General features: G+C 69.5%; 102 protein-coding genes, 2 pseudogenes and 2 riboswitches (1 of these 106 running past the window's edge). Of the genes and pseudogenes, 54 read left to right on the forward strand and 50 right to left on the reverse strand.

Annotation, left to right across the window (positions count from 1 at the left end; all coding sequences use genetic code 11):
- Positions 1-17: 17 nt before the first annotated feature.
- From HPF_RS05485 to HPF_RS05500, 4 genes are all read left to right on the forward strand, one after another.
- Positions 18-497 (forward strand): hypothetical protein, encoded by a 480-nt coding sequence (locus HPF_RS05485; protein WP_133155981.1) that lies wholly within the window; start codon positions 18-20, stop codon positions 495-497.
- Positions 498-555: 58 nt separating this feature from the next.
- Positions 556-1,563, forward strand: a complete 1,008-nt coding sequence (locus HPF_RS05490) for a PAS domain-containing protein (protein ID WP_165961654.1) — start codon at positions 556-558, stop codon at positions 1,561-1,563.
- Entirely contained in the window at positions 1,556-2,530 is a 975-nt protein-coding gene (locus HPF_RS05495; RefSeq protein ID WP_066156192.1) for a PAS domain-containing protein, read from the forward strand. The genes HPF_RS05490 and HPF_RS05495 overlap by 8 nt, the downstream gene beginning before the upstream one ends.
- A 134-nt stretch (positions 2,531-2,664) precedes the next feature.
- On the forward strand, positions 2,665-3,024 hold the full coding sequence (locus HPF_RS05500; protein WP_066256720.1) for an RNA recognition motif domain-containing protein: 360 nt from the start codon (positions 2,665-2,667) through the stop codon (positions 3,022-3,024).
- Between the two features lie 98 nt (positions 3,025-3,122).
- On the opposite strand, the gene HPF_RS05505 is transcribed toward HPF_RS05500, so the two are convergent.
- The 6 genes from HPF_RS05505 to HPF_RS05530 form a co-directional block, all read right to left on the reverse strand.
- Positions 3,123-3,509 carry a DUF488 domain-containing protein gene (locus tag HPF_RS05505; RefSeq protein ID WP_066156198.1) on the reverse strand — a complete coding sequence of 129 codons (387 nt, stop codon included), beginning with the start codon at positions 3,507-3,509 and terminating at the stop codon, positions 3,123-3,125.
- Positions 3,510-3,531: 22 nt separating this feature from the next.
- A complete protein-coding gene (locus HPF_RS05510; protein ID WP_066156624.1) occupies positions 3,532-4,293 on the reverse strand; it encodes an ABC transporter permease in 762 nt (253 codons plus the stop codon).
- A gap of 100 nt (positions 4,294-4,393) precedes the next feature.
- Positions 4,394-5,356 (reverse strand): ABC transporter ATP-binding protein, encoded by a 963-nt coding sequence (locus tag HPF_RS05515; protein WP_133155983.1) that lies wholly within the window; start codon positions 5,354-5,356, stop codon positions 4,394-4,396.
- 33 nt (positions 5,357-5,389) lie between these two features.
- Entirely contained in the window at positions 5,390-6,268 is an 879-nt protein-coding gene (locus HPF_RS05520; RefSeq protein ID WP_066156206.1) for an alpha/beta fold hydrolase, read from the reverse strand.
- Positions 6,269-6,270: 2 nt separating this feature from the next.
- Positions 6,271-7,146 carry an esterase/lipase family protein gene (locus tag HPF_RS05525; protein WP_243721686.1) on the reverse strand — a complete coding sequence of 292 codons (876 nt, stop codon included), beginning with the start codon at positions 7,144-7,146 and terminating at the stop codon, positions 6,271-6,273.
- 9 nt (positions 7,147-7,155) lie between these two features.
- Positions 7,156-8,679: a wax ester/triacylglycerol synthase family O-acyltransferase gene (locus tag HPF_RS05530; protein WP_165961655.1), complete on the reverse strand. Its 1,524-nt coding sequence runs from the start codon at positions 8,677-8,679 to the stop codon at positions 7,156-7,158.
- Positions 8,680-8,813: 134 nt separating this feature from the next.
- On the opposite strand from HPF_RS05530, the gene HPF_RS05535 reads away from it, so the two are divergent.
- The gene (locus HPF_RS05535) at positions 8,814-9,908 is read left to right on the forward strand and encodes a PA0069 family radical SAM protein (RefSeq protein WP_133155985.1); all 1,095 of its coding nucleotides are present in this window, start codon (positions 8,814-8,816) and stop codon (positions 9,906-9,908) included.
- A 34-nt stretch (positions 9,909-9,942) separates the two neighbouring features.
- On the opposite strand, the gene HPF_RS05540 is transcribed toward HPF_RS05535, so the two are convergent.
- The 4 genes and pseudogenes from HPF_RS05540 to HPF_RS05550 all read right to left on the reverse strand — a co-directional run bounded on the left by HPF_RS05540 (position 9,943) and on the right by HPF_RS05550 (position 13,088).
- Complete coding sequence (locus HPF_RS05540) at positions 9,943-10,203, reverse strand: oxidoreductase-like domain-containing protein (protein WP_424955195.1); 261 nt, start codon at positions 10,201-10,203, stop codon at positions 9,943-9,945.
- A gap of 21 nt (positions 10,204-10,224) precedes the next feature.
- A pseudogene (locus HPF_RS23855) lies at positions 10,225-10,455 on the reverse strand (DUF1653 domain-containing protein); the annotation flags it as partial.
- A gap of 24 nt (positions 10,456-10,479) precedes the next feature.
- Complete coding sequence (locus tag HPF_RS05545) at positions 10,480-11,136, reverse strand: response regulator transcription factor (RefSeq protein ID WP_241559648.1); 657 nt, start codon at positions 11,134-11,136, stop codon at positions 10,480-10,482.
- The gene (locus HPF_RS05550; RefSeq protein WP_133155986.1) at positions 11,115-13,088 is read right to left on the reverse strand and encodes a two-component system sensor histidine kinase NtrB; all 1,974 of its coding nucleotides are present in this window, start codon (positions 13,086-13,088) and stop codon (positions 11,115-11,117) included. The genes HPF_RS05545 and HPF_RS05550 overlap by 22 nt, the downstream gene beginning before the upstream one ends.
- Positions 13,089-13,109: 21 nt before the next feature.
- Here HPF_RS05550 and HPF_RS05555 point away from each other — a divergent pair, with 21 nt between their 5' ends.
- The 3 genes from HPF_RS05555 (at position 13,110) to HPF_RS05565 (ending at position 17,533) form a co-directional block, all read left to right on the forward strand.
- Positions 13,110-14,144, forward strand: a complete 1,035-nt coding sequence (locus HPF_RS05555) for a DctP family TRAP transporter solute-binding subunit (protein WP_133155987.1) — start codon at positions 13,110-13,112, stop codon at positions 14,142-14,144.
- A gap of 105 nt (positions 14,145-14,249) precedes the next feature.
- Positions 14,250-15,599: a dicarboxylate/amino acid:cation symporter gene (locus HPF_RS05560; RefSeq protein WP_133155988.1), complete on the forward strand. Its 1,350-nt coding sequence runs from the start codon at positions 14,250-14,252 to the stop codon at positions 15,597-15,599.
- Positions 15,600-15,751: 152 nt separating this feature from the next.
- Positions 15,752-17,533, forward strand: coding sequence for a monovalent cation:proton antiporter-2 (CPA2) family protein (locus tag HPF_RS05565; protein WP_133155989.1), 1,782 nt, complete (start codon positions 15,752-15,754; stop codon positions 17,531-17,533).
- A 15-nt stretch (positions 17,534-17,548) separates the two neighbouring features.
- Here the strand turns inward: HPF_RS05565 and HPF_RS05570 are convergent, their stop codons facing one another.
- The 11 genes from HPF_RS05570 to HPF_RS05620 form a co-directional block, all read right to left on the reverse strand.
- The gene (locus HPF_RS05570; protein WP_066156230.1) at positions 17,549-18,631 is read right to left on the reverse strand and encodes a TRAP transporter substrate-binding protein; all 1,083 of its coding nucleotides are present in this window, start codon (positions 18,629-18,631) and stop codon (positions 17,549-17,551) included.
- 97 nt (positions 18,632-18,728) lie between these two features.
- Positions 18,729-20,327 (reverse strand): bifunctional hydroxymethylpyrimidine kinase/phosphomethylpyrimidine kinase, encoded by a 1,599-nt coding sequence (locus HPF_RS05575; RefSeq protein ID WP_133155990.1) that lies wholly within the window; start codon positions 20,325-20,327, stop codon positions 18,729-18,731.
- Complete coding sequence (locus tag HPF_RS05580) at positions 20,324-21,103, reverse strand: thiazole synthase (protein WP_133155991.1); 780 nt, start codon at positions 21,101-21,103, stop codon at positions 20,324-20,326. Before HPF_RS05580 ends, HPF_RS05575 begins: the two co-directional genes overlap by 4 nt.
- A gap of 3 nt (positions 21,104-21,106) precedes the next feature.
- Positions 21,107-22,345, reverse strand: coding sequence for an 8-amino-7-oxononanoate synthase (gene bioF / locus HPF_RS05585; RefSeq protein WP_133155992.1), 1,239 nt, complete (start codon positions 22,343-22,345; stop codon positions 21,107-21,109).
- Positions 22,342-23,001 (reverse strand): dethiobiotin synthase, encoded by a 660-nt coding sequence (bioD, locus tag HPF_RS05590; RefSeq protein WP_133155993.1) that lies wholly within the window; start codon positions 22,999-23,001, stop codon positions 22,342-22,344. Before bioD ends, bioF begins: the two co-directional genes overlap by 4 nt.
- Positions 22,998-24,296 carry an adenosylmethionine--8-amino-7-oxononanoate transaminase gene (locus tag HPF_RS05595; protein WP_133155994.1) on the reverse strand — a complete coding sequence of 433 codons (1,299 nt, stop codon included), beginning with the start codon at positions 24,294-24,296 and terminating at the stop codon, positions 22,998-23,000. Before HPF_RS05595 ends, bioD begins: the two co-directional genes overlap by 4 nt.
- Complete coding sequence (gene panD, locus HPF_RS05600) at positions 24,293-24,685, reverse strand: aspartate 1-decarboxylase (RefSeq protein WP_127803249.1); 393 nt, start codon at positions 24,683-24,685, stop codon at positions 24,293-24,295. Before panD ends, HPF_RS05595 begins: the two co-directional genes overlap by 4 nt.
- A gap of 30 nt (positions 24,686-24,715) precedes the next feature.
- Complete coding sequence (gene thiS / locus HPF_RS05605) at positions 24,716-24,913, reverse strand: sulfur carrier protein ThiS (RefSeq protein ID WP_066156248.1); 198 nt, start codon at positions 24,911-24,913, stop codon at positions 24,716-24,718.
- Positions 24,907-26,049, reverse strand: coding sequence for an FAD-dependent oxidoreductase (locus HPF_RS05610; protein WP_133155995.1), 1,143 nt, complete (start codon positions 26,047-26,049; stop codon positions 24,907-24,909). The genes thiS and HPF_RS05610 overlap by 7 nt, the downstream gene beginning before the upstream one ends.
- A 3-nt stretch (positions 26,050-26,052) precedes the next feature.
- Positions 26,053-27,945 (reverse strand): phosphomethylpyrimidine synthase ThiC, encoded by a 1,893-nt coding sequence (gene thiC / locus HPF_RS05615; RefSeq protein ID WP_133155996.1) that lies wholly within the window; start codon positions 27,943-27,945, stop codon positions 26,053-26,055.
- A 101-nt stretch (positions 27,946-28,046) separates the two neighbouring features.
- Positions 28,047-28,162, reverse strand: a riboswitch (TPP riboswitch).
- Positions 28,163-28,209: 47 nt separating this feature from the next.
- On the reverse strand, positions 28,210-30,837 hold the full coding sequence (locus HPF_RS05620; protein ID WP_133155997.1) for a cation-translocating P-type ATPase: 2,628 nt from the start codon (positions 30,835-30,837) through the stop codon (positions 28,210-28,212).
- A 127-nt stretch (positions 30,838-30,964) separates the two neighbouring features.
- On the opposite strand from HPF_RS05620, the gene HPF_RS05625 reads away from it, so the two are divergent.
- On the forward strand, positions 30,965-31,615 hold the full coding sequence (locus HPF_RS05625) for a LysE family translocator (protein ID WP_133158031.1): 651 nt from the start codon (positions 30,965-30,967) through the stop codon (positions 31,613-31,615).
- A gap of 14 nt (positions 31,616-31,629) precedes the next feature.
- On the opposite strand, the gene HPF_RS05630 is transcribed toward HPF_RS05625, so the two are convergent.
- The 4 genes from HPF_RS05630 to HPF_RS05645 all read right to left on the reverse strand — a co-directional run bounded on the left by HPF_RS05630 (position 31,630) and on the right by HPF_RS05645 (position 34,624).
- Positions 31,630-32,256, reverse strand: coding sequence for a DNA-3-methyladenine glycosylase I (locus tag HPF_RS05630; protein ID WP_079364641.1), 627 nt, complete (start codon positions 32,254-32,256; stop codon positions 31,630-31,632).
- Positions 32,253-33,182 carry an alpha/beta hydrolase family protein gene (locus tag HPF_RS05635; RefSeq protein WP_133155998.1) on the reverse strand — a complete coding sequence of 310 codons (930 nt, stop codon included), beginning with the start codon at positions 33,180-33,182 and terminating at the stop codon, positions 32,253-32,255. Before HPF_RS05635 ends, HPF_RS05630 begins: the two co-directional genes overlap by 4 nt.
- Positions 33,179-33,637: a MarR family winged helix-turn-helix transcriptional regulator gene (locus tag HPF_RS05640; RefSeq protein WP_133155999.1), complete on the reverse strand. Its 459-nt coding sequence runs from the start codon at positions 33,635-33,637 to the stop codon at positions 33,179-33,181. The genes HPF_RS05635 and HPF_RS05640 overlap by 4 nt, the downstream gene beginning before the upstream one ends.
- Positions 33,638-33,718: 81 nt before the next feature.
- Positions 33,719-34,624: a LysR family transcriptional regulator gene (locus HPF_RS05645; RefSeq protein WP_066156271.1), complete on the reverse strand. Its 906-nt coding sequence runs from the start codon at positions 34,622-34,624 to the stop codon at positions 33,719-33,721.
- A 120-nt stretch (positions 34,625-34,744) separates the two neighbouring features.
- Here HPF_RS05645 and HPF_RS05650 point away from each other — a divergent pair, with 120 nt between their 5' ends.
- On the forward strand, positions 34,745-35,506 hold the full coding sequence (locus HPF_RS05650) for an SDR family NAD(P)-dependent oxidoreductase (protein ID WP_133156000.1): 762 nt from the start codon (positions 34,745-34,747) through the stop codon (positions 35,504-35,506).
- Between the two features lie 18 nt (positions 35,507-35,524).
- Here HPF_RS05650 and HPF_RS05655 read toward each other — a convergent pair whose 3' ends face one another.
- On the reverse strand, positions 35,525-36,694 hold the full coding sequence (locus tag HPF_RS05655) for an AAA family ATPase (protein ID WP_165961656.1): 1,170 nt from the start codon (positions 36,692-36,694) through the stop codon (positions 35,525-35,527).
- A gap of 58 nt (positions 36,695-36,752) precedes the next feature.
- Positions 36,753-37,355, reverse strand: coding sequence for a TetR/AcrR family transcriptional regulator (locus HPF_RS05660; RefSeq protein WP_066156280.1), 603 nt, complete (start codon positions 37,353-37,355; stop codon positions 36,753-36,755).
- Positions 37,356-37,458: 103 nt separating this feature from the next.
- Here HPF_RS05660 and HPF_RS05665 point away from each other — a divergent pair, with 103 nt between their 5' ends.
- Positions 37,459-38,046 carry an NAD(P)H-dependent oxidoreductase gene (locus tag HPF_RS05665; protein WP_133156001.1) on the forward strand — a complete coding sequence of 196 codons (588 nt, stop codon included), beginning with the start codon at positions 37,459-37,461 and terminating at the stop codon, positions 38,044-38,046.
- A gap of 12 nt (positions 38,047-38,058) precedes the next feature.
- Here HPF_RS05665 and HPF_RS05670 read toward each other — a convergent pair whose 3' ends face one another.
- Together HPF_RS05670 and HPF_RS05675 are read right to left on the reverse strand one after the other, a co-directional pair.
- Positions 38,059-38,721: a GntR family transcriptional regulator gene (locus HPF_RS05670; RefSeq protein WP_133156002.1), complete on the reverse strand. Its 663-nt coding sequence runs from the start codon at positions 38,719-38,721 to the stop codon at positions 38,059-38,061.
- Between the two features lie 35 nt (positions 38,722-38,756).
- Positions 38,757-40,493, reverse strand: a complete 1,737-nt coding sequence (locus HPF_RS05675) for a thiamine pyrophosphate-binding protein (protein WP_133156003.1) — start codon at positions 40,491-40,493, stop codon at positions 38,757-38,759.
- A gap of 108 nt (positions 40,494-40,601) precedes the next feature.
- Here HPF_RS05675 and HPF_RS05680 point away from each other — a divergent pair, with 108 nt between their 5' ends.
- A complete protein-coding gene (locus tag HPF_RS05680; RefSeq protein WP_133156004.1) occupies positions 40,602-42,155 on the forward strand; it encodes a class I adenylate-forming enzyme family protein in 1,554 nt (517 codons plus the stop codon).
- Here the strand turns inward: HPF_RS05680 and HPF_RS05685 are convergent.
- The gene (locus HPF_RS05685) at positions 42,134-43,066 is read right to left on the reverse strand and encodes a LysR family transcriptional regulator (RefSeq protein WP_133156005.1); all 933 of its coding nucleotides are present in this window, start codon (positions 43,064-43,066) and stop codon (positions 42,134-42,136) included. The genes HPF_RS05680 and HPF_RS05685 overlap by 22 nt on opposite strands.
- Positions 43,067-43,161: 95 nt before the next feature.
- Here HPF_RS05685 and HPF_RS05690 point away from each other — a divergent pair, with 95 nt between their 5' ends.
- Both HPF_RS05690 and ompA read left to right on the forward strand, forming a co-directional pair.
- Positions 43,162-44,172, forward strand: coding sequence for a sodium-dependent bicarbonate transport family permease (locus HPF_RS05690; protein ID WP_133158033.1), 1,011 nt, complete (start codon positions 43,162-43,164; stop codon positions 44,170-44,172).
- 191 nt (positions 44,173-44,363) lie between these two features.
- Positions 44,364-45,017 (forward strand): outer membrane protein OmpA, encoded by a 654-nt coding sequence (ompA, locus tag HPF_RS05695; protein ID WP_066156300.1) that lies wholly within the window; start codon positions 44,364-44,366, stop codon positions 45,015-45,017.
- Between the two features lie 28 nt (positions 45,018-45,045).
- On the opposite strand, the gene HPF_RS05700 is transcribed toward ompA, so the two are convergent.
- The 3 genes from HPF_RS05700 to HPF_RS05710 all read right to left on the reverse strand — a co-directional run bounded on the left by HPF_RS05700 (position 45,046) and on the right by HPF_RS05710 (position 49,002).
- Positions 45,046-47,649 carry a sensor histidine kinase gene (locus HPF_RS05700; protein WP_133156006.1) on the reverse strand — a complete coding sequence of 868 codons (2,604 nt, stop codon included), beginning with the start codon at positions 47,647-47,649 and terminating at the stop codon, positions 45,046-45,048.
- A gap of 136 nt (positions 47,650-47,785) precedes the next feature.
- On the reverse strand, positions 47,786-48,706 hold the full coding sequence (locus tag HPF_RS05705) for a ketopantoate reductase family protein (protein WP_133156007.1): 921 nt from the start codon (positions 48,704-48,706) through the stop codon (positions 47,786-47,788).
- Between the two features lie 2 nt (positions 48,707-48,708).
- A complete protein-coding gene (locus HPF_RS05710; protein WP_066156304.1) occupies positions 48,709-49,002 on the reverse strand; it encodes a hypothetical protein in 294 nt (97 codons plus the stop codon).
- A 158-nt stretch (positions 49,003-49,160) separates the two neighbouring features.
- Between HPF_RS05710 and HPF_RS05715 the strand changes: the two genes are divergently transcribed.
- The 5 genes and pseudogenes from HPF_RS05715 to HPF_RS05735 all read left to right on the forward strand — a co-directional run bounded on the left by HPF_RS05715 (position 49,161) and on the right by HPF_RS05735 (position 54,150).
- Positions 49,161-50,453: a GTP cyclohydrolase II gene (locus HPF_RS05715; protein ID WP_133156008.1), complete on the forward strand. Its 1,293-nt coding sequence runs from the start codon at positions 49,161-49,163 to the stop codon at positions 50,451-50,453.
- Positions 50,450-51,661: a URC4/urg3 family protein gene (locus HPF_RS05720; protein ID WP_133156009.1), complete on the forward strand. Its 1,212-nt coding sequence runs from the start codon at positions 50,450-50,452 to the stop codon at positions 51,659-51,661. The genes HPF_RS05715 and HPF_RS05720 overlap by 4 nt, the downstream gene beginning before the upstream one ends.
- Positions 51,662-51,693: 32 nt before the next feature.
- On the forward strand, positions 51,694-52,323 hold the full coding sequence (gene upp, locus HPF_RS05725) for a uracil phosphoribosyltransferase (RefSeq protein WP_133156010.1): 630 nt from the start codon (positions 51,694-51,696) through the stop codon (positions 52,321-52,323).
- A 56-nt stretch (positions 52,324-52,379) separates the two neighbouring features.
- On the forward strand, positions 52,380-52,826 hold the full coding sequence (locus HPF_RS05730) for an HIT family protein (protein WP_133156011.1): 447 nt from the start codon (positions 52,380-52,382) through the stop codon (positions 52,824-52,826).
- Positions 52,827-52,860: 34 nt separating this feature from the next.
- Positions 52,861-54,150 (forward strand): annotated as a pseudogene (locus HPF_RS05735) (amidohydrolase family protein).
- Here the strand turns inward: HPF_RS05735 and HPF_RS05740 are convergent.
- The 3 genes from HPF_RS05740 to HPF_RS05750 form a co-directional block, all read right to left on the reverse strand.
- A complete protein-coding gene (locus HPF_RS05740; protein ID WP_066156320.1) occupies positions 54,122-54,388 on the reverse strand; it encodes a DUF167 domain-containing protein in 267 nt (88 codons plus the stop codon). The pseudogene HPF_RS05735 and the gene HPF_RS05740 sit on opposite strands and share 29 nt — an antisense overlap.
- A 10-nt stretch (positions 54,389-54,398) precedes the next feature.
- Positions 54,399-54,737, reverse strand: coding sequence for a zinc ribbon domain-containing protein YjdM (locus HPF_RS05745; RefSeq protein WP_066156324.1), 339 nt, complete (start codon positions 54,735-54,737; stop codon positions 54,399-54,401).
- A gap of 94 nt (positions 54,738-54,831) precedes the next feature.
- Positions 54,832-55,821, reverse strand: coding sequence for a helix-turn-helix transcriptional regulator (locus tag HPF_RS05750; protein WP_084397343.1), 990 nt, complete (start codon positions 55,819-55,821; stop codon positions 54,832-54,834).
- 111 nt (positions 55,822-55,932) lie between these two features.
- Here HPF_RS05750 and HPF_RS05755 point away from each other — a divergent pair, with 111 nt between their 5' ends.
- The 9 genes from HPF_RS05755 (at position 55,933) to HPF_RS05795 (ending at position 65,378) form a co-directional block, all read left to right on the forward strand.
- Entirely contained in the window at positions 55,933-56,766 is an 834-nt protein-coding gene (locus tag HPF_RS05755; protein WP_165961657.1) for an SDR family oxidoreductase, read from the forward strand.
- Between the two features lie 184 nt (positions 56,767-56,950).
- Positions 56,951-57,847 (forward strand): transporter substrate-binding domain-containing protein, encoded by an 897-nt coding sequence (locus HPF_RS05760; RefSeq protein ID WP_079364663.1) that lies wholly within the window; start codon positions 56,951-56,953, stop codon positions 57,845-57,847.
- A gap of 38 nt (positions 57,848-57,885) precedes the next feature.
- Positions 57,886-58,782 carry an amino acid ABC transporter substrate-binding protein gene (locus HPF_RS05765; RefSeq protein ID WP_133156013.1) on the forward strand — a complete coding sequence of 299 codons (897 nt, stop codon included), beginning with the start codon at positions 57,886-57,888 and terminating at the stop codon, positions 58,780-58,782.
- Between the two features lie 47 nt (positions 58,783-58,829).
- Positions 58,830-59,729 carry an amino acid ABC transporter substrate-binding protein gene (locus HPF_RS05770; protein WP_066156339.1) on the forward strand — a complete coding sequence of 300 codons (900 nt, stop codon included), beginning with the start codon at positions 58,830-58,832 and terminating at the stop codon, positions 59,727-59,729.
- A 134-nt stretch (positions 59,730-59,863) separates the two neighbouring features.
- A complete protein-coding gene (locus HPF_RS05775) occupies positions 59,864-60,604 on the forward strand; it encodes an amino acid ABC transporter permease (protein ID WP_079364666.1) in 741 nt (246 codons plus the stop codon).
- Between the two features lies 1 nt (position 60,605).
- On the forward strand, positions 60,606-61,271 hold the full coding sequence (locus tag HPF_RS05780; protein WP_066156342.1) for an amino acid ABC transporter permease: 666 nt from the start codon (positions 60,606-60,608) through the stop codon (positions 61,269-61,271).
- A gap of 17 nt (positions 61,272-61,288) precedes the next feature.
- A complete protein-coding gene (locus HPF_RS05785) occupies positions 61,289-62,023 on the forward strand; it encodes an amino acid ABC transporter ATP-binding protein (protein WP_133156014.1) in 735 nt (244 codons plus the stop codon).
- Between the two features lie 59 nt (positions 62,024-62,082).
- Positions 62,083-64,017 carry an ATP-binding protein gene (locus HPF_RS05790; RefSeq protein WP_207959311.1) on the forward strand — a complete coding sequence of 645 codons (1,935 nt, stop codon included), beginning with the start codon at positions 62,083-62,085 and terminating at the stop codon, positions 64,015-64,017.
- On the forward strand, positions 64,014-65,378 hold the full coding sequence (locus HPF_RS05795; protein WP_133156016.1) for a sigma-54-dependent transcriptional regulator: 1,365 nt from the start codon (positions 64,014-64,016) through the stop codon (positions 65,376-65,378). Before HPF_RS05790 ends, HPF_RS05795 begins: the two co-directional genes overlap by 4 nt.
- Positions 65,379-65,403: 25 nt before the next feature.
- On the opposite strand, the gene HPF_RS05800 is transcribed toward HPF_RS05795, so the two are convergent.
- Genes HPF_RS05800 through HPF_RS05825 form a run of 6 tightly spaced genes read right to left on the reverse strand, consistent with a single transcriptional unit; the run spans position 65,404 to position 72,347 of the window.
- A complete protein-coding gene (locus HPF_RS05800) occupies positions 65,404-66,555 on the reverse strand; it encodes a Gfo/Idh/MocA family protein (RefSeq protein WP_243721687.1) in 1,152 nt (383 codons plus the stop codon).
- Positions 66,552-67,610 carry a sugar phosphate isomerase/epimerase family protein gene (locus tag HPF_RS05805; protein WP_133156017.1) on the reverse strand — a complete coding sequence of 353 codons (1,059 nt, stop codon included), beginning with the start codon at positions 67,608-67,610 and terminating at the stop codon, positions 66,552-66,554. Before HPF_RS05805 ends, HPF_RS05800 begins: the two co-directional genes overlap by 4 nt.
- 26 nt (positions 67,611-67,636) lie before the next feature.
- Positions 67,637-68,599 (reverse strand): substrate-binding domain-containing protein, encoded by a 963-nt coding sequence (locus tag HPF_RS05810; protein ID WP_133156018.1) that lies wholly within the window; start codon positions 68,597-68,599, stop codon positions 67,637-67,639.
- 52 nt (positions 68,600-68,651) lie between these two features.
- Positions 68,652-69,662 (reverse strand): ABC transporter permease, encoded by a 1,011-nt coding sequence (locus tag HPF_RS05815; RefSeq protein WP_133156019.1) that lies wholly within the window; start codon positions 69,660-69,662, stop codon positions 68,652-68,654.
- Positions 69,643-71,151 carry a sugar ABC transporter ATP-binding protein gene (locus tag HPF_RS05820; RefSeq protein ID WP_133156020.1) on the reverse strand — a complete coding sequence of 503 codons (1,509 nt, stop codon included), beginning with the start codon at positions 71,149-71,151 and terminating at the stop codon, positions 69,643-69,645. The genes HPF_RS05815 and HPF_RS05820 overlap by 20 nt, the downstream gene beginning before the upstream one ends.
- A complete protein-coding gene (locus HPF_RS05825) occupies positions 71,151-72,347 on the reverse strand; it encodes an ROK family protein (RefSeq protein ID WP_174545247.1) in 1,197 nt (398 codons plus the stop codon). Before HPF_RS05825 ends, HPF_RS05820 begins: the two co-directional genes overlap by 1 nt.
- A 290-nt stretch (positions 72,348-72,637) precedes the next feature.
- Here HPF_RS05825 and HPF_RS05830 point away from each other — a divergent pair, with 290 nt between their 5' ends.
- Entirely contained in the window at positions 72,638-73,825 is a 1,188-nt protein-coding gene (locus HPF_RS05830; protein WP_133156021.1) for a serine hydrolase domain-containing protein, read from the forward strand.
- A 34-nt stretch (positions 73,826-73,859) separates the two neighbouring features.
- On the forward strand, positions 73,860-74,879 hold the full coding sequence (locus HPF_RS05835; protein ID WP_133156022.1) for an AraC family transcriptional regulator: 1,020 nt from the start codon (positions 73,860-73,862) through the stop codon (positions 74,877-74,879).
- Between the two features lie 37 nt (positions 74,880-74,916).
- On the opposite strand, the gene xdhB is transcribed toward HPF_RS05835, so the two are convergent.
- A complete protein-coding gene (gene xdhB / locus HPF_RS05840) occupies positions 74,917-77,226 on the reverse strand; it encodes a xanthine dehydrogenase molybdopterin binding subunit (RefSeq protein WP_066156364.1) in 2,310 nt (769 codons plus the stop codon).
- A complete protein-coding gene (gene xdhA, locus HPF_RS05845; RefSeq protein ID WP_133156023.1) occupies positions 77,223-78,725 on the reverse strand; it encodes a xanthine dehydrogenase small subunit in 1,503 nt (500 codons plus the stop codon). Before xdhA ends, xdhB begins: the two co-directional genes overlap by 4 nt.
- 95 nt (positions 78,726-78,820) lie before the next feature.
- Between xdhA and HPF_RS05850 the strand changes: the two genes are divergently transcribed.
- The 14 genes from HPF_RS05850 to HPF_RS05915 all read left to right on the forward strand — a co-directional run bounded on the left by HPF_RS05850 (position 78,821) and on the right by HPF_RS05915 (position 95,246).
- Entirely contained in the window at positions 78,821-79,774 is a 954-nt protein-coding gene (locus HPF_RS05850) for a LysR family transcriptional regulator (RefSeq protein ID WP_066156369.1), read from the forward strand.
- Between the two features lie 29 nt (positions 79,775-79,803).
- Positions 79,804-81,351: an ABC transporter ATP-binding protein gene (locus HPF_RS05855; protein ID WP_207959313.1), complete on the forward strand. Its 1,548-nt coding sequence runs from the start codon at positions 79,804-79,806 to the stop codon at positions 81,349-81,351.
- Positions 81,338-82,393, forward strand: a complete 1,056-nt coding sequence (locus HPF_RS05860) for an ABC transporter permease (protein ID WP_066156378.1) — start codon at positions 81,338-81,340, stop codon at positions 82,391-82,393. Before HPF_RS05855 ends, HPF_RS05860 begins: the two co-directional genes overlap by 14 nt.
- Positions 82,394-82,405: 12 nt before the next feature.
- Positions 82,406-83,326, forward strand: coding sequence for an ABC transporter permease (locus HPF_RS05865; RefSeq protein ID WP_066156381.1), 921 nt, complete (start codon positions 82,406-82,408; stop codon positions 83,324-83,326).
- A gap of 66 nt (positions 83,327-83,392) precedes the next feature.
- Positions 83,393-84,547 (forward strand): BMP family ABC transporter substrate-binding protein, encoded by a 1,155-nt coding sequence (locus HPF_RS05870; RefSeq protein ID WP_133156024.1) that lies wholly within the window; start codon positions 83,393-83,395, stop codon positions 84,545-84,547.
- Positions 84,548-84,616: 69 nt separating this feature from the next.
- Complete coding sequence (locus HPF_RS05875; protein WP_133156025.1) at positions 84,617-85,684, forward strand: aromatic ring-hydroxylating oxygenase subunit alpha; 1,068 nt, start codon at positions 84,617-84,619, stop codon at positions 85,682-85,684.
- A gap of 14 nt (positions 85,685-85,698) precedes the next feature.
- The gene (locus tag HPF_RS05880; RefSeq protein ID WP_133156026.1) at positions 85,699-86,706 is read left to right on the forward strand and encodes an adenosine deaminase; all 1,008 of its coding nucleotides are present in this window, start codon (positions 85,699-85,701) and stop codon (positions 86,704-86,706) included.
- A gap of 71 nt (positions 86,707-86,777) precedes the next feature.
- Entirely contained in the window at positions 86,778-88,322 is a 1,545-nt protein-coding gene (locus HPF_RS05885; RefSeq protein WP_133156027.1) for a glycosyltransferase family 39 protein, read from the forward strand.
- 73 nt (positions 88,323-88,395) lie between these two features.
- Positions 88,396-89,469: a BMP family ABC transporter substrate-binding protein gene (locus HPF_RS05890; RefSeq protein WP_133156028.1), complete on the forward strand. Its 1,074-nt coding sequence runs from the start codon at positions 88,396-88,398 to the stop codon at positions 89,467-89,469.
- 74 nt (positions 89,470-89,543) lie between these two features.
- A complete protein-coding gene (gene guaD / locus HPF_RS05895; protein WP_133156029.1) occupies positions 89,544-90,818 on the forward strand; it encodes a guanine deaminase in 1,275 nt (424 codons plus the stop codon).
- A gap of 37 nt (positions 90,819-90,855) precedes the next feature.
- A complete protein-coding gene (gene dcd / locus HPF_RS05900; protein ID WP_066156404.1) occupies positions 90,856-91,425 on the forward strand; it encodes a dCTP deaminase in 570 nt (189 codons plus the stop codon).
- A 170-nt stretch (positions 91,426-91,595) separates the two neighbouring features.
- On the forward strand, positions 91,596-92,699 hold the full coding sequence (locus HPF_RS05905; RefSeq protein WP_127803152.1) for a fatty acid desaturase: 1,104 nt from the start codon (positions 91,596-91,598) through the stop codon (positions 92,697-92,699).
- 112 nt (positions 92,700-92,811) lie between these two features.
- Positions 92,812-93,711: a KPN_02809 family neutral zinc metallopeptidase gene (ypfJ, locus tag HPF_RS05910; RefSeq protein WP_079364682.1), complete on the forward strand. Its 900-nt coding sequence runs from the start codon at positions 92,812-92,814 to the stop codon at positions 93,709-93,711.
- Between the two features lie 68 nt (positions 93,712-93,779).
- Complete coding sequence (locus tag HPF_RS05915; RefSeq protein ID WP_079364683.1) at positions 93,780-95,246, forward strand: DEAD/DEAH box helicase; 1,467 nt, start codon at positions 93,780-93,782, stop codon at positions 95,244-95,246.
- A gap of 11 nt (positions 95,247-95,257) precedes the next feature.
- Here the strand turns inward: HPF_RS05915 and HPF_RS05920 are convergent, their stop codons facing one another.
- The gene (locus HPF_RS05920) at positions 95,258-96,088 is read right to left on the reverse strand and encodes a symmetrical bis(5'-nucleosyl)-tetraphosphatase (RefSeq protein WP_079364684.1); all 831 of its coding nucleotides are present in this window, start codon (positions 96,086-96,088) and stop codon (positions 95,258-95,260) included.
- A gap of 9 nt (positions 96,089-96,097) precedes the next feature.
- On the opposite strand from HPF_RS05920, the gene HPF_RS05925 reads away from it, so the two are divergent.
- On the forward strand, positions 96,098-97,396 hold the full coding sequence (locus tag HPF_RS05925) for a hemolysin family protein (RefSeq protein ID WP_133156030.1): 1,299 nt from the start codon (positions 96,098-96,100) through the stop codon (positions 97,394-97,396).
- On the opposite strand, the gene HPF_RS05930 is transcribed toward HPF_RS05925, so the two are convergent.
- On the reverse strand, positions 97,383-98,276 hold the full coding sequence (locus HPF_RS05930) for a LysR family transcriptional regulator (RefSeq protein WP_066156422.1): 894 nt from the start codon (positions 98,274-98,276) through the stop codon (positions 97,383-97,385). The two genes, HPF_RS05925 and HPF_RS05930, sit on opposite strands and share 14 nt — an antisense overlap.
- 116 nt (positions 98,277-98,392) lie before the next feature.
- Here HPF_RS05930 and HPF_RS05935 point away from each other — a divergent pair, with 116 nt between their 5' ends.
- From HPF_RS05935 to HPF_RS05950, 4 genes are all read left to right on the forward strand, one after another.
- Positions 98,393-99,814 carry a form I ribulose bisphosphate carboxylase large subunit gene (locus HPF_RS05935; protein ID WP_133156031.1) on the forward strand — a complete coding sequence of 474 codons (1,422 nt, stop codon included), beginning with the start codon at positions 98,393-98,395 and terminating at the stop codon, positions 99,812-99,814.
- A 134-nt stretch (positions 99,815-99,948) separates the two neighbouring features.
- Positions 99,949-100,302, forward strand: a complete 354-nt coding sequence (locus HPF_RS05940; protein WP_133156032.1) for a ribulose bisphosphate carboxylase small subunit — start codon at positions 99,949-99,951, stop codon at positions 100,300-100,302.
- A gap of 149 nt (positions 100,303-100,451) precedes the next feature.
- A complete protein-coding gene (locus HPF_RS05945; protein ID WP_133156033.1) occupies positions 100,452-101,255 on the forward strand; it encodes a CbbQ/NirQ/NorQ/GpvN family protein in 804 nt (267 codons plus the stop codon).
- A gap of 16 nt (positions 101,256-101,271) precedes the next feature.
- Complete coding sequence (locus tag HPF_RS05950) at positions 101,272-103,629, forward strand: nitric oxide reductase activation protein NorD (RefSeq protein ID WP_133156034.1); 2,358 nt, start codon at positions 101,272-101,274, stop codon at positions 103,627-103,629.
- Positions 103,630-103,639: 10 nt separating this feature from the next.
- Here the strand turns inward: HPF_RS05950 and HPF_RS05955 are convergent, their stop codons facing one another.
- Positions 103,640-104,719: an ornithine cyclodeaminase gene (locus HPF_RS05955; RefSeq protein ID WP_127803142.1), complete on the reverse strand. Its 1,080-nt coding sequence runs from the start codon at positions 104,717-104,719 to the stop codon at positions 103,640-103,642.
- Positions 104,720-104,847: 128 nt separating this feature from the next.
- On the opposite strand from HPF_RS05955, the gene HPF_RS05960 reads away from it, so the two are divergent.
- Positions 104,848-105,267 carry an Lrp/AsnC family transcriptional regulator gene (locus tag HPF_RS05960; protein WP_066156652.1) on the forward strand — a complete coding sequence of 140 codons (420 nt, stop codon included), beginning with the start codon at positions 104,848-104,850 and terminating at the stop codon, positions 105,265-105,267.
- 28 nt (positions 105,268-105,295) lie between these two features.
- Here HPF_RS05960 and HPF_RS05965 read toward each other — a convergent pair whose 3' ends face one another.
- Complete coding sequence (locus HPF_RS05965; RefSeq protein WP_133156035.1) at positions 105,296-107,596, reverse strand: ATP-dependent DNA helicase; 2,301 nt, start codon at positions 107,594-107,596, stop codon at positions 105,296-105,298.
- A 67-nt stretch (positions 107,597-107,663) separates the two neighbouring features.
- On the opposite strand from HPF_RS05965, the gene HPF_RS05970 reads away from it, so the two are divergent.
- The 4 genes from HPF_RS05970 to HPF_RS05985 all read left to right on the forward strand — a co-directional run bounded on the left by HPF_RS05970 (position 107,664) and on the right by HPF_RS05985 (position 110,925).
- Entirely contained in the window at positions 107,664-108,485 is an 822-nt protein-coding gene (locus HPF_RS05970; protein ID WP_207959315.1) for a hypothetical protein, read from the forward strand.
- 25 nt (positions 108,486-108,510) lie between these two features.
- Positions 108,511-108,678: riboswitch (yybP-ykoY riboswitch) on the forward strand.
- Positions 108,679-108,696: 18 nt separating this feature from the next.
- On the forward strand, positions 108,697-109,275 hold the full coding sequence (locus HPF_RS05975; RefSeq protein ID WP_079364692.1) for a TMEM165/GDT1 family protein: 579 nt from the start codon (positions 108,697-108,699) through the stop codon (positions 109,273-109,275).
- 93 nt (positions 109,276-109,368) lie between these two features.
- Entirely contained in the window at positions 109,369-110,172 is an 804-nt protein-coding gene (locus HPF_RS05980; RefSeq protein WP_133156036.1) for an ABC transporter permease, read from the forward strand.
- A 3-nt stretch (positions 110,173-110,175) separates the two neighbouring features.
- Entirely contained in the window at positions 110,176-110,925 is a 750-nt protein-coding gene (locus tag HPF_RS05985; protein WP_127803132.1) for an ABC transporter ATP-binding protein, read from the forward strand.
- Positions 110,926-111,014: 89 nt separating this feature from the next.
- On the opposite strand, the gene HPF_RS05990 is transcribed toward HPF_RS05985, so the two are convergent.
- Positions 111,015-111,227, reverse strand: coding sequence for a SlyX family protein (locus HPF_RS05990; RefSeq protein WP_133156037.1), 213 nt, complete (start codon positions 111,225-111,227; stop codon positions 111,015-111,017).
- A protein-coding gene (gene cysK / locus HPF_RS05995) for a cysteine synthase A (protein WP_133156038.1) crosses the window boundary here: on the reverse strand, positions 111,224-111,970 show its 3' portion. Its footprint extends 174 nt past the window's final position; the window shows 747 of its 921 coding nt (coding positions 175-921); its start codon lies beyond the right edge, outside the window; its stop codon occupies positions 111,224-111,226. The genes HPF_RS05990 and cysK overlap by 4 nt, the downstream gene beginning before the upstream one ends.

Genomic DNA, 111,970 nt, shown 5'->3' on the forward strand with positions numbered 1-111,970 from the left:
CATTACCATCGCCCCCCATGACCGAAGACACCCAGGACCCCATCCACGAAGACCGCGTGTGGAGCGACGAGCGCTGGACGGCGCGTGTGATCAAGAACGAAGACGACGATGGATGGGCCGTGGCCATGTTCCTCGAAGGGCAGGCCGAGCCCGCGCTGGTCGGCCCCTGGACCATGGGGCGCGACAAGAAGAACCCCAAGCCGCTGGACGTGAACGCGTTCAACACGCTGGTGAAGACGGCCAGCGAGTTCATACGACGATCCGAGCAGCAGCGCCACGCGGAGCTGAACAAGAGCGTGAATGTGACGGTGGACGGGCGACGCCTGCGCGTGGCGCTGGCCATCGTGCCCGACGAAGAGGGGGCGACCGCCACGCTGCGCGCGACCGACGAATATGGTGAGGAACTGGCCTGCGTCCCGGTGCCGCCGACCTTCCGGCTGAACATGGCCAGCGCCGAGGCCTGGGTGGTGTCGGGCTTCGAGAAGCCTCGCCGATGAACGTGGCCAGGATCCGCTCTGCGTCAGAATGCGCGCCTTGTTCCAATTTCTGAATCTCTTGAGCCGTCCCGACCCCACCGCCGTCTGGCCCGAACCGCCGTCCATCGTGGCTGCGCGCGCGGAGATTGCCATGCGCCTGTCATGGATGACGTCGGTGCTGGGCATGGTGCTGTTTGCGGTGGACCGGTTCATCGGGATGCCGGTCACGGCCGACAGCATGATGACGCTGGTGCTGGCGGTCATGGGGGCTCTGGCCTGGGTGCTGCTGAAGGTCCGCCGCTACAACAGCGTGGCCTGGCTGCTGGTGGTCTTCCTGTTCGGGATGGCGGCGGCGTCGACCTGGTTCTTCGGTTCGGTGCGCACGATCAACATCGTGCTGATCCTGATGGGGCTGGTCGCAGCGGGCATCTTCCTGAGCCGGCGTGGGCTGCTCTGGACCACGGCTGCGGCGGTGGCGCTGCTCGGTCTGCTGACCTGGGCCGACGCCGCCGGTCTGCTGGCCGGGCAGCCGCGCTTCGCCGTGAGCTGGCGCAACTGGCTGTCGCAGAGCGCGAGCCTGGTGGGCGTGGCCGCGATGATGTTCCTCAACCGCACGCAGGTGCGTCTGGCGCAGGAGCTGCATCTTCAGGAGGCCACGCAGCGCCTGCGGGCCCAGCTGGACCGCGACCTGGGGCAGGGCCGCTTCTCGCGCCTGTTCCGGACGAGCCCCACGCCGATCTTCGTGCAGTCCATGCGCAACGGCGCCATCCTGGATGTGAACCTCGCGTTCGAGCGCGCGCTGGGCTACACGCGCCAGGAGGTGCTGAGCCGGCGCGACGGGTTCCTCTGGCTGCACGACGAAGCCTATGCAGCCTTCTCGCAGGACCGCCGGGCCCACCGGCGCACGGGTTGGCACAGCATCACCGGCGTCGGGCGCAACGGGCAGCAGGTTCCTCTGCAGATCTGCAGCGAGCGGGACGACGATGCGGACGACGGCCTTCGCATCACGGTGTTGCGTGTGCCCGGTCACACGACCAGCGCGATGCCGACGGTCTATGCACCGCTGGAAGGAGGCCAGGGTGCTTGACTCCCTGCCGCTCGAAGATCCTTCCGAGATCGAACGCAGCCAGCATCGGCACCACAACCGCAGCCTGCGCTGGGTGCAGTTGTGCGTGGCGCTGCTGCTGGCGGGCATGGCTTTGGCGGACCACCTGCTGGCGCCACCCGATGAGTCCCTGGCGCACATATCCTGGTCGATGGCAGGGGTGGCACTGCTGTCCTACCTGCTGCTGAGATCGCATCGGCGCCGCTGGGAGAGTCCGCTGGTGGTGACGGGCATTCTGATGGTGGCGGCCTGGTCGGTGTACAGCTTCGGCTCGGTGCGGGCGGCGTCGGGGTTCGCATTCCAGGGTGCGGTGGTCATGGCTGGCACCTACCTGAGCCTGCGTGCGCTGCTGGCCACCACGGTGGCCAGCATGGCCATTCTGGGGGGGCTGACCTGGGCCGAGACGAGCGGGCACCTGCCGCCGGCGAGCATGGGGGCCGACCTGCGCTACTGGCTCACGGGCAGCGCCATCCTGCTGCTGATCGGGTTGCAGCTGTCTCAGACACGCCAGGCGACCGACGAGGTCTACCGGCGACGGCGGAGCCAGATGGAGGACCGCTTGCGGCTGGAGCACGAGCGCGACCGTTCCCTGCGCCGCTTCCGACGCATCTTCCAGCTCAACCCCACGGCCCTGGTGGTGCAGGCGGCCAATACACAGGCGGTGGTGGAGGTCAACCCCGCGTTCGAGCGCTGTTTCGGATACCCGGGCGCCCAGGTGGAGGGGCTGCGCGCGGAGACCTTCTGGGCGGACGCGCAGCAGTGGCAAGAGCACCGCCGGGTGCTGTTCGAGAAAGGCCACACCGGGTGGCAGCAGGCCTGGTGGCGCCATGCCGACGGTCATTCTGTCGATGTGATGGTGTGCAGCGAGCTGAACGAAGACCCCGGCGGCCTGCTGATTCTCACCACGGTTGTCGACGAAAAAAGCGCCCAGGACATTCCGGGCGCATAATCCCGCCTGCGCGGGCATTCGGCCCGTGCAATCCAAGTGATCGGTCAGTTTCGCGTGCCACGGTGCACTTTCGGGTTTGTTGTGCTTTCGGGACCCCATCGCTTTTTGTGTATCTGCTTTCTTAGGAGTCCTCCATGGGCAACAAACTTTACGTCGGCAACCTGCCGTATTCCGTGCGCGACGAAGACCTGCAACAGGCCTTCAGCGAATTCGGCTCTGTCAGCAGCGCCAAGGTCATGATGGAGCGCGACACCGGCCGCTCCAAGGGCTTCGGCTTTGTCGAAATGGGCAGCGATGCCGAGGCGCAAGCCGCCATCAACGGCATGAACGGCCAGTCCCTGGGTGGCCGCAGCGTCACCGTGAACGAAGCCCGTCCGATGGAAGCCCGCCCGCCCCGCACCGGCGGCTTCGGCGGTGGTGACCGCTCGGGTGGCGGCGGCTACGGCGGTGGCAACCGCTCGGGTGGCGGCGGCTACGGCCGCGGCGGCTACTGAGCCCTGCAGATTGGTTGATCCGGCCCCGCGCCGGGTCCTGCAAAAAAAAAGCCCCGAGGCCGAAGCCCCGGGGCTTTTTTCTTTGGGGTGCCCAAGGTTCAGGCCAGATCGGCTCCCCGCGCTGCCAGCAGCTCGCGCAGCACCGAGCGGTGGCAGTGCGACTCGTGCTCGCAGTAGCAGCCGACCGACAGGTTCGAGGTATGCGAGAGGCTGGCCAGCAGGTTCAGGCTGTGTTCGGCCTCGGCGGCTGCCATTTCCTTGCGGTACTGGCGCACGAAGACGGCCCACTGCGCCGGGGTTTCGGCGGCCTGGCCCAGCTTCATGGTCTCGGCGCTGGGGGCGAGCACCGGGAACCACACGTCATACCAGTTGCCGCTGGCGAAGTCCGCCTTGGGCACGCCGCGCGGCGGGCGGCGCACCGTGCCGATGCGGGTGCCTTCGTCGGGGTGCCGCTCGGTGCCGAGCCGGACGATGCGCAGGGTCATGGGCGTGCTCCTGTGGCGTGGCTCAGCGCCGGATGCGCCGGCCGGTCTTGAACACCCACCAGACCACGGTCAGGCAGGCGGCCATGAAGACCAGTGTCATGCCGGTGCTGACGGCGATGTGCACGTCGGCCTGGCCGTAGAAGGCCCAGCGCAGGCCGCTGATGAGGTAGACCACCGGGTTGAACAGCGAGACGGTCTGCCAGGGTTCGGGCAGCATGTTGATGCTGTAGAACGCGCCACCCAGGAACGTGAGCGGCGTGATCACCAGCAGCGGGATCACCTGCAGCTTCTGGAAGCTGTCGGCCCACAGGCCGATGATGAAGCCGAACAGGCAGAACGACACCACCGTCAGCAGCAGGAAGCCGACCATCCACACCGGGTGGGCGATGTGGTAGGGCACGAAGAAGCGCGCGGTGAGCAGGATCAGCGTGCCCAGCAGCAGGCTCTTGCTGGCGGCCGCGCCCACGTACCCCAGCAGCACCTCGACCCAGTTCACCGGCGCGCTCAGCAGTTCGTAGATGGTGCCCGACCACTTGGGCATGTAGATGCCGAAGGACGCATTGGAAATGCTCTCGGACAGCAGCGAGAGCATGAGCAGGCCGGGGATGATGTAGGCGCCGTAGTCCACGCCGCCGATGTCGCCCATGCGCGAGCCGATGGCCGTGCCGAAGACGATGAAGTACAGCGAGGTGGTGAGCACCGGCGCGATGATGCTCTGCGCCCAGGTGCGGAAGGCGCGGTTCATCTCGAACATGTAGATGGCGCGCACGGCATGGATGTTCAAGGTCATGGAGCCCCCACGCTGGTCACTTCGTGTACGGCGCTGCCCCCCGAGGGGGCGCGAGCTTGCTTGGGGCGGCCCTGCGCTGCGCTCTGGTTCATGTTCAGGCCTCCGCTTTCTGTTCGTGGACGAGGCTGACGAAGATGTCTTCGAGCGAGCTTTCGCTGGTGCGCAGGTCCTTGTAGGCGATGCCCTGCGTGGCCAGCGCGGCCAGCAGCTCGGCGATGCCGGTGTCGTCCTTCTGGGTGTCGAAGCCGTAGGTCAGCGTCAGGCCGTCGGCCGAGAGCTGCAGCGGCCAGTGCGCCAGCGCCTCGGGCACAGCGGTCAGCGGGTGCGGCAGCGACAGCGCCAGTTCCTTGCGCCCGAGCTGGCGCATCAGCACATTCTTGTCTTCCACCACGATCAGCTCGCCCTTGCGGATCACGCCGATGCGGTCGGCCATGTCCTCGGCTTCCTCGATGTAGTGGGTGGTCAGGATGATGGTGGTGCCGGCTTCGCGCAGCTGTCGAACCAGGCGCCACATGTCGTGCCGCAGTTCCACGTCCACGCCCGCACTCGGTTCGTCCAGGAACAGGATCTTGGGTTCGTGCGACAGCGCCTTGGCGATCAGCACGCGCCGCTTCATGCCGCCCGAGAGCGTCATGATCTTGTTGTCCTTCTTGTCCCAGAGCGAGAGGTCTCTGAGGATCTGCTCGATCAGCGCCGGGTTGGGCGCCTTGCCGAACAGGCCGCGGCTGAAGCTGACCGTGGCCCAGACGGTTTCGAAGGCGTCGGTGTGCAGCTCCTGCGGCACCAGGCCGATGGTGGCGCGCGCCTGGCGGTAGTCGCGCACGGTGTCGAAGCCGTCGGCCGTGATGGTCCCTTCGGTGGCATTGCTCATGCCGCAGATGGTGCTGATGAGGGTGGTCTTGCCGGCGCCGTTGGGGCCGAGCAGGGCGAAGATCTCGCCGCGGCGGATGTCGAGCGTGACGTTCTTCAGCGCCTGGAAGCCGCCGTCGTAGGTCTTGCTCACGCCACGCACGCTGACGATGGCGTCGGTGGGCAGGGAAACGGGGTTGAGGGTCATCCCGCCATTGTGGCCGGGGTGGCGTTTGCCTGCTCAGCGGCGGGCGTTGTCCACAATGCCCTGGGCGAATCGCGGCAGCAGTTCCTCGGGCAGGTCGTGGCCCATGCCGGGGATGAAATCGGCCCGGGCGTCGGCGATGCGCTGCGCCAGGTCCTCGCCGCAGGCCACGGGCACGAGTGGGTCGTCCACGCCGTGGATCACCAGAGTGGGTGCCTGGATGTGGGGCAGCAGGGCCGAGCGGTCGCCGTCGGCCACCACCGCCAGCAGCTGCCGGGCCGAGCCCGACGGGTGCCAGGCGCGCTGCACCGATTCCAGCGCCCGCGCCCGCAGGGCCTGGGGATCGCTCGGATAGGCGGGGCTGCCGATGAGGTGCAGCACCTGGATGATCCAGTCCACGGCGGCGTCGGCGCCCGGCTTCATGGGCCGCGACATCAGCGCGCGCCGCACCCGCCACGAGGGCTGGGGCAGGCGGCGCGAGCCGCTGGTGGTCATCATCAGCGTGAGGCTGGCGACGCGCTCGGGTGCCATGGCCGCCAGGTGCTGGGCGATCATGCCGCCCATCGACGCGCCGCAGACGTGGGCCTGTTCGATGTCGAGGGCGTCGAGCACGCCCAGCGCGTCGCGCGCCATGTCGGCCAGCGAGTAGGGGCTGTGCACCGGCAGGTGCATCGCGTGGCGCAGCCCGGCCAGCGCCATGTTGGGCACCCCGGCGGCGTCGAAGCCCTGGCTCAGGCCGATGTCGCGGTTGTCGAAGCGGACCACGCGAAAGCCTTGCCGCACCAGCATCTGCACCATGGTCTGCGGCCACGCGATCAGCTGCATGCCCAGGCCCATGATGAGCAGCACCACCGGGCCATCGGCGGGGCCCTGGTCGTCGACCTCGATCCGGACGCCGTTGGCTTCGACCTTCATGCTCAGTACCAACGGGTCAGCGCTTCAGGCTGGTGCGCCACCTTGAAGAACCAGCGCCGCGCGCCCCGCACGTCGAAGCGCCGCCAGTGGTCAGGGTCCTGGCGCAGGCGGTCGGCGATGGCGTACATCGCCATCGGGTTCATGCCCATGCCGATGTGGCTGGCGTGCACCTCGATGTTTTCGGTGTGGGCGTGGCGCATGGGGTTGATGCTGCACTGCCAGGCCACCACGCCGTCGGTCTTGCTGTAGATGGAGGTGGTGGGCACCGGCGGTGGCCTGCGCACCTGGGCCAGCAGTTCCTCGTCGTGCGGGTGCTGGCCGCTGACCAGCTGGTAGAAGCGCCAGGCGTTGGTGGCCTTCGGGTGGCCGGTGAAGGGCGTGCCCAGCGTGATCACGCAGCGCACAAGATCGGGCAGCTCCTTGGCCATCTCGCGCGCGTAGATGCCGCCCAGGCTCCAGCCGATCAGGCTGATCTTGCCCCGGTGTTTCTTGTGCAGCGCCTCGATGCGCGCACGGCAGCGTTCGAGCACGCCGTCGCGTGGGCCGAGGTTGAAGCCCTGCTCCCAGCCGTAGGCGGTGTAGCGGTGCTGCCTGAGGAAACGGCGCAGCGCCAGCGTGCTCATGTCGTTGGCGCCCAGGCCGGGGAACACCAGCACGGCGTGGCCGTCGCCCGAGGGCATGCGGGAGAGCCAGGGGGAGACGGCGGCCAGCGCCATCGCCTCCCAGGGGGCGCGGGCCTCCAGCATCATCAGCCAGAGGCCGGGCGGCACGGTGTGCAGCTCGGCGTCCGGGTCCGTCGGGTCGGGAGGCGCGGGCTGGCGGCGGTGGCGGGTGGAACTCATGCGTGCGCAGACGCCGGGCGGCGTCGAAATGGGCATCGGGCCATGTTAGCCAGCGCGCGGCTTTTTCTTTGGTGCGGCGGCCCTAGAGGCGGGTCGCTTGCGGGACACGGGGCCGGGCTTCACCGCGGCGGGCGCTGCGGGCACCGGCAGGGCCCGCAGCTCGTCCAGCGCCGCGTCCACCGCCTGCGCCAGCGCCCGCACATCCGGCAGCGCTGCGGCGTCGGCCATCAGCCCGAAGTCCATCGCGGCATCGAAGCTCTGCACCGTGATGTTGAGCGCCAGACCGTGCACCACGATGCTGGTCGGGTGGTTCGAGCGCACGCGGGCGCCGGCCAGGTACAGGGGCACCTGCGGGCCGGGCACGTTGGAGATGACCACGTTCGCCACCTGCGGCAGGCGCTCGGCGGCTTTGGCCTTGCCGTAGAGCGAGGCCGCGGCCTCGATCAGCCAGGGCACGCCGATGGACGGAAAGTCGGTGGGCAGGATGCTCTTCATGCGGCCCATGGTCGACTTCATCGCCCCGGTGGCGGCGCGGATGTGCGCCAGCCGCTTGGCCGGGTCGGCCAGGTGCGTGCCCAGGCTGACCAGGCTCATCGAGGCCTGGTTGTCGGCGCGGGTGTCGCCTGCCTCGCGCAGCGAGATCGGCACCGCGGCCACCAGGCTCTTGCGCGGCAGCGCGCCGTGTTGCTGCAGGTAGGCGCGCAGCGCGGACGAACAGAGCATGAGCACCCCGTCGTTGAGCGTGGCACCGTGCACGCGCGCCAGGGCCTTGAGGTCGGCCAGTGGCACGCTGGCGGCGGCGAAGGCGCGCGCGGGCGTGACGGTGGCGTTCATCGGCGTGGCGGGCGCCAGGGTGACGTTGCCCGAGCCTTGGCCCAGCAGGTTCTTCACGCTGAGCGCGCTCTTCGCCGTGCCGGCCACGGTGCCCAGCGTGGCCGGCAGATCGCGCACGATGCGCGCCACCTGCACCGCCTCGTGGCTCAGCGCGCCGCGCAGCATCTCGACCATGTCGAGCCGGAAGGTCCTGGTGCGCCGGGAGGGGCGGATCTCGATGTCGCGCGGCTCGGGCGTCAGGTCGAACAGCACATTGGCCAGCGCCACCGCGGCCTGGCCGTCGACCGCCGCGTGGTGCAACTGGGTGACGAGGCCCACCTGCTTGCGCCCTGCGGCGCTGCGCGGAAGGCCTTCGATCACGTGCATCTTCCACAGCGGCCGGTGGCGGTCCAGCAGGACCGGGTGCAGCAACGAGACCTGTTCCTCCATCAGCGTACGCGCGTCGGCGCGGCGGGCGCTGCCGCTGGGCAGCCGGATCTCGACGATGTGTTCGTTGAGGTCGGGTTCCGCATCCACCCAGGCCGGGTTGGCCATGTTCAGCGGCATCCACCACAGCCGGCGGCGCAGCACCGGCGTGGCGGGCAGGCGGGCCGCGATGTGTCGCCGCAGGTCGTTCACATACCGCCCGCGGTGGCCGGCCGGCAGCTCCAGCAGGTGCATGGCGCCGACGTGCATCGGCATCTCCGGCGTTTCCAGGTAGAGGAAGGTGGCGTCCAGGCCGGAGAGTTGTCGCATGCCCATGGCGTGTCCCGGTGTGTGTTGGCGGTTGCCGGCCATTGTGGGCCGCCGCCGCAGCGCGGGAAACCGTCGCCTGTCTCTTGCGAAATGACTGTATTTATGTACAGTATCCATCCCGACCCTGCACCGCCATGAACGACGTCCACATTCCCCTGCACGCCCTCAAAGGCCGCGGCGTGTCCCACCGCCAGCCGCACCGCTTCGAGCGCGATCAGCGCGCCGCCTTCGACGACGGCTGGGGCACGCTGGACGAGCAGCGGGCCGAGGGCGAGGAGGCTGTGGCACCGGCCACCCAGGTGACGTTCGAAGAGGCGCGCAGCGCGATCACCACCAACGACTCGCCCGACATCGGCTTCCGGCTCGGCCTCAACCCCTACCGGGGTTGTGAACACGGCTGCGTCTACTGCTACGCCCGGCCCACGCACAGCTACCTCAACCTCTCGCCGGGGCTCGATTTCGAAACGAAGATCGTCGCCAAGCGCAACATCGCCGAGCTGCTGCGGCGCGAGCTGCTGGCCCCGCGCTACCAGCCCGACCTGCTGGTGGTGGGCACGGTGACCGACGCCTACCAGCCGGTGGAGCGCGAGCTGCGGCTCACGCGCGCGGTGCTGGAGGTGCTGAGCGCAGCGCAGCACCCGGTGGGCATGGTGACCAAGGGCAGCGGGGTGGAGCGCGATCTGGACCTGCTGGCGCCCATGGGGCAGGCCGGTCTGGCGGCCGTGTACGTGACGGTCACCACGCTGGATGCGAAGCTGGCCCGCGTGCTGGAGCCGCGCGCCGCCGCGCCGCACCGGCGGCTGCGCACCATCCGCACCCTGGCCGAGGCGGGCGTGCCCACCGGCGTGAGCGTCTCGCCGCAGATCCCGTTCCTCAACGACGACATGGAGCGCGTGCTCGAAGCGGCCTGGGAGGCCGGCGCGAGGCGCGCGTTCTACCAGGTGCTTCGCCTGCCCTGGGAGCTCTCGCCCATGTTCCGCCAGTGGCTGGACCTGCACTACCCCGACCGGGCCGAGCGCGTGATGGCGCGGGTGCAGGACCTGCGCGGCGGCAAGGACTACGACGCCGACTTCGCCACGCGCATGAAGGGCCAGGGCATCTGGGCCGACCTGATCCGCCAGCGCTTTGTGAAAACCTGCGACCGGCTGGGTTTCAACCGCGAGCGCGAGCCGCTGGACACCTCGCGCTTCCGGCCGGCGGCGCTGCGCGGGCAGGGGGATCTGTTCTGAACGGCGATCCGGCGCCGGGCCGCCCCAAGCCGGATCAGCCCCCTTGGGGGGCAGCGACCCGCGCCAGCGGAGGAGCGTGGGGGCCCAACAGTTCCAGCGCGTCCACCCGCCAGTGGTGCAGCGCCTCATAGAAGCCTTCCCACACGCAGCCGTTGCAACCGCGGCCGCAGCAGCTGTCGGGCTCGGGGGGCGGCGGGCGCAGGGCGGTGTCCAGGTCGGTGCCGCGCTCCCGCTGCGCGCGACCGCGCAGGTGGGCGATCAGGGCGCGGGCGGTGGCCAGGTCGCCCAGCGGCACCCGCGCCGGGTCGTGCGGGGTGAAGCGCGGCTGTTCCTTGCCCTCGAACACGCCGCGCTCGGCGAACATGGCTGCCGGCCGCACCCACAGGCCGAAGCCGCCGTAGAGCGCGCGGTACAGCGTCATGCCCTGCAGGGTTTCGCTGCAGCGTACGGTGTCGATTACGTCGTACCAGCCGCCCTTGTAGTGGCGGTACAGGCCGGGCGGGGTGGCGTTCAGCGGGGGCAGGTCGTGGTCGGTCGGCGCGGTCATGCAGGAACAGAAAACGGAAGACGCTCAGTCGTCGGCGATCAGCCGGCCCATGCGGTGGGCCAGTTCCACCGCCGACGCCACGCCGAGTTTGTCGAAGATGTTGGCGCGGTGGAACTCCACTGTGCGCTGGGCGATGCCCAGGTGGTCGGCGATGTTCTTGTTGTAGTGGCCGGCCAGCAGCTCGTCGAGCACCTCGCGCTCGCGCGCGCTCAGCGCGGCCAGGGCCTGCTGGAAGCGCAGCTTCTCCCGCGCCTCGGTGTGCAGGCGCACGGCGGCCTGGCAGGCGGCCTCCACCTTGTCCACCAGCTGGTTGTTCTGGAACGGCTTTTCCAGGAAGTCCCAGGCGCCGTTCTTGACCGCGGCCACCGCCATGCCCACGTCGCCGTGGCCGGTGAGGAAGAGCACCGGCCAGGGCCAGCGGGCGGCCTTGAGCTGCTCGAAGGTGGCCAGGCCCGAGAGCGGTTCCATGCGGATGTCCAGCAGCACCACGCTGCAGGCCCGGGCCAGTTCACCCAGCTCGCCGCGCTGCAGCGCCTGCACGAAGGCGTCGCCCCCGGTCCACACGCGGGTGGGCAGGCCGCGCGAATCGAGCAGCCAGGCCAGGCCGTCGCGGAAGTCCGCGTCGTCGTCCACGATGTGGACCGGCGGGTTCGGGGGGGTCAGGGGTTCAGGGGCAGCCACAGCGTGAATTGTGCGCCGAGCAGGTCGGGGCAGTCGCTCAGGTCGATGTGGCCGTGGTGCGCTTCGGCGATGGAGCGGCAGATGGCCAGGCCCATGCCCATGCCGCCGGGTTTGTGGCTGGCGAAGGCGTCGAACACCGTGGCGCGCTGCTCGGGCGGCACGCCGGGGCCGCTGTCGCACACGCGCAGGCCGATCTGGCCGTCGCCGGTCACCAGGCCTACGCGCACGGTGGGCGGGGTACGGCCGCTGCGCGCGGCCCACTCGCCGGCGTTGAGCACCAGGTTGTGCAGGGCGTTTTCCAGCAGCAGCGCGTCGGCCGGCACGGTGGGGCCGTCGCTCCCAGGCAGGGCCAGTTCCAGCCGCACGCCCTCGGGCAGCGGCACGGCCTGCGCCACGCGCGCAGCCCACGGGGCCAGCGCCAGCGGCAGGCGCACGGTTTCCTGGCGCCGGGCGAGGGCGTTCACGCGCTGGATCACGCGGCCGGCCTTGTCGGCCATGCGCTCCATGCGCTCGACCACCGGCACGATCTCTTCGAGTGTGATGCGCTGCTCGCGCACCCGGTTGAGCAGGCCGGTGGCGAAGCTGCTGAGCGCGCCCAGCGGCTGGTTGAGCTCGTGCGCCAGGGTGGACGCCACCTCGCCCATGGCCACCAGACGGCCCGAGGCTTCGAGCTGTTCCTGCTGGCGCGCGGCCAGGCGCTCGATGCGGCGGCGCTCGGTCACGTCCAGCACCGAGCCGACCCAGCCCACCACCTCGCCGCTGGCCAGGCGCAGCGGCGCGCTGTGCGCCAGCACGTCCAGCCGCTGGCCGTCGCGGTGCTGCAGCTGCAGGGCCAGGGCCTCGGGGGCTTGCGCGGCGCGCTGCACCTGCTCGAACTCGTCGCCCTGGTCGGCGGGCCAGTAGGGGAGTGGTCCTGTGTGTGCCATCAGCTCGGCCGGTGTCCAGCCCACCAGGCGGGCGAAGGCCGGGTTCACGTGCAGCAGGCGGCCCTGGGTGTCCCAGGCGCGCAGGCCCAGCGTCACCGAGCGTTCCATGGCGGTGCGCAGCGCCAGCTGGGTCTGCAGCCGCGCCTCGGCGCGCTGGCGGCGCGCGCTGTCGCGCCACAGGGCCAGCAGCGCCAGCAGCATGCCCAGCAGGCACAGCAGCGCCGCGGCGAAGAAGGCGCGCGGCGCCAGCGGGGGTGTGCTGTCGGTCAGTGCGACCCGCAGGCGCAGCTGGGCGCCCGGCAGCTGGATGGGGGCGGTGAAGTGCAGGCCGTCGTCGGGTGCGGCCGTGCTGTTCTCGTCGGCCAGCGCGACGTTGTGGTCCTGCAGGAACCAGGCGGGCAGCACGTCGGCCAGCAGGCGCTGGACCGGAACCGCGGCCACGGCGTCGCCGGTGAAACGGCCCTGTTCAAAGTGCGGCACGGCCAGCCAGAGCCAGGCGTCGCCACCGTCGGCCGTGGCGAACGGGCCGGCGTAGGCCGGGCGCTGCAGGCCGCGCGTGGTGTCCAGCATGGTGGCCAGGGCGGCGGCGTGTCCGGGGTCCTGCGCCGCGGCCTGCAGTTCGGCCGGCCAGCCGCTGCGCCCACCCGGCGGCGCGGCCGGCACCCAGCCGTGGAAGGCGATGCGGCCGGGGCTCTGCCACCAGGGGCCGTGGCGCGCGGCCACCGCGTGGTCGTCGCCGCCGTTCTGGTGGGCCTGTGCCAGCGCGGCCAGGTCGGTTTCGAGGCGGCGGAAGTGGAAGCGCAGGGTCTGGTCCAGCCACTCGGCGTCGGCGGTGCGTCGGCGGTCGGCCTCGCGCGTTTCCTCGCTGCGCAGGAACAGCCACAGCGCCAGCGCCGACGCGGCCACCAGCAGCAGCAGCGCCACCAGCCAGCCCATGGCGCGGCGCGTCAGGGCCGCGGTCTGGCGCGTGTCCAGATCGAGCGCGTCGAGGTCGGGTGCGGGCCGGGCGGGGGTGTCGGAGGACATGGGCCCGCTAGCATAGCCAGCATGCCTGTCGAGTACCCGTCGCCGTCCACCCCGTCCCTGCCGCGCGTGCGCCGCCGGGCGCTGCTGGGCGCGGCCTGCGCCCTGGTGGGCGGCCCGGCGCTGGCGGGCGCGCCGCCGGTGCTGCTGCGCTTCTCGCACGTGGTGGCGCCCGACACGCCCAAGGGCCAGATGGCGCTGCGCTTCCAGGCCCTGGTGCACCAGCGCGGAGGCGGGCGCATCCGCGTCGAGCTCTACCCGGACTCGCAGCTCTGGGGCGACGACGAGATGGAGGCGCTGCGCCTGGGCGCGGTGGAGATGCTGGCGCCCTCGCTGTCGAAGTTCGGCATGGCCGGGGTGCCCGAGTTCGAGGTCTTCGACCTGCCCTACCTGTTCGCCGACCTGGCCCAGGTGCGCCGCGTGACGCAGGGGGCGGTGGGGCGCGGGCTGCTGGAACGGCTGGCGCGCCAGCAGATGCGGGGGCTGGGTTTTCTGGACAACGGTTTCAAGCAGATGAGCGCCCGGCGCGCGCTGCGCACCCCCGCCGACTACCGCGGCCTGCGCGTGCGGGTGCAGGCCTCCCGGGTGCTGGGTGAGCAGATGCGCGCCCTGGGGGCGCAGCCGGTGGTGCTGCCGTTTGGCGAAACCCAGCGGGCGCTGGCCAGCGGCGTGGTGGACGCGGCAGAGAATCCGCCGAGCAACTTCCTGACCCAGGGCCTGGCCGCGCTGCAGCCGCACCTGACGCTGACGCAGCACGGCTACCTGGGCTACGCGGTGGTCACGCACCCGCGCTTCTGGGAGAGCCTGTCGCGGGTCGACCGGGTGCTGGTGGACGACGCGCTGGCCGAGGCGCTGGCGCACGGCAACCGGCTGGCCGAGGCGCTGGACCGCCAGGCCCTGGCGACCCTGCGCCAGACCCCCGGCCTGCGGTTGCACGCGCTGGGCGCGGCCGAGCGCGAGGCACTGCGCCGCCACCTGCGGCCGGTGGTGGACGGCTTCGGGCGCAGCGTGGGGGCGGGGCTGCTGCGCGACGTCCAGCGGGCCATCGGCAGCGGCTGAACCGCCCGGTACGTAGTTCTACGACTGTTGAACGCCACAGTTGGCGCGCGGCGGGGGGCTGCGTATCGTCCCGCATCCCCCAAAACAGCCCCACGGAGACACGCCATGGCTGCAACCGCCGAGCGCAAGCCGCTCTACAAATCCCTCTACGTCCAGGTCCTGTTCGCCGTCACGGTGGGCGTGCTGCTGGGCCACTTCTACCCCGCGCTCGGGGAGCAGATGAAGCCGCTGGGTGACGCCTTCATCAAGCTGATCAAGATGATCATCGCACCCATCATCTTCTGCACCGTGGTGGTGGGCATCGCCGGCATGGAAGACATGAAGAAAGTCGGCAAGACCGGCGGCCTGGCGCTGCTGTACTTCGAGGTCGTGTCCACGGTGGCGCTGCTCATCGGCCTGCTGGTGGTCAACCTGATCCAGCCCGGCTCGGGCATGCACGTGGACGCCGCCTCGCTCGACACCAAGGCCATCGCGGCCTACACCGAGCCCGGCAAGATGAAGGGCACGGTCGATTTCCTGATGGGCGTGATCCCCAGCTCGGTGGTGGACGCCTTCGCCAAGGGCGACATCCTGCAGGTGCTGCTGTTCTCGGTGCTGTTCGGCTTCGCGCTGCACAAGTTCGGCGGCCGCGGCACCATGGTGTTCGACTTCATCGAGAAGAGCTCGCACGTGCTGTTCGACATCGTCGGCATCATCATGAAGGTGGCCCCCATCGGTGCCTTTGGCGCCATGGCTTTCACCATCGGCAAGTACGGCATCGACTCGCTGTTCTCGCTGGGCAAGCTCATGGGCACCTTCTACCTGACCTGCCTGATCTTCGTGTTCGGCGTGCTGGGCCTGATCGCGCGCCTGCACGGCTTCTCCATCGTCCGGTTCATCAAGTACATCAAGGAAGAACTGCTGATCGTGCTGGGCACCTCGTCCAGCGAATCGGTGCTGCCGCGCATGATGGAGAAGATGGAGAACCTGGGCGCCAAGAAATCGGTGGTCGGCCTGGTGATTCCCACCGGCTATTCGTTCAACCTCGACGGCACCTCGATCTACCTGACCATGGCCGCGGTGTTCATTGCCCAGGCCACCGACACCCCCATGACGCTCACGCAGCAGCTGACCCTGCTGGCCGTGCTGCTGCTCACCTCCAAGGGCGCGGCCGGCATCACCGGCAGCGGCTTCATCGTGCTGGCGGCCACGCTGTCGGCGGTGGGGGGCGTGCCGGTGGCCGGCCTGGCGCTGATCCTGGGCATCGACCGCTTCATGAGCGAGGCCCGCGCCCTGACCAATCTGGTGGGCAACGGCGTGGCCACCCTGGTGGTCGCCAAGTGGACCGGCGACCTGGACATGCAGCGCCTGAACGAAGGCCTGGCCCACCCCACGGCCCAGGAAGCCGACGAGCCCGAGGCCATCCTCGACCAGCAGGTGGCGCGCATGGCGGTGGCCGCCGACGCGCCGCGCTGAGCGGGGTCGTGCCGGTCGACTGCCCGGCCCCATGAGCTTTGCGTCACACTAGCGCGGCAGTCGACGACTGTTTCGTTCCAATCTGACGAGGAGGCGTGCCATGCACGTGGCGATGGTGGGGGTCGTTGTGGCAACTCTTGCGGGCTGGACTCATGGCGGCTGAAGCAAGTTCGGGCAGCCTGATCCAGGTGGTGACCCTGCTGGGCGCGGCGGTGGTGGTCGTGCCCTTGTTCAAGCGCCTGGGCCTGGGCTCGGTGCTGGGTTACCTGGCCGCGGGCCTGGCCATCGGCCCGTTCGGTGCTGGCCTGTTCACCGATCCGCAGAGCATCCTGCACACCGCCGAGCTCGGCGTGGTGATGTTCCTGTTCGTGATCGGACTGGAGATGCGGCCCTCGCACCTGTGGAACCTGCGCCGCGCGATCTTCGGACTGGGCAGCCTGCAGGTGGTGGTGTGCGGTGCGCTGCTCACGCTGGTGGGGGTGGCGTCCGGCTTTTCGTGGCCGGTGTCCTTCATCAGCGCCATGGGCTTTGTGCTGACTTCCACCGCCATCGTGATGCAGCTGCTGGGCGAGCGGGGCGACCTGGCGGCGCCGCGCGGACAGAAGATCGTGGCCATCCTGCTGTTCGAAGACCTGCTGATCGTGCCGCTGCTGGCGCTGGTGGCCTTCATGGCCCCCCCTGTCGCCGGTGAGGTGGTGGCCTCGGCGGGCGCGCGCTGGACGGCGGTGGGCATGGCCCTGGCCGCCATCGGCGTGCTGGTGGCGGCCGGCCTGTGGCTGCTCAATCCGCTGTTCCGCGTGCTCGCCAACGCCAAGGCGCGCGAGGTCATGACCGCCGCCGCGCTGCTGGTGGTGCTGGGCTCGGCGCTGCTGATGCAACTGGGTGGCCTGTCGATGGCCATGGGCGCATTCCTGGCCGGTGTGCTGCTGTCGGAATCGACCTTCCGTCACCAGCTGGAGGCCGACATCGAGCCTTTCCGTGGTCTGCTGCTGGGGCTGTTTTTCCTGGGCGTGGGCATGTCGCTCGACCTGGCGGTGGTGGCTCAGAACTGGCCGCTCATCGTCTCGGGCGTGCTGGCGCTGATGGTGGTCAAGGCGCTGTGCATCTACGGCGTGGCGCGTCTGGCCAGAAGCTCGCACATCGACGCGCTGGACCGCGCGGTGCTGATGGCCCAGGGCGGTGAATTCGCCTTCGTGCTGTTCGCAGCGGCGCTGGCCGCCAAGGTGATCGACCCGGTGGTCAATGCCAACATGACCGCCATCGTGGTGCTGTCCATGGCGCTCACGCCGCTGACGGTGCTGCTGCACAAGCGTTTCGCCCGCCAGGCCGTGGTGTCGATGGACGGTGTGGAGGCGGTGGGCGAGCGCACCGCCAGCGTGCTCATCGTCGGGTTTGGCCGTGTCGGCCAGATCGCCAGCCAGGGTGTGCTGGCGCGCGGGGCCTCTCTGACCATCATCGACAACGACACCCAGGTGATCCGCGACGCCGAATCCTACGGCTTCAAGGTCTATTACGGCGACGGCAGCCGCCCCGACGTGCTGCATGCGGCCGGTGCGCACTCTGCCAGCGCGGTGCTGGTGTGCATCGACGACCGCGCGGCGGCCACGCACATCGCCGAGATTGCCAGGGACGCCTGCCCGCAGGCGCGCGTGCTGGTGCGGGCCTTCGACCGCGAACATGCGATCGAGCTGTCCAGGGCTGGTGCCGACTTTTTCGTGCGCGAGACGTTCGAGTCGGCCATGCTGCTGGGCCGCGAGGCGGTGATCGCCACCGGTGCGAGCGCGGAAGAGGCCGACGAGGTCATGGCCGAGGTGCGCCGCCGCGACGCCGGCCGCTTCGACCTGGAGCTGGCCGGCGGCCTGTTCGCCGGCCGGGCCCTGGTGTTGCGCAACATGGCCAACAAGGACGCCGCCCATGGCGGCGTCACTGGCTGAGCCGTCAGGCCGGGTTCAGAGCTTCAGGCCGGCGATGTAGCTGTCGTAGCGCCACTCGGAGAACTTGCTCCACAGCACCTGGTCGCGCTGGAAGGCGCGCATGTCCTGGTGGATCTTCTTGAACTCGGGCGACTTGGCCTCGTGCTCGGCGAACACCTCCATCGACGCCTTGTAGCCGGCGTCCATGATGGACTTGTCGAAGGCGCGCAGCTTGGTACCGGCGGCCACCAGGCGGCGCAGGGCGGCCGGGTTCTGGGCGTCGTACTTGGCGGTCATGTCGCGCGCGGCCACGGCGCCGGCGGCACGAACGATGGCCTTGTTCTCGGCCGACAGCGCGTCAAACGCCTTCTTGTTGATGAAGAACTCCAGCTCGGCGCCGCCTTCCCACCAGCCGGGGTAGTAGTAGTTCTTGGCGACCTTGTGGAAGCCGAGCTTTTCATCGTCGAACGGACCGACGAATTCGGTGGCGTCCAGCGTGCCTTTTTCCAGCGCCTGGTAAACCTCGCCCGCGGGCATGTTCTGCGCCACCACGCCCAGCTTGGTCATGGCCTCGCCGAACAGGCCGCCGCCCATGCGCATCTTCAGGCCCTTGAGGTCGGCCGCCGACTTGATCTCCTTGCGGTACCAGCCGCCCATCTGGGTGCCGGTGTTGCCCGCGCTCATGGAGGTGATGTTGTACTCGGCGTAGAACTCGTCCATCAGCTTGCGGCCGTTGCCGTGTTCCATCCAGGCGTCCATGTGGCGGGCGGTCAGGCCGAAAGGCACCGCGCAGCCGAAGGCGAAGATGGAGTTCTTGCCGGTGAAGTAGTAGGACGCAGTCTGCGCCATCTCGATGGTGCTGTTCTGCAGCGCATCGACCACGCCGAACGGCGGCACCAGCTCGCCCGCGGCGTGCACCGACACCTCGAACTTGCCACCCGAGAGGGCCTTGACGGTTTCCGAGAACTTCTCGGCCGAACCGAAGATGGTGGGCAGCGACTTGGGGAAGCTCGACGCCAGGCGCCAGCGCACGGCGGCCTGGGCGTGCACGGCGGGGGCCGCGCCAGCGGCGAGCACGCCCGCGATGCCGGCGTGTTTGATCAGGGAACGACGATCCATGGTTTTCTCCGGGATGAAAAATGCCGGTGCCCCGGGGCGTCTGGCGCCCCGGTCGCCCGGCGGTTGGCAAACCCGTGAACCTTACCAGAGAGATGGGCTAACCCTTATCACCTACCGGACGCTGGCAGGGGCCGGACAGCGAGGGGTGTGGCAGGGCCGGCACCGGGTGTCGTTGTGCGGCGGCCCGCCCCTCGGCCCAGGCACTGCGCCAGGCCGGCAGGGTCTGCGATGGGTCGTCGCCCAGGCCCCGCACCACGCAGCCGCCGGCCGCGCCTGCGGCGGCCACCGCGCGCAGTTGCGCCGGATCGAGGACGCCGCCGATGCCCACCACCGGCGTCGGCGCCATGTGGGCCCACCAGGCCAGGTTGTCCAGGCCCTGGGGCCGCCAGGGCATGTCCTTGGTGGTGGTGGGCCAGACCGGGCCGCAGGCGATCAGGTCGGGCTGCAGCGCGGCGGCGCGGCACAGCTCCCATAGGCTGTGCGAACTCAAGCCCAGCTGCACGCCCGCCTCGCGCGCCGCCTGCAGCGCGGCGCGGTCGCTGGCCGTCAGGGCCAGCAGGTCTTCCTGCCCCAGGTGCAGGGCGCGGGCGCCGGCGTGCAGCGCGGTCTGCCAGTGGTCGTTGACCACCAGCGTGACGCCGGCCGCGTCGGCCGCGCGCTGGCTGCGGACGATGGCGGCGTGCAGCTGCGTGGCCCAGGTGCGGTCGTCCAGGCCCGCCGGGCGTTTCGTGCGCAACTGGATCGTGTCCACCGTGGGCGTGGCGCTCAGCACCGACTCCACACGCTCGGCGCTGTCGACGATGGCGTAGACCCCGGGGTCGCGGCTGCGCGCTTTCGAGGGCCAGGCGGTCGGCGCCTGCGTGCCAAGCGACAGGCGGGGCAGCAGGCAGGGGTCGGTGCCGAAGCCTTCGCGGGCCACCACCGGCCCGGCGCCGCGCCCCACGGCGCGCGCGTGGCGCAGCGCGTGGGTGGTCGCCATCTTGGCCAGCACCGCGGCGTCGGCCGCCACGAAACCCAGCGCCAGAGCCGCAGCCAATGAGGTGGCGTACGTGCAGCCGGTGCCGTGGTGGTGGGGCGTGTCCACGCGCGGCAGCGTCAGCCAGCCACGGGCGTGCGGCGTGTCGATCCAGTCGTGCGCGAGCCCGGGTGTGGCGGCGTCGCCGCCCGTGACCAGCACCGCCTGCACGCCCTGCGAACGCAGCACAGAGGCCATGGCGGGCACGCCGTTGTCGCCGTCCGGGCCGAGCAGCAGCACCGCCTCGTGCTGGTTGGGCGTGATCGCGGTGGCCCGGGGCAGCAGCTCGTCGCGGTAGACCCGCATCAGCGCCTCGTCCACGAAACCGGCGCCGGTGCTCGCGCGCAGCACCGGGTCGATCACGAAGGCCAGCGGTGCGCGCGTGCGCAGCCGGTCCACCCAGCGCGCGACCACCCGCGCGTTGGCGGCGCTGCCCAGCAGGCCGGTCTTGATGGCGGCGGGCGGCATGTCCTCGGCCAGCGCGGCCAGCTGGGCGTCCAGCAGATCGGGCGGCACCGCGTCGATGCGGGTCACCGCGGTGGTGCTCTGCGCCGTGACGGCGGCGACCACCGGGCACAGGTGCACGCCGAAGGCATCGGCCGCGCGCTGGTCGGCCGCCAGGCCCGCGCCACCACCGCTGTCGGTGCCGGCGATGCTCCAGATCACAGGGTTCTTGTTCATGGGATCAGAAAGGGGTGTCCACTCACGGGGGTGCTCGCCACGGCCATGTCCTGCGGCGCCATCACGCCGGCTTCGTAGGCGGTGCGCCCCGCCTCGATGGCCAGACCGAAGGCGCGCGCCATGCGCACCGGGTCCACCGCCTGGCTCACGGCGGAGTTCAGCAGAACTGCGTCGAAGCCCAGCTCCATGGCCTGCGCCGCATGAGAGGGCGCTCCGATGCCGGCGTCCACCACCAGCGGCACATCCGGCAGGCGCGCGCGCAGGGTGCGCAGCGCAAACGGGTTGATCAGGCCCTGGCCCGAACCGATGGGCGCCCCCCAGGGCATCAGCACTTCGCAGCCCGCATCGAGCAGGCGCTGGCAGGTGACCAGGTCGTCGGTGCAATAGGGGAAGACCGCAAAGCCGTCCTTGATGAGCTGCGCCGCCGCCTCCACCGTGCCCCAGGGGTCGGGCTGCAGGGTGTGCTCGTCGCCCACCACCTCCAGCTTGATCCAGCGCGTGCCGTAGAGCTCGCGCGCCATGTGGGCCAGGGTGATGGCCTCGCGCGCGGTGCGGCAGCCGGCGGTGTTGGGCAGCAGGTGGACGCCGCTGTTCACGATGCCCTGCACGAAGCCGTTGTCGCCGGCGGCGGCCAGGGTGCGCCGCAGGCCCACGGTGACGACCTGCGTGCCGCTGGCCGCGATGGCCTCGCGCAGCACCTGGGGCGAGGGGTAGCCGGCGCTGCCCAGCAGGAAGCGGCTGGACAGCTCGGTGCCGTAGACGGTGAGGGTGGACATGGTTCAGGCTCGTGGGGGTTGGGCAGCGTCCGGGGCCAGCCGGTCCAGCGCCAGGACCAGCCGGTGGATGTGGTCTTCGGTGTGGGCGGCCGAGAGCGCGATGCGCAGCCGCGCCGTGCCTTCGGGCACGGTGGGCGGGCGGATGGCCGGCACCCAGATGCCTTGTTCGCGCAGGCCTTCCATCACGGCCAGCGCCTCGGCGTTGCCGCCGATCAGCAGCGGCTGGATCGGTGTGTCCGAGTGGCCGAGCTGCCAGCCGCTGCGCGCCAGCACCGGTTGCAGGCCCTGGCGCAGTTGCGCGATCAGGCGCCGCAGCTGCGCGCGGCGCCCGTCGCCCTGTTCGATGAGCCGCAGGCTGCTGCGCAGCGCGCAGGCCAGCAGGGCGGGCGCGGCGGTGGCGAAGATGTAGCTGCGCGTCTTCTGCAGCAGCCACTCCACCAGGTCGTCCGGCCCGGCCACGAAGGCGCCGGCCACGCCCGCGGCCTTGCCCAGCGTGGCCATGTAGAGCACGCGGCGCGAGGCACTGGCGCCGCTCAGGCCCACGGCGGCCAGGCTGCCACGCCCCTGCGGGCCGCAGACGCCGAAGCCATGCGCGTCGTCCAGCAGCAGCAGCGCGTCGTGCCGCTCGCACAGCGCGAGCAGCGCGGGGATGTCGGCCACATCGCCGTCCATGCTGAACACCGCATCGCTGATCACCAGCTTGCGCCGGGACGTGCTGGCGGCGAGCTGGGTCGCGAGGTCCGCCAGGTCGGCGTGGGCGAAGCGGTGGATGCGCGCGCGCGAGAGCCGCGCGCCGTCGATCAGGCAGGCGTGGTTGAGCGCGTCGGAAAAGATCGCGTCGCCGTCGCCCACCAGGGCCGGCACGATGCCGATGTTGGTGGCGTAGCCGGCGTAGAAGTAGAGCGCGCGCGGCAGGCCCACGAAGGCGGCCAGCTCGCGCTCCAGCGCCTCGTTGGCGGTGCTGTGGCCGCTGACCAGGGGCGAAGCGCCAGCGCCGACACCGAAGGACCTTGCGCCTTCGCAGGCCGCGTCGGCCAGGTCGGGGTGGCCGGCGAGGGCCAGGTAGTCGTTGCTGCAGAAGGCCAGCATCTCGCGCCCGTCCACGCGCAGCACGGCGCCTCCCGCGCTGTCGCCCGCGGGTTCGACCGCGCGGCGGCGCCGGCGCAGGTGGGCGGCGTCCAGGGCCGCGATGCGGGCGGGGATCTCGTCGAGCCAGGAGCTGGCGGATGGTGTGTGTGTCATGGCAGTTCGATGGGCACCGTGCGGAAGTCCGGTGCGGCGCTGTGCGCGATGTCGGCCAGCAGCGGCGCACCCAGGCGCTGGCGCAGGAAGGCGATGTTGTCGTCCGCCGCTGCCATGCCCGGGTCGATGCGGTTGGCCACCCAGCCGGCCAGCGGCAGGCCGCGCGCGCGGATGGCCTCGGCGCTCAGCAGCGCGTGGTTCAGGCAGCCCAGGCGCAGGCCCACGACCAGCAGCACCGGCAGGCCCAGGGCCTGGGCCAGGTCGGCGCCGGTGTGCTCGGGCGAGAGCGGCACCAGGAAGCCGCCCGCGCCTTCCACCACCATGGCGTCGGCGTGCTGCGCCAGTTCGCGCTGGCAGGCCACCAGGTGGGGGATGTCGATGCGGGTGCCGGCGCGTTCGGCGGCGAGGTGTGGCGAGAGCGGGTCAGGCAGGCGCACCGGGTTGTCCAGCGCGGGCGGCACCCCCACGGTGGACGCGGCGCGCAGGGCGATGGCGTCCTCGCTGTCCCAGCCGTCCGGCGTCTGAACCAGGCCCGCGGCCACCGGCTTCATGCCCACCACGCGCGGGTGGCGGCGTGCCAGCGCGTGCAGCAGCGCGCAGCTCACCAAGGTCTTGCCGACGCCGGTGTCGGTGCCGGTCACGAAGTAGGCCGTCATCGGGGTTCCTCGCTGAGGCTGGCCTCCAACGCGGCCAGTGCGCCGTGGGCCAGGTGCTGCATCGCCTCCTCGTCCAGCACATAGGGTGGCATGAAGTACAGCGTCTTTCCGATGGGCCGCAGCACCAGGCCGCGCGCCAGCGCATGTCCCTGGTAGCGGCGCGCGAGGTCGGGCAGTGGCGTCTCGACGTCCCAGGCCCAGATCATTCCCTGGCGCCGGGCGTGCCGCACCCGCGGGTGCGCGGTCAGGGGTGCCAGCAGCGCGTCCAGCGCCTGCGCGGTGCTGCGGTTGCGGGCCAGCGCGTCTTCCTGTTTGAACAGGTCCAGCGTGGTCAGCGCGGCGCGGCAGGCCAGCGGGTTGCCGGTGTAGGAGTGCGAGTGCAGGAAGCCGCGCGCCACGTCGTCGTCGTAGAAGGCGCTGTACACCGCGTCGGTGGTCAGCACCGCCGACAGCGGCAGCGTGCCGCCGGTCAGGCCCTTGGACAGGCACAGGAAGTCGGGCCGGATGCCCGCCTGCTCGTGCGCGAACAGGGTGCCGGTGCGGCCGAAGCCGGTGGCGATTTCGTCCACCACCAGGTGCACGCCGTGACGGTCGCACAGCGCACGCGCCTGGCGCAGGTAGGCCGGATCGTGCATGGCCATGCCGGCGGCGCACTGCACCAGCGGCTCCACGATCAGCGCGGCCGTGGTCTCGTGGTGCTGCGCCAGCCAGTCGGCCAGCGCAGCGGCGGCGGCGTCGGCCCCGATGCCGCGCCGGTCGGGGCTGGGCACGGTGGCGGCCAGCCGCACCAGCGGCGCGTAGGCCTCGCGGAACAGGGCGATGTCGGTCACGGCCAGCGCGCCCACGGTTTCGCCGTGGTAACCGCCGGCCAGGCCGACGAAGCGGCTCTTGGCCGGGCGCCCGCTGTTGCGCCAGAAGTGTGCGCTCATCTTGAGCGCGATCTCGGTGGCCGAGGCGCCGTCGCTGGCGTAGAAGGCGTGGCCCAGCCCGGTCAGCGCCGACAGCCGTTCCGACAGCTCCACCACCGGCGCGTGCGTGAAGCCCGCGAGCATCACGTGGTCCAGCGTGGCCATCTGGTCGGCCAGCGCGGCGCGCATGGCCGGGTGGCTGTGGCCGAACAGGTTGACCCACCAGGAGCTGACCGCGTCCAGGTAGCGGCGGCCGTCGGTGCCATACAGCCACGGCCCCCCGGCACGCGCGATGGCCACCGGCGGCAGGGCCTCGTGGCGCTTCATCTGCGTGCAGGGGTGCCACACGCTGCGCAGGCTGCGCTGCGCGAGGTCGGCGGTGTTCACTTCACCTGTTCCTGTGTCTGCACCGGCACGTGGTCGCGCGAGCCGTTGGCGCGGTTGTGCTCGTCGACAAACACCAGCTTGGGCTTGTGCGTGGCGACCTGGTCCTCGTGCACCTGTGCGAAGGCCGCGATGATGAGCAGGTCGCCCGCCGAGGCGCGGCGCGCCGCCGAGCCGTTGACCGAAATCATGCCGCTGCCGCGCTCGCCCTTGATGGCGTAGGTGATGAAGCGTTCGCCGTTGTTGATGTTCCAGATGTGGATCTGTTCGTTCTCGGCGATGTTCGAGGCGTCCAGCAGGTCTTCGTCGATGGCGCAGGAGCCTTCGTAGTGCAGCTCGCACTGGGTCACGGCGACGCGGTGGATCTTGGACTTGAGCAGGGTGCGGAACATGGTGGGTGTCTCCGGGTTCGGTGAATGAGGTCAGCCGCCGACGATGGCCTGGAAGGTCAGCACGGTGTCGTTGGGCTGCAGGACGGTGGTGGCGCGTTGATCGCGCGGGACGAAGGCGCCGTTCACGGCGGTCGCGATGGTATCGGGGTCCATGCTCCGTTCGTCCAGCAGCTGGGCCAGCGTCAGGCCCTCGGGGCAGGGCAGGGTGAGGTCGTTGAAGGTCAGCATGTTGTGACGGAGGAGAAGCATTGCCGCAAGGCGTCTTCGACCAGCGCGGGCGCCAGCAGCCAGCCGTGGCGGTACAGGCCGTTGATGCGCAGCAGGCCGTCCTGGTGGTCGATGCGCGGCTCGTTGTCGGGCAGGGCTGGGCGCAGGTTGGTCTCCAGGTGCACGATGCGCGCCTCGGCCAGCTCGGGCAGCACGCTCTGGGCGGCCGCCATCAGCTCCACCGCGCTGCGCAGGCTCACCGGCGAGCGGTCCTCGCTCTCGATCTCGCTGGCACCAATGACGATGTGGTCGCAGGGCCTGGGCACGATGTAGACGCGGTGGCGCGGGTGCAGCAGGCGCACCGGCCGGTGCAGCGGCACGCCGGGCGCCTGCAGCCAGACCACCTCGCCGCGCACGCCGCGCACGGGCAGCTCGGGCCGGGCACCCGTGCCGCGCACGTCGATGGCGAGGTCGAAGCGCTGCTCACTGCTGTCGTCCAGCGCGATGCGGCCCGCGCCCACCGACGCCACGGTGTGCCGCCAGCGCCAGCGCACGCGGGACGAGGCCGCGCACAGCGCGGGCAGCACCTGCAGCGGCAGGATCTGGCCCTCGCCCGGCAGCAGCCAGGCGTGCAGGCGCGGGTCGATGGCCGGTTCCAGCGCCGTCAGGGCGCCGCGGTCCAGCCGCTGCGGGGTCTGCGCGTGGCCGACCAGGTCGGGCGCCTGTGCCAGCCGCGCCAGCACGCGCTGGGCCGCGCCCAGGTCGCTGCCGTGCGCCACCAGCAGGCTGCCCAGGGTGCGCAGCTGCAGCGCCGGTTCCTCGCCGGTGCCGGGGCTGGTCGAGCAGCCGGTGCAGCTGCCGCAGGCGGCGGGCAGGGCGCCCGCACGCGGCGATCCTGCGCGGGCCAGGGCATCGGTGATCTCGCGCCACAGCGCCATGGAGCGCCAGCCCAGCGCGGCGATGGCGGGGCCGCTGTTGTCCAGCTCGGCCAGCGGGCTGAGCATGCCGGCCGCGGTGAAGGCCGCCGGCCCCTGGCCGTCGCTGCGGGCCTGCGGGCCATCGGCCGGGTCGAACACCGTCACCTCGTGGTGGGGCGACAGCCGCCAGGCGAGCAGCCGGCCCAGCAGGCCGGCGCCCGCGATACCGATGCGCGCCATGGCTCAGGCCTTGTTTTTCAATGAGTCGACGGGCACGTAGAACTCGCCGCCCACCGCCTTGAACTCTTCGCTCTTGCGCGCCATGCCATCGGCCAGGGCCTGCTCCTCGCTCAGGCCTTTGGCGGCCGCGTAGTCGCGCACGTCCTGCGTGATCTTCATGCTGCAGAACTTGGGCCCGCACATCGAGCAGAAGTGCGCCTCCTTGGACGAGTCCTTGGGCAGCGTCTCGTCGTGGTAGGCCTCGGCGGTCTGCGGGTCCAGGCCGAGCGCGAACTGGTCGCGCCAGCGGAACTCGAAGCGCGCCTTGCTCATCGCGTCGTCGCGCGCGCGCTGGCCGGGGTGGCCCTTGGCCACGTCGGCGGCGTGGGCCGCGATCTTGTAGGCAATGATCCCCTGCTTGACGTCGTCGCGGTCCGGCAGGCCCAGGTGCTCCTTGGGCGTCACGTAGCAGAGCATGGCCGTGCCCATCCAGCCGATCATGGCGGCGCCGATGGCCGAGGCGATGTGGTCGTAGCCCGGCGCGATGTCGATGGTCAGCGGGCCCAGGGTGTAGAACGGCGCCTCGTGGCAGTGCTTGATCTGCTCGTCCATGTTGGCCTGGATCATGTGCATGGGCACGTGGCCGGGGCCTTCGATCATGGTTTGCACGTCGTGCTTCCAGGCGATCTGCGTCAGCTCGCCCAGGGTCTTGAGTTCGGCGAACTGCGCTTCGTCGTTGGCGTCCGCGCCCGAGCCGGGGCGCAGGCCGTCGCCCAGCGAGAAGGTCACGTCATACGCCTTCATGATTTCGCAGATCTCGTCGAAGTGCGTGTACAGGAAGTTTTCCTTGTGGTGCGTGATGCACCACTTGGCCAGGATGGAGCCACCACGGCTGACGATGCCGGTGCGACGCTTGGTGGTCAGGTGGATGAAGGGCAGGCGCACGCCGGCGTGGATGGTGAAGTAGTCGATGCCCTGTTCGGCCTGCTCGATCAGCGTGTCGCGGAAGATTTCCCAGGTGAGGTCTTCGGCCACGCCGCCCACCTTTTCCAGCGCCTGGTAGATCGGCACCGTGCCGATGGGCACCGGCGAGTTGCGCACGATCCAGTCGCGCGTGGTGTGGATGTTCTTGCCGGTGGACAGGTCCATCACCGTGTCGCCGCCCCAGCGGATGGACCACACGAGTTTTTCGACTTCTTCCTCGATGGACGAGGTGACGGCCGAGTTGCCGATGTTGGCGTTGATCTTCACTAGGAAGTTGCGGCCGATGATCATCGGCTCGACCTCGGGGTGGTTGATGTTGGCCGGGATCACCGCGCGGCCGCGCGCCACCTCGTCGCGCACGAACTCGGGCGTGATCACGTCGGGGATGCGCGCGCCCATGCCGTTGCCCTTCAGACGCGCCTCGCGCTCGGCGTCGCCGAGGTATTCCTTCATCCACTCGCGCTTGCCGTTCTCGCGGATGGCGATGTACTCCATCTCGGGCGTGACGATGCCTTTTCGCGCGTAGTGCATCTGCGTCACGTTGGCGCCGGCCTTGGCACGCAGCGGCTGGCGCTGCAGGCCAGCGGCCTCGGCACGCAGGGCTTCGATGCGCGCGTCCGCCACCTCGCCGTGTTTGCCGCCGTCGTCCAGTGCCACGCGGGCGCGGCCCTCATAGGCCTCGGTGTCGCCGCGCGCGGCCACCCACTCGCTGCGCACCGGCGCCAGGCCTCGGCGGATGTTGATGTCCGCGGCCGGGTCGGTGTAGGGGCCGGAGGTGTCGTAGACCGTGACGGTCTCGCCGTTGGTCAGCACGATCTCGCGCATGGGCACCTGCACGCCGGGCTGTACGCCAGGCGCATAGACCTTGCGGGACTGGGGGAACGGCTCGCGCGTGAGCGTGAGCAGCTGCTGGAGCTTGTCGGGGGCGTTCATCGGGCGGTCTCCTGATTGAAAAAGCTGTTGCGAAAACGAACAGCTCCGGAGGACCGCCCGGAGGGACCATGGGTGTGGACGGATGCACCCCGTCCACGGGTCCTTCAAGGCAACGCTCTTCTTTCGCCGGTACTAGCCGGATCAAGTTCACGGGTTCGGTGTGTCACACCATCTCAGCGCCGGGCCTTGGCAGGCCCGTGCACCCCGGAGCAGGCGCGCAGTGTAGCGTGCTTCTTTGCGGGGCGCCAAATGTCCCTGCGACGGTCAGCGCTGCGCCCGCCGCCCGCGCCGGACCCGCTTGATGGCCTCGAACCAGAACACGCTCAGCAGGCCGAGCCCACCGGCCGCGGCGAGTTCGTGCCAGGGCAGCGGCGCGAAGCGCAGCACCGCCACGGCCCAGGGCACATACAGGGCGGCCAGCAGCAGCGCCAGGGCCAGCCCCACCACCACCCAGAGCGAACGGTTGGGCGTGCGCAGCGTGATCCAGAACGGCTCGGTGGCCGAACGGTTGGACAGGATCAGCGCCAGGTTGCCGATCACCAGGGTGGCGAAGGCGAAGGCGCGGGCCTCTTCCTCGGGCAGGCGCGGCGCGGCCCAGGCGAAGGCCCCCAGCACCGCCGCCAGAACGCCCATGCCCTGCAGCAGCGCCAGCCACAGGGTCACGCCGCCGAACAGCGGGGCGCTGGCATCGCGCGGAGGGCGCTGCATCAGGTCGCTCTCGGCCGGTTCGTTTTCAAACGCGACCGAGCAGGCCGGGTCGATGATGAGTTCGAGCAGCGCGATGTGCATGGGGAACAGCAGCGCCGGCCAGCCCAGCAGCACCGGCAGCAGCGCCATGCCGGCGATCGGAACGTGCACCGCCAGGATGTAGGACATGGCCTTGCGCAGGTTGTCGAAGATGCGCCGCCCCAGCCGCACCGCGCGCACGATGGCCGCGAAGTCGTCGTCCACCAGCACCAGCGACGCCGCCTCGCGCGCCACGTCGGTGCCGCGCAGGCCCATGGCCACGCCCACGTGCGCGGCGCGCAGGGCGGGTGCGTCGTTCACACCGTCGCCCGTCATGGCCACGATGTCGCCGCGCGCCTTGAGCGCCTGCACGATGCGCAGTTTCTGTTCCGGCGCGATGCGCGCACACACGCTCACGTGTGCCATGCGTTCGCGCAGCGCCTCGTCGCCGAGCGTCGCCATCTCGTCGCCCGAGAGCACGTCGGCCGCGGTGAGCGACGCGGCCAGGCCCGCCTGCTGCGCGATGGTCAGCGCGGTGGCGGGGTAGTCGCCGGTGATCATGACCACGCGGATGCCCGCCGCGCGGCACTCGGCTATGGCCGCAGGCACCTGCGGGCGCACCGGGTCGGCCAGACCCAGCAGGCCGACGAACGTGAAGTCGAAGTCGTGTTCGTTCGCGGGCCAGTCCTCGCCCTCGAACCGGCCGCTGGCCACCGCCAGCACGCGCAGGCCCTGAGCGGCCAGGCCGTCCACCACCGCGGCGATGTGCGCCCGCTTCGCCGCGTCGAGGTGGCACAGGTCCATCACCGCTTCGGGGGCGCCCTTGGCGGCCACCGTCTGCGCGCCGCCGTCCGACGCCATCCACACATGCGACATGGCGCGCAGCGCCGGGCTCAGCGCATAGGTCTGCACCAGCCGCCAGTCGTGGTGCAGGTGCTCGGTGTCGGCGAGGAAGCGCGCGCCCAGCTGGTGGAAGGCCTTCTCCATCGGATCGAACGGCTCCACCACGCTCGCCAGGATCGAGTACTCCACCAGCGTGTGGAAGGCTTCTGGCAGGGGTGCGCTGCCCAGCGTGTCCAGCGCCAGCCGGTCCGGCAGCGCGGCACCGCCCGCGGCCAGGTGGGTGACCGTCATGCGGTTGGCGGTCAGCGTGCCGGTCTTGTCGCTGCACAGCACCGTGGTGGCGCCCAGGGTTTCGATGGCGTTGATGCGCCGCGTGAGCACGCCTTCCCGCGACAGGCGGCGCGCGCCCAGGGCCGGGAACACGGTCATCACCACCGGGTATTCCTCGGGCAGCATCGCCATGGCCAGCGCGATGCCGGCCAGCGCGGCCTGCAGCCAGTCGCCGCGCAGCATGCCGTGCACCAGCACCAGGGTCAGGCTCAGCAGCAGAGCCAGCAGGGCCAGCTTGCGCACCAGCGCCGTGGTCTGCCGCTGCAGCGGGGAGCGTTCGTTGTCCAGCGTGCCCAGCGCCAGGCCGATGCGCCCGATCTCGCTGCGCGCGCCCGTGGCCGTGACCTGGGCCAGCGCCTGCCCGCGCACGATCAGCGTGCCGGCGTAGACCGTGGGCAGGTCGTCGCCGCCAGGGCGGTGGCCCTGGGTGCCACCGTCGCCCGCGGGCGCAGCGCTTTCGTGGGGCAGGGCGGCCCGTTTGGCCACGGGCACCGGCTCGCCCGTCAGCAGCGACTCGTCGGCCTGCAAGCCATCGGCCGACAGCAGCAAGGCGTCGGCCGGCACGCGGTCGCCTTCGCTCAGCTGCAGCAGGTCGCCGCGCACCACCTCGCTCCCGGCGATGCGCTGCGTCACGCCGTCGCGCACCACCAGCGCCCGCGGGCTGGTCAGGTCGCGCAGGGCCTCGATGGCGCGTTCGGTCTTGCCCTCCTGGTACAGCGTCAGGCCCAGGGTGACGAGCACGAAGCCGAACAGGGTGAGCCCTTCCTGCAGGTCGCCAAAGACCAGGTAGAGCGTGCCCGCCGCCAGCAGCAGCAGGAACATGGGCTCCTTCGCCGTGTCCCGCGCGATGGACAGCAGGCTGCGGCGCTGGCCGCCGGGCAGGGCATTGGGGCCGTCTTCGGCCAGACGCTGTGCGGCCGTGGCCGAGGAGAGGCCCTGGCTGGCACCGGCCAGGTTGTCCGGATCGGCGGGGTGGGTGGTCGGTGAGGGCATGCCCGAGCGTAGCGCAGCGGGTCGGGGGTGCCCATTCACCGCCAGCGCCTGCCTGCGAGGGGCGTCACCACCGCGACTGAACCGACAATCTGAGGCTTTGCCCGAACGCGCAACCGACCCGAACGCCATGCCCACGCTTGCTCAAGTCCTGCCTTTCCTGCTCACCGCCATCCTGCTCACCGCCATCCTGCTCACCGCCACGCCGGGACCGGACAACCTGATGGTGCTCAGCGTCGGCGCCTCCAGAGGCCGGCGCCTGGGCATGGCCTTCGGCCTGGGCTGCGCCACCGGCTGCCTGAGCCACACGGTGCTGGCCGCGCTGGGCGTGTCGGCGGTGCTGGCCGCTTCGCCAGTGGCCTTCACCGCGCTGCGCTGGCTGGGCGGGGCCTACCTGGTGTGGCTGGGCATCAACGCCCTGCGCAGCCGGGGCGGGCTGGGCCTGCCGGCCGAGAGCGGCGCGCCCGCCGCCGCCGACTCCGCGGCGCGGCAGTTCTTCAAGGGTATGCTGGCAAACGCCATCAACCCCAAGGTGGTGCTGTTCTTCCTGTCCTTCCTGCCGCAGTTCGTGGTGCCGGCCAATGGCAACGTGCCGCTGCAGATGGCCATGCTGGGCGTGGTGTTCACGCTGCAGGCGGCGGTGCTGTTCGGCGCACTGGGCTGGTTCGCCGGCGGCATCGGCCAGTGGCTGCAGCGCCGCCCGCGCGCCGGCCTGTGGCTGGACCGCGTGAGCGGCGTGGTGTTCGTGGGCCTGGGCCTGCGGATGGCGCTGTCGCGCTGAGGCGCTGAACGGCCTCAGGCGGGCCGGGCCATTGGCGGCTTGAACGTCTTGCGCGCCGCGGCCACCTTGGCACGCGCATGGCAGCCCAGTTCATGGTCGTTGACCAGGCCCATGGCCTGTATGAAGGCGTAGGCGGTGGTGGGGCCGACGAAGACCCAGCCGCGTTTCTTGAGGTCTTTGGCCATGGCGACCGAGGCCGCGTGGGTGGACGCGGTCTGTGGTGCCGCGAGCGTGGCCGGGTCGGGCTCGAAGCGCCAGAAGTAGGCGCCGAGCGAACCGAACTCCTTCACCAGCGCCTGCGCGCCGGCCGCGTTGCGGATGACGGCTTCGATCTTGCCGCGGTGGCGCACGATGCCTTCGTCCTGCAGCAGGCGCTCGACATCCGCCGGACCGAAGGCGGCGACCCGATCGAAGTCGAAGCCGAGGAAGGCGCGGCGGAAGTGTTCGCGCTTGCTGAGGATGGTGCGCCAGGACAGGCCCGACTGGAAGGCTTCGAGGCAGACCTTCTCGAACAGCCGCCGGTCGTCCGCCACGGGAAAGCCCCATTCGGCGTCGTGGTAGGCCGGGAACTCGGGGGCGCCGTTGCACCAGCGGCAGCGCGGCAGCTCGTCGGTGGCGTCGGTCTGCGGGGGGGCGGTCATGGGTGGGCCCTGGCGGCGGCACCCGACGGGGCGCCAGCGACCGCCAGTGTCTCACCGCGCACCGCCTGCGCCATCAGCGGCCACACGCTCTGGTGCGACTGCCGGAACCAGTCGAGGTGGCCGAGCTGGCGCAGGCCGTGGTCGCGCGGCCGCAGGCAGTGGGCCTGGCGCGGCGCGGCGGGCAGGGTGCGCAGGAGGTCGGCCACGGTGGCGGCGTTGGCGATGTCGTCGTCCTCGGCGTGCAGCACGGTCACGGGCGTGCGCACCTGGGCGTGGAAGTCCTGCTCGGGCCGGTGGCGCACGGCGTTGGTGGCGTAGCCGCCGCGGGCGCACCAGCGCGACCACTGCAGCGCCACGCCGGCCGGCAGGTTCTCGCCCAGGCCCAGCAGTGCGGTGGTGCCGTAGCCGGTGAGGCGGGTGCCCAGCGGCAGCACCAGCCGCATGCCGAAGTTGGCCTTCAGCCGGAAGCCGGGCCGCATGGCCTTGAACCAGCCGGTGGAGGCCGAGATGCCGACCAGCCGCGCGACGCGGTGGTGGTTGGGCAGCAGGCCGATCATCTGCCCGCCCGCGCTGTGGCCGACGATCACGGCCTGCGCGGCGCCGGTGTGCGCCAGCAGCCAGTCCAGCGCCGCCACCTGGTCCTGCTGGCCCCAGTCGGCCAGGGTGGCGCGGCAGTCTTTCAGGCGCCCGTGCAGCGAGAGGCCGATGCCCCGGTAGTCGAACACCAGCACGTCGTGGCCCTGCGTGGCCAGCCAGCGTGCGAAGCGCAGGTAGAAGTGCTGCCGCACGCCGGTGGCCGGCGAGATGAGCACCGGCAGGCCGCCGTCCGGGCCGCCGCTGCGGGCGATGAAGTGGCCGTGCAGGCGCTGGCCGTCGGCGCAGGTGATGGGCACGGCCTCGTCGGTGGTCGGGGGTGGTGTGTTCATGGCGCGTCGGGCTCCTGGGCGGTCTGTTGCACGTGTTGCAGCCAGCGGGCCACGGTGGCCAGCTCGTCGGGGCTGAAGCCGGTGGTCAGCCGGCGGTTGATGCGCTGGATGGCCGAGCGCAGCAGCGGCAGCTGATTCCGCCCGGCGGGCAGCAGCCACACGCGCTGGGTGCGCGCGTCCTCAGGGCAGGCGGCGCGCTGCACCCAGCCCAGCGCCTCGGTGCGCTGCACCAGGCCGGTGGTGGCCGAGGGCGCGAGGTCCAGCGCCTGCGCGATCTCGCCCATGGTGCGGCCGTCGCTGTCCTGCAGCACGAACAGCAGACCGCCCTGCGCGGGCGAGGGTGCGTCGGCGTTGTCATGCGCCAGCCGCAGCTGTTCGGCGGCCACGAGCTGCTGCAGGCGGCGCTGCGCGGTGTTGAGCAGGAAGATGAGGCGGGGCGGTCGGGTGGGTGGCATGCGGTGTTGTATTTGTTTCGCATGCGAAATATATCCACCAAGTGGCGCAGGCGCCAGCGCCGGCTGTCGCCACCGCGTCGGTCAGCCCTGCAGGCGGGGGGTGATGAGCGCCGCCAGCCAGTGCATGAACACCTGCACGCGCTGTGGCAGGTGGCGCCGGTGGGCGTAGACGATGGAGACTGGCAGGGGCGCGGCGCGCCACTTCGGCAGCACCTCCACCAGCCGCCCGGCCTGCAGGTGGGGGCGCATCCCGGCCTCCGGCACCTGGACGATGCCCAGGCCGGCCAGGGCGGCGGCTTCGTAGGCGGCGGTGGTGTTGACGGTGAGCGCGCCGTCCATGGCCAGGGTGTGCACCGTGCCGTCGGCGTCCACATGTTCAAAGCCGTCGGCCTTGTTGCCCAGTGTGGGCACGTAGTGCACCAGGCGGTGCCGGCCCAGGTCGGCCAGCTTGCGGGGCCTGCCGTGGGCCTGGAGGTAGGCGGGGCTGGCCAGGTTGACCATGCGGTAGGCGCCCAGCGGCCGGGCGATCAGGCTGGAGTCGGCCAGGTGGCCGACGCGCAGCACGCAGTCGAAGCCCTCGCGCACCAGGTCCACGCGGCGGTCCACCGACGAGAGCTCGATCTCCAGCGCCGGGTGCTCGGCCATGAAGCGCGGCAGCGCGGGAATGACCAGTTCGCGCGCCAGGGTCTGCGGCATGTCCACGCGCAGGCGCCCGCGCAGCGCGGCGGGCTCGGCCTGGAACAGGCCACGCAGCTCGTCGACATCGGCCAGCAGGTCCAGCGCCCGTTCATAGACCACCTGACCGTCCTGCGTGAGCTGCACGCGCCGCGTGGTCCGGTGCAGCAGGCGCGTGCCGAGTTCGGCCTCGGCCTCGCGCACCGCGGCCGACACGCTGGTGCGCGGCAGGCCCAACTGCTCGGCGGCGGCGCTGAAGCTGGCCAGTTCGGCCACGCGGGCAAAGATGCGCAGCGATTCGGTGAGGTGCATGGATCGGTTTGATTGGTCTGGATTTCTGCACAGTCTAGACAGATTGATCTGGTTTATTCAATCCATGTCGATCAATAGACTGCGGGCCCTGTACCACCCCAGCCTTGAAAGGACACCGACATGACCACCCGACCCATCGCCCTCGTCACCGGGGGCAGCCGCGGCCTCGGCCGCAACGCCGCCCTGCAGCTGGCCACCCGTGGTTTCGACCTGATCGTCACCTACCGCCAGGGCGCGGCCGACGCGCAGACCTTGGTTTCCGAGCTGCAGGTGCGCGGGGCGACCGCGGTGGCGCTGCCGCTGGACCTGGGCGACAGCAACGGTTTTGCCGCCTTCGCCGACGCGTTGCGCACCGCCCTGCGGACCCACTGGCAGCGCGAGACCTTCGACGCCCTGCTCAACAACGCCGGCAGCGGGGTGCACGCATCGTTCGCCGAAACAACCGAGGCGCAGTTCGACGAGATGCTGCGCGTGCACCTCAAGGGCAGCTTCTTCCTCACGCAAGCGCTGCTGCCGCTGATCGCCGACGGGGGCCGCATCCTCAACGTGTCCTCCGGGCTGGCGCGCTTCTCGCTGCCGGGCTATGCCGCCTACGCGGTCATGAAGGGCGGCGTCGAGGTGCTGACGCGCTACCTGGCGCTGGAGCTGGGGCCGCGCCGCATCACGGTCAACACGGTGGCACCGGGGGCGATCGAGACCGACTTCGGTGGCGGTGCGGTGCGCGACAACGCGCAGCTCAATGCCCTGATCGCCGGGCAGACCGCGCTGGGTCGCGTGGGCCGGCCGGACGACATCGGCCCGGTGATGGCGGCGCTGCTGTCGGACGGGCTGGGCTGGGTCAATGGCCAGCGCATCGAGGCCTCGGGCGGCATCCACCTCTGAAGCCCCGGCACCCCCGGTTCAGCGCGGGCCGGGGGGCGGCGCCAGCAGCGCCTGCTTCTCCTGCCAGACCTTTCGCACGAAGGGGTCGGCGATGGTGTAGACGCCGTGGCTGGGCCGGATGATGAGCTGGGCGCCGACCATCTTGTCGACGACCTTCTGCACCTGCGAGGCGTCCACCGCGCTGCCGATGCGCTCGCTGTAGAAGGTCAGCGACTCGGCACCGAACAGACCCGAGATGCCCTGTTCGCCACCCGCGGCGATGCGCTCGAACACCGCCTTGCCGAGTTCGCCCAGGTCGTCGAAGGCCTTGAGGTCGGCGTCGGCCGCGGCGCCGGCCAGGGTGGCGCAGACGATGTGCCAGGCGGTGTCGGGGTCGGTGCCGCCCACCTGCTGCAGCTGGCGCAGCGCCTTGAGCAGCTCCTCCGGCCGGTGGCCCAGGGTCTGGAAGCCTTCCCAGGCGGCGTCCAGGCTGGGCAGGGTCAGGCCGGGCGCCGACGCGAGGCGGTCCAGCTGCCACTGCACGAAGTCCTTGCCGAGCACCTGGTAGGACGCCGAGAGCGCGCCCGCGAAGGGCTGCGCGCGCCGGCTCGTCATCTCGGCCAGCAGCGACTTGTGCGAGCCGGTGCCGATGAACAGGAAGCGACCGGGCGTGCCGGGCTTGGCGTTGACGGCGTCGCGCGCAGCCTTGAGCGCGTGCAGCAGGGCCTGGCCCTCGTCGGTGCCCAGGGTCTGCTGCACCTCGTCGATGATCAGCACCACGTTGGTCTTTGTCTTCGCGACCAGGGCCTCGAAGGCCTGGGCCAGCGTGCTGCCGCCGGGCTCGCCGATGCGGTCCAGCTCGATGTCCAGGCTGAGCCCGGCCGCGCCCAGGCGCAGGCCCCGCAGCCGCTTGAGCAGGGCCGAGCCCGGCGTCTGCAGCTGCAGCAGGGTCTGGCGCACCGCCTCGTGCACCAGGGCCGAGGGGCTCTTGGCCGGGTCGGCCCAGAGGTCCACGTAGATCACCAGCGCGCCGCGGGACTCCAGCGCGGGGATCAGGTCCTGGCGCAGGAAGGTGGTCTTGCCCACCCGGCGGATGCCCGAGAGGAACACGCCCGAGCGGGTGCTCTCGTCCAGCGGGCCGGGGTTGAGCAGCTGCTCGGCCATCTGGCCGGCGTAGAGGTCGCGGTGGAAGAGGCTGTCGGTGCTCATTGCCGGATATTAGTGGATTCGGATAATTATCTGAAACAGATAAAACAGGATGAACCACTCAGAGCGGCATCGGCGCCGGTCCCGCGCTGAAGGGGCCGAGCCAGGCCCGCAGGTAGGGCAGCAGCCGGTCCTTCATGGGCTTGTGCTGGTGCAGGGCGCAGAAGTGCAGCGCCAGGGTCTGCACCACCAGGGCTTGCAGCCCCTCGACCAGCAGCTCGACCGGCACGTCCCGGCGGAAATCGCCGGTCGCCAGCCAGGGGCCCCAGACCTGGCCCATGCGCTCGAAGGTGGTGGCGATGGGGCCGATCTCTTCCATCGCCGCGGCGCCCGAGCGGCGCAGGATCACGTCGAACACATAACGCTCCGACGCCATCAGCTCCAGCAGCGGCATCAGGCGCCGGGCCAGCTGTTCGGCGTTGCGGGGCGGGGCGGCGGCTGCCATGCGGTCGAGCTGGGCGTTGATGCGCTCGCCGATGAGCAGGTCCATCAGTTCGTCCTTGTCGTTGAAGTGGGCGAAGAAGGTGCCCTTGGCCACCCCGGCGCGCTGCACGACCTCGTCGATCCGCAAGGCCTCGAAGCCTTTTTCGGTCACCAGGGCCTGGGCAACCTCGGTGAGGCGGGCCCGCGTTTCAAGGGTTCTCTGCTGGACGGCTTTGCGCATGGCGGCACTGTGCCGCAGGTGTTGACCACAGTCAAATTTAAATTGACCGTGGTCAATAGTTGTGACTTAATTTGACCATGGTCATTTTCAAAGGAGATCGCACATGACCCGCATCCTGGTTCTCGACGGCCATCCGGCGCCGGCCTCCCTCTGCCGCTCGCTCGCGCAGCGCTACGCCGACGCGGCGCGCGAGGCCGGGCACGAGCTGCGGGTCGTCCACCTGCACGACCTGGACTTCGACGCCGACTTCGGTCTGGCGGGCTACGGGACCACCAAGCCGCTGGAGCCATCGCTGCAGAAGTTCCAGGACGACCTGGCGTGGTGCGGCCACTTCGTGCTGTTCACGCCGATGTGGTGGGGCGGCCTGCCGGCCCGACTCAAGGGCCTGTTCGACCGCTCGCTGCTGCCGGGCCAGGCCTTCGACACGCGCAACCCGAGCTGGACCGGCATGCCCCGGCCGCTGCTGACGGGGCGCAGCGCGCGGGTGGTGGTGACGTCCGACACGCCGTCGCTGTTCCTGCGCCTGCTCTACCGCAACGCGCTGGTCTGGCAGCTGCGCGGGCAGATCCTGCACTTCGTCGGTTTGCGGCCCGCGCGCTTCACGCTGTTCGCGCCGGCCAGCCATCCGAAGCCGGGCCGGGTGCAGCGCTGGCTGGAGGCGGTGGGGCAGTTGGGCGCGCGCGGGGCCTGAGGCTCGGCGGCTTCAGTCTGCTTCCTGCCGCAGCCGCTCGATCATGAAATCGGCGGCGTCCAGAATGTGGCGGCGCGCCAGGCGTTCGGCGGTGTCGCCATCACCGGCTGCCACCGCGGCCAGCAGGGCTTCGTGCTGGTCCCAGATGTCGCGCGGCTTGTCGTCGCGCATCAGCACCTCGCCCATCACGCGCTGGGTCTGCGTCCAGTGCGTTTCCATCGAGGGGGCCACCAGCGGGTTGCCCGAGAGCGCGTAGATGACACCGTGGAAGGCCATGTCGGCCGCGATCATCTCGGTGTAGGACCCGCTGGCCACCGCCTGTCGGCCGGCGCGGATCAGCGCCGGCCCCTGCCGGGCCGCCGCCCTGGCGTTGCGCTCGGCGGCGTTCCGGAAGGCCAGGCCTTCGATGACGGCGCGCACCTCGTACATGTGGCGCACGTGGTCCAGGTCCAGCGGTGCCACCTGCAGGCCGCGGCCGGGCGCGTCGATCAGAACGCCCTCCTTGCGCAGCAGGGTCAGCGCCTGCTGCACCGGTTGGCGCGAGATGCCGAGCTGGTGCGCCAGCTGCTCCTGGATGATGCGTTCGCCGTGGCGCAGTTGGCCCGAGGCGATGCTGGAGATAATCGAACGGTGGACCTGTTCGACCAGGCTGGGCGCGGACTGCAACGGCTTCATGGGCCCAATGGTAGTGGTCGCCGGACGCCCGGCTTTCAGGCCCCTGCGCGCCAGCGCCGTTCGGCCTCGTCCCAGGCGGCCAGGGCCTGCAGGTCGGGCACCCAGGCCAGGCCGCTCTTGGCGTCCGACGACGCAGCTTCGGGCGTGACCACCACGTCCAGCAGGGCCGGGCGGCCGGCGCGCAGCTCGGCCAGGGCGCGGGCGATCGCGCCGTCCAGGTCCTCGGCCTTCTCCACCCGCTCGCCGTGCATGTGGAAGGCGCGCGCCATGGCCGCGTGGTCGGCGAATTGCAGCTGTGTGCCGACCACCTTGCCGTGGGTTTCCTGCTGGTCGCGCACCTCGATGGCCCAGGAGCCGTTGTTGGCCACCACGATCAGCACCGGCGCCTTCTGACGTACCGCGGTGTCGATCTCCATGGCGTTGAAGCCGAAGGCTCCGTCGCCTGTGGCCACCACCACGGTGCGGCCCGGACAGGCCAGGCTGGCCGCAATGCCGAAGGGTGTGCCGACACCGATGCAGCCCAGCGAGCCGGGGTCGAGGTAGGTGCTGGCGGGCAGGCCGACACGTGCGAACGAGAGGAAGTCGCCGCCGTCGGCGACCACGATGGCATCGGGCGGAAGGGCCTCGCGCAGCGCGGCCAGCACGCGGTTGGGGTGCAGGCGGCCGTCGTTGCCGCTGCGCGCGTCCTTCATGGACTGCTCCAGCTTGGCCGAGCGCTGGCGGTGCTGCTCGCGCAGGCCGGCCAGCCAGGCGCCGTCGCTGGCGGGCACGGTGGCGGGGGCAGCGTCCACGATGGCCTGCAGCGCCAGCCCGCAGTCGGCCAGCACCTCGACCGTGCCCCGGCGGTTGTCGCGCAGTTCGGCGGCGCAGTCGGCGATGCGCAGGAACTGGGCGTCGCCAAAGACCGCGGGGGAACCGAAGGCCAGCTGGAAGTCGAGCCGGCGGCCGACGGTGATCACCAGGTCCGCCTGGCCCATGACCGCGCCGCGCATTGCAGCGACCACGCTGGGGTGGTCGTCGGGCACCAGGCCCTTGCTCTCGCCGGTGTCGAGGTAGGCCGCGCCGAACTTCTCCAGCAATGCGCACAGGGCGGGGCCGGCGCCGCGCGCGCCGCGGCCCGAGATGAACAGCGGGCGTTTTGCTGCCCACAGCAGGTCCACCGCCGCCTGCACCGCCTGCGGGTGCGGCGGTGCGGGCAGGGCGGCGGGCGGTGCGAACACCTCGGGCAGCTGCATGCGCACCGCCACGTCGGCGCGCAGCGTGTCGATGGGAAAGTCGAGGTAGACCGGGCCGGGTTCGCCGCCTTCGCCCAGCGCACGGGCGGCGGCCTCGGCCAGTTCCTGCGGCACCAGGTCGGGGTGGCGCACGGTGCGCGCGTAGCGGGTGAGGCTGCGCACCAGCTCGGTGTGCACGATGTCCTGCAGCGCGCCGCGGTTCTCCTGCGGCGTGGGTGGCAGGCCCGAGAGCACCAGCACCGGCGCCTTGGCGACGTGGGCGTTGGCGATGCCGGTCATGGCGTTGGTGACGCCCGGCCCAGCCGTGACCAGGGCCACGCCCAGGGTGCCGGTCAACTGCGCCTCGGCGTGCGCCATGTAGACGGCGGCGCGTTCGTCGCGCACGTCCACGATGCGGATGCCCTCGGCGTCCAGCCGCATCCAGATCGGCATGACGTGCCCGCCGCAGAGGGCGTAAACGCGGCGCACGCCGCGCGCCTTGAGGAACCGTGCGATGACGGCGGCGGCGGACTGCTCGCCGATCGGGGGTGGGGCCATGTTTGTCTCCGGGGGGATTGACGAAATTGAATTCTGAATTCAGAGTTCAAATAAATCAAGCCAGGATTCACCCGGAATCGCCCCCAGCCATCACCCAGGAGACCGCCCATGGGCCCTTTGCTCACCATCGCCGACGCCGTGGCCACGCACGCCCGGCTCACCCCGCACAAGCTCGCGGTGCGCGACTCGCGGCGCCGACTGACCTATGCCGAGTGGGACGCGCGCGCCTCGCGGCTGGCGGCCGGCCTGCTGGGGCTGGGCCTGGCCCCGGGCGACCGCGTGGGCGTGATCGCGCACAACCGGCTGGAGTGGATGGAGATGTACGCTGGCATGGCGCGCGCCGGGCTGGTGGTGGTGCCGCTGAACTTCCGCCTGACCGGGCCGGAGATGGCCTACATCCTGGACCACGCCGAGGTGGGCGCAGTGATCGCGGGCCCCAACTTCTGCGCCATGCTGGACGGCATCCGGGCCGATCTGCCGGTGCCGGCCGACCGCTACGTGGTGCTGGGCGAGGCCGCCCCGGCGGGCTGGGCGGCTTACGAGGCGCTGCTGGCCGGCGCGCGCACGGACACGGTGTTTCCGGTGGTGGCGCCGGAGGACATGTGCGCACTCATGTACACCTCGGGCACCACCGGCCGCCCCAAGGGCGCGGTCCGCGCGCACGCCGGCAGCACGCTGATCGCGCTGGCCACGGCGCTGGAGATGGGCTTTACCCGCGACGACACGGCCCTGCTGGTGATGCCGCTGTGCCACGCCAACTCGCTGTACTTCGGCACCACCTTCGTGCACCTGGGCGCGACCATCGTGATCGACGACCGGCCCAGCTTCGACGCCGAAGCGGTGCTGAAGACACTGGCACAGGACCGCGTGACCTTCACCTCGCTGGTGCCCACGCACTACATCATGATGATGGCCCTGCCCGACGCGGTGAAACAGGCCTGCGACCTGAGCGCCGTGGGCAAGCTGATGATCTCCTCGGCCCCGGCGCGGCCCGAGACCAAGCGCGGGATCATGAAGCTGTTTCCCAACGGCAAGCTCTACGAGCTGTACGGCTCGACCGAGGCCGGCTGGGTCACGCTGCTGCGGCCCGACGAGCAACTGAGCAAGCTCGGTTCGGTGGGGCGCGAATGGGCGGGCAGCGGGGCTATCCGGCTGCTCGACCACGAGCGCAACGAGGTGCCGGACGGCGAGGTGGGCGAGCTGTTCTCGCGCACCGCCTATGTGTTCGACGGCTACTGGCGCAACCCCGAGAAGACCGCCGAGGCGATGGACGCCCACTGGTGTTCGGTGGGCGACATGGCGCGGCGCGACGAGCAGGGCTACATCTGGCTGGTGGACCGCAAGAGCAACATGATCATCAGCGGCGGCGAGAACGTGTACCCGTCGGAGGTGGAGGCCGTGATCGGCCAGCACCCCGCGGTGCGCGACGTGGCGGTGGTGGGCGTACCACACGACAAGTGGGGCGAGACGCCGCTGGCGGTGGTGGTGCTGCACCAGGGGTCGGAGGCAACCGAGGCGATGTTGCGCGACTGGTGCCGCGAGAAGCTGGCGGGCTTCAAGTGCCCGTCGCGCATCGTTTTCGTGGATGAAACCGAGATGCCTCGAACCGCCACCGGCAAGGTGTTGCACCGTGTCCTGCGTCAGCGTTTCCTGCCGGCCTGAGTCTTCTCCAGGCCGACCGCCCACTGCGCCGCGCTCCCCAGCAGGTGCTCACGGAACACCTGCGCGATGGGCGACAGCTGCTTGGCGCGCGGGTGCACCAAGTGCCACTGTGAGCGGATCGGAAACCCGCTGACCGGCAGCAGCACCAGGTCGCGGCCGATCTCCTCGGCCTTGAGCGCGTGGCGCGAGACGATGCCCACGCCCAGGTGGCCGGCCACGGCTTCCTTCAGCGCCTCGTTGCTGCCCAGCTCCAGCGTGAGCGCGGGTGCGAAGCCGGCCGCGGCGAAGTGCCGCTCGGTCGCCAGCCGGGTGCCCGAGCCGCGTTCGCGCAGGATGAAACGTTCACCCGCCAGCGACGGCAGCGCCACGCGCTGGCGCTGCGCGAGCGGGTGGCTGGCGGGCGCGATCAGGTGCAGCGGGTTGTCCAGGAACACCTGGTCCTGCAGGTCGATGTCGGCCGGTGGCTGGGACATGACGTAGAGGTCGTCGCGGTTCTCGCGCAGGCGCTGCACCACACCGTCGCGGTTGAGCACCTCCAGCGCGATGTCGATGCTCGGGTGCTGTTCGCAGAAGCCACCAAGCAGGCGCGGCACGAAGTACTTGGCGGTGCTGACCACGGCCACGCTCAGGCGCCCGCGGGTCAGGCCCTTCATGGCGCTGACCTGCTGGCCGAAACGTTCCCATTCGCCGGCGATGGCTCGCGCAGTCTGCGCCAGCTCGCGGCCGGCCTCGGTGAGAAAGACCTTGCGGCCGATCACCTCGTACAGCGGCAGGCCGATGGACTCGGTGACTTCGCGCAGCTGCATGGACGCGGTCGGCTGCGTCACGTGCAGGGCGCGCGCGGCGGCGCTGACGCTGCCGGTGTCGGCCAGCGCCAGGAACAGGCGCATCTGGCGGAAGGTGATGTTCATAGATTTTTATCTATGTTGTGTCGCACAAAAATCGATTTTACTGAATGCATTCCGGTCGCCACAATCCGCGCCCAACCAAGGAACGTCTCATGAACCTGCACAACCTGGTCGATCCGGCCATCCTGTTTTTTGTGATCGGCGTGCTGGCCGGCCTGGTCCGCTCGAACCTGGAAATCCCGCCGGCCATTTCCCGATTTCTCTCGATGTACCTGCTCATGGCGCTCGGCCTCAAGGGCGGGTTCGCGCTTGCGGCCTCGGGCCTGAATGCGCAGGTGGTGGCGGGGCTGGGCATCGCCGTGGTGCTGGCGGTGGTGGTGCCGCTGATCGGCTACACGCTGCTGCGGCGCTGGGTCTCGGGCTTTGACGCGGCGGCGCTGGCCGCCACCTACGGCTCGGTCAGCGCGGTGACCTTCATCACCGCCACCGGCCACCTGGACAAGATCGGCCTGCCCTACGGCGGACACATGGCCGCGGCCATGGCGCTGATGGAGTCGCCCGCCATCGTGCTCGCGGTGCTGATGGCCAACCGCCTGCGCCAGCAGCAGACGGCGCCGGCCGGAGTCGTGCTGGGCGGCGGTGCGGCGGTGCTGGGCGGGCCCCCGGGGGGAGGCGTGTCCACCGACTGGCGCAAGCTGCTGCACGAGTCCTTCACCGATGGCTCGCAGCTGCTGCTGATCGGCGCCATGGTGGTGGGCGTGATGACCGGCGAGGCCGGGCGCGAGGCCATGCAACCGTTCTCGGGCGATCTGTTCAAGGGCATGCTGGCCTTCTTCCTGCTCGACATGGGCCTGATGGCCGCGCGCAACCTGCCGGGCCTGCGCGGGCGTTCGCCGGTGCTGCTGGCCTACGGCGTGCTGGCGCCGCTGCTGCACGCCTCGCTGGCCTGGGCCCTGGCGCGCACCGCCGGCCTGCCCGCGGGCGACACCGCGCTGCTGATGACGCTGGCGGCCAGCGCGTCCTACATCGCGGTGCCGGCGGTGGTGCGCTACGCGATACCGGAGGCCAACCCGTCGCTGTACTTCGGCCTGTCGCTGGGGCTGACCTTCCCGCTCAACCTGCTGCTGGGCATTCCGCTGTACACGCACCTGGCGACGACGCTGCCCTGAGCAAAGGTGGTGAATGTGCGGGGGGCCGTGGGAGCGGCCATGGCGTGTTGTCCTACACGCGCATGCGGCGCTTTCCGATGCGGGCGGAGGGGGACGAAAACCAGAATGGGTTCACTCGGCAGGGAAGAGGACCGACCCGCCAGAGTCCTTCCAACCACGCTCCCCTGGAGCTTCGAGAAAAGGAACCACCCATGAACAAGCGCAACCTCCCCCGCACGCTGCTGCTGGCCGCCACGGTCAGCCTGGCCTCTGCCGCCGGTGCCCAGACGGTCGACAACTGGACCAATGGCGACGGCTCGCTCGCCTGGCGCAACGGCACGAACGAGCTGTGCTGGCGCAACAGCAACTGGACGCCGGCCACCGCCCACCCCGACTGCGACGGCGCCATCAAGCCGCCGCCTCCGCCCGCCCCCGTGGCGCAGGCGCCTGTCCCGGCACCGGTGCCTGTGCCAGCTCCCGCACCAGCCCCCGCTCCTGCGCCAGCCCCGGTGCAGGCGATGACCTTGCAGGCCGAGACCCTGTTCGATTTCGACAAGGCGGTGCTCAAGCCGGCCGGCAAGGCCGCGCTCGACGGCCTGGTGGCCGAGCTGTCGAAGGTGAACGTCGAAACCATCATCGCCGTGGGCCACACCGACGCCACCGGCACCGAGGCCTACAACCAGTCGCTGTCGGTGCGCCGCGTCGGTGCGGTGAAGGCCTACCTGGTGAGCAAGGGCGTGCCGAGCGAGCAGATCAAGACCGAAGGCCGCGGCGAGTCGCAGCCGGTGGCGTCCAACCAGACCCGAGAGGGCCGCGCCCAGAACCGCCGCGTGGAGATCGAGGTGGTGGGCACGCAGAAGCCCTGAGGACGGAGGCCGGAGACCGACCCAGGTGTCAGGCCTCGGCCCGCAGCGTGAAGCAGAAGCGCGCGCCCTGGCCGGGCGCCGCCTGCACCGTGATGCGGCCGCCGTGCCGGTCCACGATGCGGCGCACCGTGACCAGACCCACCCCGGTGCCCTGGAACTCGCTGGGGTGGTGCAGGCGCTGGAAGGGCTCGAACAGGTGGCCGGCCTTGGTCATGTCGAAGCCGGCGCCGTTGTCGCACACACAGAAGCCGCTCAGACCGTCGACCGTGTCCCTGCAGAAGCGGATGTGCGCCCGGGGTGTCCGGGCGCTGTACTTCCAGGCGTTGTCCAGCAGGTTGACCAGCAGGGCTTCGGCCAGGGCCGCGTCGCAGTCGGCCTCCAGGCCGGGTTCCACCTCCACCACCACCTGGCGCGCCGGTTCGGCCGCGGCCAGCTCCGCCAGGCGCCGCGCAGCGATGGCCGACAGGTCGACGCGGCTGCGGTCCAGCGGCTTGTTGGTGTGGTGCGAGAGGGCCAGCAGGCCTTCGATGAGTTCGCCCATGCGGCGCGTGCCGTCCTGGATGCGCTGCAGGTGCTGGCGCCCCTCGTCCCCCAGCAGACCCGCAAACTCGTCCAGCAGGATCTGCGCGAAGCCGTTGACCGTGCGCAGGGGTGCGCGCAGGTCGTGGGTGACGGCGGCGGCGAAGGCGTCGAGTTCCCGGTTGGCCGCGCTGAGCTCGGCCGTGCGCTCGACGACGCGCTGCTCCAGCTCGGTGTTGAGGCGGCGGATCTCCTGCGCCGCACGCTCGCGCTCGGTCAGGTCCTGCACATAGGACACGCGGCGCACGGGGCGGCCGTCGGCGTCGCGCAGCACCGTGAGGTCGATCAGCACCGGGAAGATGCGGCCATCGCGTGTGATGTGCTCGGTTTCGAAGACCATGTGGTCGTTCACATACGCCTGCTCCAGAGCGGCCCTCAGGCCGGGCAGGGCGCGCTCGGGGTACAGGCTGGCGACCGGCAGGCCGGTCAGCTCCCGGGCGGTGTAGCCCCGCTGCTGCGCGAAGGTGGGGTTGGCGGCGATGAGGGTTTCGGTTCGCACATCGGAGATCAGCAGTCCGACCTCGCTGTGCTCAAAGGCCTCGGCCCACAGGCGCAGGCCGGCCTCGGCCTTGCGGCGTTCGGTCAGGTCCTGGAACGACACGAGCATGCCGTCGGGCAGGGCAATGCCGCCGGATTCGGCGATGCAGGTGCTGCCGTCATAGCAGCGCAGCTCGTATTCGGCGGTGGGCAGCGCCATGGGCGTCTTGCCGATGTGTGGCAACGCGTTCTGCCAGCGTTCGCGGGCCGCTTCCCGGGCCGGCCCCTCCGGGAAGGCCTGCACGAACCACTGGTCCACATGGGGCACGTGGCGGATGTCGTAGCCGAGCAGCTGTGTGAAGCGGGCATTGAGCAGCAGCACCTGGCCGTCCGCAGCCACAAAGGCCATCGCCACCGGCGCATGGTCGAACAGCATCTGGAAGCGCTCGCGGCTTTCGCCCAGTGCGTTCACCAGGCGGGCCATGGAGCGGGCAAACACGGCGACCTCACCGCTGCCCGCCACCTCCGGCAGGCTCACCAGCGGGCGGTTCACGTCGAGGTCGGCCACGGCCTGGCTCAGGCGCTCCATGGGGCGCAGCTTGCGGCCCATGGCCCACCAGGTGATCCAGGAGAACATCAGCGCCGACACCAGGCCCACGGCCAGCGCGCGCCAGCCCATGCGCCGGGCGTCGGCGAAGGCGGTCGCTTCGTCCAGCCGCACCAGCACCGTCCAGCCCAGGCCGGGGTAGGGGTGCGTGCCCAGGGCCGGCGCGGCGGCCGTGAGGTAGCGCCGGCCGTCGGGCCAGGTTTCGATCGCGGTGCCCACACGGCCCGCCTTCGAACCGGTGAACACCGTGAGCGACGACAGGTTGGTCGCGTCGCGGGCGGGCAGCGTGGGGCTGCCCACGATGACTTCGCCGTCCCGGTTGACCAGCAGCATCTCCAGCCCTGGCACGTCCAGCTGGTCCAGCAGCTGGTGGCGCACCTGGTAGGCCCAGTCCAGGCTGAGGTGGGTGGCGAGCACGCCGATGAAGTGTCCCTGGCGGTCGAGCAGGGGCAGCGAAATGTCCATCAGCCGCAGCGGCAGCTCGTCCAGCTCGGGCGGGGGCAGCAGCTTGCCCAGCAGCACGGCGTCGTGGATGTCTTCCTGGTGCAGGCGCTGCCGGCCGCCGATGAACCACGAGCGCTGCGACACATCCGCGCCGTTGATGCGCGGTTCTGTGCTGGCCAGAATGCGGCCCTGCGTGTCGGTGATGCCGATCCAGGCGTAGAAGGGATAGATGGCTTTCTTGGTCAGGAGCAGGGCCTGCTTGTCCTGCGCGGCCCGTTGCGGGTCGCGCAGGCGCTCAAGGCTGGCAATGAAGCGCAGCTCGGTGGTGCGCGCGTGCATGTCCTGGTCGAGCTGCGAGGCCATGCGGGTGACCAGGATGCGCTGCAGCCGGAACTGGTCGGCTTCGATCTGCTGCCGCACCAGGTGCGTGGTGAGCAGCACATAGCCCACCGCGCCGGCCACGGCCAGGCCACCGATGAGCAGCACCAGCTGCAGCCGAAGACTGTTGCGCAGACCAGAAGACACGTTGATGCGGTGAGGGCGGAGGCTCCGCCGCGGTGATCGGAGAAGGGCTTGTAACCCGGGAGGGGCCGTTGTACAAGATCCTGCCCGGCGCTCCCCGAATGCCCTTGTCAGAATTGACGGTGCGCGATGGATGTCGTCAGCGGAGCGTGGCGGCTTCCACCAGTTTCACCACCGCCCACAGCACGCGGTTGGCGGGGGTGGGCACGCCCAGGGCCTCGCCGCGGCGCACGACGTGGCCGTTGAGGTGGTCGATCTCGCTGGGCTTGCCGCGCATCAGGTCCTGCGCGGTGGACGAATACTGGCTGGGCATGGTCTCGGCGATGCGGCGCACGGCGGCGTCCACGTCGCCGGGCAAGGTCACGCCGTCGGCTGCGGCCACCGCGCGGCACTCGGCCACCACGTCGCGCATGGTGTCCTGCACCCCGGGTTGCTGCACCAGTTCGCCGTAGGGGATGCGGCCCACGGCCGAGAGCGCGTTGTAGGCGCAGTTGAGGATGAGCTTGGCCCAGAGCGCGCCGCGCACGTTGTCGCTGATCTCGGTGGGCACGCCTGCGGCGGCCAGCGCCTGTACCACCCGTTCGCTGGCGGTTGAGGGTTCGATGACGAGTTCGCCGCGGCCGTGGTGCCGCAGGTGGCCGGGGCCGGCCATCTCGGTGGCCACATAGACCACGGCGGCGGCCACCTGCACGCCCGTCAGCACGGCGCGCAGGCGTTCGGCGTTGTCCACGCCGTTCTGCAGGCACAGCACCAGGGCACCGGGCTTCAGGTGCTCGCGCATCTGCGCGCCCGCCGTTTCCGTGTCGGGCGACTTGACCGCGAACAGCACCAGGTCGGCGCCGGCCACCGCCGATGCCTCGGTGCTGGCGTGCAGCTTCACCGTCTCGTCGAAGGCCAGGGTCTGCATGCGCAGGCCTTGCGCCTCGAACACCTGCACGTGCTGCGGCCGGCCGATGAGGGTGACGCGGTGGCCGGCGCGCGCGAGCATGCCGCCGTAGAAGCAGCCGACGGCACCGGCACCGAGCACGGCGACCTGGAGCGGTGCGGTCGGCGTGCTCATGGTCAGATCGCGAGCAGTTTGCAGATGGCCGCGATGTGGGCCGGCGTCGGCTTCTCGGGCGGCATCTCGTCCTCGGCCGCGCTGGCGTCTTCGTGCGCCTGGATGGCCGCGACCAGCGCGTACTGGTTGTCCCAGGTCAGGGTCTTGCCCTCGGGGCACATGTCGCGCAGGGTGCCGAACCAGTAGTAGCCGTCCTTGCCGCCAAAGAGCTGGTCGATGCCGGCCGCGTCGCCGGACTTGAGGCCGGCGCCGCTGAGGATGAGCTTGAGCTTGTGGTGGGAGACGGCGTAGTGCATGAAAGTGGCCAGAAAGAGGGGGAGGGCCGGGATTGTACGGAGGGCCGCCGGGTGGACGGCTGGCATCGGCCTTGCTACAACGGAAACGGGTGTCGGCAGCGGCCACCCGCCGCTGCCGCCGGTTCGCCCGCCACGGGCTTTCACCACAGGACCTGTCCATGTCCGCAGACGCTTCCCAGCCTTCCGGCGAGGCCCCGGCCTCGGCCCAGACGCCGCACCCGCGCCACATCCGGCTCACCTCGCACTCGGGCGGTTTCGGTGCCCTGCCGATCGTCTGGGGCGCGGCCACGGCGCGCGAGCGCGGCCCGGTGGTGGGCACCACCACCAACCGCGCGCACCGCAACGTCATCGGCACGCACAGCGGCAGCTACAGCGTCTACCGTGCGCTGGCGGTGGCGGCCGGCGCGCTAAAGCGCGAGCACAAGGCCGACCTGACCAACACCGCGCCCACCGACGTGATCGGCCCCTACCCGCAGTGGGCCGATCCGACCAAGATCGTCAGCCTGGACCCCTGGGGCGCCGAGGTGGCCGACGTGTACGCGCAGGAGCTGGCCGCGGGCTACGACATCCGCCCGACCATTGCCGTGACCAAGGCCCATGTGCTGCTGCCCGAAGTGATCGACGCCGTGCAGAAGGGGCGTCTGAAGCCGGATGGCCAGCTGCTGACCGCGGGCGGTGCGGCAGTGGTGACCAAGGTGGCGGTCGAGCCGGTGTGGTACCTGCCGGGCGTGGCGAAGCGCTTCGGCTGCAGCGAGGCGGATTTGCGCCGCGTGCTGTTCGAAGAAACCGGCGGCATGTACCCGGAGCTGGTCACGCGCTCCGACCTTGAAGTCTTCCTGCCGCCGATTGGCGGGCAGACGCTCTACATCTTCGGCCACCCGCGCGACCTGGCCAACCCGGCCGTCACGCTGACCGCGCGCGTGCACGACGAATGCAACGGCTCGGACGTGTTCGGCTCCGATATCTGCACCTGCCGGCCCTACCTGACACACGCCATCGAGGAATGCATCCAGGGTGCGCAGCGCGGCGGCGTGGGCCTGGTGGCCTATTCGCGCAAGGAAGGCCGGGCGCTGGGCGAGGTGACCAAGTTCCTGGTCTACAACGCGCGCAAGCGCCAGGTGGGCGGCGACACCGCCGACCAGTACTTCGCCCGCACCGAGTGTGTGGCCGGCGTGCAGGACATGCGCTTTCAGGAACTCATGCCCGACGTGCTGCACTGGCTGGGCATCACCAAGATCCACCGGCTGGTGTCGATGAGCAACATGAAGTACGACGCCATCACCGGCTCGGGCATCGAGGTCGGTGAACGCATCAACATCCCGGACGAGCTGATCCCGGCCGACGCGCGGGTGGAGATGGACGCCAAGATGGCGGCCGGCTACTTCACGCCCGGTGTGGTGCCTGATGCCGAGGAGCTGAAAAAGGCCAAGGGCCGGGGGCTGGGGGCATGAGCGCGGCCCGCCTGCTGCGGTCGACGACGGCCGTCCGCGCCCGCGCGCGCCAGCTGCTGGCCCGCGCACGCGAAGGCGCCTCCGAGCACTTTGTGGTGAGCGGCACCGCGCTGGCCGGTGCTGCGCGCAGCGTGGCCCAACTCACGCGCGAGCGCTACCCCGACGGCCGCATCCCGTACCACAGCCGCTGGCGTCATTTCGAGGCCGGTGGCGTGGACCGGCGTGCCCTGCTGGACGCCGCGCTGGGCGACGTGGACGCGGCCACACGGGCGCGTGCGCAGATCGATCTGGTGGTGGTGAGCGTGCTGCTGGACGCGGGCGCGGGCGCCGACTGGTCGTACCGGGAAGCCGCCAGCGGCCAGCGCTTCGCGCGCTCCGAAGGCCTGGGCGTGGCGAGCTTCCATGCCTTCCTGGCCGGCCTGTTCTCCAGCGACCCGCAGCGGCCGCTGCGGGTGGACGCGGCCGGTCTGAGCGCCGTGACGGCCGATCGGCTGGCCACCGCCCTCCAGGTGGGTGGCGGCAACCCGCTGGTGGGACTGGAGGGGCGCGCCGCGCTGTTGCGCCGGCTGGGCGAGGCGCTGGCCGCGCAGCCGGCGGTGTTCGGTGCCCAGGGCCGGCCCGGTGGCCTGTTCGACGCACTGACCGCGCAGGGCGGTGGTGCGGTGGCCGCGCACGACATCCTGGTGCTGCTGCTGGACACGCTGTCCGGCATCTGGCCGGCGCAGAACACCATCGATGGCGAACCGCTGGGCGACTGCTGGCGCCACCCGGCTGTGGCCGGCGAAGGGCTGACCGCGGGATGGATGCCCTTCCACAAACTGTCTCAGTGGCTGACCTACTCGCTGCTCGAACCCTTTGAATGGGCGGGCGTGCGCGTGACCGGCCTGGACGCCCTGACGGGGCTGCCCGAATACCGCAACGGCGGCCTGCTGATCGACGCTGGCGTGCTGCGCCCGCTGCCGCCCGACTGGGCCACGCGCGCCTGGCAGGCGGGCGATACCTTCATCGTCGAATGGCGCGCGCTCACCGTGGCGCTGCTGGACGAACTGGCGCCGCTGGTGCGCGCCGAGCTGGATCTGAGCGAGCAGCAGATGCCCCTGGCCTGCGTGCTCGAAGGCGGCACCTGGGCCGCCGGCCGCCTGCTCGCGCAGCGCCAGCGCGGTGGGCTGCCGCCGCTGAACATCGTCAGCGACGGCACGGTTTTCTGACCCTTTCCATCACCACAACAAAGGCCTCCACCATGAGCAACGTCCACGTCGTGAACCACCCGCTGGTGCAGCACAAGCTCACGCTCATGCGCAGCAAGACAGCGAGCACCAACAGCTTCCGCCGCCTGCTCAACGAGCTGTCCATGCTCATGACCTACGAGGTCACGCGCGACATGCCCATGCAGGACCTGGTGGTGGAAACGCCGCTGGAGACCATGACGGGCAAAGTCATCGATGGCAAGAAGCTGGTCTTCGTGTCCATCCTGCGCGCGGGCAACGGCATCCTGGACGGCATGCTCAGCGTGGTGCCGGGTGCGCGCGTGGGCCACATCGGCCTCTACCGCGACCCCAAGACCCTGACCGCGGTGGAGTATTACTTCAAGATGCCGCCCGAGATGCACGAGCGCGACGCCATCGTGGTGGACCCGATGCTGGCCACCGGCCACTCCGCCATCGCCGCCATCGACCGCCTCAAGGAATGCAACCCGAAGTCCATCAAGTTCGTCTGCCTGCTGACCTGCCCGGAAGGCCTGGCCGCGATGGAGAAAGCCCACCCGGACGTGCCCATCTACACCGCGGCCATCGACCGCCAGCTCAACGATCACGGCTACATCCTGCCGGGCCTGGGCGACGCCGGCGACCGCATCTTCGGCACGCAGTGAGCGCGGCGCCGAGGGGCCGGCTGCTACCATGACTGCGACCCTTGAGGAGCCTGTACATGCCCATGTTCATCGACACCTCGCCACCCGGCCAGTGCATTTTTTGCCGGCTGGTCAGTGGCGACATTCCTTCGGCCAAGGTGTACGAAGACGCGCTGACCATCGCCTTCATGGACCTGGGCCAGGTCAATCCCGGCCATGTGCTGGTGGCAACCCGTCGCCACGCCGCGACCCTGCTGGACATCACCGCCGAAGAAGCCGCCGCCGTGATGCAGACGGCGCAGCGCGTGGCGCGGGCCGTTCAGGCGGTGTTCGATCCGCCGGGCCTCACCCTGCTGCAGGCCAATGGCCGCGAAGGCGACCAGACCGTGTTCCATTTCCACCTGCACGTGGTGCCGCGCCATGGCGGCGATGGCATCGCCCTGAGCTGGCCGCGCAAGGAGCCGGGCGCCGAGGTGCTGCGCGGGTATGCCGAGCGGCTTCGGGCCGTGCTCGTGACGGCATGAACGCCAGGCCGCCAACGGCCGGACGGACATTGCTATGCTCGACCTGCTGATCACCCACGCCACCCTGCTCGACGGCCGCACCGACATGTCGGTCGCCGTGCAGAACGGCCGCATCGTCGACGTGGCCGAAGGCCTGCAGGCCCCCGCGCAAACGACCGTGGACGCGGCGGGGCAACTGCTGAGTCCGCCGTTCTGCGACCCCCACTTCCACATGGACGCGACGCTGAGCCATGGCCAGCCGCGCGTGAACCAGAGCGGCACCTTGCTCGAAGGTATTGCGCTCTGGGGCTAACTCAAGCCGCTGCTGACCGAAGAGGCGCTGGTCGAGCGCGCGCTCGCTTACTGCGACTGGGCGGTGGCCAAAGGCCTGCTGGCCATCCGCAGCCATGTGGACACCAGCGACCCCAGCCTGCTGCCGGTGCGCGCGATGCTCGAAGTGAAATCGCGCGTCGCGCCCTACCTGGACCTGCAGTTGGTCGCCTTCCCGCAGGACGGCGTGCTGCGAACGAAGGGCGGTCTGGACAACCTGACGCGCGCCCTGAATCTGGGTGTGGACGTGGTCGGTGGCATCCCGCACTTCGAGCGCACTTCTGAACAGGGGGCGCAAAGCGTGAAGCTGCTGTGCGAACTCGCCGCCGAACGCGGCCTGCCGGTGGACATGCACTGCGACGAGAGCGACGACCCGCTCTCGCGCCACATCGAGACGCTGGCGTACGAAACACAGCGTCTGGGCCTGCAGGGGCGCGTCAACGGCTCCCACCTGACGTCCATGCACAGCATGGACAACTACTACGTGAGCAAGCTGATCCCGCTCATCGCCGAGGCCGGTGTGAGCGCGGTGGCCAACCCGCTGATCAACATCACGCTGCAGGGCCGCCACGACACGTACCCGAAGCGCCGCGGCATGACCCGCGTGCCCGAGCTGATGGCGGCCGGCGTGACGGTGGCCTTCGGTCACGACTGCGTGATGGACCCCTGGTACTCGCTGGGCAGCGGCGACATGCTGGAGGTGGCCCACATGGGCCTGCACGTGGCGCAGATGACCAGCCAGGCCGGCATGCGCCAGTGCTTCGATGCGGTGACGGTGAACGCGGCGCAGGTGATGGGGCTGGCGGGTTATGGCATCGAGAAGGGCCGGGACGCGAGCTTCGTGCTGCTGCAGGCGCGCGACCCGGTGGAGGCGATCCGCCTGCGCGCGACGCGTCTGAAGGTGTGGCGCCAAGGGAAGCTGCTGGCGCAGACCGCGCCCACCGAAGCGCAGCTATCGCTGCCCGGCCGGCCGGGCAGCACCGCGTTCATGCCGCCGCGAGCAGCCGGCGGTTGAGTTCGGCGTCGTCCACGCCGGCCACCTCGACCCGCTTGGTGCGGCCCGACGCGCCGAGCTCGATGCTGATGGCCGACTTGGGCACGCCGAACACCTCGGCGAGAAAGCCGATCAGCGCCTTGTTGGCCGCGCCATCGACCGGCGGCGCCTTGAGCTGGATCTTGGGTTTGCCGTCGTGCAGGCCGACGCACTGCGTCTGCTTCGCACCAGGCTGGCAGTAGACGACGATCTTGCCCACGAACAGCGACTCAGCTCTTCTTGACGAACTCGGACTTGAGCTGCATCGCGCCGAAGCCCTCAATCTTGCAGTCGATGTCGTGGTCGCCCTCGACCAGGCGGATGTTCTTGACCTTGGTGCCGACCTTGATGACGGCCGACGAACCCTTGAGCTTGAGGTCCTTGACCAGGGTCACGCTGTCGCCGTCGGCCAGCAGATTGCCGAACGCGTCCTTCCAGACCCTGGCTTCTTCTGCGGGTTCGTCACCGCCGGCCTTGTTCCACTCATGGGCACATTCGGGGCAGATGTAGAGCGCACCATCCTCGTAGGTGAACTCGGACTGGCATTTCGGGCAGCGGGGCAGGGTCATGGTGTGGAGGGCGTGGGGGCGGAACAGCGCCTGGGCGCAAAGGCCGACACTGTACCCCTACGGGTTGTAGCCCCCACGCTCCGCCGCCGAGTGTTCAGGAGGCCTCCTGGATGCGCCACTCGGTCTGCCGGTCGGCCGTGTCCCGCTCCCGGAACTGGCGCGGCGACTGGCCAGTGGTGCGCTTGAACACCTTGGAAAAGCCGAACGCGTCCTGGTAGCCCACGGCCTGCGCCACCTGCTCCAGCGTCTGCCGTGTCTCGGCCAGCAGCTGCATGGCCTTCTGCATGCGCAGCGTGCGCAGGTGGTTCAGCGGCGTGTCGCCCATGGCGCTGCGAAAGCGCTCGGCCAGCGCCGAGCGCGACAGGCCCACCTGCTGGCCCAGCTCGTCCAGCGTCCAGCCGTGGCCCAGGTTGCCGTGCATCAGGGTGAGCACCTGGCGGATCGGCCGGTCGGCGATGGCGTGGTGCCAGCCCGGCACGCCGGGGTTCTCGCGGGCGGCGATCTCGCGCAGCGCGAAGGCGAACAGCGCGTCCAGCAGTCCGTGGGTGGCCGAGGTCGCGCCCAGCGCCTGGTCGCCCAGCTCGCGGTCCAGCAGGCCCAGCGTCAGCGGCACCGCCGACAGCTGGGGCAGGCTGTGGCCGCGCACCACAAACCAGGGCGGCAGGCTGCGCAGGAAGGGGTGCAGCGGGTCGTGCCAGAGCTGGTAGGCGGCGCTGATGACCTGGGTGGGCGCGGCCGGGTCGCGGGCGGGCGGGCTGTCGTGCAAGCGGTCATGGTCGCTCTCGGCCAGGTCGCTGCCCACGAAGCGCGCGATCGGCACCGTGGTGCTGCGGGCGGGCGGCTCGCGGTCCAGCGAGAGCAGGTGCACGCAGCCGCGCGCCATCAGCACCAGGTCACCGGCCTGCAGCTCCAGCGGCCCGTCGAGATTGGGTGCGTGCACGAAGGCGCGGCCGCGCGTGACCGCGTGCAGGCCGAAGCTGCGTTCGCAGGGAAAACGCAGTGCCGCCTCGGGCGTGAGCCCGTGCAGGTCGAGCAGGCGCCGCCGCAACCCGGCGACATGGAGGATGTCTGAGAGTATGTCCATGGAGCCTTATTTTATGGACGATCAGACATGAATGTTGGAATTTCATGCATTCCAGTTCAGGTTCATCGGAAACACACTGGAGGCCTTCGCAACACACACAGGAGATTTTTGATGACCACCACCCTCGTGACCGGCGCCAGCGGCCAGATCGGTACCACCCTCGTTGACCTGCTGTCGGCCCAGGGCCAGACCGTGCGCCGCGCCACCAGCCGCGCGCCCTCCCAACCCGGCGAGGTGCAGGTCAACCTCGCCACCGGCGAAGGCCTGGCGGCCGCGCTGGCCGGCGTGGACCAGCTGTTCCTGATGGCGCCGCCCGGCTACGCCAACCAGCACGAGCTGCTGATCCCCGCCATCGACGCGGCCAAGGCCGCCGGCGTGCGCAAGGTGCTGCTGCTGTCTGCGATGGGTGCGAATGCCGACGACAGCATTCCGCTGCGCCGTGCCGAGCTGCACCTGGAGCGTTCGGGCCTGGCCTGGAACGTGATCCGCCCCAACTGGTTCATGCAGAACTTCCACACCTTCTGGCTGCACGGCATCCAGACCCAGGGCCAGATCTTCCTGCCGGTGGGCGCCGCCAAGGGCAGCTTCATCGACACCCGCGACATCGCCGCCGTGGCCGCGAAGCTGCTGTCGTCGGACGAGTTCGTCAACGCCGCGCACGACCTCACCGGCAGCGAAGCGCTGGACCACAACCAGGTGGCGGCCATCCTGTCCAAAGCGGCGGGCCGGATCATCGGCTACACCGACATCCCGGAAGACGCGATGCGCCAGGGCCTGCTGGGCGCGGGCCTGCCGGCCGACTACGCCGAGTTCCTGCTGGTGATCCTGGGCGCTTTCAAGGCCGGATTTGCCGAGCGCATCACCGACGGCGTGCAGCGCATCACCGGGCGCGCGCCGATCCGCTTCGAGCAGTACGCGCAGGACTTCAAGGCGCACTGGGCCTGAAGGACCCGCATCTGAAGGGCGGGGGTCGGAAATCCGTCTGCCGTCCGCTGGCGGCGGTCGGATTTCCGTTCGCGCCCCGGCCCTGAAGACCGGTTTCAGGGCCACAAACCCGGTCTGGAGGGGCGGAACCGAGGGTTTACACCGACTGGCACGTCCCTTGCGCCATGGGCGGCACACTGCGCCCATGAAACCCCTTCGCCACCTCCCCCTTCTGCTGCTCCTGCCCCTGGCCCTGACCGCGCGGGCCGAGCCCTCAGGTCTGCCGACGCTGGAGAAGATTTCGCGCACGGCCACCATCAGCCTGGGCCACCGCGAGTCCTCGGTGCCCTTCTCCTACTACGACAGCAAGCGCCAGGTGGTGGGCTATTCGCACGACCTGATGCTGGCGGCGGTCGAGCGCATCCGCCGTGAACTCAAGCTGCCCGCGCTGGCGGTCAAGCTGGTGCCGGTGACCTCGCAGAACCGGATTCCGCTGGTGCAGAACGGCTCGGTCGATCTGGAGTGCGGCTCCACCACCCACAACCGCGAACGCGCGCGCCAGGTGGCGTTCTCGGTGTCCATCTTCGTGACCAGCTCGCGCCTGCTCACGCGCCATGGCTCGGGCATCGAGGAGCTGGCCGACCTCAAGGGCCGCCGCGTGGCGGTGACCGCTGGCACCACCAGCGAGCGCTCGCTGCTGCTGCACGCCGAGGCCACCGGCACCCGCTTCGACATCCTCAAGGTCAAGGACCACGGCGACGGTTTCAACAGCGTGCAGGATGGCCGTGCGGCGGCCTTCCTGATGGACGAGGCCATGCTCTACGGCCTGCGCGCCAAGGCCGACCGGCCCGGCGACTGGCGCGTGGTCGGCCAGCCGATGGCGGCCGAGGTCTATGCCTGCATGCTGCGCAAGGACGACCCGCGCTTCAAGGCGCTGGTGGACCGCAGCCTGACCGAGCTGATGCAGTCGGGCGAGGCGCTGAAGATCTACCGCCGCTGGTTCCAGTCGCCGATTCCGCCCAGGGGGCTCAACCTCAACTGGCCCGCGCCCGAGGCGCTGCTGGAGCTGTACCGGTCGCCCAACGACCGGCCGCTGGGCTGAGCCGTCCATTCCTCCACCCTTCCACCAACAACACCGCCATGCCACTCACCCGGTCCCTCGCCCGTTGTGCGCTCGCCTTGCTGGCCGCCGCGCTGGTCCAGCCGTCGATGGCCGGCCCGGTGCTGGACCGCATCAAGTCCAGCGGCACTGTGGTGATCGCCCACCGCGAATCGTCGGTGCCGTTCTCCTTTGTCGACCCGGACGGCAAGCCGGTGGGTTACGCGGTGGACCTGTGCCTGAAGCTGGTGGACGCGCTGCGCCGCCAGATGGCCGCGCCCGATCTGAAACCCCGCTTCGTGATGGTGACGCCGGCCAACCGCATCGCCATGATCGAAGAGGGCAAGGCCGACCTGGAATGCGGCTCGACCACCAACAACGCCGAGCGCCGGCAGAAGGTGGCTTTCACCGTGCCGCACTACATCGCCGGGGCGCGCTACCTCGTGCGGGCCGACAGCCCGGTGGACGTGATCCGCGACTTCAAGGGCCGCACCGTGGTCTCGACCAAGGGCACCACGCCGCTCAAGGCAGTGACGCAGGCCAACAACGAGTACCAGCTCGGCATCCGCGTGGTGGAAGCGCCGGACCATGCGCGCGCGGTCGACATGGTGGCCGCCGCCGAGGCCGACGGCTTCGCGATGGACGACGTGCTGCTCTACGGCCTGGTGGCCGGGCGGCCCGATCCCGGCAAGTTCAAGGTGGTGGGCAAGTTCCTGACCATCGAGCCGCTGGCCATCATGTTCTCGCGCAGCGACGCCGAGTTCAAGAAGCTGGTCGACGACGAGATGAAGCGCCTGATCCAGACACGCGAGGCCCATGTGGTCTACGAGCGCTGGTTCCAGAAGCCCATCCCGCCGGCCAACCGCAGCCTCAACCTGCCCATGAACTACCTGCTCAAGGACTTCTGGAAGTACCCCACCGACCAGGTGCCGGGCTGACCTCCAGCGGTGATTCCAGTTTCCCCAACCCACTCGAAGGAGTAACCATGAAGAAGACCCTGTTGGCCGTGGCCGCCGTGCTCGCCGCCTCGACCGCAATGGCCCAGACCACCGACACGCTCAAGAAGATCAAGGACAGCGGCAGCATCACCCTGGGGGTGCGCGAGTCCTCCGGCCTGTCCTACACCATCGGCAACGGCAAGTTCGTGGGCTTCCACACCGAGATGGCCGAGCGCGTGATCGCCGACCTGCAGAAGCAGCTGGGCCTGGCCAAGCTGGAAGTGAAGTACCAGCCGGTGACCTCGCAGAACCGCATCCCCCTGGTGCAGAACGGCACCGTCGACCTGGAGTGCGGCTCCACCACCAACAACGCGGCCCGCCAGAAGGACGTGTCCTTCGCCGTGACCACCTACGTGGAAGAAGTGCGCATCGCCGTCAAGGCTAACTCGGGCATCAACTCCATCGCCCAGCTCAGCGGCAAGAAGGTCGCCACCACCACCGGCACCACCTCGGTCCAGACCCTGCGCAAGCACGAGCGTGCGACCAACGTGAACTTCGAAGAGGTGTTCGGCAAGGACCACGCCGACAGCTTCCTGCTGCTCGAATCCGGCCGCGCCGACGCCTTCGTGATGGACGGCTCCATTCTGGCCGCCAACATCGCCAAGTCCAAGAACCCGGCCGACTACAAGATCGTCGGCGAGGTGCTGTCGGTCGAGCCCATCGCCTGCATGCTGCGCAAGGACGACGCCGCCTTCAAGAAGGCCGTGGACGACTCCATCAAGAACCAGATCAAGGACGGCTCGCTGGCCAAGCTGTACGACAAGTGGTTCATGCAGCCGATCCCGCCGGCCAACGCCAAGATCGGCCTGCCGCTGTCGGAAGCCACCAAGGCGGCCTGGGCTGCGCCCAACGACAAGCCGATGGAAGACTATTCCGTCAAGAAGTAAGGCCCCCACGCTTCGCCGCTGCGCGGGTCGCTGCCCCCCGAGGGGGCTGACCCGGCTTGGGGCGGCCCGGCGCCGGGTCGGTCACTCTCCGGCGTCGGGTTTGTTTTTTCTTCTGTTGAACCTGGGGATTCACCATGGCTACATGGGATTGGCAGGTGTTCTGCAAGGACACCATCGACGGTGAGGTCCGTCCGCGCTGCTTCGGCGAGGGTGGCGACATCACCTACCTGGACTGGCTGCTCTCGGCCTGGGGCTGGACGCTCTCCGTCGCCCTGTTGGCGCTGGTGGTCGCGCTCGTGGTCGGTTCGGTCATGGGCATCTTCCGCACCACGCCCAGCAAGGCGCTGGTGGCCATCGGCAACGCCTGGACCGAGCTGTTCCGCAACATCCCGCTGCTGGTGCAGGTCTTCCTCTGGTACCACGTGCTGCCGGCGCTGGTGCCCGCGCTCAAGAACTTTCCCAGCTTCATCCTGGTGGTGTTCGCGCTGGGCTTCTTCACCTCGGCGCGCATCGCCGAGCAGGTGCGCGCCGGCATCCAGAGCCTGCCCAAGGGCCAGCGCTACGCGGGCCTCGCCATGGGCCTGACGCTGACCCAGACCTACCGCTACGTGCTGCTGCCGATGGCGTTCCGCATCGTCATCCCGCCGCTGACCAGCGAGAGCATGAACATCATCAAGAACTCGTCGGTGGCCTTCGCAGTGTCCATCGCCGAGCTGACCATGTTCGCCATGCAGGCGCAGGAAGAAACCTCGCGCGGCATCGAGGTCTACCTCGCCGTCACCGGCCTGTACTTCATCTCCGCCTTCGTCATCAACCGCATCGCCCTGTTCATCGAACACCGGGTGCAGGTGCCCGGCATGATCGGAGGCCACTGACATGAACCTCGACTTCTCCTTCCTGAACTGGGACGTGCTCACGGGCTTCGTGCTCAAGGGCCTGATCTTCTCGGTGCAGCTGACCCTGGTGGCCATGATCGGCGGCATCGCGCTGGGCACGGTGCTCGCGCTGATGCGCCTGTCGGGCAAGAAGTGGCTGGTGATGCCGGCCGCGTTCTACGTCAACACCCTGCGCTCCATCCCGCTGGTGATGGTGATCCTGTGGTTCTTCCTGCTGATCCCGCTGATGATCGGCCAGCCCATGGGCGCCGAGCTCTCGGCCATCATCACCTTCACGGTGTTCGAGGCGGCCTACTACTCGGAGATCATGCGCGCGGGCATCCAGAGCGTGCCCAAGGGCCAGGTCAACGCCGGCTACGCCGTGGGCATGACCTATGGGCAGACCATGCAGCTGATCGTGCTGCCGCAGGCCTTCCGCAACATGCTGCCGGTGCTGATGACGCAGACCATCATCCTGTTCCAGGACACCAGTCTGGTCTACGCCATCGGCGCCTACGACCTGCTCAAGGGCTTCGAGGTGGCGGGCAAAAACTTCAACCGCCCGGTCGAGACCTACCTGGTCGCCGCCGTCGTCTATTTCGTCATTTGTTTCTCGCTGTCGATGCTGGTGCGTCGCCTGCAGAAGAAGATCGCCATCATTCGCTGAGCGGCTGGAGAAGAACCATGATCGACATCAAGAACGTTTCCAAGTGGTACGGCAGCTTCCAGGTGCTGACCGACTGCACCACCTCCATCCAGAAGGGGGAGGTGGTGGTGGTCTGCGGTCCCTCGGGCTCGGGCAAGTCCACGCTGATCAAGACCGTCAACGCGCTGGAGCCCTTCCAGAAGGGCGACATCGTGGTCGACGGCATCAGCCTGGCCGACCCCAGGACCAACCTGCCCAAGCTGCGCAGCCGCGTGGGCATGGTGTTCCAGCACTTCGAGCTGTTTCCGCACCTGTCGGTGACCGAGAACCTGACGATCGCGCAGATCAAGGTGCTGGGTCGCAACCAGGAGGAGGCCAAGGCGCGCGGGCTGAAGATGCTCGACCGCGTGGGCCTGATGGCGCACAAGGACAAGTTCCCGGGCCAGCTCTCGGGCGGCCAGCAGCAGCGCGTGGCGATTGCGCGCGCGCTCTCCATGGACCCCATCGTCATGCTGTTCGACGAACCCACCTCGGCGCTCGACCCCGAGATGGTGGGTGAGGTGCTGGACGTGATGGTGCAGCTGGCCAACGAGGGCATGACCATGATGTGCGTGACGCACGAAATGGGCTTTGCCAAGAAGGTCAGCCACCGCGTGATCTTCATGGACGCGGGCAAAATCGTCGAAGACTGCCGCCGCGACGAGTTCTTCGGCAACCCCGATGCCCGTTCGCCCCGCGCCAAGGACTTCCTCTCCAAGATCCTCCAGCATTGAACCCCGCCCAGGCCGCGCCATCCCCGCCCGCGAACGCGCCCGCTGACGCAGGCGCGGCTGTGCGTCCGGCCTCCGAGCGGGTGGGCTGGCTGGCGCGGCGGCTGCTGCTCTTGCTGGTCGGCGTGGCCCTGGTGTCGCTCACCGGCGCCGGCGTCTACCAGCACAGTTACGCCCAGGGTGAGCACAGCCTCAAGGCCGCCACCAACAGCCGGCTGGACCTGTTCGCCACCGTGGTCGAGGCGCGGGTGCGGCGCCTGGAGCCGGTGCCCGCCACCATCCAGCTCAACCCCGCGGTGCTGGCGGTGCTGCGCGCCCCCGATCCGGCCCGGGAGCGCGCCGCCAACGACTACCTGGCGCGACTGAACGCCCACCTGGGCAGCGTCGCGGTCTATGTGCTCGATGTGCTCGATGTGCGCGGCGTCGTGCTGGCGTCGAGCAACGTGGCCGAGCGCGACGACAGCCTGCTGGGCGAGGACGTCTCCTACCGGCCCTACTACCTGGAGGCGCTGGCCGGCCGCTCCACCCGCCACTTCGCCATCGGCAGCGGCGGCCAGGCGGGCTACTTCGCCTCGCACCCCATCTACGACGGCCCGCGCGTGCTGGGCGTGGCCGCCATCAAGATCGGCCTGGACGCGCTGGAGCAGACCTGGCCCATGCTGGCGGCGCCCGCCCTGGTGGCCGACGCCAACCAGGTGGTGATCCTGTCGTCGCAGCCGGCCTGGCGCTACACCTCGATGGCGCCGCTGCCGGCCGAGCGGCGGGTCGACCTGCAGCTGACCCAGACCTACGGCTCGCTGCGGCTGCCGCAGTTCCCCATCGACGTGCGGCTCTCCGTCGACGAGGACACGCAGGAGGTGCAGGGCTTCGTCTCGGGCGACGAGGCGCGCCACCGCGAAGCGCTGGGGGCCGGCAGCAACCGGGCCGGGCATCTGGTGCTGGGCCGCTCGCTCGACGGCATGGACTGGCGTGTGCTGATCTTCACCAGCCTCTCGGAGGTGCGCGACCAGGCCCTGGCCGACGGCGTGGGCGGCGCGATGACCGCGGCCTTCCTGATCCTGCTGGTGCTCTACTGGAGCCAGCGCCGCCGCATTGAGCGCCAGAAGCTTGCGGCCAAGCGGCTGCTGGAGCAGGTCAACGCCGACCTGGAGCGCCAGGTCGGTCTGCGCACCCAGGAGCTCACCGACACCAACGAGCAGCTGCGCCGCGAGGTGGCCGAGCGCCAGCAGACCGAACAGACCCTGCGGTCGGCGCAGGACGAGCTGGTGCACGCCGGCAAGATGGCCGTGCTGGGCCAGCTGGCCGCCAGCATCACGCACGAACTGACCCAGCCGCTGGGCGGCATCCGCACGCTGGCGGGCAACGCGGCCGAGTTCATGCGCCGCGGCAACCACGCCGCCGCGCAGGACAACCTGTCCATCGTGGCGCGCCTGGTCGAGCAGATGGCGCGCATCATCGACCCGCTCAAGAGCTTCTCGCGCAAGTCCAGCGCCTCGCCCGGGGCCACCGACGTGGGCCGGGTGGTCGAGCAGGCGCTGTTTCTCTACCAGCTGCGCGTGCGCCACGACCAGGTGCGGGTGGACAACCGCTGCGCACCGGGCCAGTGGACCGCCTGGTGCGACGCCAACCGGCTGGAGCAGGTGCTGGTGAACCTGGTCGGCAACGCGCTGGACGCCATGCGCGACGCCGACCCGCGCGTGCTCACGCTGAGCGCCGAGCGCTGCGAGGTGGCCGGTGTGCCGATGGTGGCGCTGACGGTGCGCGACAGTGGCAAGGGCCTGAGCGAGACCGACCAGCGGCGCCTGTTCGAACCCTTCTACACCACCAAACCCAGCGGCGCGGGCCTGGGCCTGGGCCTGGCGATCTGCCGCGACCTTGCCGCAGAATTCGGGGGCGACCTGCAGGCCCACAACCATGCCGATGGCGGCGCCTGCTTCGTGCTCACGGTCCCCGTGGGTCCCGCCCCCGACACCGCGAAAGACACCCCATCCCGATGAACCGCAACCTCACCGTGTTCCTGGTCGAGGACGACACGGACCTGCAGCTGGGCTGCGTGCAGGCCCTGCAGCTGGCCGACATCGCCGTGCGCGCCTTCGACTCGGTCGAGGCCGTGCTGTCGCACCTGAGCCCCGGCATGGCCGGCGTGGTCGTGACCGACATGCGCCTGCCCGGCGCCGACGGCCTCTCGCTGATCGCCGAGGCGCACGACCTCGACCCCGACCTGCCCGTCATCATGATCACCGGCCACGGCGACGTGAACCTGGCGGTGCAGGCCATGCGCAGCGGCGCCTACGACTTCATTCCCAAACCGTTTTCGCCCGAGCAGCTGGTCGAGGTGGTGCAGCGCGCGCTGGACAAGCGCCGCCTGACGCTGGAGGTGGCGAACCTGCGCCGCGCGCTCACGCTCAGCGAGGGCCTGGAAGGCAAGCTGGTCGGCCACGCGCCCGCCATCGCCCGCGTGCGCCAGCTGATCACCGAGATCGCCGATTCGCCGGTGGACGTGCTGATCCGCGGCGAGACCGGCACCGGCAAGGAGGTGGTGGCGCGCGCCCTGCACGACCACTCGCGCCGCCGCGATGCACCGTATGTCGCGCTCAACTGCGGCGGCCTGCCCGACAGCCTGCTCGACAGCGAACTGTTCGGCCACGAGCCGGGCGCCTTCACCGGCGCGCAGAAACGCCGCATCGGCCGCATCGAACACGCCAACGGCGGCACCCTGTTCCTGGACGAGCTGGAGAGCATGCCGCTGGGCGTGCAGGTCAAGCTGCTGCGCGTGCTGCAGGAGCGCTGCATCGAGCGCCTGGGTTCGAACCAGAGCATCCCGGTGGACGTGCGCGTGGTCGCCGCCACCAAGGACGACCTCCTGGCGCGCGCGCAGCAGGGCAGCTTCCGCGCCGACCTGGTCTACCGGCTGAACGTGGTCAACATCGAGCTGCCGGCGCTGCGCGAGCGGCGCGAGGACATCCCCATGCTGCTGGAGCACTTCATGCTGCTGGCGGCCAGCCGCTACGGCCGGCCCGAACCGCGCCTGCCCGCGGCGCAGCTGCGCCAGCTGATGGCGCGCGACTGGCCGGGCAATGTGCGCGAACTGCGCAACGTGGCCGACGCGCTGGTGCTGGGCGTGGGGCCGCAGTGGGTCTCGCCGCACGCGGCGCCGTCGGGCGAGCCGGGGGCCGACGGCGAGCCCGGCCTGGCCGAGACGGTCGACCAGTTCGAACGCAGCCTGATCGCCGACGCGCTGGAGCGCCACAGCGGCAACGTGGGCCAGACCGCCAAGGCCCTGCGGCTGCCCAAGACCACGCTGGTGGACAAGATCCGCAAGCACGGACTGGGCAAGGGCGGCCCCGGCGCGGGCTGAACCGGCGCGGGCGCTGGGCGCCCGGTCACTCCATCCGGACCCAGCCCGCGTTCTGCTGGTGGCTGCGCAGCACCGCCTCGATGAAGGCCATGCCCTCCAGCCCGTCCGCCAGCCCCGGAAAATCTGCGCTGCCGTGGCCGCGCCAGGCCTGCGCGAAGCCGCGGTACAGCTGGGCGAAGGCCTCGAGATAGCCCTCGGGGTGTCCGGCGGGCACGCGCTGGTCTCCTGGCTGGGTCTGCGTCTGTGGTGGCAGGCCCCGGCGCAGCAGCCGGGCGGGTTCACCGCGGGGCGCCAGCCAGAGCTGCTCGGGCTGTTCCTGATCGAAATGCAGCGACGCGCGGGTGCCGTACACCCGCAGGCGCAGCGCGTTGCTGGCGCCGCTGGCCACCTGGCTGGCCCACAGCATGCCCCGCGCGCCGCCGTCGAAACGCAGCATGGCCTGCACGTGGTCGTCCAGCACGCGGCCCGGAACGAATCGGCTGAGTTCGGCGGACAGCTCCTGCACGCGCAGGCCGCTGACATAGCGCGCCAGGTGGTAGGCGTGGGTGCCGATGTCGCCCAGCGCACCGGCGGGGCCGGCCCGCAGCGGGTCGGCGCGCCACTCGGCCTGTTTGTTGCCCTGCTGTTCCGCCGGCTCGCCCAGCCAGTCCTGGGCGTATTCGACCTGCACGATGCGCAACTCGCCGAGTTCACCCGCGGCCACCAGGTCGCGCGCCTGCCGCACCATGGGGTAGCCGGCGTAGGTGTGCGTCAGCAGGAACAGCAGGCCGCGCGCGCGCACGGTCTCGGCCAGCGTCCGGGCTTGCGCGAGCGAGGTGGCCAGGGGCTTGTCGCAGATGATGTGGATGCCCTGCTCGGCGAAGGCCAGCGCGACCGGAACGTGCAGGTGGTTGGGGGTGACGATGGCCACGGCGTCGATCCCGTCGGGGCGCTGCGCCTCGGCGCGCGCCATCTCGGCGTAGTCGGCGTAGCTGCGTTCGCGCGGGATGTGCAGCGCCGTCGCGCTGGCGTGCGCGCGCTCCGCGGTGGACGACAGGGCGCCGGCCACCAGCTCGAACTGGTCGTCCAGGCGCGCGGCGATGCGGTGCGCGGCGCCGATGAAGCTGCCTTCGCCGCCCCCCACCATGCCCAGGCGGATGCGGCGCCGGGAGCGGTCGCCGGTGTCGTGGTGGTTCATGGTTGCAGGCCCAGCAGGGTGGCGAGCGTGCGAGGGTCTCCGGCGCTCGCGGCGAAGTCGTCGAAGGCCCGGTCGGCCACGCGGATGATGTGGTCGCGGATGAAGGCCGCGCCTTCGCGCGCCCCGTCCTCGGGGTGCTTGAGGCAGCACTCCCATTCCAGCACCGCCCAGCCCGCATAGTCGTGCTGCGCCATCTTCGAGAAGATGGCCTTGAAGTCGATCTGCCCGTCGCCCAGCGAGCGGAAGCGGCCGGCGCGGTCCGCCCAGTCGCTGAAGCCGCCGTACACTCCCTGCCGGCCGTTCGGCCGGAACTCGGCGTCCTTCACGTGGAAGGCGCGGATGCGCTCGTGGTAGTGGTCGATGAAGGCCAGGTAGTCGAGCTGCTGCAGCACGAAGTGGCTGGGGTCGTAGAGGATGTTGGCGCGCGGGTGCTGGCCCACGGCGTCGAGGAAGCGCTCGAAGGTCACGCCGTCGTGCAGGTCCTCGCCGGGGTGCAGTTCGTAGCAGACGTCCACGCCCGCGTCGTCGAAGGCGTCGAGCACCGGGCGCCAGCGCCTGGCGAGCTCGGCGAACGCCGCCTCGACCAGGCCGGGCGGGCGCTGCGGCCAGGGGTAGAGGTAGGGCCAGGCCAGTGCGCCCGAGAACGAGGCATGGGCCTTCAGGCCGAGCCGCTTCGAGGCCTTGGCCGCGAGCAGCAGCTGCTCGTGCGCCCACGCGGTGCGGGCGACCGGGTTGCCGCGCACCTGCGGCGCGGCGAAGGCGTCGAACTGCAGGTCGTAGGCCGGGTGCACGCAGAGCAGCTGGCCCTGCAGGTGGGTCGAGAGCTCGGTCACCTGCAGGCCATGCGCGGCGAGCAGGCCCGTTACCTCGTCGCAATACGCGTCGCTGTCCGCGGCGCGCTCCAGATCGAAGATGGCCGGGTCGCTGGTCGGGATCTGCAGCCCCTGGTAGCCCAGCGAGGCGGCCCATCCGGCCAGGCCCTCCAGCGTGTTGAAGGGCGCGGCCGGGCCGATGAACTGGGCCAGGAAGATCCCGGGTCCCTGGATGGTTTTCATGTGGGGTCCTCCTGGCGGGCGCGGCCTCAGAACGGGCTGTCGGGGAAGTAGAAGTCCTTGGCGTTCTGCTTGGTGATCAACACCGAAGGAACGATGGTCGTGGCCGGCAGCTTCTCGCCCTTCTGGCGCGCCAGCGCGGTCATCTTGATCGCCTCGTAGAGGAACTTGGGCGAGTACGACACGTTGGCCTGGATCAGCGGGTTGCTGCCGTCCATCAGCGTCTTGACCATGGCTTTGGCGCCGGCGCCGCCGAAGACGATCTTGATGTCGGTGCGCTTGGCCTGCTCGATCGCGCGCAGCACGCCGAAGGCCATGTCGTCGTCGGCCGCCCACACGGCGTCGATCGCCTTGAAGCGGGTGAGGAAGTCCTGCATCACCTTGAAGGCGTCGTCACGGTTCCAGTTGCCGTGCTTGGCGTCCAGGATCTTGATGCCCGGGTGGTTCTTCATCACCCCGGTGAACGCGTCCATGCGCTCGTTGTCGATGGTGGTCGGAATGCCGCGCAGCGCGACGATGTTGCCCTTGCCGTTGAGGGCCTTGGCCAGGTACTCGGCCGGCACCTTGCCGAAGGCGGTGTTGTCGCCGGACACATAGGCGTCCTGTGCGCTGGTGTCGGTCAGGCCGCGGTCGACCACGGTGACGTACACCCCCTTGGACTTCACCTGCTGCACCGGGCGCGTGAGCGCGGCCGATTCGAAGGGCAGGACCACCAGGGAATCGATCTTGGTCGCGGTGACCAGGTCCTGCAGCTGGTTGGCCTGCTCGGGCGCGCCGCTGGCGGTCTTGATCGTGACCTTGATGTTCGGGTCCTTTTCAAGCTCCTTCTTGGCCTCGTTGGCCCAGTACACCAGGCCGGCGGCGAAGCTGTGGGTGGCGGCCGGGATGGCCACGCCCAGGTTCACCTTGTTCTGGGCCTGTGCCAGCAGCGGGCTGGCCAGGCCGACGGCGGCCACGGCGGCAAGTGCGTGCAGGCGGATGCGGTTCTTCATGCTTGTCTCCTTGAGGGTGGTGCTGACAGAAAAGCGAAGGCTTGGCGTGCCTTCACGGACGCCGCCGCTGCATGAATGCGACGGCGATGATCACGAAACCCTGCACCGCCGCGTTGAGGTACACGCTGATGATGCTGGTGAGGTTGAGGATGTTGCTGATGACCGAGAGCAGGATGGCGCCGACCACGGTGCCGCCGATGCTGCCGGCGCCGCCGCGCAGCGCGGTGCCGCCCACGATGACGGCGGCGATGGCTTCGAGCTCCCACAGCAGGCCGGTGGTGGGCGAGGCCGAACCCAGGCGCGGCACGTAGAGCAGGGTGGCGATGCCCACGCACACGCCCAGCAGGGTGTAGGTCAGCACCTTGGTGCGGTCCACGTCCACCGCCGCGTAGCGCGCCACCTGTTCGTTGGAACCGATGGCCTGCACGTAGCGGCCGTAGGCCGTGCGGTTGAGCAGCAGCGCGCCGCCGATGGCCACCAGCGCGAACACCCACACCGGGATCGGCACGCCCAGCAGGCTGCCGTAGTAGACCGGGCCGTAGGTGTCGGCGAGTGTGTCGTCCAGCGCCAGCGCGCCGCCTTCTGCGAAGTAGGTGAGGTAGGCGCGGAAGATGCCCAGCGTGCCCAGCGTGACGATGAAGGGCTCGATGCGACCGCGCGTGATGAGCAGGCCGTGCGCCAGGCCGAACAGCGCGCCCAGCAGCACCGCGGTGGCCATGCCCAGCATCACCACCGCCACCGGCGACCAGCCCAGCGGTGCGATCTTGTTCATGAGCAGGATGGTCACGCCCGCGATCAGCGCGGCCATGGAGCCCACCGAGAGGTCGATGCCGCCCGAGATGATCACGAAGCACATGCCCACCGCGATGATGCCGATGAAGGCGGTGCGGGTGAGCACGTTCATGGCGTTGTCCAGCGTGGCGAACTCGCCGTTGAGCAGGGTGCCCGCGATGCACAGCAGCGCCAGGCCCAGCAGCGGGCCGAACGCAGGCAGGCGCAGCGCGCGGCCGGACCCGGTGGCGGACGTGGTCGTCCAGGGGGCGTCAGTGTGTTCCGGTGGCATGGGCGATCAGCTCCTGTTCGTTCAGTTGGGCGGCCATCAGCGTGGCCTGCAGGCGGCCCGCGCGCATCACCGCGACGCGGTGGCACAGGCCGATGAGTTCCATGAGTTCGGACGAGATCACCACCACGGCCCGGCCCTCGTCGGCGAGACGGCGGATGAGCGCGTAGATCTCGCGCTTGGCGCCGATGTCCACGCCGCGTGTGGGCTCGTCGAGCACCACCACGCGCGGCCCGGGGTGCAGCACCTTGGCCAGCGCGAGCTTCTGCTGGTTGCCGCCCGAGAGCGAGCCCGCGGTCACGTCGGGCGAACCGCAGCGGATGCCGAACTCGCGCACCGCCTGTTCCAGCGCCTGGCGCTCACTGGCCGGGTCCAGCCAGGGCTTCGCGTGGCGTTCGAGCGCCATCAGCGTGAGGTTCTGGCGCAGCCCGAAGTGCACATGCAGCCCGCGCCCCTTGCGGTCTTCGCTGAGGTAGGTCAGGCCGGCCTCGGCCGCGGCGCGCGGCGAGCGCGGCAGCACCGTACTGCCAGCCACGGACACCGCGCGCGCGTGGCGCTCGCGCAGGCCCAGCAGGCCCTCGAACAGCTCGGTGCGGCCCGCGCCCACCAGACCGGCGAAGCCGAACACCTCGCCCGCCCGCACCTCGAAGCTCACGTCCTGCGCCCAGCCGGGCACGCTCAGGTCCTGCACCGACAGCAGCACCGGCGCGTCGGCCGGCACGGCCCGGCGGGGCGGGTAGAGGTCCTCCAGCTCGCGACCCACCATCAGGCTGGCCATCTGTGCCCGCGTGAGCGAGGCCGTGGGCTGGCGGGCCACCAGGCGGCCGTCGCGCATCACCACGACCTCCTCGGTGATGCGTTCCACCTCGTCGAGCTTGTGCGAGATGAAGACGATGGTCACACCGTCGGCCTGGAGCCGCGCCACCAGCTCGAACAGCCGACCGGTCTCGCCGGGCGTCAGCGTGGCGGTGGGCTCGTCCATGATGAGCACGCGCGCCTTGCGCGAGAGCGCCTTGGCGATTTCGACCAGCTGCCGCTCGGCCACGATGAGGTCGCGCACGCGCGTGTCCGGGTCCACCTGGCCCAGGCCCACGTCGTCGAGCAGGCCGCGCGCGATGCCCCGCATCGCCGCGTCGTCGACGAACCAGCCGCGGCGCATCTCGTGGCCGAGGAACATGTTCTGCGCCACCGTGAGGTCTTCGGCGAGGTTGAACTCCTGGTGGATCAGCACGATGCCTTCGGCCTCGGCCGCGCGAGGTCCGTCGAACACCACGGCGCGGCCGTTGACCACGATCCCGCCTTCGCTGGGCGCCTCGTAGCCCGCGAGGATCTTCATGAGCGTGGACTTGCCCGCGCCGTTCTCGCCCAGCAGGCCGACGATGCGGCCGGGCTCGAACGCCAGGTCCACGCCGTGCAGCACCTGCACCGGGCCGAAGCGCTTGACGATGCCGCGCAGCTCGACGCGCACACCGGCGGTGTCGGGCGCGGTCATCAGGCCACCTCCATCCGGCGCAGGCTTTCCTGCATGGCGAGCACGCCCGCGCCGATCAGGCCGGCGCGTTCGCCCAGCGGCGTGTACTGGATCTCGAGGTGGCGCGTGGAGAGCGCCAGCGAGCGGTGGTAGACGCTCTGGCGCACGGCGGCCAGGAACAGCGGCCCCACGCGCGTGATGCCGCCGCCGATGAACACGTGCGACGGGTTGAAGAAGTTCACCACCGAGGCGAGCATCTGCCCCACATAGGCGCCCGAACGCTGGATCACCTGGTTGGCGGCCAGGTCGCCGCCGCGGCTGGCCTCGGCCACGTCCTGCAGGCGCAGGCCGCCGCGCTCGGCGATCAGGCGCGCCAGCAGCGGGCTCTGGCCAGCCTCGGCGGCCTCGGCCGCCATGCGCGCGATGGCCGGGCCGGCGGCCATGGCCTCCACGCAGCCCAGGTTGCCGCAGTGGCAGCGCGGGCCATCGGGCACCACGCAGATGTGCCCCACGTCGCCGGCCGAGCCGTTGGCGCCGCGGTAGACCTGGCCGTGGCAGACCACGCCGCAGCCGATGCCGGTGCCGACCTTCACCACCAGGAAGTTCTGCAGCCCGCGCTGCATGCGCCAGAGCTCTCCGAGCGCCATCACGTTGACGTCGTTGTCGACGAACACGGGGGCGGTGAAGTCGCTGGCCAGGTCGTCCCGGATGGAATAGGTGTCCCACTGCGGCATCAGCGGCGGGTTCACGAGCTGGCCGCTGTCGAAATCCACCGGGCCGGGCAGGCCGATGCCGATGGCGATGACCTGGCGCGCCTGCAGGCCGCACTGCGTGAGCAGCTCGCGCATCAGCGCACGGATGCGCGAGAGGATGGGCACCGGGCCGTCGCGCACGTCGGCCGGCTCGCTGTGGTGGGCCATCACGGTCAGGTCGGGGCTGAGCACGCCCACCTCCAGCCCGGTGGCGCCCACGGCCACACCGATCAGTACGCCCAGGCTGCGGCTCAGGCGCAGGGTCTCGGCGCGCCGTCCGCCGGTGCCCACCTGTTCGCCGGTGTGTTCCAGCAGGCCCTGTTCGAGCAGCTCGGCCACCGCGGCGTTGGCGCGGGTCTTGGAGAACGAGGACGCCGTCGCGAGCGCGTCGCGCGAGATCCCGCTGGACCAGAACACGTGGTCCAGCACGGTGCGTTCGCCGCTTTTCAGTTCTTTCCAGATCACTGGCTTGTCTCCTTCGACGCACCACCATCGCCGGGTGGCACTTGGGGAAGGATGCTAGGTGGTCGAATTCGACCCGACAAGATCAAAGTTAGACCCAAAACGGGTCAATCAAAACGGATCAATCAGGTCGTAGGCAGATCACCGGCATCAATTCACCAGATCCGGACAGCCCCCTGCCGGACCCGGACAGGCTTTCACCCACCCGCTTCCTAGACTGGGTCGCACCTGCCATCCGGTGAGCCGCGGCCCGGTGCGGGTGCTCCGAACAGCCGCGCGATGGAGACAGACACATGACGACGACCAGGATGAACACCGCGCTGGACGCGGTGCTGCAGCAGAACGTGGGCCGCCACGGCGGCTCCCCGGGGGTGGTGGCCATGGCCACCGGCCGCGAGCGCAACTTCTACGAAGGCGCGGCGGGCGTGCGCGAGCTGGGCAAGGACGGGGCCATGACCACCGACACGGTGCTCGCCCTCTTTTCCACCACCAAGGCGCTGGCCGGCGTGTGCCTGATGCAGCTGGTGGAGGAGGGCCTGGTGCGCCTGGACGACCCGGCGGGTCACTACGTGCCGGAGATCGACGAACTGCAGGTGCTGGACGGTTTCGACGCCGACGGCCAGCCCCGGACGCGCGCGCCCCGGCGGCGCATCACCCTCAACGACCTGATGCTGCACACCTCGGGCCTTGGCTACGAGTTCTTCAGCCACGACGACCTGCGGTTCCGCACGGCCCGGGGCATTCCCACCGTGGTGTCGAGCTCGCTGCCGTCGATCCGCACCGTGCTGCTGCACGACCCCGGCGCGGCATGGACCTACGGCGTGAACATGGACTGGGCGGGCCTGGTGATCGAGAACTTGCGCGGCCGGCGCCTGGGCGAGGTGATGCGCGAGCGCGTGTTCGAGCCGCTGGGCATGCAGGACATCGCGTTCACCATGAACGAATCGATGGCGCAGCGCCGCGCGACCATCCACGACCGTGCGGCGGACGGCCGGCTCACGCCGCTGCCCGATCTGGCCCTGCCCCAGCCGGCCGTGATGGACTGTGGCGGGCACGGTCTGTACGGGACGGTGGGCGAGTACATGAAGTTCATCCGCATGATGCTCAACGACGGGGCGGGGCCGCACGGCCGCGTGCTGCGGCCCGAGACGGTGGCCGCCTTGTGCCAGGACGGCCTGGCCGCCATGGGCCTGTCGGCGGGTGGCTGGACCAGCTCCATTCCCTCGCTCAGCAACACGGGCGAGTTCTTCCCCGGCACCGACAAGGGCTGGGGCCACACCTTCATGCTCAACCGCGAAGCCACCCCCAGCGGCCGCCCCGCCGGGTCACCGATGTGGGCGGGGCTGGCCAACTGCTACTACTGGATTGACCGCCGCAACGGCATCGGCGGTTACTGGGGCACGCAGATCCTGCCGTTCCAGGACACGGCCTCCTACCCCGGGTTTGTGGAGTTCGAGACCGCGGTCTACCATCACCGCTGATCCGGGGCGAAGCCGCGGCAAAGGAGACACCCCCATGGACGCCATCCGCGATGTGCTGGTCCACGACGCCCACGGGCGCCCGAGCACGCGCCACAGCCTGGTGGCCTCCAGCGAGTGGGACGACATCCGCCAGTGGTCGGACCAGATCTACATGCCCTACACCGTCACCCCGCTGGGCAAGGCCCGGCGCCCGGACTCGGTGCTCGATGCGACCCGGATCGGCCACTTCACACTCAGCCGCTTCAAGTACGGCATCCCGGTGAACATCAAGGACTTCTCGCCCGAGGCCGGCACCGGCATGGTGCTGACCACGCTGAGAGGCGCGGCGCGCCACTGGAGTGCGCCGCGCGCGTTCAGCGACACGGGGGTGGGCGATGCCTTCGTGGTCGACAACTCGCGCACCCCCTACTGGGTGGACTTCGACCCCGGGCACCTGCAGGTGAACCTGACCTTCGAACACGACGCCCTGGACCGCCTGCACGAGCGCTGGTTTGGCGGCCCGGCCGACGACCGCCTGTGGCGGCGCAGCTTCCGCCTGGGCGGGGCGGGCTCGCCGTGGATCGGGCTGCTGAACTACGTCTGCCAGTGCGTCACCCACCTGCCCGAGGCGGTGCAGGACGGTCCCCTGGGACGGCATCTGGAGGAGATGATCGGTGTGCACCTGCTCACGCAGTGGCGCGCGCACCTGGACCGGCCGGTCGTGCAGAACGAGTACCGGCTGGCGCCGCGCCATGTGCTGGCCGCGGAGCGGCACATCCGAGAACACGCGCGGCATGCGCCCACGCTGGGTGAACTGGCCGCGGTGGCCGGCGTCAGCGTGCGGTCGCTGAGCCAGGCGTTCCGCGAATACCGGGGCTGCACGCCCATGGAGGCGCTGCGCGAACAGCGCCTGCAGGGTGTGCGGGCCGAGCTGCTGCTGGCCCAGCCCGGTGCCACCGTGCGGTCGGTCGCCGCAGACTGGGGATTTGCCCACTTCGGCCACTTCGCAAGGCTGTTCCGCCAGCGCTTCGGCGAACTGCCGGCCACCTCGCTGCGGCGACACCGTCTGCAGTGACCGGGCGCGGGCCGGGCGCCAGACCCGGCAGCGATGATCAGGCCAGGCTGTTCAGCACCTCTTCGGCCGTGGCCGGCGCGTTCATGGCCTCCGGCCGCCCGCCGGCCTGGGCCACGGCGTCGCGCAGCGCCTCGAACACGCTGATCGCCAGCATGAACGGCGGCTCGCCCACGGCCTTGCTGCCGTGCACGTTGTCCTCGCGGTTGGGTTCGGGCCAGAGGTCCACCTTGAAGTGCGCGGGGATGTCGCCCGTGGCCGGGATCTTGTAGGTGCTGGGTGCGTGGGTCTGCAGGTAGCCCTTGCCATTCCACACCAGCTGCTCGGTGGTCAGCCAGCCCATGCCCTGCACGAAGCCCCCTTCGATCTGGCCGATGTCGATGGCCGGGTTGATGCTGCGGCCCACGTCGTGCAGGATGTCCACGGCCAGCACGCGGCTCTCTCCGGTCAGCGTGTCGATGGCGACCTCGGTCACCGCCGCGCCGTAGGCGAAGTAGTAGAAGGGCCGGCCCAGCATGGTGACCTTGTCGTAGTGGATCTTGGGCGTGCGGTAGAAGCCGTCGCTCCAGAGCTGGATGCGGTTGGCATAGGCCGCGCCCACCACCGATTCCCAGCTGCGTGTGGTCTTCTCGGTGATGACCTGCCCGTTCTCGAAACGCACCGCGCCCGCGCCGACGCCGTCCAGCCCGGCCACGAAGGCCGCGAGGTTCTGGCGCACCTGGCGCGCGGCGAACTGGGCCGCGCGGCCGTTCAGGTCGGTGCCGCTGCTGGCCGCGGTGGCGCTGGCGTTGGGCACCTTGCTGGTGTCGCTGGCGGTGCTGAGCACGCGCTCGAAGGGCACGCCCAGCTCGTCGGCCACGATGGCCGCGACCTTGGTGTTCAGGCCCTGGCCCATCTCGGTGCCGCCGTGGTTCACCTGCACGCTGCCGTCGGTGTAGACGTGCACCAGCGCGCCGGCCTGGTTGAACAGCGTGGCGGTGAAGCTGATGCCGAACTTGACCGGCGTGAGCGAGATGCCGCGTTTGATGACCGGGCTGCTCGCGTTCCACTGCGCGATCTGCTCGGCGCGCTCGCGGTAGCCGCTGGTGAGCGCCAGCTGCGTCATGAGCGGTTCGAGGATGTTGTCTTCCACCGTCATCTGGTAGTGCGTGACGTTGCGCTCGGTGATGCCGTAGAGGTTGGCCAGCCGCACGTCCAGCGCGTCGATGCCCAAGTGGCGCGCGATGTCGCCCATGATGCGTTCGATGACGATCACGCCCTGCGGGCCGCCGAAGCCGCGGTAGGCGGTGTGGCTCTGGGTGTTGGTCTTGCAGCGGTAGGAGTGGATGGCGACGTCTTCGAGGAAGTAGGCGTTGTCGGCGTGGAAGATGGCGCGGTCGGCCACCGGGCCCGAGAGGTCGGCGCTGAAGCCGCAGTTGGCCAGCATGTCCAGCTCCAGCCCGCAGAGGCGGCCGCGGTCGTCGAAGCCGACGCGGTAGCTGTAGGCGAACGGGTGGCGCTTGCCGGTGACCATGAAGTCGTCGTCGCGGTCCAGGCGCAGCTTGACCGGCCGGCGCAGCTTGTTCGCGGCGATGGCGGCCCACACCGCCAGATGCCCGGCCTGCGTCTCCTTGCCGCCGAAACCACCGCCCATGCGCCGGCATTCCACCGTGACCGCGTGGTTGGACAGGCCCAGCGCGTGCGAGACCCAGTGCTGCACCTCGCCCGGGTGCTGGGTGCTGCTCCAGACCCACCACTGCTGCTGCTCCAGCGGCAGCACGTAGGCGATCTGGCCTTCGAGGTAGAAGTGTTCCTGACCGCCGACCTCGAACGCGCCGGCCAGCGTGTGCGGCGCCTTCTGCAGCGCGGCCGCCGCATCGCCGCGTGTCACGTGCACCGGCGGCAGCACATAACTTTGCTTGGCATGCGCCTGCTGCGGCGTGAGCACCGGCTCCAGCGCCTCGATGTCCCACTTCACCAGGCGGGCCGCGCGGCGCGCGGTCATCACGTCGTCGGCCACGATCAGGCCGCCGACCTGACCCAGGAACTGCACCGTGCCCTGAGCGAAGACGGGTTCGTCGTGGGCGAAGGCGGCGAGCATCTGGTCCCCCGGGATGTCGTCGGGACCGATGAAGGCATGCACGCCGGGCACGGCCAGGGCGGCGGAGGCGTCGATGCCTCGGAGCACCCCGTGCGCCACCGGCGAGCACACCGGCGCGGCGTGCAGGGTGCCGCGCACCTCGGGGATGTCGTCGATGTAGGTGGCGGCGCCGGCCACCTGGGCGCGGGCGCTTTCGTGAAAGCGCGAGACGCCGGCTGCGGTGGTGGCGGGCGTGTTGTCCACCACGAGCTTGAGATCCGGTGCGTTCATGACAGGGCCTCCAGGGTCTTGAGGCTTTCGAGGTTGATGGCCTGCTGCCCCTGGCTTTCCAGCCAGAAGCGGCGCAGCAGGTTGCCCTGCACCGTCTGGCGGTAGGCGGCGCTGGCGCGCATGTCGCTGATGGGCTGGAACTCGGCGCGCAGGGCGGCGGTGGCGGCCATCACGGTGTCCTCGTTCCAGGCCTGGCCGAGCAGGGCGGCTTCGGTCTGGCGCGCGCGGGCGGGCGTGGCGGCCACGCCGCCGGCACCGATGGAGACCTGCTGCACCACACCGGCTTTCACCGTCATCTGGATGGCCAGACACACCGCCGAGATGTCGTCGTCGAAGCGCTTGCTGATCTTGTAGACCTTTTCCAGAGCGTGCCCGGTCGGCCGGGGCACCTTGATCCAGCACAGCAGCTCATCCGGGCGCATCACGTTCGTCCGGTAGCCGGTGTAGAGGTCTTCCAGGCGCAGTTCGCGGTGGGCGATCTCGCCGCCGGCTTTCGTCTTCTTCCAGCGCATCAGCACCACGCTGGCACCGAGCGCGATCAGCAGCGGCATGGAGTCGCCGATGGGCGAGCCATTGGCCACGTTGCCGCCCAGGGTGCCCGAGTTGCGCACCGGCAGGCCGGCGAAGCGCTGGCTGAAGGTCTGCAGGTGCGGGCGCTCCTTGACCAGCGCGGCAAAGGCGTCGGTCAGGGTGACGGCCGCGCCGATGGCGATGTGGTGCGGGTAGGTTTCCACACGCTGCAGCTCGCGCGCGGCGGTCACGTCCAGGATCTGCGGGAAGCGCTTGTGCATCTTGGTGACCCACAGCCCCACGTCGGTGGTGCCGGCCACCACCTGGGCCTGTGGGTGCGCAGCGCGGGCCTGCAGCAGGTCGGACAGCGAGGTGGGGCGCAGGTAGGGCGTGTCCGCCGCCGGCTTCTTTTTCTTCAGTTCACGCAGAGCGGCCACTGTGGCCGCCTCGTCCACCGTGCAGCCGGCGGGCAGGGGCAGGGCGCCCATCTGCTGCGCCGCGTCCAGGATGGGCCGGTAGCCGGTGCAGCGGCAGAGGTTGCCCGAGAGGTCGGCCTGCGCCTGCTCGCGGGTGATGCCCTGGCCGCCGCCGGTGTTCTGGTACAGGCCGAACAGGCTCATCACGAAGCCCGGCGTGCAGAAACCGCACTGGCTGCCGTGGCAGCGCACCATGGCTTCCTGGGCGGGGTGCAGCTCGCCCGACGGCGATGCGATGTCCTCGGCCGTGTACACCGCCATGCCGTCCACCGAGTGCGCCAGACGGATGCAGCTGTTGATGGCCTTGTAGGTCAGCCGGCCGTCCACCGCCTCGCCCAGCACCACGGTGCAGGCGCCGCAGTCGCCCTCGCCACAGCCTTCTTTGGTGGCGCTCAGGTGCAGGTCTTCGCGCAGCAGGTCCAGCAGGGTGCGGTCGGGCGCCACATCGTGGACCGTCACGGCTTCGCCGCGGCGCAGGAATCTCAGGGTTTGCCCGGGTTTTTTTGCATTCATGCGGCTCAGCATAGCGCCGGGGGGCGTGGCACAACATATGCTCAGGCGTATGGCGAGAATGCCGGAACCTCCATCCGCGCGCATGAGCTCCGGGTATGAAATACGTCTCCATGTTCGACAAGATTGACCTGCACCTGATCCGCGTGCTGCACACCGTCCTGACGGAACGCAGCGTGTCGCGGGCAGCCCTGCGGCTGGGCATGTACCAGCCGGCGGTCAGCGCCTCGCTCAAGCGCCTGCGCGAACTGGCGGGTGATCCGCTTCTGGTGCGTTCGGGCGCCAGCATGGTGCCCACGGTGGCGGGGCTGCGCATGATCGAACCGGCGGCCGAGATCCTGCGCAGCGCGGAAATGCTGTTCTCCGACGCCCGCGCCTTCGACCCGGCCACCGCGCGCCAGACCTTCAGCCTGGCCGCCAGCGACTACCTGGACCCGCTGTTCCTGCCGCAGCTGGTGACGCAGGTCAAGACCACCGCGCCGAACTGCGGCATCGACATCCATCCCCTGTCGGCCGACGCCGACTACCGCGCCCACCTGGCCCAGGGCCACTACGACGTGGTGATCGGCAACTGGCCCAAACCCCCGCAGGAGCTGCACCTGGGCCGGCTGTTCGGCGACGAGGTGGTCTGCCTGGTGGCCAACCACCACCCGGCCGTGCGCCGCGGCTGGGACATCGAGGCCTGGCTGGCGGCCGAACACATCGCGCCCACGCCCACCCACCCCGGTGCCCGGGGCTTCATCGACGAACACCTGGCCAGCCAGGGCCTGGTGCGCAACGTCACCGCGCGCTGCCCGCACTTCGGCCTGATCCCGGCCATGGTGGCGGGCACCCTGCTGGTGCTGACCACCGGTCGCCAGTACGCCGAGCGCTACGTTGGCGCGCTGCCGGTCCAGGTGCTGCCGTGCCCGGTGGAGTTCCCGCGAATGATGTATTACCAGCTCTGGCACGAGCGCACCCACGCCTCCAGCGCGGGCCGCTGGCTGCGCGAGCAGATCAAGACCGTGGCAGCCTCGCTGCGGCGCGCCGACCCCGAGGCCGCCGCGGCCTGACCCCACCCACAAACGAGAAGGAGATCGCCTTGACGACCCCCCGACTGCAGCTGACCGGCATCACCAAGCGCTACCCCGGCGTGGTGGCCAACAGCAATGTGTCGCTTTCTGTCGCCCCCGGCGAGGTGCACGCCGTGCTGGGCGAAAACGGTGCCGGCAAATCCACGCTGATGAAGATCATCTACGGCTCGGTCAAGCCCGACGAGGGATCGGTGATGTTCAACGGCAAGCCGGTGCACATCCGCAACCCGCAGGAAGCGCGGGCGCTGGGCATCAGCATGGTGTTCCAGCACTTCAGCCTGTTCGACACCATCACCGTGGCCGAGAACGTCTGGCTCGGCCTGGACAAGTCGCTCACGCTCAACGAGGTGACGGCCAGCATCGACGCCACGGCCGCCGAATACGGGCTGGACATCGACCCCAAGCGCCCGGTGCACACCCTGAGCGTGGGCGAGATGCAGCGGGTCGAGATCATCCGCGCCCTGCTGACCAGCCCGCAGCTGCTGATCCTGGACGAACCCACCTCGGTGCTGACGCCGCAGGCGGTGGAAAAGCTGTTCGTGGTGCTCAGGAAGCTGGCGTCCGAGGGCTGTTCCATCCTCTACATCAGCCACAAGCTGCACGAGATCCGCGAACTCTGCACCGCCTGCACGGTGCTGCGCGGCGGCCAGGTCACGGGCGTGTGCAACCCGCAGAACGAGAGCAATGCGTCCCTGTCTCGCCTGATGATCGGCGCCGAACCGCCGGCGCTGGAAGCGCGTGCGCTCAACGCCGGTGCCGATGTGCTGCAGGTGCAGAACCTCACGCTGGCCAGCGACGACCCCTTCGGCACCCACCTGCACCAGATCGCGCTGACGGTGCGGGCCGGTGAGGTGGTGGGCATCGCGGGCGTGTCGGGCAACGGCCAGGGCGAGCTGCTCCAAGCGCTCTCGGGCGAAGACAGGCGCGCACCGGCCGGCAGCATCCGCGTGCTGGGGCAGGACGCCTCGCGCCTCCCGCCGGGCCGTCGGCGGGCGCTGGGCCTGCACTTCGTGCCCGAAGAACGCCTGGGCCGTGGCGCGGTGCCCACGCTGTCGCTGGCGCAGAACCTGCTGCTCTCGCGCCGCGACGCCGTGGGCGCAGGCGGCTGGCTCAAGCTGGGCGCGCTCAAGGCGCAGGCCGAGGACATCATCGCCCGCTACAAGGTCAAGGCCAACGGGCCGGGCGCGGCGGCCAAGTCGCTCTCGGGCGGCAACCTGCAGAAGTTCATCGTCGGCCGCGAGATCGAGGCCAGGCCCAAGCTGCTCATCGTCAGCCAGCCCACCTGGGGCGTGGACGTGGGCGCTTCGGCGCAGATCCGCGGCGAGATCCTCCGGCTGCGCGACGCCGGTTGCGCGGTGCTGGTGGTCAGCGAGGAGCTGGACGAACTGTTCGAGATCAGCGACCGCCTGCACGTGATCGCCAAGGGGCGCCTGTCGCCCAGCATCGACCGCGCCGACGCGACGGTCGAGCGCATCGGCGAATGGATGTCGGGCCTGTGGGACGACGCCGCACACCACCACAACAAGAACGAGGAGTCTGCCCATGCTGCGGCTTGAAGTCCGTCCCCAGCCCTCGGCGCGCTGGGGCTATGCCTCGCCGCTGCTGGCGCTGGCCATCACCGTGGTCATCGGTGTGATCCTGTTCGTCGCCCTGGGCAAGGACCCGGTGCGCGGGCTGCAGGTGTTCTTCTGGGAGCCGGTCAAGAGCACCTACGCGCTGTCCGAGCTGATGGTCAAGGCCACGCCGCTGCTGATCATCGCGCTCGGGCTGGCCGTCTGTTTCCGCTCGAATGTCTGGAACATCGGCGCCGAGGGCCAGTACCTGATCGGCGCCATCTTCGCGGCTGGCGTGGCGCTGACCGCCGACAAGACCACCGGCGGCTGGATCGTGCCGGCCATCATCGTGGCGGGCATCGTCGGCGGCATGTTGTGGGCCGGCATCACGGCGCTGCTGCGCGACCGCTTCAACGCGAACGAGATCCTGGTCAGCCTGATGCTGGTCTATGTGGCCATACAAGTGCTCAACTACCTGGTCTATGGCCCCTGGAAAGACCCCATGGGCTACAACTTCCCGCAGACCAAGACCTTCGAGTCGGTCACGCAGATCCCCAAGCTCATGCAGGGCTCGCGGGTGAACGTGGGCCTGCTGCTGGCGCTCGCCGGAGTGGCGGCGGTCTGGGTGTTCCTGTTCCGCACCTACTCGGGCTTTGCCCAGCAGGTGGGCGGTCTGGCGCCGGCGGCGGCGCGCTACGCGGGCTTCTCCTCGCGCAAGGCGCTGTGGATCGCGCTGCTCACCTCCGGTGGCATGGCCGGGCTGGCGGGGGCGCTGGAGGTGGCCGGTCCCATCGGACAGCTCACGCCCTATGTGCCGGCGGGATACGGCTTCGCGGCCATCATCGTGGCCTTCGTCGGCCGCCTGCACCCGGTGGGCATCGTGTTCTCGGCCATCCTGATGAGCATGTTCTACATCGGCGGGGAGCTCGCGCAATCGCGCCTGGGCCTGCCCAAGTCCATCACCGGCGTGTTCCAGGGTCTGCTGCTGTTCGCGCTGCTGGCCTGCGACACGTTGATTGCCTACCGCGTCGTGTGGAAGAAATAAGGAGTCGCTGACATGGAATCCACCGCACTCCTCATCGCTGCCTCGCTCAATGCCGGCACCGTGCTGGCCATCGCTTCGCTGGGCCTGCTGATCAACGAAAAGGCCGGCATCGTCAACCTGGGGGCAGAAGGCATGATGCTCTGCGCCGCTCTGGCCGGCTTTGCCACCGTGGTGCACACCGGCAGCACGGTGGCCGGCTTCGCCGCCGGCATGGCCGCGGGCGCGTTGCTGGCGGCCATCTTCGGCGGGCTGGTGATCTGGCTCAACACCAACCAGTACGCCACCGGGCTCGCGCTGTCGCTGTTCGGGGCCGGCTTCTCGGCCTTCGCCGGCACGTCCTACGTGCAGGAAAAGTTGCCCGAGCAATCGACCTTCGCGATCCCCCTGCTGGCCGACATCCCCTTCATCGGCAGCGCGCTGTTCCGGCACCACCCCATGGTCTACGTCTGCGTGGGCCTGGTCTTCGGGCTGATCTGGTTCCTGTTCCGCACGCGCGCCGGTCTGGTGCTGCGCAGCGTGGGCGAGAGCCCCGAATCGGCGCACGCGCTGGGTTACCCGGTGCGCCGCATCCGCCTGCTGGCCGTGATGGCCGGCGGCGCGCTGTGCGGTCTGGCCGGCGCCTACGTGTCGACCGTCTACACCCCGCTGTGGGTGGAGGGCATGATCGCCGGCAAGGGCTGGATCGCGCTGGCCCTGACCACCTTTGCCACCTGGCGCCCGGCACGCGTGTTGCTTGGGGCCTACCTGTTCGGTGGCGTGACCATGCTGCAGTTCCACCTGCAGGGCATGGGCGTCAATGTGCCGAGCCAGTTCCTGACCATGATGCCCTACCTCGCCACCATCGTCGTGCTGGTCCTGATCTCGCGCAACCCGACCTGGATCCGCGTGAACATGCCGGCGTCGATCGGCAAGCCGTTTTACCCGGGCTCCTGAGCTGGTGCCGGTTCATAATCATTCACTGTTCGTTTCATTTCACTCCCAACCCACCAAGAGGTTTCCATGACCGACCTGAACAAGCGTTCCCTGATCAAGCTGGCGGCCCTGACGGCTGTGGCCAGCGCGGCCCTGATCGGCTGCGGCAAGAAGGAAGAGGCGGCCGCGCCGGCGGCTGCGCCCGCACCGGCCCCGGCCGCCGCGGAGGCACCCAAGGCCGAGCCGCTGAAGGTCGCCTTCGCCTACGTCGGTCCCGTCGGTGACGGCGGCTGGACCTTCGCCCACGACAACGGCCGCAAGGCCCTCGAAGCCGAGTTCGGCGACAAGATCGTGACCAGCTTCGTCGAGAACGTGCCCGAGAGCGCCGACGCCGAGCGCGTGATCCGCGACCTGGCCAGCCAGGGCAACAAGCTGATCTTCGGCACCACTTTCGGCTACATGGAGCCCATGCTCAAGGTCGCACCCGACTTCAAGGACGTGAAGTTCGAGCACGCCACCGGCTACAAGACGGCCGAGAACCTGCGCACCTACGACAGCCGCACCTACGAAGGCGCCTACATGGCGGGTGTGATCGCCGGTTCCATGACCAAGTCCAATACCCTGGGCGTCGTGGCCTCGATCCCAATTCCCGAGGTGATCCGCAACATCAACAGCTTCACCCTGGGCGCGCAGTCGGTGAACCCCAAGGTCAAGACCAAGGTGGTCTGGGTGAACGGCTGGTTCGATCCGCCGAAGGAAACCGAAGCAGCCACCTCGCTGATCAACGGTGGCGCCGACGTGCTGATGCAGAACACCGACTCGTCGGCCGTGCTGCAGACCGCCGAGAAGATGGGCAAGCGCGCCTTCGGCTGGGACTCCGACATGACCGCCTACGGTCCCAAGGCCCACCTGGGTTCGGCCGTCATCAACTGGGGGCCGTACTACATCAAGTCCGTCAAGGACGCGCTGGAAGGCACCTGGGCCACCGGTGGCGTGTGGTGGGGCCACAAGGAAGGCGCGATCGACATGGTCTCCATCGCCGAAGACGTGCCGGCCGAAACCAAGGCCAAGATCGACACCATCAAGGCCGGCCTGAAGGACGGTTCCTTCTCCATCTGGAAGGGCCCGATCGTGGGTCAGGACGGCAAGGAAGTGCTGGCCAAGGACGCTGTGGCCGACGATGCTTTCCTCGGTGGCATCAAGTTCTACGTCAAGGGCGTCGAGGGGAAGCTCCCGAACTGAGTTCGGAACTTTGCTGACAGCCCGAACAAAGGCCGCCTTCGGGCGGCCTTTTCTGTTTCAAGGAACCACATGATCGAAAGACAACTCTGGCACCCGGTCATCGCCGGCATCCATCTGCGCGATGCGCCGCAGTCGGTCTCGCTGCTGGGGCAGGACGTCGTCCTGTGGCGCGAGCACGGCCACGAGGGACCGCACGGCGTGGTGCACGCCTGGGCCGACCGCTGCCCGCACCGGGGTGCGAAGCTGTCGCTGGGGCGGGTGCTCACCCACCTGCACGGCGCGCGGCTGGAGTGCCCCTACCACGGCTGGCAGTTCGCGGGCGACGGCGCCGCGTCGCAGGGCCACCACGGTGCGCCGGTGTCCGTTGGGCGCTGCGTGCATGTGCCGGCGGCCCCCGCCTTCGAGCCTCCCGCCGCGCACTGCGCCCAGGTGTTCGAGGCGCAGGAGCGCCATGGCCTGGTGTGGGTGCGGCTGGAGCGGCCCGACCTCTCGCAGCTGCCCGCCTCGCTGGCGCAGCCGCCCGCGTTCGAGCCCTGGGACGATCCCCTGTGGCGGCAGGTGGTCTGCGGACCCTACGCGGTGGAGACCAGCGCGCCGCGGCTGGTGGAGAACTTCCTGGACCTGAGCCACTTCGGCTTCGTGCACGAAGGCTGGCTGGGTGCGCGCAGCCACGCGCAGGTGGACACTGGCCGGGTGGACGAGGACGCCGATGGTGTGCATGCGCGCGAATGCAAGGCCTGGCAGCCCAGGGGCTACGCAGGCGCGGAAGAGGGCGGCTGGGTGGCCTACCGCTACGAGGTGCCACACCCCTTCGCGGCCATCCTGCGCAAGGACGCGGCCGAGGGCGACCCGGTCAGCAATGCCATCGCACTGTTCATCCGCCCCGACGGACCGGAAGCCTGCACCGCCTGGTTCGCCATGGCCACGCTGGGCGACCTGAGCGACGACGAAGAGCTGCGCGCCTTCCAGGACGCGGTGTTCGCGCAGGACAAGCCCATCGTCGAATCGCAGCAGCCCCGGCGCCTGCCCATCGGCAAGGACGGCGCCATCCCCGAAGTGCATGGCCCCGCCGACCGCATGTCCAGCGCCTACCGCCGTTACCTGGCCCGCACCGGCGTCTCGCTGGGTGTGTGCTGAACCGAAAGGACCCCATGAACGCCATCGAACTCGCCCGTGCCATCCCCAAGGCCGAACTGCACATCCACATCGAAGGTTCGCTCGAACCCGAACTGATCTTTGCCCTCGCGCAGCGCAACGGCGTGCCGCTGGCCTACCCCAGCGTGGAGGCGCTGCGCGCGGCCTACGCCTTCACCGACCTGCAGAGCTTCCTGGACATCTACTACGCGGGTGCCAGCGTGCTGCTGAAGCCGCAGGACTTCCACGACATGGCCTGGGCCTACTTCCTGCGCGCCAAGGCCGACAACGTCGTCCACACCGAACTGTTCTTCGACCCCCAGACCCACACCGCGCGCGGCGTGCCCATGGCGTCGGTGATCGAGGGTCTGTCTGGTGCCTGCAAACGTGCGGAATCCGAGCTGGGCATCAGCTCGGCGCTGATCCTGTGCTTCCTGCGCCATCTCAGCGAGGAAGACGCCTTCGCCACGCTGGAGGCGGCGCTGCCGTACCGCGGGCACTTCATCGGCGTCGGGCTGGATTCGAGCGAAGTCGGGCACCCGCCCGAGAAATTCGAGCGTGTGTTCGCGCGCTGCCGCGAACTGGGCCTGAAGCTCGTGGCCCACGCGGGCGAGGAGGGGCCGCCCGAGTACATGTGGCAGGCCATCGACCTGCTGAAGGTGCAGCGCATCGACCACGGCGTGGCGGCGCTGCAGGACCCGCTGCTCATGGCCGAGCTGGCCCACACCCGGATGCCGCTGACGGTGTGTCCCCTGTCCAACGTCAAGCTCTGCGTGGTGAAGGACCTGCGCGACCACCCGCTGAAAAAGATGCTGGACGCCGGCCTGTGCGCGACGGTCAATTCGGACGATCCGGCCTACTTCGGCGGCTACATGAACGCCAATTTCGAACAGACCGTGCAGGCCCTGGACCTCAGTCGCGAGGACGTGGTCCAGTTGGCGCGCAACAGCGTGGAGGCCAGCTTTGTCTCCGAGCAGCGCCGGAGTGAGATGTTCGACCGCATCGCCGCGTGCGCTGTGGGCTGAGGCCGCCTTAAGCGTTTCCAAAGTGTCGCGACCCACAATTTCGCCCATTCGTTTGGCGAAGGAGTGGGGCGGTGACGATTCGCAAGACGGGGCTGCCGTGGCAATGGTTGCCTGTGCTGGCCGTGCTGGCCTGGGCCCTGTTCCTCAGGCTGGACTACTTTGCGCCCGGGCGTTCCCTCTGGCTCGACGAGGCGATGCTGGGGGTGAACATCCAGCGCCAGAGCCTGCTCGGGCTGGTGCAGCCGCTGCTGTACGACCAGGCCGCACCACTCGGATTCCTTCTGCTCCAGTGGCTGATTCACCACCTGCTGGGTGGCTCCGACGACCTGTTGCGGGTGGTCCCTCTCCTGGCCGGTCTGGCCCTGCTGCCGATGGTGTTCCTGCTGGCGCGCCAGGACGGCAGCAGGCCCTTCGCCTGGTTGGCCCTGGCGCTGGTGGCGCTGGCGCCGGAGCATGTGCGCTACAGCAGCGAACTCAAGCAGTACTCGCTGGATGCGCTGGTGGCGGCGTATCTGATGTGGTGTTTCGGCGAGGCACTGAAGCAGCCAGCCGAGTCGCGGGCGCGCACACGGCTGGCCCTGTCCGGTGCGCTGGCGGTGTGGTTTTCCCATCCGTCGGTGTTCGTGCTGGCCGGGCTGGGCGGCGCGGTGGTGTTGCTGCACTGGCGCGAGCTGCGCGCCCCGTCGTTTCTCCGCTCCTGGGGCGGCGTGGCCGCCGCCTGGGCGATCAGCTTCGTGGTGCTGTACCTGCTGCACCTTCGTCATGTGGCGGCCAACCCGTCCCTCATCGACTTCTGGCGCCGCAGCTTCGCGCCGCTGCCGCCCTGGTCGCACTGGGGCTGGTACCGCGCCAGCCTGTCGGGCGTTCTGAACCATCTGTTCTCCATGCATGCGGGAGTGCTTCCGTCGGTGCTGCTGCTGCTTGGGATCGCGTCGCTCTGGGTGCGCCGACGGCCCCTGGCCCTGGCCATGGTGCTCACGCTGGTGGCCACGCTGGTCGCCTCGGCGCTGTCGCGCTATCCGTTCCACGGGCGGTTCCTGCTGTTCATGATGCCCGCCGCTGCCCTGGCGCTGGCCGAAGGGGTGGAGCGCTGCCGTCAATGGCTGCGCGACTGGCACCCGGGGCTGGCAGGCAGCGTGTACCTCGGACTGGCCAGTCTGCTGCTGTTCCATGCCGTTGACCTTGACCGGCAGCATCTGCGAGACCACCCGGTGATGGAGGAAATCAAGCCGTTGATGAAGGAGGTGGCTGCCCACCGGCGCGCCGGTGACCAGATCTATGTGTACTACGGCGCAGTGCCCGCGTTCTCCTTCTACGCAGCGCGGTACGGGTTCGGCCCCGGCGAGTTTGTGGAAGGGACCTTTCACCGCTGGCAGCCCGAGCTCTACCTGAGCGAGGTCGATCGTGCGCTGGGCGCGGGCCGGACCTGGTTCGTCTTCAGCCACAACTGCAACCACTGCCGGCCGCGTGTCAGGGTCAACGAGCAGCGTTTCATCCTCGACCACGCGGACCGCCGGGGAGCGCTGATCGAACAACTGGACACACCCGGCACCACGGCCTACCTGTACGACCTCGGACCGCCACGGTCCGACCCGGGGCTGGCAGCACACCGGTAAAATCATGTTCCAGCGAGCCGGTGCTTCCCCGGCTCGTTTTTTTTGTCTCACGGAAGCCATGTAGAGGACCACCATGTACAAAAACCTCGCTGCCGCGCTCGCGGCCGCCTGTTTTTTCTCCCCCGCTTTTTCCCAGTCCACGGCACCGGTCAAGGCCGCGTTTGTCTACGTCGCGCCGCTGTCCGACGCCGGCTGGGTGCGCCAGCACGATCAGGGCCGCCTGGCCGTGGAGGCCGCGCTGCCCGGCCAGGTCAAGACCAGCTACGTCGAGAACGTGGCCGAGGGCCCGGACGCCGAGCGTGTGATCCGCGACCTGGCCATGCAGGGCCACCAGATCATCTTCACACCCAGCTTCGGCTACATGGAGCCCACGCTTAAGGTCGCGCGGGAGTTCCCGAACGTGAAGTTCGAATCGGTCACCGGCTACAAGACTGCGCCCAACGTGGCGACGTCCAATGCGCGCTACTACGAAGGCCGCTACCTCGCCGGCATCGCCGCCGGCCGGATGGCCACGCAGGCCGGCTACGTGGCGGGGTTCCCGATTCCCGAGGTGCTGCAGGGCATCAACGCCTTCACCCTGGGCATGCGTTCGGTGAATCCCCAGGCCACGGTGCGTGTCGTGTTCCTCGGTGAGTGGTTCAACCCGCCGCGTGAGCGCGACGCGGCCATGAGCCTGATGAACCAGGGCGCCGAGGTACTGGCCTTCCACACCGGCTCCAATGCGGTGATGGTGGCCGCGCAGGAGCGCGGCAAGCTGGCCGTGGCCTACCACTCCGACATGCGCAAGGTCGCACCGGACGCGCAGGTCGCTGCCGTCACCCACCAGTGGGGCGACTACTACACCCGCCGCGTCAAGGCCGTGCTGGACGGCAGCTGGAAGAGCGCACAGGTCTGGGGCGGTGTGCGCGAGGGCATGATCCGCGTCGACAGCTTCGGCAGCAAGGTGCCGGCCGCCGTGCAGGCCGAGGTGCTGGCGCGTCAGAAAGACATGGCCAACGGCCGGCTGACGGTATTCGCTGGGGGCAAGACGGGTGTGAAGGACAACGAGGGCAAGACCATGATCGCCGCCGGCCAGTCGCTGGACGATGGCGCCATCCTGGGCATGAACTGGCTGGTCGAGGGTGTGGCCACGAAGCTGCCGCGATGACCCGCGCCGCCAAATGGTGACTATGTGGCAGGCGCTATGCTGCCGGTCCCTGGAGCCGCTAAGCTCCGGGGGCGATGAAAGCCTACCGTGCCGCCCTCCTGAGATTCGATGACCAAGGCCTGCCGCTCTACGACAGCGACGGCCTGCTGGTCGTCGGCCCCGATGCTTCCGGTCGCAAGGTGGTGCGCGCCGCGGGCAGCCACGACGCACTCATCGACCGCTTGGCCGGTGTCGCTGTTGAAGACCTGCGCGGCCACCTGATCGCGCCCGGTTTCATCGACCTGCACGTGCACTACCCGCAGACCGACGTGATCGGTGCACCGGCCTCCGGCCTGCTGCCCTGGCTCGAGAACTACACCTTCCCGCACGAGAGCCGTTTTGCCGACAAGGCCTATGCCCGTGGCGTGGCCGAGTTTTTCTTCGACGAACTGGCGCGCCATGGTGTGACCACCGCGCTGACGTTTGCCACTTCGCACCCGGTCTCGGTGGACGCCGCCTTCGAAGCCGCCCAGGCGCGCGGTCTGCGCTTCATCACCGGCAAGGTGCTGCAGGACCGCCACAGCCCCGACGGTGTGCGCGACCAGACCGGGCAGAGCCTGGCCGACACCGAGGCACTGATCCGGCGCTGGCACGGTGTCGACCGCCTGGGCTACGCCATCACCCCGCGCTTCGCCCCCACCAGCAGCGACGCGCAGCTGCGCGGTGCCGGCGAGCTGGCGGCGACATACAGCGATGTGTGGATCCAGTCGCATGTGGCGGAGAACCGCGACGAAGTGAAATGGGTGGCCGAGCTGTATCCGCAGGCCCGCAGCTACCTGGGGGTGTACGGCGACTTCGGCCTGCTGCGCGATCGTGCGGTCTATGCCCACTGCATCCACCTGGACGCTCACGACCGCATCCTCATGCGCGAGACCGGTGCGGCGGCGGCCGTCAGCCCCACCAGCAACCTGTTCCTGGGCAGCGGCTTCTTCGACTACGCCGCCGCCGACGCGGCCGGCATGCGCTACGGCCTTGCCAGCGATGTCGGTGGTGGCACCAGCTTCTCGCCCTTCCACACCATGCTGGCGGCCTACTACGTGGGGCGCGAGGGCCATACCAAGCCGGGCCTGAGCCTGACGCCCGGCCAGCTCTGGTGGCAGCACACGGCCGGCGCTGCGCGCGCACTGGGCCTGGAGGGGGTGGTGGGCAACCTCACCCCGGGTCATGAAGCCGATTTCGTGGTGCTGGATCCGAAGGCCACGCCGCTGCTGGAGCGCAAGACGGCACAGGCCGATTCACTGGATGAGCTGCTGTTTGCGCTGATCGTGCTGGGCGACGACCGCCTTGTCGCAAAGACCGTGACGGCGTGATCCTTACAATCTGCGGCTTACCTCCGGAGCACGCAGCATGAGCATCAAGAGCGACAAATGGATCCGCCGCATGGCCGAGCAGCACGGCATGATCGAGCCTTTCGAGCCGGGCCAGATCCGGCAGAACGCCGCGGGCCAGAAGATCGTCAGCTATGGCACCAGCAGCTACGGCTACGACATCCGCTGCGCACCCGAATTCAAGGTCTTCACCAACATCCACAGCACGGTGGTGGACCCGAAGAACTTCGACGAGAAGAGCTTCGTCGACATCAACTCCGATGTCTGCATCATCCCGCCCAACAGCTTTGCGCTGGCGCGTACCGTGGAGTACTTCCGCATTCCGCGCAGCGTGCTGACCATCTGTCTGGGCAAGAGCACCTATGCCCGGTGCGGGATCATCGTCAACGTCACGCCCTTCGAGCCCGAGTGGGAAGGCTATGTGACGCTGGAGTTCTCCAACACCACGCCCCTGCCCGCCAAGATCTACGCTGGTGAGGGCTGTGCCCAGGTGCTGTTCTTCGAGAGCGATGAGGTCTGCGAGACCAGCTACAAGGACCGGGGCGGCAAGTACCAGGGGCAAGTGGGCGTGACCTTGCCCAAAACCTGAGACGGCGTTCTCTAGACGGAAAAACCCATATTTTCGGCTTGACTTTTGTCAGGCAGGTTTCATCGCTGCCCGATAAAATCAAGAGGTTTGTCCGATTCCACCCCAATCCGGTGCGAAATTGCCCTTCCAAATGATGCCCGTCTGCCGGGCGCCCGCTTTTCTCGACCAGCATGTCCGAATCCACCTCCGCCGCTTCTTCGCCTGAACCGATTCCCCTCGGGCAGCCCCTGCCTCACCGCAAGGTGATCCGGGGCTGGCTGACGCCGATCGCCGAGCAGCGCACGGCCATGGGCATCGTTCTGCTGGCCGTCGACTGGGCGGTCTTCCTGGCGCTCATCGTCGGCACGGTGCTGCTGGACGCCTGGTGGGCCAAGCTGCTGTGCGGCCTGGCCGCGGGCTTCGTGATCGGGCGCCTGTTCATCATCGGCCACGACGCCTGCCACCAGAGCTACACGCCGCACCGGGGCCTGAACCGCATCCTGGGCCGCATTGCCATGGTGCCCTCGCTCACCCCCTACAGCCTGTGGGAAGTCGGCCACAACGTGGTGCACCACGGCTACACCAACCTCAAGGGCGTCGACTTTGTCTGGGCCCCGCTGACCAAGGAAGAGTTTGAAGGCCTGACGCCGGGCCGCCGCTTCATGGAGCGCATCTACCGCAGCGGCTGGGGTCCGGCGCTGTACTACCTGGTCGAGATGTGGTGGAACCGCATGTATTTCCCGCGCAAGACCTACATGGGCACCAGCCGCCCCGAATTCACGCGCGACGGCGTGTTCGTGACCGTCTACGCCGCGCTGTGGATCGCCGCACTGATCGGTGCCGCCTACGCCACCGAACAGTCCGCCTGGGCCCTGGTGGGCTACGGTTTTGTCATCCCGTTCCTGTTCTGGAACGCGATGATCGGCTTCGTGGTCTACGTGCACCACACCCACACGGCGGTGCAGTGGCACGACGACAAGCACGCCTGGGCCAAGGCCGCGCCCTTTGTGTCCACCACCGTGCATCTGACCTTCCCGATGAAGATCGGCGCGCTGATGCACCACATCATGGAACACACGGCGCACCATGTGGACATGAGCGTGCCGCTGTACAAGCTCAAGAACGCCCAGAAGCTGCTGGAGGACACGCTGCCCGGCCGCATCATCATCCAGCGCTTCTCCTGGCGCTGGTACTTCGAGACCGCGCGCAAGTGCAAGCTCTACGACTTCACGCGCCGCTGCTGGACCGATTTCCAGGGCCGCCCGACCAGCGATTTCAAGCCGGCTGTGGCCTGAAATCCTCAGCCCCGGTACTTTCTCAAGCGCTGCCTCGGCAGCGCTTTTTATTGCTGCTTTCGTTTGCATAATGTGGCGATGGCCCCGCCGCAGGCGGCCCGAGGAGCAGTGCATGAAATGGGAAAACAACCGCCAGTCGGACAACATCGAGGACCGCCGCAACCAGCCGGGAGGCGGCATGTTTGGCGGCGGTGCCCCGCGCCGTGTGGGCGGACGTGGCATCGGCTTCGGCACCATCGTGATCGCGCTGATCGCGGGCTGGATCTTCGGTATCAACCCGCTGACCATCCTGGGGGCGCTGGGCGACGGGGGTGAGCTGGTGTCCGGCCCTGCTCAGACGGTACCGGCGGGGAGCACCGACAGGCCGGACGATGAGATGGGGCGCTTCGTCTCCTCCGTGCTGGCTGGCACCGAGGATGTCTGGACCGCCATGTTCCAGCAGGGTGGTGCCCAGTACCAGCAGCCCCGGCTGGTGCTGTTCCGGGGCGCGACACCCACGGCCTGCGGGACGGGGCAGTCCGCCATGGGCCCGTTCTACTGCCCGGGCGACCAGAAGGTCTACATCGACCTGAGCTTCTACGACACTCTGCGACGCCAGCTCGGTGCGCCGGGCGACTTTGCCCAAGCCTATGTGATCGCGCACGAGGTGGGGCACCACGTGCAGAACCAGATGGGCCTGACGGAAAAGATGGAGCAGGCCCGGCGCCGTGTCAGCGAGCGCGAATACAACGCGCTGTCGGTGCGGCTGGAACTGCAGGCCGACTGTTTTGCCGGCATATGGGCGCATCACAACCACAAGAGCAAGGCGATCCTGGAACCCGGCGATGTCGAGGAAGCGCTGAATGCGGCGGCCGCCATCGGCGACGATGCCCTGCAGCGCAAGAGCCAGGGGCAGGTGGTCCCGGACAGCTTCACCCACGGCACCAGCGAACAGCGCCAGCGCTGGTTCCACAAGGGGCTGGAAACCGGCAGCGTGCAGGCCTGCGACACCTTCAACACGCGGGCCCTCTGAGTGCCGCTGCCCAACATTTGGGCAATCAAGGGTCAAAGTGAGACAATAGACGGCTAACCTGAAAGTCCATGACCCAATCCTTTTCCGAACTCCAGCTCTCGCCCAACCTCGCCCGTGCCATCGCGGAAATGGGCTACGAGAGCATGACACCCATCCAGGCGCAGGCCATTCCGGTCGTGCTGCAAGGGCGCGACGTGATGGGTGCCGCGCAGACCGGCACCGGCAAGACGGCGGCCTTCTCGCTGCCCCTGCTGCAGCGCATGCTCAAGCACGAGAACGCCTCCACCTCGCCCGCACGCCACCCGGTGCGCGCCCTGGTGCTGCTGCCGACGCGCGAACTGGCCGACCAGGTGGCCGACCAGATCAAGCAGTACGCCAAGCACACCCAGCTGCGCAGCACGGTGGTGTTCGGCGGCATGGACATGAAGCCGCAGACGCTGGAGCTCAAGAAGGGTGTCGAGGTGCTGGTGGCCACGCCGGGCCGTCTGCTGGACCACATCGAGGCCAAGAACTGCGTGCTCAACCAAGTCGAGTACGTGGTGCTCGACGAAGCCGACCGCATGCTGGACATCGGCTTCCTGCCCGACCTGCAGCGCATCCTGAGCTACCTGCCCAAGACCCGCACCACGCTGCTGTTCTCGGCCACCTTCTCGCCCGAGATCAAGCGCCTGGCCAGCAGCTACCTGCAGGACCCGATCACCATCGAGGTGGCCCGCTCCAACGCCACGGCCTCCACGGTGGAGCAGCATTTCTACCGCGTGGACGACGACGACAAGCGCCAGACGCTCAAGCAGATCGTCAAGGAGCGCGGTGTGACGCAGGCCTTCGTCTTCGTCAACAGCAAGCTCGGCTGCGCCCGCCTGGCCCGTTCGCTGGAGCGTGAAGGTCTCAAGACCACGGCCCTGCACGGCGACAAAAGCCAGGACGAGCGCCTGAAGGCGCTGGATGCCTTCAAGAAGGGTGAAGTCGACCTGCTGGTCTGCACCGATGTGGCTGCGCGTGGTCTGGACATCAAGGACGTGCCGGCGGTGTTCAACTTCGACATCCCGTTCAACGCCGAGGACTACGTGCACCGCATCGGCCGCACGGGCCGCGCCGGGGCGTCGGGTCTGGCCGTGTCCTTTGTCAGTGGCAAGGACACGCGCCTGATGGCCGACATCGAGAAGCTGATCGGCAAGAAGCTTGAGCTCGAAGCGCTGGAGTTGGAGGCCGACCGCAAGCCCGCTGGCCGTTTCAACGACGGCCAGCGCGCCTGGCGCGAAGGCGACGACGAAGGTCGCCGCGAGATCCGCCAGGCCCGCGAAGCGCGCGAGCCCCGTGAACCGCGCGAAGAACGCCGTGCATCGCGTCCGGCGCGTGCGCCTGCTGACCCGCTGTTCGACAAGCCCTATGAGCCCGCCCTGGCGGCAGACGCCAAGCCGTCCTGGGAGGCCGCGGCAAAACCGGCGGCCACCAGCCGCCTGTCCCCCAACATCAAGTCCCGCAAGAAGGTGCCGGCGCTGTTCAAGGCTTCGGCTCCGGCGGAAAACACCTGAGCCCGCGGGGCTCAGGCGCCCGGCTTCTGGGCCTGCGCGCAGCGCACGCTGATGCGTTCGGCATCGCCGTCGGACCCGATCCGGGCCGCGGTCAGGCAGCCGCCCCACACGCACCCGGTGTCCAGCGCCAGCAGATCGTGGCGCGGCACCTCGCCCAGGGTGGACCAGTGCCCAAAGGCGATGCGGGTGCCCTCGGCGCGCCGCTGCGGTACATCGAACCACGGCATGAAGCCCGCAGGCGCTGATGCCGCGCTGTCCTTGGTCTCGAACTCCATCACACCGTCGGCGCTGCAGAAGCGCAGCCGCGTGAGCGCGTTCACGATCACGCGCAGCCGGTCGAGCCCGTGGAGCTGCTCGCTCCACCGGTCAGGCCGGTTGCCGTACATGTTGTGCAGGAACACGCCCCAGTCCGGACCGCGCAGCTCGCCCTCGAGCTCGGCCGCCAGGGCCAGCGTCTGCGCCGCGTCCCACTGTGGCAACACACCCGCATGCACCATGAGCCAGCCCTGCCTCTGCAGCGCCAGGGGGCGTGCGCGCAACCAGTCGAGCAGGGCAGCCCGGTCGGGGGCCTGCAGGATGTCGTCCAGCGTGTCGCTGCGATGCGGCTTGCGCACGCCGTGCGCGACCGCCAGCAGGTGCAGGTCGTGGTTGCCCAGCAGGCAGTGGGCGCTGGCCTCCAGCGCCACCATGCGCCGCAGCACTGCCAGCGACTGCGGTCCGCGGTTGACCAGGTCGCCCAGCAGCACCAGGGTGTCGCGGCTGGGAGAAAACGCGATCTCGTCGAGCAGGCGGGCCAGGGCGTCGTCGCAGCCCTGCACATCGCCGATCAGGTAAAGTGCCATCGCCCGATTATGGATACCCTGCTGATCATTTTTCTCACGCTGCTCAACGGCGCGTTCGCAATGTCCGAGATGTCCCTGGCGGCCAGCCGCAAGGCGCGCCTGGCGGCGATGGCAGAGGTGGGCGACAAGGGCGCACAGACCGCGCTGCACCTGCTGGAACACCCCACACAGTTCCTGTCGTCGGTGCAGGTGGGCATCACTTCCATCGGCATGCTCAACGGCATCGTCGGCGAGGCGGCGTTCAGCGACGACCTGTCGGCCTGGATCCGCACTTTCGGCGTGGCCGATGGCACCGCCCAGGGCGTGGCCACTGCGATCGTGGTGGCGGTCATCACTTTCGTGACCATCGTGTTCGGGGAACTGGTGCCCAAGCGCATCGGCCAGCTCTACCCCGAAACCGTGGCCCGCTGGGTCTCGCGCCCGATGGCCTACGTCGCCAAGGGGGCCAAGCCCTTTGTCTGGCTGCTCACGCACACCACGCAGTGGGTGCTCAAGCTGCTGCGCATCGACACCAGCGCGCAGCAGATCGTGACCGAGGAGGAAATCAACGCCAGTCTGGAAGAGGGGGTGGACGCCGGCATCATCGAGGCGCACGAGCACCAGATGGTGCGCAACGTGTTCCTGCTCGACGACCGGCAGCTGATCTCCATCATGGTGCCGCGTGCCGACATCCACTGGCTGGACGCCGCCGACAGCATCGAGGGCGCCGCGGCCCAGGCCTGGTCGGTGGGGCACTCGTGGTACCCGGTGTGCCGCGGGGGGCTGGACGATGTGGTGGGTGTGATCCACCTGCCCCGCCTGCTGGCCTTGCGCGAGGCGGGCACGGCCGGAACCATCGGCGAGCATGCCCAGCCCGCCACCTTCGTGCCCGAGACCCTGACCGGCATGGAACTGCTGGAACAGTTCCGCGAGCGGGCCACGCGTATGGCCTTCGTGGTGGACGAGTACGGTGTGGTGCAGGGGCTGATGACGCCCATGGACCTGCTGGAAGCGATCACTGGCGAGCTGTCGCCCGAGCGGCCGGTGGACGCCTGGGCCACGCCCCAGGCCGACGGCTCCTGGCGCGTGGACGGTGCCATGCCCGTGGCAGAGCTCAAGGCCCGCCTGGACATTGATGAGCTGCCGGACGAGGACAAGGGCCGCTACAACACCGTGGCCGGCCTGATGCAGGCCGAGGCCGGCCAGTTGCTCGCGCAGGGCGAGGGCGTCGACTGCGCGGGTTGGCACTTCGAGGTGATCAAGCTCGAAGGCCGGCGCATCGACCAGGTGCGCATCAGCCCCTTGGCTCAGCCCCTCACCGATGGGTGAACAGCCAGTCCTTGAAAGCCTGCGCCGCTGCTGACAGGCGCTTGCCGCGCGGCACCACCACGTGCCAGCGGCGAATGAGCGGGAAGCCCCTCACGTCCAGCTGAACCAGCTCGCCCAGCGCAAGCTCCGCCGTCACCGTGTGGGCCGACAGCACGGCCAGGCCCAGGCCGCCGGCCACGGTCTGCTTGATCGCCTCGTTGCTGCCCACCTCCAGCCGGTTCTTCATCGTGATGCCGTGGTCGGCAAAGAACTTCTCCGACGTCAGGCGCGTGCCCGAACCGGGCTCGCGCAGGATAAACGGCTCGCTTCTCAGCCGTTCGGGGGCGATGCGCTTCTTGCCCACCAGGGGGTGGTCGGGCGGCGCCACCAGCACCAGCGGGTTGTCGGCAAAGGCCTCGCTGACCACGTCCATCTGATCGGGCGGCTGGCCCATGATGTAGAGGTCGTCCTCGTTGCCCGCCAGGCGCTGCAGCAGCTTCTCGCGGTTGCCCACCACCATCGCCACGTCGATGCCCGGGTGCGCCGCGCAGAAGCCGCCGAGCAGCTTGGGCACGGTGTACTTCACCGTGGTCAGGATGGCCAGCTTGACGCTGCCGCGCTCGACCCCCTGAAGCGCGGCGAGGTCTTCGCCCAGCCGTTCCATGCGCGCCTCGATGTCCTCGCAGGCCGCAGCCAGCGTGCGGCCGGCAGCGGTCAGGTAGATCTTCTTGCCCAACTGCTCGAACAGCGGCTGGCCCACCGATTCCGACAGCTGCTTGACCTGCAGCGACAGCGTGGGTGGCGAGAGGTGCAGCGCCTCGGCGGCGCGCGCGAAGCTGCCGTTCTGCGCGACGGCGTGAAAGATGCGCAACTGGTGCAGGGTGGCGTGCCGCAGGCTCACGGGGGTGTCCAGTATGATTTGAAAATCAGAACATCATCGTCAGAACATTTTACTTTTATTTATTGTTCAGGAGGCCAAGAATCCGCTCCATTCCCACCCAACCAGGAGCAATGCAGATGGCGACGAAAACCTACAACGCGGGCGTCAAGGAGTACCGCAGCACGTACTGGGAGCCCCACTACACCCCCAAGGACACCGACATCCTCGCGTGTTTCAAGATCACGCCGCAGCCCGGCGTGGACCGCGAGGAAGTGGCCGCCGCCGTCGCCGCCGAGTCGTCCACCGGCACCTGGACCACGGTCTGGACCGACCTGCTGACCGACCTGGACTACTACAAGGGACGCGCCTACCGCATCGAGGACGTGCCCGGCGACGACACCTGCTTCTACGCCTTCGTGGCCTACCCGATCGACCTGTTCGAGGAGGGCTCGGTGGTCAACGTGCTGACCTCGCTGGTGGGCAACGTGTTCGGCTTCAAGGCCCTGCGCGCCCTGCGCCTGGAAGACGTGCGCTTCCCGATCGCCTACGTGAAGACCTGCGGCGGACCGCCCCACGGCATCCAGGTCGAGCGCGACATCATGAACAAGTACGGCCGCCCGCTGCTGGGCTGCACCATCAAGCCCAAGCTGGGTCTGTCGGGCAAGAACTATGGCCGCGCCGTGTACGAATGCCTGCGCGGTGGCCTGGACTTCACCAAGGACGACGAGAACGTCAACAGCCAGCCCTTCATGCGCTGGCGCCAGCGCTTCGACTTCGTGCAGGAGGCGATCGAGAAGGCGCAGCGCGAGACCGGCGAGCGCAAGGGCCACTACCTGAACGTGACCGCGCCGACGCCGGAGGAGATGTACAAGCGCGCCGAATACGCCAAGGAGCTGGGCGCACCGATCATCATGCACGACTACCTGACCGGCGGCCTGTGCGCCAACACCGGTCTGGCCAACTGGTGCCGCGACAACGGCATGCTGCTGCACATCCACCGCGCCATGCATGCCGTGCTCGACCGCAACCCGCACCACGGCATCCACTTCCGCGTGCTGACCAAGGTGCTGCGCCTCTCGGGCGGTGACCACCTGCACTCGGGCACCGTGGTGGGCAAGCTCGAAGGCGACCGCGCCTCGACCCTGGGCTGGATCGACATCATGCGCGACAGCTTCATCAAGGAAGACCGCAGCCGCGGCATCTTCTTCGACCAGGACTTCGGCTCCATGCCCGGCGTGATGCCGGTGGCCTCGGGCGGCATCCATGTGTGGCACATGCCGGCGCTGGTCAACATCTTCGGCGACGACTCGGTGCTGCAGTTCGGCGGCGGCACGCTGGGCCACCCCTGGGGCAACGCCGCCGGCGCCGCCGCCAACCGCGTGGCGCTGGAAGCCTGTGTCAAGGCGCGCAACGAGGGCATCGCCGTCGAGAAGGAAGGCAAGGCCGTGCTGACCGAAGCCGCCAAGCACTCGCCCGAACTGAAGATCGCCATGGAAACCTGGAAAGAGATCAAGTTCGAATTCGACACGGTGGACAAGCTCGACATCGCCCACAAGTAAACCGGCCGATTTCGATCCATGACTTTGTCGCAAAGCCTTGCCGTGCCTTCAGCACTGTCTGCGGCTTTGCTTCGCGTCCTGAATCGAACTTGACCGGTTCGGACGCAGCAGATTCTTTCTAAAGGACACACACCATGAGCATGCAGGACTACCACAGCCGCCTCTCCGACCCCGCCAGCCGCAAGTTCGAGACCTTCTCCTACCTGCCGGCGATGAGCAACGACGAGATCCGCAAACAGGTCGAGTACCTGGTCAAAAAAGGCCTGAACCCGGCCATCGAGCACACCGAGCCGCAGTACCTGATGGATTCCTACTGGTACATGTGGAAGCTGCCCATGTTCGGCGAGACCGATGTGGACAAGGTGCTGGCCGAATGCGAGGCCTGCCGCAAGGCCAACCCGGACAACCACGTGCGTCTGATCGGCTACGACAACTTCAGCCAGTCGCAAGGGGCGAGCATGGTCATCTACCGCGGGAAGACGGTGTGACCCCCCTGCGCCGCTGCGCGACTTCCCCCCTGAAAGGGGGGACGATGCCTGTGGCCCGGCAAAGCCGGTTCCACGGCATCTCTGGACCGAGACACGCGCGGGGCATCGCCAAAGAGCAGACGCCACGCCTGGACATAGCGGAGATACCCATGAGCGAACAACTGGACGCCTACCGCGTCGCCCAGCAACCCTATTACCGCCCGGTGGCCGACGAGGTCGAGCTGTTTGAGGCCGCGTATTCGGTGCGCATGCCCATGATGCTCAAGGGCCCCACCGGCTGCGGCAAGACCCGCTTCGTCGAGCACATGGCCTGGAAGCTGAACAAGCCCCTGATCACCGTGGCCTGCAACGAAGACATGACTGCGAGCGACCTGGTCGGCCGCTTCCTGCTCGACGCCAACGGCACCCGCTGGCAGGACGGCCCGCTGGCCACCGCCGCGCGCCACGGCGCCATCTGCTACCTCGACGAGGTGGTCGAGGCGCGCCAGGACACCACCGTGGTCATCCACCCGCTGACCGACAACCGCCGCGTGCTGCCGCTGGAAAAGAAGGGCGAACTGGTCAAGGCCCATCCGGATTTCCAGATCGTCATCTCCTACAACCCGGGCTACCAGAGCCTGATGAAAGACCTGAAGCAGTCCACCAAGCAGCGCTTCGGTGGTCTTGACTTCAACTACCCCGAACACGCGGTCGAGGCCGAGATCGTGGCGCACGAGACTGGCGTGAGCGCCGACGTGGCCGGCAAGCTGGTCGGCATCGCCGAGCGCGCGCGCAACCTCAAGGGCCACGGCCTGGACGAAGGCATCTCCACCCGCATGCTGATCTACGCAGGCAGTCTGATCGCGCAGGGCGTGGCCGCGCAGGCCGCGTGCCGTGTGGCCTTGGTGCGTCCGATCACGGACGACCCGGACATGCGCGACGCGCTCGACGCGGCGGTCGCCACGTTCTTCTGATCTGAGAAGGTCGGCCATGAGCGCCCACCTGCACGACCACGCCGAGTGGACCGACCAGTTGGACCCGGGCTCGCTGGAGCTGCTGGAGCGTTGCTGGCCGGATGCGACCAAAGTGTTCTCGGCGCGCGGGCTCGACAACTATGTCAAGGGCGCCGCCGCGTTGCGCGGCCTCGGCCGTGGCCACGAACTGGTCAACGCCTGGATCGATGGCGCGCCGCAGGTGGCCAAAGAGATCGGCGAGGACGTGGTGGGCGAACTCGCGACCACCGCGCTGCTGCTCGCGTCCAAGACCTCGGGCGCGGTGATCGAGCTGGTGCTGGCCACCGCGCCCACCGCCGCACGCCGCCTGGCCGACGGTGCGCTGTTCCTGCAGTACTTGCAGTTCCTCAACACCCTGGTGGCGCAGGCGCCGCGCGGCCTGCGGCCCATGCTGGGGCAGCTCGACGCGCTGTTTGGCCAGCTCACGCTGGGCGGCCTGCGGCGCTGGTCCACCTGGGGCGCGCAGGCGCACCGCACCAACTACGAGGAACAGATCGCCTACTTCGGCCTGCAGTCCAAAGAGTCGCTGGCCATGCTGCAGAAGGAGCGCAAAGGCACGCTGCTGGTGGACGTGCAGCGGCGCATCAACATGTACCTGCGCGCGCTCTGGGGCCGCGACTTCTTCATGCGCCCGACGGCGGGGGATTTTGAATCCCGTGATGGTTACCGCCCTTTCATCGAGGACTATTTCATCCACCTGCCCGACGCGTATGACGCGGTGGACGGCCACAGCGGCACGGTGGATGCGACCGAGCTCTACCGCGCCGCCGCCGCGCACGCCGCGGCCCACGTGGTGTTCACGCGCCGGCCGATCTCGGCCGAATCGCTCAGTCCCTGGCAGATGGCGCTGATCGGTGTGGTGGAGGACGCGCGCATCGAGGCGCTGACGCTGGCGCGGTTCCCGGGCCTGCGCCCGCTGTGGGCCAGCCTGCACACCGCGCAGGCCACCCAAGACAAGACCGCCGGCGACTGGCTGGGCCGCCTGGCGCGTGCGCTGCTCGATCCGGCGTATGAGGACGCCAACCCCTGGATCGCCCAGGGCCGAACATTGTTCGCCGAGGCGACGCAGCGCCTCCAGGCCGATCCGCACGACAACACCGTGTCGTGGGACATCGGCGTGCAGCTGGCGCACAGCTACCGTGAACTCACGCAGGGGCCGGCGTTCCAGCCGCGCACCGACGTGCAGACCGCGGCCTACCGCGACGACAACCGCTATTTCTGGGCCTTCGACGGCTTCGACTTCGAGCGCTCCATCGCCACCGGCTACGAGCCGCCGCAGCAGCTGCGCAAGCAGGTGAACCTGATGGAGTTCGTCAACGAGCTGGAAGTGGAGGGCGCGGGCGACGACGCGCAGGAGATCTGGGTGCTCGGCACCGAGCTGTTTCCCTACGAAGACCTGGGCGTGTCCTTCAACGAAAGCGAAGGCCGCGAGCCGGTGCTGCCGCCGGTGCACTACGGCGAGTGGGACCACCTGATCCAGCTCGAACGACCGGCCTGGGCCACGGTGCAGGAGCGCCGACCCAAAGCCGGCGACGCGGCGGTGATCGACGGCATCCTGGCCGAACACCGGCGCCTGATCGGCCGCATGAAATACATCCTGGACGCGATGCAGCCGCAGGGCGTTCAGCGCATCCGCAAGCTCGAAGACGGCGACGAGATCGACCTCAACGCGGCGCTCGCGTCGGTGATCGAGATGCGCATGGGCCGCCAGCCCGACCCGCGCATCATGATGCGCAGCGTACGCAAGACGCGCGACATCTCGGTGCTGGTGCTGCTGGACCTCTCGCAGTCCACCAACGACAAGGTGGCGGGCCAGGAACACACGGTGCTGGAACTGACGCGCTCGGCCTGCGCGCTGCTGGCCGACGCGATCCAGAAGGTGGGCGACCCGTTCGCCATCCACGGCTTCTGCTCCGACGGCCGGCACGACGTGAATTACTGGCGCTTCAAGGACTTCGACCAGCCCTACGACGACCTGGCGAAAGCACGGCTGGCCGGCATGGAAGGGCAGCTGTCCACCCGCATGGGCGCCGCCATCCGCCACGCCACGGCCGCGCTCAAGGCGCAGCGCAGCAGCAAGAAGCTGCTGCTGGTCATCACCGACGGCGAACCGGCCGACGTGGACGTGCGCGACCCGCAGTACCTGCGGCACGACACCAAGAAGGCGGTGGAGGAGGCCGGCCGGAACGGCGTGACGACCTACTGCATGAGCCTGGACCCGCGCGCCGACCAGTACGTCAGCCGCATCTTCGGCGCGCGCCACTACCTGGTCGTGGACAAGGTGGAGCGGCTCCCCGAGAGGCTGCCGGTGCTGTATGCGGGGCTGACGCGCTGAGCGGCGGGACTCAGGCCGCTACAGCGGCCGTGGCCCGCAGCGAGCCGAACAGGTTCTTGGGATCGGCCAGCGGCGGCACCAGGGCGATGCGCTCGCCCAGGCCCAGATGCTCGGCGGTTTGCTGCATGAAGCGCAGGGCCGAGAAGTCTTCCAGCGCGAAGCCGACCGAGTCGAACACGGTGACCTGATCGGCGCTGTCGCGACCGCTGCGTTCGCCGCGCAGCACCTGCCAGAACTCGGTGACGGCGAAGTCCGCCGGCTGGTGCTGGATCTCGCCCTCGATGCGCGACTGCGGCTCGTACTCCACGAACACCTTGGACGCATGAAGGATGTCGCCGTGCAGTTCGGTCTTGCCCGGGCAGTCGCCGCCCACGGCGTTCAGGTGCATGCCGGGTTGAATCATCTCGGGCGTGAGGATGAGCGCGTTGCGCTTGTCGGCGGTGACGGTGGTGACGATGTCTGCGCCACGCACCGCCTCGGCCGTGCTGGCGCAGACGGTGACGCGCAGGCCGCTGCCCTGCAGGTTGCCCACCAGCTTGGCGCTGGCGGCCGGGTCCACGTCGTACACGCGCAGCTCGGTGATGCCCAGCAGGTGCTGGAAGGCCAGGGCCTGGAACTCGCTCTGCGCGCCGTTGCCGATCAGCGCCATCACGCGGCTGTCGGGGCGCGCCAGCACCTTCGCGGCCAGGGCCGACATGGCGGCTGTGCGCAGCGCGGTGGTCAGGGTCAGTTCGCTCAGGAACAGCGGTGCGCCGGTGGCCACGTCGGCCAGCACGCCGAACGCCATCACGGTCGACAGACCCAGGCGGGTGTTGCCGGGGTGGCCGTTGACGTACTTGAAGCTGTAGCGCTGCGCGTCGGCCACGGGCATCAACTCGATCACGCCGACGTCGGAATGCGCGGCCACGCGGGCCGTCTTGTCGAAATCGGCCCAGCGCAGGAAGTCGGCGCGGATGTTCGCGGCGATGGCCTCGATGCAGGCGGCCACGCCGTGGCGACGCACCAGCTCGGCGGCTTCGGGGGCGCCCAGGTAGAGCGTGCCGGCTTCCACGAAGCGGGCGAGATCGGGGTTCTGGACGGTGGTTTTCATGGCTTGTCTCCGGGCAGCACAGGGGGAGCTGGCAGTGTGGCGGAGGGCAGAGGCAATGAAAACCGCCAAACTTGTACTGAAACGGCAGAAAATCGGTCACATCGACAGAGTTTTTTGACGTTTTGCACATGGATGACCTCGACCAACGCCTCATCGCCCTGCTGCGCCAGGACGCGCGCCTCTCGGTGGCCGACCTGGCCCACAAGCTGCAGGTCTCGCGCGGCACGGTCACCAACCGGTTGCGCAAGCTCGAAGACACCCAGGTGATCGTGGGTTACACCGTGCGCCTCAAACCCGAGGCGCAGCCCGAGCGCATCCGCGCCTGGATGGGTGTTCAGGTGGAAGGCAACCGCACGCGCGAGGTGATCGCCAGCCTGCTGGGCGAGCCGTCTGTGGCGGCCCTGCACGACACCAACGGCCGCTGGGACCTGCTGGCCGAGCTGGCGGTGGGCTCGATGGCCGAGCTGTCGCAGGCGCTGGAGCGCATCCGCCTGCTCAGCGGCATCCGCGGCACGGAAACCAGCATCCTGCTGACTTCGTACCGCTGACCCTGCGCCGCCACGGTCGAGGCCGCCGTCAGGGCCGGGGCGCCACCTCGACCCGCCACCAGGACGGCAGCAGGCGCCGCACCTCGGCGCGGGCGAAGCGGTCGTCCAGCAGCCAGACGCAGCCCCGATCCTGTTCGGAGCGGATCACCCGCCCGGCCGCCTGCACCACCCGCATCAGGCCCGGGAACAGGTAGGTGTGGTCGTAGCCGTGGCCGGTGCGCTGCTGCAGCCGCTCGCGCACGCGCTCGTTTTCGGCGTTGACCTGGGGCAGCCCCAGGGTGGCGATGAAGGCGCCCACCAGCCGCTCGCCCGGCAGGTCGATGCCTTCACCGAAGGCGCCGCCCAGCACCGCAAAACCCACGCCCTGGCCGCCTTCGACGAAGCGGGCCACGAAGGCGTCGCGCTCGGGTTCTTCCATGCCGCGCGTCTGTGACCAGTGCGGCAGGTCCGGGTGGCGCTGTGCCAGCCGCTGGCGTGCCAGGTCCAGGTACTCGAAGCTGCTGAAGAAGGCCAGGTAGTTGCCGGGGCGCTCGTGGAACTGGGCGCCGATGACATCCACCAGCGCGTCCAGCGAGCGCAGCCGGTCGGGGTAGCGGGTCGAGATCCAGGGCGCGATCCGCACCCGCAACTGCTCGGCGGCGAACGGCGAGGGCAGATCGACATGGGCTGCGTCGGCCGGCAGCCCGAGCATCTCCTTCACATGCGCCACCGGTGACAGCGTGGCCGAGAACAGGGTGGCGCTGTGCGCCGCCGCCCAGCTCGCTTCGAGCCAGGGCGCGGGCACCACGTTGCGGATGCGCAGTGTCGGCAGCCGCCGGCCGCGCCCGCCCGGCGGTGCGGCCCAGGGCCCCGCTTCGCACAGCGAGTGCTCGCCGAAGCCTTCGGCGATGCGCACGAAGTGCAACGCCTCGAACACCCAGTTCTGCAGCGCCGGGTCGGGCGTGTGGCCGGGCTGCGGGGTCAGCAGATCCAGCAGGCTGTTGCAGGTGTTCTGCAAGGTGGTGGTCCAGTCGTCCGGCAGGCCATCGGCCAGCGCCTGCGTGCCTTCGGCCGGCGGCAGGTCGCGGGCGAGGGCGCTCCAGCGGCGGTGCAGGGTGTCCATGGCCTTGCGAACCTCCGGCGCCGCCTCGTGCCGCAGGCGCAGGAACTCGTGTGCGTTCAGCGTGGCGCTGTACATGCTGCGCGCGCGGTCGATCAGGTTGTGCGCCTCGTCCACCAGCAGCGCTGCGCGCCAGCCCTGGTCCTCGGCCAGCGCGAACCAGTGCGCGCCCACATCGAACCAGTGGTTGTAGTCGCCCACCAGCACGTCGCACCAGCGCTGCATTTCCTGGCCTAGGTAGTAGGGGCAGACACCGTGTTCCAGCGCCAGCGCGCGCAGGCGGTCGCGGTCCAGCCAGGCGGCCTGTGCCGCCGCCTCGCGCGCGGCGGGCAGGCGGTCGTAGAAGCCGCGCGCCAGCGGGCAAGACTCGCCGTGGCAGGCCTTGTCCGGGTGCTCGCAGGCCTTGTCGCGCGCCAGGCGTTCGAGTACCCGCAGCGGCAGGCGCGTGGGAGCGCCCAGCCGCTCCAGCGCGTCCAGCGCCAGCTGCCGGCCGGTGGTGCGGGCGGTGAGGAAGAGCAGGCGGTCGGTGCCCTGGTCGGGCATGGCGCGCAGGCTGGCGAACACCGTGGCCATGGTCTTGCCGATGCCGGTGGGGGCCTGGGCCAGCAGGTGGCGCGCGCGGGTGTTGGCGCGGTACACATCGGCCGCCAGTTCGCGCTGCCCGGTGCGGAACGAGGGAAAGGGAAACGCAAGCGCCGTCAGGGCCTCGTCCCTTGCATGCCGGTGCAGCTGATCGGCCCAGGCCCAGGCGAAGTACCGCTCGCACAGGTCCTCGAAGAAGTCCCGCAGCGCATCGGCGGTGCAGGTCTCGGTCAGCACCGTTTCCTGCCCGCTGTCGATGTCGAAATAGACCAGGGCCACCTCGATCTGCGCCAGTGACAGCTGCTCGCACAGCATCCAGCCGTAGACGCGGGCCTGTGCCCAGTGCAGGGCCTGGTGGTTGGCCGGCACACGACCGGCGTCGCCGCGGCGGGTCTTGATCTCCTCGACGCGCCGGGCCACGGGGTCGAACCCATCGGCCCGGCCCTGCACCACCAGCGGGCCGAAGCGGGCGCTCAGCGCCAGTTCGCGCTGGTAGCCGGCGCCGCGCCGCGCGGTCACGGTCTGGTGCCCCGCGATGCCTTCGACGCCGGTCGGCGAGGGCGTGAAGCGCAGGTCGAGGTCGCCGCTGCGCGCGGTGAAGTGGCACAGCGTGCGCACCGACACGGCGATGTCGACGACCGGAAACATGGGCGGATGAACCAAGGGAAACACCAGAGGGAGCTGGTCATCGTACTGGATATATAGTCAGTCCATCATGGATGCCGCATCCGATTCCCCACACGATCCTGGCCCCGTGCTCACGCGCATCCACCACCGGCGCCTGCGCGAGATCCACCGCTCGGCCGGCTGGCCCTGCCAGGACATGGTCGAGGTGGAGCTGCTGGCCGCGGGGCTGCTGGAGCGGCGGCTGGACCAGAGGCGGGAGACGCTGCGCGTGACGGAAGCGGGCATCCAGGTGCTGGCGCGGGTGTTCGCCGGCAACAAGGCGGCGCGTTCGGCCCACGAGGCCCTGGTGGAGCAGGTGGCCACCGCGATGGCCCGGTCCGGGCGCCTGGCCTGGCGGGGGCTGGCGCTGCGGGTGGCGCTGCCCATGGAGCTGCTGACCGGTGAACCAGCTGAAAAGGTGATCGCCGAGCCGGGACCGCAGGGGCTCTGGACCGAACTGGCCGCGCCCGAGCCACCCCCGGCGCACGGCTGGTGCATGGCCTGTCCCGACGTGTTTTCGATCCGCAATTCCTCGGTGGAGGCCTACCTGGAGCCGGTGGTGCACGAGATCAAGGTGCACCGCTCGGACCTGCTGGGCGACCTCAAGAAGCCGGCCAAGCGCGCCGCCTACCTGGGCATGGCCGGCGCCTGCTGGTACGTGCTGGGGGAAGACACCAAGGGGCGACCCATCGGCGCGCCCGACGAAGTACCGGCCGAGTGCGGCGTGATGCTGGTCGAGCGCGGTGCGCTGCGGGTGGCGCGCGAGGCGCCCCGGCGTGCGGTGGAGCGGCTGCCGTTCCACGTGTGGATGGCGCTGGCCAAGGCCGGGCCGGCCTGGCGCGAGGACGACCCGTCGCAACAGGCGCTCTGAGGGCGCGCGCGGCGCCGGCTACAATCGCCCGGTCATTGGGGAGTAGCCGCTCTTCACCTTGAAGAGGCCCGCGTCAACACACTTGTCCGTTCCCGGACATGGCGCAGGCAGTCCCGCACCTGGCAAGACCTTTGACCACGATGCTCCGCATGAGGCCGGGGTGCGTCGTGGTCAAACGCGTTCTGTGCCGGCCCGTGAAAGTTTTCCCCACATGGAATCCCTGCTCGTCTCCACCGGAGTTGTCGCGCTCGCCGAAATCGGCGACAAGACGCAACTGCTGGCCTTCATCCTCGCCGCGCGCTTCAAGAAGCCGCTGCCCATCATCGCCGGCATCCTGCTGGCGACCATCGTCAACCACGGCCTGGCCGGTGCGCTGGGCGCCTGGATCACGGCGCAGGTGAGTCCAGAAGTCCTGCGCTGGGTGCTGGGTGCCTCGTTCATCGGCATGGCGGTCTGGACACTGATCCCCGACAAGATCGAGGAAGAGGAAACCCAGGTGGCGCAGAAGCTGGGCGTGTTCGGCGCCACGCTGATCACCTTCTTCCTGGCCGAGATGGGCGACAAGACACAGATCGCCACGGTGGCGATGGCGGCGCACTATGCGACGCCGCTGCTGGTGGTGATCGGCACCACCCTGGGCATGCTGATCGCCGACGTGCCGGCGGTGTTTGTCGGCGACCGCCTGGCCAACAGGATCCCGATGAAGCTGGTGCACTCGATCGCCGCTGGCATCTTCGCGGTGCTGGGGGTGGCGACCCTGCTGGGCGCGGGTTCCAGTCTCGGTTTCTGATGAGCGCCAGCCGGGTTGTGGGGCGCCCATGGTAGCCTCGCGCCCGGCATTTCAAGGCAGAGCGTGGGTATACCGCGCAGGAATCAGGACACCATGGGTTCAGTCGGGGACTGGCGCCAGGCGCCAGCGGTGCGGGACATTGCCGCGGGGCTCAAGAGCTGGCCCATCGTCAGCTTCATGGCGCTGAGCGACGTGCGCGCGCGCTACAAGCGCAGCGTGCTCGGGCCGCTCTGGCTGACGCTGGGAACCGCCATCGGCTCCATGGGGCTGGGCCTGCTCTGGAGCGAGCTGATGAAGGTGCCGGCGGCGCAGTTCGTGCCGACGCTCACCGCGGGCCTCATCCTGTGGCAGTTCATCGCCGGCGTGCTGAGCGAATCGAGCACGGTCTACGCGCGCCAGGCCTCGGTGATCCGCAACCTCAGCCTGCCGCTGTCGATCTACCCACCCCAGCTGGTGCTGCGCCACCTGGTGAACCTGGTGCATAACCTGCCCATCTTCCTGATCGTGGCGCTGGTGTACGGCGTGCCCGTGAGCTGGCACACGCTGCTGGTCGTGCCGGCCATGCTGCTGCTGACGCTCAACCTCTACTGGGTGTGTGTGGTGGTCAGCATCCTGGGCGCCCGCTTCCGCGACCTGGAATACATCATCGGTGCGGTCCTGCCCCTGCTGATGTTCATCAGCCCGGTGTTCTACCGGCCCAATTACCTGCCGTTCAGCGAGGCGATCCTCTGGTTCAACCCGCTGTCGCACGCCATCGAGCTGGTGCGCTCGCCGCTGCTGGGGCACGCGCCGCCGGACTTCGTGATCTGGTCCAACCTGGGCGGCCTGGCCGTCGGACTGTGCCTGGCGTTCTGGCTGTTCAACAACAAGCGCGACCGCATCGCGTTCTGGATCTGAACCATGGCACGGCTGACCCTGAAGAACGTGACGGTCCAGTACCCGATCTACAACAGCCGCAGCTTCTCGCTGCGCAACCAGATCATGCGTGTGAGCACTGGCGGACGCATCGAGAGCGAGGCCGGGCAGGTGAGCGTGGTGACCGCGCTCAAGGACGTGTCTTTCGACCTGCGCGACGGCGATGCGGTGGCGCTGATGGGCCACAACGGTGCCGGCAAGAGCACCATGCTGCGCACCCTGGCGGGGGTCTACACCCCGATCTCGGGCCAGATCGTGCGCGAAGGCCGGGTCTCGACCATGCTGGAACTGGGCGCCGGCATCGACGGCGAACTCTCTGGCTACGAGAACATCACGCGCATGGGCGTGCTGCTGGGCATGAGCCTCAAGGAGATTGAGGCCCATGTGCCGGATATCGAGCAGTTCTGCCAGCTCGGTGACTTCCTGCGCCTGCCGGTGCGCACCTACTCGTCGGGCATGTCGACCCGCCTGATGTTCGCGGTGGCCACCACCGTGCAGCCCGACATCCTGCTGGTCGACGAGATTTTCGGCATGGGCGATGCCGAGTTCCAGGTCAACGCCAAGCGGCGCATGGAGAGCCTGATCGAGAAAGTCGGCATCTTCGTCTTTGCCACGCACAACGACGAACTGATCGAGCGCTACTGCAACCGCTTCTTCCGCCTGGAGCACGGCCACGTGCGCGAGATGACGCGCGACGAGGCGCTGGCCGCCCATTTCGCGGCCACCGGTCGCTGAGCGATCAGACGATCCGGCGCCGGGCCGCCCCAAGCCGGATCAGCCCCCGCGGGGGGCAGCGACCCGCGCAGCGGCGGAGCGTGGGGGCCTCAGTAATGCGGCGGCAGCTCGTCGCGCAGGCTGCGGAAGGCCGGCGGCTGTGACTCGTCGTTGCGCTGTCGCAGCTGGGCCACCTCGTGGATCAGCATCGCGATCTGGTCGTGCTGCCGGGCCACCATGGTGTTGAGCGTCTCGACCAGATCGTCCAGGTAGCTGATCTTGATTTCCAGCTGCGTCAGCCGCTCGCTGTCGGCCGTGTTCATGCCGGCAGGAAGCCGTCGACCGAGAGGTAGCGCTCGCCGGTGTCGTAGTTGAAGCCGAGCACCTTCGCACCGGCCGCCAACTCGGGCAACTTCTGCGCGATCGCCTGGAGCGTGGCGCCCGAGGAGATGCCGACCAGCATGCCTTCCTCGCGCGCGCAGCGGCGCGCCATCTCGCGCGCCGGTTCCGCGTCGACCTGGATCACGCCGTCGAGCAGCTCGGTCTTGAGGTTGGTCGGGATGAAACCGGCGCCGATGCCCTGGATCGGGTGGGGCGCCGGGCTGCCGCCGGAGATCACCGGCGAGGCCACGGGCTCCACCGCGAACACCTTGAGCTGGGGCCAAGCCGCCTTGAGCACCTGGGCGCAGCCGCTGAGGTGGCCGCCGGTACCCACGCCGGTGATCAGCGCGTCCAGGCCTTCGGGGAAGTCGGCGAGGATCTCCTGCGCCGTGGTTCGGGCATGCACCTCGATGTTGGCCGGATTGTCGAACTGCATCGGCATCCAGGCGCCGGGCGTGCTGGCCACGATCTCCTGCGCGCGGGCGATCGACCCCTTCATGCCCTTTTCGCGCGGCGTCAGGTCGAAGCTGGCACCGTAGGCCAGCATCAGGCGGCGGCGCTCGATGCTCATGCTGTCGGGCATGACGAGGATGAGCTTGTAGCCCTTGACCGCGGCCACCATGGCCAGGCCGATGCCGGTGTTGCCCGACGTGGGCTCGACGATGGTGCCGCCCGGTTTGAGCGC

Origin of the sequence: Hydrogenophaga pseudoflava, assembly GCF_004353865.1 — a bacterium.
GTDB classification, from domain to species: Bacteria; Pseudomonadota; Gammaproteobacteria; order Burkholderiales; family Burkholderiaceae_C; genus Hydrogenophaga; species Hydrogenophaga pseudoflava.

Coding starts and splice junctions, on each gene's coding strand:
- HPF_RS05835 (WP_133156022.1), top strand. CDS start 73,860: ATGGACGCCATCCGCGATGTGCTGGTCCACGACGCCCACGGGCGCCCG.
- HPF_RS05610 (WP_133155995.1), bottom strand. CDS start 26,049: ATGGCGCGCATCGGTATCGCGGGCGCCGGCCTGCTGGGCCGGCTGCTC.
- HPF_RS05625 (WP_133158031.1), top strand. CDS start 30,965: ATGCCCACGCTTGCTCAAGTCCTGCCTTTCCTGCTCACCGCCATCCTG.
- HPF_RS05975 (WP_079364692.1), top strand. CDS start 108,697: ATGGAATCCCTGCTCGTCTCCACCGGAGTTGTCGCGCTCGCCGAAATC.
- HPF_RS05670 (WP_133156002.1), bottom strand. CDS start 38,721: ATGAAGCCGTTGCAGTCCGCGCCCAGCCTGGTCGAACAGGTCCACCGT.
- thiS (WP_066156248.1), bottom strand. CDS start 24,913: ATGCTGACCTTCAACGACCTCACCCTGCCCTGCCCCGAGGGCCTGACG.
- HPF_RS05990 (WP_133156037.1), bottom strand. CDS start 111,227: ATGAACACGGCCGACAGCGAGCGGCTGACGCAGCTGGAAATCAAGATC.
- HPF_RS05920 (WP_079364684.1), bottom strand. CDS start 96,088: ATGGCACTTTACCTGATCGGCGATGTGCAGGGCTGCGACGACGCCCTG.
- HPF_RS05805 (WP_133156017.1), bottom strand. CDS start 67,610: ATGAAAACCATCCAGGGACCCGGGATCTTCCTGGCCCAGTTCATCGGC.
- HPF_RS05705 (WP_133156007.1), bottom strand. CDS start 48,706: ATGAGCACGCCGACCGCACCGCTCCAGGTCGCCGTGCTCGGTGCCGGT.
- HPF_RS05560 (WP_133155988.1), top strand. CDS start 14,250: ATGGCTGCAACCGCCGAGCGCAAGCCGCTCTACAAATCCCTCTACGTC.
- dcd (WP_066156404.1), top strand. CDS start 90,856: ATGAGCATCAAGAGCGACAAATGGATCCGCCGCATGGCCGAGCAGCAC.
- HPF_RS05940 (WP_133156032.1), top strand. CDS start 99,949: ATGAGCATGCAGGACTACCACAGCCGCCTCTCCGACCCCGCCAGCCGC.
- bioF (WP_133155992.1), bottom strand. CDS start 22,345: ATGACACACACACCATCCGCCAGCTCCTGGCTCGACGAGATCCCCGCC.
- HPF_RS05905 (WP_127803152.1), top strand. CDS start 91,596: ATGTCCGAATCCACCTCCGCCGCTTCTTCGCCTGAACCGATTCCCCTC.
- thiC (WP_133155996.1), bottom strand. CDS start 27,945: ATGAACGCCCCCGACAAGCTCCAGCAGCTGCTCACGCTCACGCGCGAG.
- HPF_RS05780 (WP_066156342.1), top strand. CDS start 60,606: ATGAACCTCGACTTCTCCTTCCTGAACTGGGACGTGCTCACGGGCTTC.
- HPF_RS05960 (WP_066156652.1), top strand. CDS start 104,848: ATGGATGACCTCGACCAACGCCTCATCGCCCTGCTGCGCCAGGACGCG.
- HPF_RS05915 (WP_079364683.1), top strand. CDS start 93,780: ATGACCCAATCCTTTTCCGAACTCCAGCTCTCGCCCAACCTCGCCCGT.
- ompA (WP_066156300.1), top strand. CDS start 44,364: ATGAACAAGCGCAACCTCCCCCGCACGCTGCTGCTGGCCGCCACGGTC.
- HPF_RS05675 (WP_133156003.1), bottom strand. CDS start 40,493: ATGGCCCCACCCCCGATCGGCGAGCAGTCCGCCGCCGCCGTCATCGCA.
- HPF_RS05715 (WP_133156008.1), top strand. CDS start 49,161: ATGTCCGCAGACGCTTCCCAGCCTTCCGGCGAGGCCCCGGCCTCGGCC.
- HPF_RS05860 (WP_066156378.1), top strand. CDS start 81,338: ATGCTGCGGCTTGAAGTCCGTCCCCAGCCCTCGGCGCGCTGGGGCTAT.
- HPF_RS05760 (WP_079364663.1), top strand. CDS start 56,951: ATGAAACCCCTTCGCCACCTCCCCCTTCTGCTGCTCCTGCCCCTGGCC.
- HPF_RS05810 (WP_133156018.1), bottom strand. CDS start 68,599: ATGAAGAACCGCATCCGCCTGCACGCACTTGCCGCCGTGGCCGCCGTC.
- HPF_RS05935 (WP_133156031.1), top strand. CDS start 98,393: ATGGCGACGAAAACCTACAACGCGGGCGTCAAGGAGTACCGCAGCACG.
- xdhA (WP_133156023.1), bottom strand. CDS start 78,725: ATGAATGCAAAAAAACCCGGGCAAACCCTGAGATTCCTGCGCCGCGGC.
- HPF_RS05485 (WP_133155981.1), top strand. CDS start 18: ATGACCGAAGACACCCAGGACCCCATCCACGAAGACCGCGTGTGGAGC.
- HPF_RS05630 (WP_079364641.1), bottom strand. CDS start 32,256: ATGACCGCCCCCCCGCAGACCGACGCCACCGACGAGCTGCCGCGCTGC.
- HPF_RS05745 (WP_066156324.1), bottom strand. CDS start 54,737: ATGACCCTGCCCCGCTGCCCGAAATGCCAGTCCGAGTTCACCTACGAG.
- HPF_RS05820 (WP_133156020.1), bottom strand. CDS start 71,151: ATGACCGCGCCCGACACCGCCGGTGTGCGCGTCGAGCTGCGCGGCATC.
- HPF_RS05985 (WP_127803132.1), top strand. CDS start 110,176: ATGGCACGGCTGACCCTGAAGAACGTGACGGTCCAGTACCCGATCTAC.
- HPF_RS05555 (WP_133155987.1), top strand. CDS start 13,110: ATGCCTGTCGAGTACCCGTCGCCGTCCACCCCGTCCCTGCCGCGCGTG.
- HPF_RS05750 (WP_084397343.1), bottom strand. CDS start 55,821: ATGGACATACTCTCAGACATCCTCCATGTCGCCGGGTTGCGGCGGCGC.
- xdhB (WP_066156364.1), bottom strand. CDS start 77,226: ATGAACGCACCGGATCTCAAGCTCGTGGTGGACAACACGCCCGCCACC.
- bioD (WP_133155993.1), bottom strand. CDS start 23,001: ATGACGGCCTACTTCGTGACCGGCACCGACACCGGCGTCGGCAAGACC.
- HPF_RS05970 (WP_207959315.1), top strand. CDS start 107,664: ATGGATGCCGCATCCGATTCCCCACACGATCCTGGCCCCGTGCTCACG.
- HPF_RS05650 (WP_133156000.1), top strand. CDS start 34,745: ATGACCACCCGACCCATCGCCCTCGTCACCGGGGGCAGCCGCGGCCTC.
- HPF_RS05680 (WP_133156004.1), top strand. CDS start 40,602: ATGGGCCCTTTGCTCACCATCGCCGACGCCGTGGCCACGCACGCCCGG.
- HPF_RS05795 (WP_133156016.1), top strand. CDS start 64,014: ATGAACCGCAACCTCACCGTGTTCCTGGTCGAGGACGACACGGACCTG.
- HPF_RS05720 (WP_133156009.1), top strand. CDS start 50,450: ATGAGCGCGGCCCGCCTGCTGCGGTCGACGACGGCCGTCCGCGCCCGC.
- HPF_RS05565 (WP_133155989.1), top strand. CDS start 15,752: ATGGCGGCTGAAGCAAGTTCGGGCAGCCTGATCCAGGTGGTGACCCTG.
- HPF_RS05875 (WP_133156025.1), top strand. CDS start 84,617: ATGATCGAAAGACAACTCTGGCACCCGGTCATCGCCGGCATCCATCTG.
- upp (WP_133156010.1), top strand. CDS start 51,694: ATGAGCAACGTCCACGTCGTGAACCACCCGCTGGTGCAGCACAAGCTC.
- HPF_RS05665 (WP_133156001.1), top strand. CDS start 37,459: ATGACCCGCATCCTGGTTCTCGACGGCCATCCGGCGCCGGCCTCCCTC.
- HPF_RS05800 (WP_243721687.1), bottom strand. CDS start 66,555: ATGAACCACCACGACACCGGCGACCGCTCCCGGCGCCGCATCCGCCTG.
- HPF_RS05865 (WP_066156381.1), top strand. CDS start 82,406: ATGGAATCCACCGCACTCCTCATCGCTGCCTCGCTCAATGCCGGCACC.
- HPF_RS05815 (WP_133156019.1), bottom strand. CDS start 69,662: ATGCCACCGGAACACACTGACGCCCCCTGGACGACCACGTCCGCCACC.
- HPF_RS05955 (WP_127803142.1), bottom strand. CDS start 104,719: ATGAAAACCACCGTCCAGAACCCCGATCTCGCCCGCTTCGTGGAAGCC.
- HPF_RS05525 (WP_243721686.1), bottom strand. CDS start 7,146: ATGCCCATTTCGACGCCGCCCGGCGTCTGCGCACGCATGAGTTCCACC.
- HPF_RS05870 (WP_133156024.1), top strand. CDS start 83,393: ATGACCGACCTGAACAAGCGTTCCCTGATCAAGCTGGCGGCCCTGACG.
- HPF_RS05640 (WP_133155999.1), bottom strand. CDS start 33,637: ATGCCACCCACCCGACCGCCCCGCCTCATCTTCCTGCTCAACACCGCG.
- HPF_RS05710 (WP_066156304.1), bottom strand. CDS start 49,002: ATGCACTACGCCGTCTCCCACCACAAGCTCAAGCTCATCCTCAGCGGC.
- HPF_RS05535 (WP_133155985.1), top strand. CDS start 8,814: ATGAACGACGTCCACATTCCCCTGCACGCCCTCAAAGGCCGCGGCGTG.
- HPF_RS05500 (WP_066256720.1), top strand. CDS start 2,665: ATGGGCAACAAACTTTACGTCGGCAACCTGCCGTATTCCGTGCGCGAC.
- HPF_RS05730 (WP_133156011.1), top strand. CDS start 52,380: ATGCCCATGTTCATCGACACCTCGCCACCCGGCCAGTGCATTTTTTGC.
- HPF_RS05530 (WP_165961655.1), bottom strand. CDS start 8,679: ATGCGACAACTCTCCGGCCTGGACGCCACCTTCCTCTACCTGGAAACG.
- ypfJ (WP_079364682.1), top strand. CDS start 92,812: ATGAAATGGGAAAACAACCGCCAGTCGGACAACATCGAGGACCGCCGC.
- HPF_RS05785 (WP_133156014.1), top strand. CDS start 61,289: ATGATCGACATCAAGAACGTTTCCAAGTGGTACGGCAGCTTCCAGGTG.
- HPF_RS05830 (WP_133156021.1), top strand. CDS start 72,638: ATGACGACGACCAGGATGAACACCGCGCTGGACGCGGTGCTGCAGCAG.
- HPF_RS05850 (WP_066156369.1), top strand. CDS start 78,821: ATGAAATACGTCTCCATGTTCGACAAGATTGACCTGCACCTGATCCGC.
- HPF_RS05520 (WP_066156206.1), bottom strand. CDS start 6,268: ATGAAGGTCGAAGCCAACGGCGTCCGGATCGAGGTCGACGACCAGGGC.
- HPF_RS05575 (WP_133155990.1), bottom strand. CDS start 20,327: ATGAACAAGAACCCTGTGATCTGGAGCATCGCCGGCACCGACAGCGGT.
- HPF_RS05685 (WP_133156005.1), bottom strand. CDS start 43,066: ATGAACATCACCTTCCGCCAGATGCGCCTGTTCCTGGCGCTGGCCGAC.
- HPF_RS05635 (WP_133155998.1), bottom strand. CDS start 33,182: ATGAACACACCACCCCCGACCACCGACGAGGCCGTGCCCATCACCTGC.
- HPF_RS05505 (WP_066156198.1), bottom strand. CDS start 3,509: ATGACCCTGCGCATCGTCCGGCTCGGCACCGAGCGGCACCCCGACGAA.
- HPF_RS05775 (WP_079364666.1), top strand. CDS start 59,864: ATGGCTACATGGGATTGGCAGGTGTTCTGCAAGGACACCATCGACGGT.
- HPF_RS05755 (WP_165961657.1), top strand. CDS start 55,933: ATGACCACCACCCTCGTGACCGGCGCCAGCGGCCAGATCGGTACCACC.
- HPF_RS05550 (WP_133155986.1), bottom strand. CDS start 13,088: ATGTCCTCCGACACCCCCGCCCGGCCCGCACCCGACCTCGACGCGCTC.
- HPF_RS05620 (WP_133155997.1), bottom strand. CDS start 30,837: ATGCCCTCACCGACCACCCACCCCGCCGATCCGGACAACCTGGCCGGT.
- HPF_RS05925 (WP_133156030.1), top strand. CDS start 96,098: ATGGATACCCTGCTGATCATTTTTCTCACGCTGCTCAACGGCGCGTTC.
- HPF_RS05965 (WP_133156035.1), bottom strand. CDS start 107,596: ATGTTTCCGGTCGTCGACATCGCCGTGTCGGTGCGCACGCTGTGCCAC.
- HPF_RS05880 (WP_133156026.1), top strand. CDS start 85,699: ATGAACGCCATCGAACTCGCCCGTGCCATCCCCAAGGCCGAACTGCAC.
- HPF_RS05660 (WP_066156280.1), bottom strand. CDS start 37,355: ATGCGCAAAGCCGTCCAGCAGAGAACCCTTGAAACGCGGGCCCGCCTC.
- HPF_RS05570 (WP_066156230.1), bottom strand. CDS start 18,631: ATGGATCGTCGTTCCCTGATCAAACACGCCGGCATCGCGGGCGTGCTC.
- HPF_RS05950 (WP_133156034.1), top strand. CDS start 101,272: ATGAGCGCCCACCTGCACGACCACGCCGAGTGGACCGACCAGTTGGAC.
- HPF_RS05890 (WP_133156028.1), top strand. CDS start 88,396: ATGTACAAAAACCTCGCTGCCGCGCTCGCGGCCGCCTGTTTTTTCTCC.
- HPF_RS05770 (WP_066156339.1), top strand. CDS start 58,830: ATGAAGAAGACCCTGTTGGCCGTGGCCGCCGTGCTCGCCGCCTCGACC.
- HPF_RS05765 (WP_133156013.1), top strand. CDS start 57,886: ATGCCACTCACCCGGTCCCTCGCCCGTTGTGCGCTCGCCTTGCTGGCC.
- HPF_RS05945 (WP_133156033.1), top strand. CDS start 100,452: ATGAGCGAACAACTGGACGCCTACCGCGTCGCCCAGCAACCCTATTAC.
- HPF_RS05515 (WP_133155983.1), bottom strand. CDS start 5,356: ATGACCCTCAACCCCGTTTCCCTGCCCACCGACGCCATCGTCAGCGTG.
- HPF_RS05655 (WP_165961656.1), bottom strand. CDS start 36,694: ATGAGCACCGACAGCCTCTTCCACCGCGACCTCTACGCCGGCCAGATG.
- HPF_RS05580 (WP_133155991.1), bottom strand. CDS start 21,103: ATGTCCACCCTCACCGTCTACGGCACCGAGCTGTCCAGCCGCTTCCTG.
- panD (WP_127803249.1), bottom strand. CDS start 24,685: ATGTTCCGCACCCTGCTCAAGTCCAAGATCCACCGCGTCGCCGTGACC.
- HPF_RS05980 (WP_133156036.1), top strand. CDS start 109,369: ATGGGTTCAGTCGGGGACTGGCGCCAGGCGCCAGCGGTGCGGGACATT.
- guaD (WP_133156029.1), top strand. CDS start 89,544: ATGAAAGCCTACCGTGCCGCCCTCCTGAGATTCGATGACCAAGGCCTG.
- HPF_RS05645 (WP_066156271.1), bottom strand. CDS start 34,624: ATGCACCTCACCGAATCGCTGCGCATCTTTGCCCGCGTGGCCGAACTG.